Annotated in this window: 103 protein-coding genes, 1 tRNA gene and 2 pseudogenes (2 of these 106 cut by a window edge); 65 read left to right on the top strand and 41 right to left on the bottom strand. The window is 73.1% G+C overall.

The genetic code is table 11. From position 1 onward, the window contains the following. Positions 1 to 1,484, bottom strand: the 5' portion of a protein-coding gene (locus tag ABD419_RS14835) for an AfsR/SARP family transcriptional regulator (RefSeq protein WP_344487679.1). The gene continues 1,096 nt to the left of window position 1, outside the view; only the first 1,484 of its 2,580 coding nucleotides appear in the window; it begins with the start codon at positions 1,482 to 1,484; the stop codon falls past the left edge of the window. 144 nt (positions 1,485 to 1,628) lie between these two features. On the opposite strand from ABD419_RS14835, the gene idi reads away from it, so the two are divergent. The 11 genes from idi (at position 1,629) to ABD419_RS14890 (ending at position 9,859) form a co-directional block, all read left to right on the top strand. Then, positions 1,629 to 2,210, top strand: a complete 582-nt coding sequence (gene idi / locus ABD419_RS14840; protein ID WP_344487681.1) for an isopentenyl-diphosphate Delta-isomerase — start codon at positions 1,629 to 1,631, stop codon at positions 2,208 to 2,210. After that, a complete protein-coding gene (locus ABD419_RS14845) occupies positions 2,210 to 3,259 on the top strand; it encodes a polyprenyl synthetase family protein (protein ID WP_344487682.1) in 1,050 nt (349 codons plus the stop codon). Before idi ends, ABD419_RS14845 begins: the two co-directional genes overlap by 1 nt. Then, complete coding sequence (locus tag ABD419_RS14850) at positions 3,256 to 4,119, top strand: phytoene/squalene synthase family protein (protein WP_344487683.1); 864 nt, start codon at positions 3,256 to 3,258, stop codon at positions 4,117 to 4,119. The genes ABD419_RS14845 and ABD419_RS14850 overlap by 4 nt, the downstream gene beginning before the upstream one ends. Next, entirely contained in the window at positions 4,116 to 5,642 is a 1,527-nt protein-coding gene (gene crtI, locus ABD419_RS14855; protein ID WP_344487684.1) for a phytoene desaturase family protein, read from the top strand. Before ABD419_RS14850 ends, crtI begins: the two co-directional genes overlap by 4 nt. A gap of 1 nt (position 5,643) precedes the next feature. Beyond that, on the top strand, positions 5,644 to 5,964 hold the full coding sequence (locus ABD419_RS14860; protein WP_344487685.1) for a lycopene cyclase domain-containing protein: 321 nt from the start codon (positions 5,644 to 5,646) through the stop codon (positions 5,962 to 5,964). After that, entirely contained in the window at positions 5,961 to 6,266 is a 306-nt protein-coding gene (locus tag ABD419_RS14865) for a lycopene cyclase domain-containing protein (RefSeq protein WP_344487687.1), read from the top strand. Before ABD419_RS14860 ends, ABD419_RS14865 begins: the two co-directional genes overlap by 4 nt. Next, the gene (locus ABD419_RS14870) at positions 6,263 to 7,141 is read left to right on the top strand and encodes a prenyltransferase (protein WP_344487689.1); all 879 of its coding nucleotides are present in this window, start codon (positions 6,263 to 6,265) and stop codon (positions 7,139 to 7,141) included. Before ABD419_RS14865 ends, ABD419_RS14870 begins: the two co-directional genes overlap by 4 nt. A gap of 17 nt (positions 7,142 to 7,158) precedes the next feature. After that, positions 7,159 to 7,527 (top strand): DUF4267 domain-containing protein, encoded by a 369-nt coding sequence (locus ABD419_RS14875; RefSeq protein ID WP_344488036.1) that lies wholly within the window; start codon positions 7,159 to 7,161, stop codon positions 7,525 to 7,527. A gap of 107 nt (positions 7,528 to 7,634) precedes the next feature. Beyond that, positions 7,635 to 8,189 carry an ECF RNA polymerase sigma factor SigK gene (sigK, locus tag ABD419_RS14880; protein WP_344487691.1) on the top strand — a complete coding sequence of 185 codons (555 nt, stop codon included), beginning with the start codon at positions 7,635 to 7,637 and terminating at the stop codon, positions 8,187 to 8,189. Continuing rightward, a complete protein-coding gene (locus ABD419_RS14885; RefSeq protein WP_344487694.1) occupies positions 8,186 to 8,911 on the top strand; it encodes an anti-sigma factor in 726 nt (241 codons plus the stop codon). Before sigK ends, ABD419_RS14885 begins: the two co-directional genes overlap by 4 nt. A gap of 117 nt (positions 8,912 to 9,028) precedes the next feature. Next, on the top strand, positions 9,029 to 9,859 hold the full coding sequence (locus tag ABD419_RS14890; protein ID WP_344487696.1) for an NAD(P)H-binding protein: 831 nt from the start codon (positions 9,029 to 9,031) through the stop codon (positions 9,857 to 9,859). A gap of 86 nt (positions 9,860 to 9,945) precedes the next feature. Here ABD419_RS14890 and ABD419_RS14895 read toward each other — a convergent pair whose 3' ends face one another. The 4 genes from ABD419_RS14895 to ABD419_RS14910 all read right to left on the bottom strand — a co-directional run bounded on the left by ABD419_RS14895 (position 9,946) and on the right by ABD419_RS14910 (position 15,900). Further along, complete coding sequence (locus ABD419_RS14895; RefSeq protein ID WP_344487698.1) at positions 9,946 to 12,363, bottom strand: ATP-binding protein; 2,418 nt, start codon at positions 12,361 to 12,363, stop codon at positions 9,946 to 9,948. Between the two features lie 105 nt (positions 12,364 to 12,468). Continuing rightward, positions 12,469 to 13,002 carry a hypothetical protein gene (locus ABD419_RS14900; RefSeq protein ID WP_344487700.1) on the bottom strand — a complete coding sequence of 178 codons (534 nt, stop codon included), beginning with the start codon at positions 13,000 to 13,002 and terminating at the stop codon, positions 12,469 to 12,471. A gap of 290 nt (positions 13,003 to 13,292) precedes the next feature. Continuing rightward, a complete protein-coding gene (locus ABD419_RS14905) occupies positions 13,293 to 14,252 on the bottom strand; it encodes a TIGR03885 family FMN-dependent LLM class oxidoreductase (protein WP_344487702.1) in 960 nt (319 codons plus the stop codon). 10 nt (positions 14,253 to 14,262) lie between these two features. Continuing rightward, complete coding sequence (locus ABD419_RS14910) at positions 14,263 to 15,900, bottom strand: alpha-amylase family protein (RefSeq protein ID WP_344487704.1); 1,638 nt, start codon at positions 15,898 to 15,900, stop codon at positions 14,263 to 14,265. A gap of 144 nt (positions 15,901 to 16,044) precedes the next feature. Here ABD419_RS14910 and ligA point away from each other — a divergent pair, with 144 nt between their 5' ends. Continuing rightward, entirely contained in the window at positions 16,045 to 18,132 is a 2,088-nt protein-coding gene (gene ligA / locus ABD419_RS14915; protein ID WP_344487706.1) for an NAD-dependent DNA ligase LigA, read from the top strand. A 289-nt stretch (positions 18,133 to 18,421) separates the two neighbouring features. Beyond that, on the top strand, positions 18,422 to 19,849 hold the full coding sequence (pdxR, locus tag ABD419_RS14920; RefSeq protein WP_344487708.1) for a MocR-like pyridoxine biosynthesis transcription factor PdxR: 1,428 nt from the start codon (positions 18,422 to 18,424) through the stop codon (positions 19,847 to 19,849). Between the two features lie 97 nt (positions 19,850 to 19,946). Here pdxR and ABD419_RS14925 read toward each other — a convergent pair whose 3' ends face one another. Further along, complete coding sequence (locus ABD419_RS14925; protein WP_425556064.1) at positions 19,947 to 20,843, bottom strand: cation diffusion facilitator family transporter; 897 nt, start codon at positions 20,841 to 20,843, stop codon at positions 19,947 to 19,949. Between the two features lie 286 nt (positions 20,844 to 21,129). After that, positions 21,130 to 21,627: a cupin domain-containing protein gene (locus tag ABD419_RS14930; protein ID WP_344487712.1), complete on the bottom strand. Its 498-nt coding sequence runs from the start codon at positions 21,625 to 21,627 to the stop codon at positions 21,130 to 21,132. A gap of 323 nt (positions 21,628 to 21,950) precedes the next feature. On the opposite strand from ABD419_RS14930, the gene ABD419_RS14935 reads away from it, so the two are divergent. From ABD419_RS14935 to ABD419_RS14965, 7 genes and pseudogenes are all read left to right on the top strand, one after another. Next, a complete protein-coding gene (locus tag ABD419_RS14935) occupies positions 21,951 to 24,500 on the top strand; it encodes a tetratricopeptide repeat protein (protein ID WP_344487714.1) in 2,550 nt (849 codons plus the stop codon). Positions 24,501 to 24,620: 120 nt separating this feature from the next. Continuing rightward, on the top strand, positions 24,621 to 26,207 hold the full coding sequence (locus ABD419_RS14940) for an FAD-dependent monooxygenase (RefSeq protein WP_344487716.1): 1,587 nt from the start codon (positions 24,621 to 24,623) through the stop codon (positions 26,205 to 26,207). A gap of 314 nt (positions 26,208 to 26,521) precedes the next feature. Then, positions 26,522 to 27,121: a TetR/AcrR family transcriptional regulator gene (locus tag ABD419_RS14945; protein ID WP_344487718.1), complete on the top strand. Its 600-nt coding sequence runs from the start codon at positions 26,522 to 26,524 to the stop codon at positions 27,119 to 27,121. Positions 27,122 to 27,240: 119 nt separating this feature from the next. Continuing rightward, complete coding sequence (locus ABD419_RS14950) at positions 27,241 to 27,972, top strand: YflT domain-containing protein (RefSeq protein ID WP_344487720.1); 732 nt, start codon at positions 27,241 to 27,243, stop codon at positions 27,970 to 27,972. 127 nt (positions 27,973 to 28,099) lie between these two features. Beyond that, positions 28,100 to 28,450: an ArsR/SmtB family transcription factor gene (locus ABD419_RS14955; RefSeq protein ID WP_344487722.1), complete on the top strand. Its 351-nt coding sequence runs from the start codon at positions 28,100 to 28,102 to the stop codon at positions 28,448 to 28,450. Beyond that, positions 28,447 to 28,902: pseudogene (locus ABD419_RS14960) on the top strand (SRPBCC domain-containing protein); the annotation flags it as partial. The gene ABD419_RS14955 and the pseudogene ABD419_RS14960, both read left to right, overlap by 4 nt. 21 nt (positions 28,903 to 28,923) lie before the next feature. Beyond that, a pseudogene (locus ABD419_RS14965) lies at positions 28,924 to 29,475 on the top strand (TIGR03086 family metal-binding protein); the annotation flags it as partial. Positions 29,476 to 29,604: 129 nt separating this feature from the next. Here ABD419_RS14965 and ABD419_RS14970 read toward each other — a convergent pair. The 5 genes from ABD419_RS14970 to ABD419_RS14990 form a co-directional block, all read right to left on the bottom strand. After that, the gene (locus ABD419_RS14970; RefSeq protein ID WP_344487724.1) at positions 29,605 to 30,813 is read right to left on the bottom strand and encodes an RNA polymerase sigma factor; all 1,209 of its coding nucleotides are present in this window, start codon (positions 30,811 to 30,813) and stop codon (positions 29,605 to 29,607) included. Further along, positions 30,810 to 31,139 (bottom strand): YciI family protein, encoded by a 330-nt coding sequence (locus ABD419_RS14975; RefSeq protein WP_344487726.1) that lies wholly within the window; start codon positions 31,137 to 31,139, stop codon positions 30,810 to 30,812. The genes ABD419_RS14970 and ABD419_RS14975 overlap by 4 nt, the downstream gene beginning before the upstream one ends. Before the next feature lie 17 nt (positions 31,140 to 31,156). Next, positions 31,157 to 31,756, bottom strand: coding sequence for a dihydrofolate reductase family protein (locus ABD419_RS14980; RefSeq protein ID WP_344487728.1), 600 nt, complete (start codon positions 31,754 to 31,756; stop codon positions 31,157 to 31,159). A gap of 113 nt (positions 31,757 to 31,869) precedes the next feature. Continuing rightward, positions 31,870 to 32,136: a hypothetical protein gene (locus ABD419_RS14985; protein ID WP_344487730.1), complete on the bottom strand. Its 267-nt coding sequence runs from the start codon at positions 32,134 to 32,136 to the stop codon at positions 31,870 to 31,872. A gap of 149 nt (positions 32,137 to 32,285) precedes the next feature. After that, positions 32,286 to 32,642, bottom strand: a complete 357-nt coding sequence (locus tag ABD419_RS14990) for a hypothetical protein (RefSeq protein ID WP_344487732.1) — start codon at positions 32,640 to 32,642, stop codon at positions 32,286 to 32,288. A gap of 200 nt (positions 32,643 to 32,842) precedes the next feature. Here ABD419_RS14990 and ABD419_RS14995 point away from each other — a divergent pair, with 200 nt between their 5' ends. Continuing rightward, positions 32,843 to 33,814 carry an NAD-dependent epimerase/dehydratase family protein gene (locus tag ABD419_RS14995; protein ID WP_344487734.1) on the top strand — a complete coding sequence of 324 codons (972 nt, stop codon included), beginning with the start codon at positions 32,843 to 32,845 and terminating at the stop codon, positions 33,812 to 33,814. Between the two features lie 68 nt (positions 33,815 to 33,882). Further along, the gene (locus tag ABD419_RS15000) at positions 33,883 to 34,725 is read left to right on the top strand and encodes a phosphotransferase (protein ID WP_344487736.1); all 843 of its coding nucleotides are present in this window, start codon (positions 33,883 to 33,885) and stop codon (positions 34,723 to 34,725) included. Between the two features lie 34 nt (positions 34,726 to 34,759). Here the strand turns inward: ABD419_RS15000 and ABD419_RS15005 are convergent, their stop codons facing one another. Then, positions 34,760 to 34,984, bottom strand: coding sequence for a hypothetical protein (locus ABD419_RS15005; RefSeq protein WP_344487738.1), 225 nt, complete (start codon positions 34,982 to 34,984; stop codon positions 34,760 to 34,762). Positions 34,985 to 35,116: 132 nt separating this feature from the next. Further along, positions 35,117 to 35,794, bottom strand: coding sequence for a MarR family winged helix-turn-helix transcriptional regulator (locus ABD419_RS15010; protein ID WP_344487740.1), 678 nt, complete (start codon positions 35,792 to 35,794; stop codon positions 35,117 to 35,119). Between the two features lie 194 nt (positions 35,795 to 35,988). Between ABD419_RS15010 and ABD419_RS15015 the strand changes: the two genes are divergently transcribed. The 8 genes from ABD419_RS15015 (at position 35,989) to ABD419_RS15050 (ending at position 44,198) form a co-directional block, all read left to right on the top strand. Beyond that, a complete protein-coding gene (locus ABD419_RS15015; protein ID WP_344487742.1) occupies positions 35,989 to 36,978 on the top strand; it encodes a phosphotransferase family protein in 990 nt (329 codons plus the stop codon). A 3-nt stretch (positions 36,979 to 36,981) separates the two neighbouring features. Further along, positions 36,982 to 38,313, top strand: coding sequence for an MATE family efflux transporter (locus ABD419_RS15020; protein ID WP_344487744.1), 1,332 nt, complete (start codon positions 36,982 to 36,984; stop codon positions 38,311 to 38,313). Between the two features lie 120 nt (positions 38,314 to 38,433). Continuing rightward, complete coding sequence (locus tag ABD419_RS15025) at positions 38,434 to 39,501, top strand: LCP family protein (protein WP_344487746.1); 1,068 nt, start codon at positions 38,434 to 38,436, stop codon at positions 39,499 to 39,501. 144 nt (positions 39,502 to 39,645) lie between these two features. After that, positions 39,646 to 40,152 (top strand): hypothetical protein, encoded by a 507-nt coding sequence (locus ABD419_RS15030; RefSeq protein WP_344487748.1) that lies wholly within the window; start codon positions 39,646 to 39,648, stop codon positions 40,150 to 40,152. Between the two features lie 46 nt (positions 40,153 to 40,198). Beyond that, positions 40,199 to 41,098: a helix-turn-helix domain-containing protein gene (locus ABD419_RS15035; RefSeq protein WP_344487750.1), complete on the top strand. Its 900-nt coding sequence runs from the start codon at positions 40,199 to 40,201 to the stop codon at positions 41,096 to 41,098. 46 nt (positions 41,099 to 41,144) lie between these two features. Beyond that, the gene (locus ABD419_RS15040; RefSeq protein ID WP_344487751.1) at positions 41,145 to 42,035 is read left to right on the top strand and encodes an aldo/keto reductase; all 891 of its coding nucleotides are present in this window, start codon (positions 41,145 to 41,147) and stop codon (positions 42,033 to 42,035) included. A gap of 103 nt (positions 42,036 to 42,138) precedes the next feature. Beyond that, positions 42,139 to 43,182 carry an alcohol dehydrogenase catalytic domain-containing protein gene (locus ABD419_RS15045; RefSeq protein ID WP_344487753.1) on the top strand — a complete coding sequence of 348 codons (1,044 nt, stop codon included), beginning with the start codon at positions 42,139 to 42,141 and terminating at the stop codon, positions 43,180 to 43,182. 26 nt (positions 43,183 to 43,208) lie between these two features. Then, the gene (locus ABD419_RS15050) at positions 43,209 to 44,198 is read left to right on the top strand and encodes an aldo/keto reductase (RefSeq protein WP_344487755.1); all 990 of its coding nucleotides are present in this window, start codon (positions 43,209 to 43,211) and stop codon (positions 44,196 to 44,198) included. Between the two features lie 4 nt (positions 44,199 to 44,202). On the opposite strand, the gene ABD419_RS15055 is transcribed toward ABD419_RS15050, so the two are convergent. Further along, positions 44,203 to 44,586, bottom strand: a complete 384-nt coding sequence (locus ABD419_RS15055; protein ID WP_344487757.1) for a YbaB/EbfC family nucleoid-associated protein — start codon at positions 44,584 to 44,586, stop codon at positions 44,203 to 44,205. Positions 44,587 to 44,962: 376 nt separating this feature from the next. Between ABD419_RS15055 and ABD419_RS15060 the strand changes: the two genes are divergently transcribed. Both ABD419_RS15060 and ABD419_RS15065 read left to right on the top strand, forming a co-directional pair. Further along, positions 44,963 to 45,763 (top strand): MHYT domain-containing protein, encoded by an 801-nt coding sequence (locus ABD419_RS15060; protein WP_344487759.1) that lies wholly within the window; start codon positions 44,963 to 44,965, stop codon positions 45,761 to 45,763. A 115-nt stretch (positions 45,764 to 45,878) separates the two neighbouring features. Further along, positions 45,879 to 49,037, top strand: a complete 3,159-nt coding sequence (locus tag ABD419_RS15065; RefSeq protein WP_344487761.1) for an ATP-binding protein — start codon at positions 45,879 to 45,881, stop codon at positions 49,035 to 49,037. A gap of 152 nt (positions 49,038 to 49,189) precedes the next feature. Here ABD419_RS15065 and ABD419_RS15070 read toward each other — a convergent pair whose 3' ends face one another. Next, positions 49,190 to 50,083, bottom strand: a complete 894-nt coding sequence (locus ABD419_RS15070) for an ABC transporter ATP-binding protein (protein ID WP_344487763.1) — start codon at positions 50,081 to 50,083, stop codon at positions 49,190 to 49,192. A gap of 62 nt (positions 50,084 to 50,145) precedes the next feature. Beyond that, on the bottom strand, positions 50,146 to 51,165 hold the full coding sequence (locus tag ABD419_RS15075) for a LacI family DNA-binding transcriptional regulator (protein ID WP_344487764.1): 1,020 nt from the start codon (positions 51,163 to 51,165) through the stop codon (positions 50,146 to 50,148). Between the two features lie 259 nt (positions 51,166 to 51,424). On the opposite strand from ABD419_RS15075, the gene ABD419_RS15080 reads away from it, so the two are divergent. The 3 genes from ABD419_RS15080 (at position 51,425) to ABD419_RS15090 (ending at position 54,833) form a co-directional block, all read left to right on the top strand. Further along, a complete protein-coding gene (locus tag ABD419_RS15080; protein WP_344487766.1) occupies positions 51,425 to 52,507 on the top strand; it encodes a glycoside hydrolase family 62 protein in 1,083 nt (360 codons plus the stop codon). Then, entirely contained in the window at positions 52,501 to 53,172 is a 672-nt protein-coding gene (locus ABD419_RS15085) for an RICIN domain-containing protein (protein ID WP_344487768.1), read from the top strand. Before ABD419_RS15080 ends, ABD419_RS15085 begins: the two co-directional genes overlap by 7 nt. Before the next feature lie 86 nt (positions 53,173 to 53,258). Continuing rightward, entirely contained in the window at positions 53,259 to 54,833 is a 1,575-nt protein-coding gene (locus ABD419_RS15090) for a glycoside hydrolase family 43 protein (protein ID WP_344488038.1), read from the top strand. A 135-nt stretch (positions 54,834 to 54,968) separates the two neighbouring features. On the opposite strand, the gene ABD419_RS15095 is transcribed toward ABD419_RS15090, so the two are convergent. Continuing rightward, positions 54,969 to 55,364 carry a DUF7144 family membrane protein gene (locus ABD419_RS15095; protein ID WP_344487770.1) on the bottom strand — a complete coding sequence of 132 codons (396 nt, stop codon included), beginning with the start codon at positions 55,362 to 55,364 and terminating at the stop codon, positions 54,969 to 54,971. A gap of 159 nt (positions 55,365 to 55,523) precedes the next feature. Between ABD419_RS15095 and ABD419_RS15100 the strand changes: the two genes are divergently transcribed. The 3 genes from ABD419_RS15100 to ABD419_RS15110 all read left to right on the top strand — a co-directional run bounded on the left by ABD419_RS15100 (position 55,524) and on the right by ABD419_RS15110 (position 57,767). Next, positions 55,524 to 56,798, top strand: coding sequence for a hypothetical protein (locus tag ABD419_RS15100; RefSeq protein ID WP_344487772.1), 1,275 nt, complete (start codon positions 55,524 to 55,526; stop codon positions 56,796 to 56,798). A 105-nt stretch (positions 56,799 to 56,903) separates the two neighbouring features. Beyond that, the gene (locus tag ABD419_RS15105) at positions 56,904 to 57,119 is read left to right on the top strand and encodes a hypothetical protein (RefSeq protein WP_344487774.1); all 216 of its coding nucleotides are present in this window, start codon (positions 56,904 to 56,906) and stop codon (positions 57,117 to 57,119) included. Positions 57,120 to 57,383: 264 nt separating this feature from the next. After that, positions 57,384 to 57,767 (top strand): hypothetical protein, encoded by a 384-nt coding sequence (locus ABD419_RS15110; protein ID WP_344487776.1) that lies wholly within the window; start codon positions 57,384 to 57,386, stop codon positions 57,765 to 57,767. Between the two features lie 49 nt (positions 57,768 to 57,816). On the opposite strand, the gene ABD419_RS15115 is transcribed toward ABD419_RS15110, so the two are convergent. Further along, positions 57,817 to 59,262, bottom strand: coding sequence for an FAD/NAD(P)-binding protein (locus tag ABD419_RS15115; RefSeq protein WP_344487778.1), 1,446 nt, complete (start codon positions 59,260 to 59,262; stop codon positions 57,817 to 57,819). A 184-nt stretch (positions 59,263 to 59,446) separates the two neighbouring features. Between ABD419_RS15115 and ABD419_RS15120 the strand changes: the two genes are divergently transcribed. Both ABD419_RS15120 and ABD419_RS24970 read left to right on the top strand, forming a co-directional pair. After that, positions 59,447 to 60,511: a helix-turn-helix transcriptional regulator gene (locus ABD419_RS15120; protein ID WP_344487780.1), complete on the top strand. Its 1,065-nt coding sequence runs from the start codon at positions 59,447 to 59,449 to the stop codon at positions 60,509 to 60,511. Between the two features lie 161 nt (positions 60,512 to 60,672). Continuing rightward, positions 60,673 to 62,076 carry a family 43 glycosylhydrolase gene (locus tag ABD419_RS24970; RefSeq protein ID WP_425556066.1) on the top strand — a complete coding sequence of 468 codons (1,404 nt, stop codon included), beginning with the start codon at positions 60,673 to 60,675 and terminating at the stop codon, positions 62,074 to 62,076. Positions 62,077 to 62,118: 42 nt separating this feature from the next. Here the strand turns inward: ABD419_RS24970 and ABD419_RS15135 are convergent, their stop codons facing one another. The 3 genes from ABD419_RS15135 to ABD419_RS15145 all read right to left on the bottom strand — a co-directional run bounded on the left by ABD419_RS15135 (position 62,119) and on the right by ABD419_RS15145 (position 65,223). Further along, entirely contained in the window at positions 62,119 to 62,673 is a 555-nt protein-coding gene (locus ABD419_RS15135; RefSeq protein WP_344487782.1) for a TetR/AcrR family transcriptional regulator, read from the bottom strand. Further along, positions 62,666 to 63,520: an alpha/beta fold hydrolase gene (locus ABD419_RS15140; protein WP_344487784.1), complete on the bottom strand. Its 855-nt coding sequence runs from the start codon at positions 63,518 to 63,520 to the stop codon at positions 62,666 to 62,668. The genes ABD419_RS15135 and ABD419_RS15140 overlap by 8 nt, the downstream gene beginning before the upstream one ends. A 119-nt stretch (positions 63,521 to 63,639) precedes the next feature. Beyond that, positions 63,640 to 65,223 carry an AraC family transcriptional regulator gene (locus ABD419_RS15145; protein ID WP_344487786.1) on the bottom strand — a complete coding sequence of 528 codons (1,584 nt, stop codon included), beginning with the start codon at positions 65,221 to 65,223 and terminating at the stop codon, positions 63,640 to 63,642. 131 nt (positions 65,224 to 65,354) lie between these two features. Here ABD419_RS15145 and ABD419_RS15150 point away from each other — a divergent pair, with 131 nt between their 5' ends. The 9 genes from ABD419_RS15150 (at position 65,355) to ABD419_RS15190 (ending at position 76,678) form a co-directional block, all read left to right on the top strand. Next, positions 65,355 to 67,238, top strand: a complete 1,884-nt coding sequence (locus ABD419_RS15150) for an SIP domain-containing protein (RefSeq protein WP_344487788.1) — start codon at positions 65,355 to 65,357, stop codon at positions 67,236 to 67,238. A 48-nt stretch (positions 67,239 to 67,286) separates the two neighbouring features. After that, entirely contained in the window at positions 67,287 to 68,270 is a 984-nt protein-coding gene (locus tag ABD419_RS15155) for an ABC transporter substrate-binding protein (protein ID WP_344487790.1), read from the top strand. A gap of 2 nt (positions 68,271 to 68,272) precedes the next feature. Then, a complete protein-coding gene (locus ABD419_RS15160; protein ID WP_344487792.1) occupies positions 68,273 to 69,316 on the top strand; it encodes a FecCD family ABC transporter permease in 1,044 nt (347 codons plus the stop codon). After that, positions 69,313 to 70,404 (top strand): FecCD family ABC transporter permease, encoded by a 1,092-nt coding sequence (locus tag ABD419_RS15165; protein WP_425556067.1) that lies wholly within the window; start codon positions 69,313 to 69,315, stop codon positions 70,402 to 70,404. Before ABD419_RS15160 ends, ABD419_RS15165 begins: the two co-directional genes overlap by 4 nt. Beyond that, entirely contained in the window at positions 70,401 to 71,255 is an 855-nt protein-coding gene (locus ABD419_RS15170; protein WP_344487794.1) for an ABC transporter ATP-binding protein, read from the top strand. The genes ABD419_RS15165 and ABD419_RS15170 overlap by 4 nt, the downstream gene beginning before the upstream one ends. Further along, a complete protein-coding gene (locus ABD419_RS15175; RefSeq protein WP_344487796.1) occupies positions 71,252 to 72,463 on the top strand; it encodes an alpha/beta hydrolase in 1,212 nt (403 codons plus the stop codon). Before ABD419_RS15170 ends, ABD419_RS15175 begins: the two co-directional genes overlap by 4 nt. Then, positions 72,460 to 74,199 (top strand): ABC transporter ATP-binding protein, encoded by a 1,740-nt coding sequence (locus ABD419_RS15180; RefSeq protein ID WP_344487798.1) that lies wholly within the window; start codon positions 72,460 to 72,462, stop codon positions 74,197 to 74,199. Before ABD419_RS15175 ends, ABD419_RS15180 begins: the two co-directional genes overlap by 4 nt. After that, positions 74,196 to 75,941 (top strand): ABC transporter ATP-binding protein, encoded by a 1,746-nt coding sequence (locus tag ABD419_RS15185; protein ID WP_344487800.1) that lies wholly within the window; start codon positions 74,196 to 74,198, stop codon positions 75,939 to 75,941. The genes ABD419_RS15180 and ABD419_RS15185 overlap by 4 nt, the downstream gene beginning before the upstream one ends. Before the next feature lie 200 nt (positions 75,942 to 76,141). Next, positions 76,142 to 76,678: a hypothetical protein gene (locus tag ABD419_RS15190; RefSeq protein ID WP_344487802.1), complete on the top strand. Its 537-nt coding sequence runs from the start codon at positions 76,142 to 76,144 to the stop codon at positions 76,676 to 76,678. A gap of 111 nt (positions 76,679 to 76,789) precedes the next feature. On the opposite strand, the gene ABD419_RS15195 is transcribed toward ABD419_RS15190, so the two are convergent. The 3 genes from ABD419_RS15195 to ABD419_RS15205 form a co-directional block, all read right to left on the bottom strand. Next, positions 76,790 to 79,318, bottom strand: a complete 2,529-nt coding sequence (locus tag ABD419_RS15195; protein ID WP_344487804.1) for an ATP-binding protein — start codon at positions 79,316 to 79,318, stop codon at positions 76,790 to 76,792. Positions 79,319 to 79,337: 19 nt separating this feature from the next. Further along, complete coding sequence (locus ABD419_RS15200) at positions 79,338 to 80,882, bottom strand: long-chain-fatty-acid--CoA ligase (RefSeq protein WP_344487806.1); 1,545 nt, start codon at positions 80,880 to 80,882, stop codon at positions 79,338 to 79,340. A gap of 278 nt (positions 80,883 to 81,160) precedes the next feature. Continuing rightward, positions 81,161 to 81,787 (bottom strand): uracil phosphoribosyltransferase, encoded by a 627-nt coding sequence (locus ABD419_RS15205; RefSeq protein ID WP_344487808.1) that lies wholly within the window; start codon positions 81,785 to 81,787, stop codon positions 81,161 to 81,163. 169 nt (positions 81,788 to 81,956) lie between these two features. Here ABD419_RS15205 and ABD419_RS15210 point away from each other — a divergent pair, with 169 nt between their 5' ends. Continuing rightward, the gene (locus tag ABD419_RS15210) at positions 81,957 to 82,556 is read left to right on the top strand and encodes an NUDIX hydrolase (RefSeq protein ID WP_425556068.1); all 600 of its coding nucleotides are present in this window, start codon (positions 81,957 to 81,959) and stop codon (positions 82,554 to 82,556) included. A gap of 51 nt (positions 82,557 to 82,607) precedes the next feature. Here ABD419_RS15210 and ABD419_RS15215 read toward each other — a convergent pair whose 3' ends face one another. Further along, a complete protein-coding gene (locus ABD419_RS15215) occupies positions 82,608 to 83,573 on the bottom strand; it encodes an ArsR/SmtB family transcription factor (RefSeq protein WP_344487810.1) in 966 nt (321 codons plus the stop codon). Between the two features lie 72 nt (positions 83,574 to 83,645). Here ABD419_RS15215 and ABD419_RS15220 point away from each other — a divergent pair, with 72 nt between their 5' ends. The 3 genes from ABD419_RS15220 (at position 83,646) to ABD419_RS15230 (ending at position 86,447) form a co-directional block, all read left to right on the top strand. Further along, complete coding sequence (locus ABD419_RS15220; protein WP_344488042.1) at positions 83,646 to 84,866, top strand: MFS transporter; 1,221 nt, start codon at positions 83,646 to 83,648, stop codon at positions 84,864 to 84,866. A 161-nt stretch (positions 84,867 to 85,027) separates the two neighbouring features. Next, on the top strand, positions 85,028 to 85,756 hold the full coding sequence (locus ABD419_RS15225; protein ID WP_344487812.1) for a hypothetical protein: 729 nt from the start codon (positions 85,028 to 85,030) through the stop codon (positions 85,754 to 85,756). Positions 85,757 to 85,904: 148 nt separating this feature from the next. Further along, the gene (locus ABD419_RS15230; protein ID WP_344487814.1) at positions 85,905 to 86,447 is read left to right on the top strand and encodes a PH domain-containing protein; all 543 of its coding nucleotides are present in this window, start codon (positions 85,905 to 85,907) and stop codon (positions 86,445 to 86,447) included. 294 nt (positions 86,448 to 86,741) lie between these two features. Here ABD419_RS15230 and ABD419_RS15235 read toward each other — a convergent pair whose 3' ends face one another. After that, complete coding sequence (locus ABD419_RS15235; RefSeq protein WP_344487816.1) at positions 86,742 to 88,340, bottom strand: hypothetical protein; 1,599 nt, start codon at positions 88,338 to 88,340, stop codon at positions 86,742 to 86,744. A gap of 612 nt (positions 88,341 to 88,952) precedes the next feature. Here ABD419_RS15235 and ABD419_RS15240 point away from each other — a divergent pair. The 4 genes from ABD419_RS15240 (at position 88,953) to ABD419_RS15255 (ending at position 93,268) form a co-directional block, all read left to right on the top strand. Further along, positions 88,953 to 89,120 carry a hypothetical protein gene (locus ABD419_RS15240; RefSeq protein WP_344487818.1) on the top strand — a complete coding sequence of 56 codons (168 nt, stop codon included), beginning with the start codon at positions 88,953 to 88,955 and terminating at the stop codon, positions 89,118 to 89,120. Further along, positions 89,117 to 90,319 carry a YcaO-like family protein gene (locus ABD419_RS15245; protein ID WP_344487820.1) on the top strand — a complete coding sequence of 401 codons (1,203 nt, stop codon included), beginning with the start codon at positions 89,117 to 89,119 and terminating at the stop codon, positions 90,317 to 90,319. The genes ABD419_RS15240 and ABD419_RS15245 overlap by 4 nt, the downstream gene beginning before the upstream one ends. Before the next feature lie 7 nt (positions 90,320 to 90,326). Next, positions 90,327 to 91,811, top strand: coding sequence for a TfuA-like protein (locus ABD419_RS15250; protein WP_344487822.1), 1,485 nt, complete (start codon positions 90,327 to 90,329; stop codon positions 91,809 to 91,811). Positions 91,812 to 92,017: 206 nt separating this feature from the next. Next, positions 92,018 to 93,268, top strand: coding sequence for an MFS transporter (locus tag ABD419_RS15255; RefSeq protein WP_344487824.1), 1,251 nt, complete (start codon positions 92,018 to 92,020; stop codon positions 93,266 to 93,268). A gap of 107 nt (positions 93,269 to 93,375) precedes the next feature. On the opposite strand, the gene ABD419_RS15260 is transcribed toward ABD419_RS15255, so the two are convergent. Beyond that, a tRNA-Leu gene (locus tag ABD419_RS15260) sits at positions 93,376 to 93,460 on the bottom strand. Positions 93,461 to 93,616: 156 nt separating this feature from the next. Between ABD419_RS15260 and ABD419_RS15265 the strand changes: the two genes are divergently transcribed. Together ABD419_RS15265 and ABD419_RS15270 are read left to right on the top strand one after the other, a co-directional pair. Beyond that, a complete protein-coding gene (locus tag ABD419_RS15265) occupies positions 93,617 to 94,630 on the top strand; it encodes a phosphotransferase (RefSeq protein WP_344487826.1) in 1,014 nt (337 codons plus the stop codon). Positions 94,631 to 94,676: 46 nt separating this feature from the next. After that, entirely contained in the window at positions 94,677 to 95,774 is a 1,098-nt protein-coding gene (locus ABD419_RS15270; RefSeq protein WP_344487828.1) for a C45 family autoproteolytic acyltransferase/hydrolase, read from the top strand. Here the strand turns inward: ABD419_RS15270 and ABD419_RS15275 are convergent. Continuing rightward, positions 95,723 to 96,142 (bottom strand): DUF6463 family protein, encoded by a 420-nt coding sequence (locus ABD419_RS15275; RefSeq protein WP_344487830.1) that lies wholly within the window; start codon positions 96,140 to 96,142, stop codon positions 95,723 to 95,725. The genes ABD419_RS15270 and ABD419_RS15275 overlap by 52 nt on opposite strands. A 60-nt stretch (positions 96,143 to 96,202) precedes the next feature. Here ABD419_RS15275 and ABD419_RS15280 point away from each other — a divergent pair, with 60 nt between their 5' ends. Continuing rightward, complete coding sequence (locus tag ABD419_RS15280; protein ID WP_344487832.1) at positions 96,203 to 96,793, top strand: TetR/AcrR family transcriptional regulator; 591 nt, start codon at positions 96,203 to 96,205, stop codon at positions 96,791 to 96,793. Here the strand turns inward: ABD419_RS15280 and ABD419_RS15285 are convergent. The 9 genes from ABD419_RS15285 to ABD419_RS15325 form a co-directional block, all read right to left on the bottom strand. Further along, positions 96,790 to 97,620: a TrmH family RNA methyltransferase gene (locus tag ABD419_RS15285; protein WP_425556070.1), complete on the bottom strand. Its 831-nt coding sequence runs from the start codon at positions 97,618 to 97,620 to the stop codon at positions 96,790 to 96,792. The genes ABD419_RS15280 and ABD419_RS15285 overlap by 4 nt on opposite strands. A 57-nt stretch (positions 97,621 to 97,677) precedes the next feature. Next, complete coding sequence (locus tag ABD419_RS15290) at positions 97,678 to 98,712, bottom strand: SPFH domain-containing protein (protein WP_344487836.1); 1,035 nt, start codon at positions 98,710 to 98,712, stop codon at positions 97,678 to 97,680. Next, positions 98,700 to 99,215, bottom strand: a complete 516-nt coding sequence (locus tag ABD419_RS15295) for an NfeD family protein (protein WP_344487838.1) — start codon at positions 99,213 to 99,215, stop codon at positions 98,700 to 98,702. Before ABD419_RS15295 ends, ABD419_RS15290 begins: the two co-directional genes overlap by 13 nt. A 77-nt stretch (positions 99,216 to 99,292) precedes the next feature. Beyond that, positions 99,293 to 100,351, bottom strand: coding sequence for a ferrochelatase (locus ABD419_RS15300; RefSeq protein ID WP_344487840.1), 1,059 nt, complete (start codon positions 100,349 to 100,351; stop codon positions 99,293 to 99,295). 10 nt (positions 100,352 to 100,361) lie between these two features. Then, positions 100,362 to 101,144: an enoyl-ACP reductase FabI gene (fabI, locus tag ABD419_RS15305; RefSeq protein ID WP_344487842.1), complete on the bottom strand. Its 783-nt coding sequence runs from the start codon at positions 101,142 to 101,144 to the stop codon at positions 100,362 to 100,364. Between the two features lie 42 nt (positions 101,145 to 101,186). Beyond that, positions 101,187 to 101,891: a beta-ketoacyl-ACP reductase gene (locus ABD419_RS15310; RefSeq protein ID WP_344487844.1), complete on the bottom strand. Its 705-nt coding sequence runs from the start codon at positions 101,889 to 101,891 to the stop codon at positions 101,187 to 101,189. A gap of 145 nt (positions 101,892 to 102,036) precedes the next feature. Next, positions 102,037 to 102,987: a VWA domain-containing protein gene (locus ABD419_RS15315; RefSeq protein WP_344487846.1), complete on the bottom strand. Its 951-nt coding sequence runs from the start codon at positions 102,985 to 102,987 to the stop codon at positions 102,037 to 102,039. A 15-nt stretch (positions 102,988 to 103,002) separates the two neighbouring features. Beyond that, positions 103,003 to 103,899, bottom strand: a complete 897-nt coding sequence (locus ABD419_RS15320; RefSeq protein WP_344487848.1) for a DUF58 domain-containing protein — start codon at positions 103,897 to 103,899, stop codon at positions 103,003 to 103,005. A gap of 4 nt (positions 103,900 to 103,903) precedes the next feature. Further along, positions 103,904 to 104,983: an AAA family ATPase gene (locus ABD419_RS15325; RefSeq protein ID WP_344487850.1), complete on the bottom strand. Its 1,080-nt coding sequence runs from the start codon at positions 104,981 to 104,983 to the stop codon at positions 103,904 to 103,906. Between the two features lie 384 nt (positions 104,984 to 105,367). On the opposite strand from ABD419_RS15325, the gene ABD419_RS15330 reads away from it, so the two are divergent. Genes ABD419_RS15330 through ABD419_RS15345 form a run of 4 tightly spaced genes read left to right on the top strand, consistent with a single transcriptional unit; the run spans position 105,368 to position 108,093 of the window. Beyond that, positions 105,368 to 105,931, top strand: coding sequence for an alpha/beta fold hydrolase (locus tag ABD419_RS15330; protein WP_344487852.1), 564 nt, complete (start codon positions 105,368 to 105,370; stop codon positions 105,929 to 105,931). 23 nt (positions 105,932 to 105,954) lie between these two features. Continuing rightward, the gene (locus ABD419_RS15335) at positions 105,955 to 106,161 is read left to right on the top strand and encodes a hypothetical protein (RefSeq protein WP_344487854.1); all 207 of its coding nucleotides are present in this window, start codon (positions 105,955 to 105,957) and stop codon (positions 106,159 to 106,161) included. Positions 106,162 to 106,168: 7 nt separating this feature from the next. Next, entirely contained in the window at positions 106,169 to 106,675 is a 507-nt protein-coding gene (locus tag ABD419_RS15340) for a PH domain-containing protein (protein ID WP_344487856.1), read from the top strand. Continuing rightward, positions 106,672 to 108,093, top strand: coding sequence for a PH domain-containing protein (locus ABD419_RS15345; RefSeq protein WP_344487858.1), 1,422 nt, complete (start codon positions 106,672 to 106,674; stop codon positions 108,091 to 108,093). Before ABD419_RS15340 ends, ABD419_RS15345 begins: the two co-directional genes overlap by 4 nt. Before the next feature lie 54 nt (positions 108,094 to 108,147). Here ABD419_RS15345 and hisG read toward each other — a convergent pair whose 3' ends face one another. Further along, a complete protein-coding gene (gene hisG / locus ABD419_RS15350) occupies positions 108,148 to 108,993 on the bottom strand; it encodes an ATP phosphoribosyltransferase (RefSeq protein WP_344487860.1) in 846 nt (281 codons plus the stop codon). A gap of 14 nt (positions 108,994 to 109,007) precedes the next feature. Then, the gene (locus tag ABD419_RS15355) at positions 109,008 to 109,271 is read right to left on the bottom strand and encodes a phosphoribosyl-ATP diphosphatase (protein WP_091050946.1); all 264 of its coding nucleotides are present in this window, start codon (positions 109,269 to 109,271) and stop codon (positions 109,008 to 109,010) included. A gap of 218 nt (positions 109,272 to 109,489) precedes the next feature. Between ABD419_RS15355 and ABD419_RS15360 the strand changes: the two genes are divergently transcribed. Continuing rightward, a complete protein-coding gene (locus tag ABD419_RS15360; protein ID WP_344487863.1) occupies positions 109,490 to 110,194 on the top strand; it encodes a GH12 family glycosyl hydrolase domain-containing protein in 705 nt (234 codons plus the stop codon). 48 nt (positions 110,195 to 110,242) lie between these two features. Here the strand turns inward: ABD419_RS15360 and ABD419_RS15365 are convergent, their stop codons facing one another. Beyond that, on the bottom strand, positions 110,243 to 111,887 hold the 3' portion of the coding sequence (locus ABD419_RS15365; RefSeq protein WP_344487865.1) for a glycoside hydrolase family 2 protein. 29 nt of this gene lie beyond the right edge of the window; 1,645 of the gene's 1,674 nt are visible here — the last part of the coding sequence; the start codon falls outside the window, past its right edge; it ends in the stop codon at positions 110,243 to 110,245.

The following is a 111,887-nucleotide window of genomic DNA, read 5'->3' on the forward strand; positions in this document are numbered from 1 at the left end:
CAGAGGCGGCCGTCGCCGAGGCGCTTCGCGAGGCCGGCGAGGCCGAGGCCGGGGCGGTCGTCGAGGAGTCCGGCGGCGATGCGGAGCGCGAGCGGCAGGCCGCCGCAGTGGGCGGCCACGGCGGCGGCGTCCTCGCGCCGCGCGGCGGTGTCGCCGGTGAGGGCCCGCAGGAGCGCGATGGCGTCGTCCTCGGGGAGTTCGGCGATCGCGACGGCGACCACGTTGCTGAAGTGCTGCAGCGGGTCGAGGCGGGCGCGGCCGGTCACGACGACCGCCGAGCCGCCGGTGCCGGGCAGGAGCGGGCGCACCTGGTCGGCGTCCCCGGCGTTGTCGAGGAACACCAGGACGCGGCGGCCCGCGAGGAGGGCCCGGTAGTTCGCGGCGGCCTGGCCGACGTCGGCGGGGAGGTCGGCGGGGCGGGTGCCGAGGGCGCGCAGGAAGCCGTGGAGGACGGCGAGCGGGTCGGCGGCCCCGGCGGCGTCGCCGCCGCGCAGGTCGGCGTGGAGCTGGCCGTCGGGGAAGTCGCCGGTGCGGCGGCGGGCCCATTCCAGGCCAAGCGAGGACTTCCCGGCGCCGCCGATCCCGGTGATCGCGATCGTCAAGGGCCCGTTGGCGTCGCGTTCGGTCCAGCGGGCGTCGATCCGCTCGAGTTCGGCCGTGCGGCCTGTGAACCCGGGGACGGGCGCGGGCAGCTGGCGGGGGACGCGGGGTCGGGAGCGCACCGAGGGCGCGGCGGTCGGGCCGTGCGGGTCGAGGTTGCCTTGGAGGAGGTCGAGATGGGTGCGGCGCACCTGCGGGCCGGGGTCGGCGCCGAGGGTGTCGGCGAGGGCGCGCCGCAGGGTCTCGTACGCCTCCAGCGCCTCGGCGGTGCGGCCGGTGGCGTGCAGGGCGATCATGAGCTGGCAGACCAGGCGCTCGCGGAACGGGTGCTCGGCGAGGCGGGCACGCGCCTCGACGGAGGCCCGGTCGAAGCGCCGCAGGTGCAGGAGCAGGTCGAGGCGCTCCTCGACCACCTCCATGCGGGACTCCTCCAGGACGGCGGCGCCGGACTCGATGAAGTGCCCGCCGAGCCCGGCGTACGCGGGCCCGCGCCACAGGCCCAGGGCGAGGTCGTAGACGGCGAGCGCCTCGACGGGGTCGCCGTCCTCCACGAGGGACGCGGCGTAGAGGCGGCCGGACTCGAAGCGGTCCACGTCGACGCCGCCGGGGCCCACCTGGAGGCGGTAGGCCGCGCCGATGGTCTCCAGCGTGCACCCGGGGTCGTCGGCGATGAGACTGCGGAGCTCGGCGACGCGGTTCTGGACCTGCCGGTGCGCGGTGCGCGGCGGCTCGTCGGGCCAGACGGCCTCGATGAGGCGGCCGGTGCTCACCGGGAGGTTCCGTTCGAGCAGAAGCACCGCGAGGATGGCGGCGGTCTTGCCGAGCAGGGGTCGCGGCTCCCCGTCGACGACGATCTGGAGCGGACCGAGGACCGTGAACCGCATGGGACTCCGGTGGTTGATGGGGAGGGGACCCGGAGGACCAGCGTACCGGACCCTTCGGACGGGTTCGAAAAAAGTCGCCTGCGGGACCAATCCGAATGCGATCCTGCTCCGAATGCGTGCTCAAGATCCGGGCGAGGAGAGGACGTGAGGCATGGACGGGACCGCACCGGCACCGGGCGCGAGGGGAGGTCGCTCGTGGACGACGTGATCCTGTTGGACGAGGCCGGGAACGAGGTCGGGACCGCCGCGAAGGCCGAGGTGCACACCGCCGAGACGCCGCTGCACCTGGCGTTCTCGTGCCATGTGGCCGGGCCGGACGGGCGGCTCCTGGTCACTCGCCGGTCGCTGGCGAAGCGGGCCTGGCCGGGCGTGTGGACCAACGCGTTCTGCGGGCACCCGCGCCCGGGCGAGTCGTTCGAGGACGCGGTCACGCGGCACGCGGACCGCGAGCTCGGGATGCGGGTCTCGGACGTGGCTCCGGCGGTGCCGGACTTCAGGTACCGGGCCGTGGACGCGGGCGGGATCGTCGAGAACGAGGTCTGCCCGGTGTACACCGCGACCGCCGACGGCGAGGTGCGCATGAACCCCGAGGAGGTCATGGACTTCGCGTGGACGGCGCCGCGGGACCTCGCGGCGGCGCTGGCCGCCGCGCCGTGGGCGTTCAGCCCGTGGCTGGTGCTCCAGGCCCCGCGCCTGGACCTGCTGCGACCGGACGGGGGGCCCTGATGTCCGCTGCGGATGCGGCCGCCGTCGACGCGATGGTGGACCGGGCGCTGGCGCGCCTTGCCGCGAAGGGGCGGGCGCGGGACCCGCGGGCCGCCGTCATCGCCGAGGCCGCGGTGGACGCCGCGACCGGCGGGAAGCGGTTCCGGCCGCGCCTGGTGGCCACCTCGTACCTGGCGTTCGGGGGCGGTGCCGCGGAGGGGGCGGTGGCCGACGTCGCCGCCGGGTTCGAGCTCCTCCACACCGCGTTCGTCATCCACGACGACGTGATCGACGGCGACGTGGAGCGGCGCGGCAAGCCGAACGTCTCCGGGGTGTTCCGCGCGGGCGCCCGCGCGGCCGGCGCGTCCTTCGGGCGGGCCGCGACCTTCGGCGACGCCGCCTCGATCCTCGTCGGCGACGTGCTCCTGTACGAGGCCACGCGGCTCATCGCGGGCGCGGACCTCCCCGCCGGGGCGCGGGGCGGGCTGCTCGACCTGCTCGACGACGTCATCCTCGTCTCGGCCGCGGGCGAGCTCGCCGACGTCGAGTACGCGACCCTCCCGAACCCGCCCAGCCCCGAGGCCGTGCTCGCCACCGCGCGCGACAAGACGGCCGTCTACTCCATCAGCGCGCCGCTCCAGGCCGGTGCGCTCATCGCGGGCGCGCCGGACGAGGCGGTGGCGGCGCTCGGCGCGGCCGGGCGCTCGCTCGGGCTCGCGTTCCAGCTCGCCGACGACCTCATCGGCGCGTTCGGCACGGCCGGGCAGGCGGGCCGCACCCCCGGCGCGGACCTGCGCGAGGGCAAGCACACCGCGCTGGTGGCCCTGGCCCGCCGCAGCGACGAATGGTCCGAAGTGGAGTCGGCGATAGCCATGGCGCGCATCGGACCCGAAGGCGTGCGCGCGGCCCAGGAGGCCCTCGACGCCTGCGGGGCCCGCAAGCGGGTCAGCGCACTGATCGACGAGACCCTGGACGCCGCCCGCGCCCGGTGGTCCCGCGCCCCCATCCCCGAGGCCGCCCGGCGGATGCTCGGAGACCTCACCGACGTCATCGAGGAGCGCGTCCCGTGACCGGAGACCAAGGACTCGACTTGTACCACCGCACCGCCCGGCGAGCGGCCGACGAGGTCATCGCCGGCTACTCGACCTCGTTCGGCCTCGCGTGCCGGCTGCTGGGGCCGCGGGTGCGCACGCACGTGCGCGCCGTCTACGCGCTCGTGCGCGTCGCCGACGAGGTCGTCGACGGCCCCGCCGCCGAGGCCGGGCTCGACGCGGCCGCCACCCGCCACGTCCTCGACGACCTGGAGGCGCACACGCTGCGCGCGATCGAGGAGGGCTTCAGCGCCAACCTCGTCGTGCACGCCTTCGCGCTCACCGCGCGCGAGTGCGGCATCGGTGAGGACCTGGTGCGGCCGTTCTTCGCGTCGATGCGGTCGGACCTGGAGATCGCCGACCACGACGACCGCTCGCGCCGCCAGTACGTGTACGGCTCGGCCGAGGTGGTCGGGCTGATGTGCCTCCAGGCGTTCGTCAACGCCGGCCGGCCCGGCACCGACCCCGCCGACCCGCTCGTCCGCGAGGGCGCGCGGCGGCTCGGCTCGGCGTTCCAGGAGGTCAACTTCCTGCGCGACGCCGAGCACGACCGCACCGGCCTGGGCCGCGACTACCTGGGCGTCGGCGACTCCGCGGCCGCCCGCACGGAGGTCCTCGACCGGATCGACCGCGACCTCCTCGCGGCCCGCGCGTGCATCCCCCTGCTGCCCAAGGACTGCCGCCGCGCCGTCGCCACCGCGCACGGGCTGTTCGCCGCGCTCTCGCGGCGGCTGCGGGAGGAGAACGGGCCCGGGCGAGTCCGGGTCCCCAACTGGCGCAAGGCGGTCATCGCGGCGAAGGTCTCGCTCGTCCCGTCGCAGCGGGGCGGTGGCGCATGAGGGCGATCGTCATCGGCGGCGGCATCTCGGGCCTCGCCACGGCCGGGCTGCTCGCCCGGGACGGCCACGACGTCACGGTCCTGGAGGCCCGCCCCGCGACCGGGGGCCGGGCCGGGTCCTGGGAGCACGGCGGCTTCCGGTTCGACACCGGGCCGAGCTGGTACCTGATGCCGGAGGTGTTCGAGCACTGGTTCCGGCTCATGGGGACCACGGCCGGAGACGAGCTCGACCTCGTGCGGCTCACGCCCGCGTTCCGGGCGCACTTCGAGCCGCCCGGGGCCGCGCCGCTCGACGTCGTCTCCGGGCGCGAGTCGGCGACCGCGATGTTCGAGCGGATCGAGACCGGCGCGGGCCCGCGCCTGTCGTCCTACCTCGACTCCGCCCGGGACGCCTACGACCTGGCCGTGAACCGGTTCCTGTACGACACCTACGAGACGACGAAGGGCCTGCGCGACCCCGCGCTGCTGCGGCGGCTCCCGCGGCTGCTGCCGCTGCTGACGCGCTCGCTCGCCGCGCACGTCGACCGCCGCTTCACCGACCGGCGGCTGCGCCAGATCCTCGGCTACCCGGCGGTCTTCCTCGGCAGCTCCCCCTACCGGGCGCCCAGCCTGTACCACCTGATGAGCCACCTCGACCTCGCCGACGGCGTGCTGTACCCCATGGGCGGCTTCACGACCGTCATCGCGGCGGTCGAGCGGCTCGCCGCGGCCGCCGGGGCGAAGGTCGAGACCGGCGCGCCCGTCGAGCGCATCCTCACCCGGGACGGGAGCGCGCGCGGCGTGCGGCTCCGGGACGGCCGCGAACTCGACGCCGACCTGGTCGTCTCCACCGCCGACCTGCACCACACCGAGACCGCGCTCCTCGGCGACGGCGAACGCACCTACCCCGAGGCGTGGTGGCGGCGGCGCAGTCCGAGCCCCGGCGCACTCCTGCTCATGCTCGGCGTCGAGGGCCCGCTTCCGCAACTCGCGCACCACAACCTGCTGTTCACGCGCGACTGGAAGGCGAACTTCGACGCGATCTTCGGACGCCGGCCCCGCGTCCCGCACCCGGCCTCGATCTACGTGTGCCGCCCCAGCGCCACCGACCCGACCGCCGCCCCGGCGGGGCACGAGAACCTGTTCGTCCTCGTCCCGGTCCCCGCCGACCCCGGCATCGGCAGCGGCGGCGACCTCGCCGTCGAGGCCGCCGCCGACCGCGTCATCGCGCAGATCGCCGCCTGGTGCGGCGCCCCGGACCTCCCCGAGCGCGTCGTGGTGCGCCGCACCGTCGCCCCCGGCGACTTCGCGACCGGCCTCAACGCCTGGCGCGGCAACGCGCTCGGCCTGGAGCACACCCTCCGCCAGAGCGCGTTCTTCCGGCCCGGCAACGCCTCCCGGAAGGTGCGGGGCCTCATGTACGCCGGGGCCTCGACGCTGCCGGGCATCGGCCTGCCGATGTGCCTCATCTCGGCCGAGCTCGTGCTCAAGCGCCTGCGGGGCGACCGCTCGCCGGGCCCGCTCCCCGAACCCGGGGAGGCCTGACATGCCCGGCGTGTACCTCGCGGCGATCCTGGTGAGCGCCGCCGGCGTCGCCGCCCTCGACCGGCGGTTCCGCCTGGCCGCGTTCCGGTCGCCGCGCCGCACGCTCCTCGCCGTCGCCGTCGGCACCGCGTTCCTCCTGGTCTGGGACGCGGTCGGCATCGCCACCGGAGTGTTCGTCAAGGGCGGCTCCGACGCGCTGCTGGGGATCGACCTGGCCCCGCACCTGCCGCTGGAGGAGCCGGTGTTCCTCGCGTTCCTGTGCTACCTCGCCGTGGTCGCGTGGCAGGCGGCCCGGCGACTCCCGTTCGCGGAGGACCGATGACGTACGCGCTCATCTGCCTGCCGTTCCTGGCCGCCACCGCCGCGGTGACCGCGCTCAGCGCCCGCCGCCCGCACTTCGGGCCCCGCATGGCCGCCTCGGCGGCCGCCGCGGTGCTCCTGCTCGCGCTCACCGCGGTGTTCGACAACGCCATGATCGCCGCGGGCCTGTTCACCTACCCCGAGACCCACCTCCTCGGCCTCAAGATCGGCCGCGCGCCGATCGAGGACTTCGCCTACCCGCTGTGCGCCGCGTTCGCGGTGCCGGCCGTCTTCGTCCTCCTACCGGAACGGCGCCGCGCATGACCGTCCTGACCGCCCGCACCACCGCCACGCAGCTGCTCGTCTCCTCGCGGCCGGTGAGCTGGATCAACACCGCGTACCCGTTCGCCGCGGCCTGGCTCATGACGGCCGGGACGATCGACCTCGCGTTCATCGTCGGCACCCTGTTCTTCCTGGTGCCGTACAACCTCGCGATGTACGGGATCAACGACGTCTTCGACTACGAGTCGGACCTGCGCAGCCCCCGCAAGGGCGGCGCGCACGGAGCCGTGCTCGACCGAGGGCTGCACCGGGCCACACTCGTCGCCGCCGCGGCCGTGTGCCTGCCGTTCCTGGGGTACCTCTTCGCGATCGGCTCGCTCGCCGCGAACGCGGTGCTGGCCGCCTCGATGCTCTTCGTCGTGTACTACTCGGCGCCGCCGCTGCGGCTCAAGGAGATCCCGCTCGCGGACTCGCTGACCTCCAGCATCCACTTCTGGTCCCCCGCGGCCTACGCGATCGTGCTCGCCGACGCGCCGTGGACGGCCGCCACGACCGCCGTGTTCGTCGCGTTCGGACTGTGGGGCGTCGCCTCGCACGCGTTCGGCGCCGTCCAGGACGTGCCCTCCGACCGCGAGGCCGGGATCGCCTCGATCGCCACCTGGTGGGGCGCGGCCCCCACCGTCCGGTTCTCGATCGCCTGCTACGCCGCCGCCGGACTCGCCGTGCTGCTCACGCCCTGGCCCGGCCCGCTCGCCGCGCCGCTGGTGCTGCTCTACATCGCCTCGGCCTGGCCGTACCGGAACGTGCCGGACGCCCGCGCCGGGGAGTCGACGGCGGGCTGGCGCCGGTTCCTGTGGCTCAACCAGATCGCCGGGTTCGGGGTCACCCTCGTCCTCATCGTCGCGGCCCGGGGATGATGGACGGTGTGGAGTTCATGACGACGGCGGCCGTCTGGGCCGCGGGGGCGCTCGGCGCCGCGTTCGCGCTGATCGGCGTCGTGGGCGTCGCCGCGCCGGAGTTCGCCGCGCACGCGTACGGCATCCCGGCCGACACGCCCGGGACCCGCTCCTGGGCGGCCGCGGCCGCCTGGCGCGACATCGCCGCGGGCGCGGCGGTGGTCACCGTGGCCTGCACGAGCCCCGCGACCACGATCGGCCTCGTCCTGCTCGCGCTGGCGCTCATCCCGCTCGGCGACGTGGTCATCGTTGCGCGCCACGGCATCCGGGACGGGCGGACCTACCTGCCCCATCTGGCCGGGCTCGCCGCGGCCGTGGCCGTGGCCGCGGTCCTGCTCATCCTGTGAACCGGGCCCCGAGCGGTTCTATAGGCTGATGGTCCCAGTCCGAGAGGGAGCGACCGTGGAACCGTGCACCGACACCGCGCACCGGGCGTGCGCGCCGGGCGGACGCCGTGGTTGACACCGTCTCCGCCGAGTCGCTGCTGCTGCGCGCCGGGCACGGCGAGGACGAGGCGTTCTCCGGGCTCTACGACCTGATGTCGCCGCGCGTCTACGGGATCTGCCTGCGCGTGCTGCGCGACCGGGCCCAGGCCGAGGAGGTCGCCCAGGAGGTCCTGATCGAGGTGTGGCGCACCGCGGCCCGCTTCGACGAGCGCCGCGGCACGGCCCTCGCGTGGATCGCCACCATCGCCCACCGCCGCGCCGTCGACCGCGTGCGCGCCTCCCAGGCCGCCGGGGACCGCGAGCGGCGCGCGGCCGCCGAGTCGGCCGACGTCCCGGCCGACCCCGTCGCCGACGCCGCCGCGCAGCGCATCGAGCACCGCCAGGTGCGGCGGTGCCTCAAGGCCCTCACCGAGCTCCAGCACCGCGCCGTGACCCTCGCCTACTACGGCGGGTACACGTACCAGCAGGTCGCGGCACTCCTGGACGCCGCCGTGCCGACCGTCAAGACCCGCATCCGGGACGGCCTCGTGAAGCTGCGCGACTGCCTGGAGGCCTCCCGGTGAGCGACGACGTCCACGCCCTCATCGGCGCCTGGGTCCTCGACGCGGTCGAGGACGACGAGCGGCGCCTCATCGAAGCCCATGTGGCGCAATGCGAGTCGTGCTCCCGGGAGGCGGACGAGCTGCGCGAGGCCGTCGCCCGCCTCTCCGACACCCTCGTCACCGAGCCCCCGCCGGGCCTGCGCGAGCGCGTCCTGGCCGAGGCCCGCCGCACCCCGCAGGAGCCCGCGCCCGCGCGCCGGCCCCGCCCGGCGCGGCGCCCGAGCCGGTGGCGGCACCCGCGCCTGCGGCTCGCGGTCGGCGCCGCCGCGTTCGCCGTCGTCGCCGCCTTCGCGGGCGTCTTCGCCACCTGGCAGGTCATGCGCGGCCCGGCCGAGGACGAGTCGCAGATGACCGCCGTCCTCGAAGCGGCCGACGCCGACGTCGCCTTCCAGCAGGCCGAGGGCGGCGGGCGCGTCACCATCGTCTACTCCGCCGACCTCGACCGCGCGGTCGTGGTCGTCTCCGACCTCGCCGCCATCGGCGACGACCGCTCCTACCAGGTGTGGCTCGTGGACGCGGCCGGGCAGGTCTCGGCCGGCGTCATGGACGCGGGCGACTCCTCCGCGACCATGGTCGTGGACGGCGTCGGCGACACCGAGGTCATCGGCCTCACCAGCGAGCCCGCGGGCGGGTCCGATCAGCCGACCACGCCGATGATCGCCGACGTGGCCCTGCCCGCCTAGGACCTGTCCGGTGCATCCGGACGGGCGGTGTCCGGCCCGTCCGCCCGCTCGCCGGGATGCACAGGACGGGCCCTGACGCCCGGCCCGTTTCGCGGCGATTCGCGTTAGGATCGCCGCATGTACCTCGTCTCGGGAGCCACCGGCAACGTCGGCGGCGAAGTCGTTCGGGCCCTTGCGGATCAGGGCCTCCCAGTGCGGGCCGTGGTCCGCTCCGCCGCCCGGTGGGAACCGGTCGAGCACGTCGAGGCGGTGGAGGCCGACCTCGACGATCCGGCCACATTGGACCCCTGGCTGGACGGGGTCGAGGGCGCATTCCTGCTCCCCGGCTTCCCCGACATGCCCGGCCTGTACCGCAAGCTGCGGGAGGCGGGCGTCGTGCGCGTCGTCCAGCTCTCCGGCAGCTCCGCCGAGTCCGGCGACACCGCCAACGCCGTCACCGCGATGATGCTCGACACCGAGACCGCGGCCCGCGAGTCGGGTCTCCTCTGGACCATCCTGCGCCCCAGCGGGTTCGACTCCAACGCCCTCCGCTGGCTCCCCCAGCTCCGCGAGGGCGACCTCGTGCGCGCCCCCTGGGGCGAGATCCCCGTGGCCTGCATCGACCCCGCCGACATCGCCGCGGTCGCCGCGACCGCGTTGACGAACCCGGGCCACGAGGGCGCGATCCACCGCATCTCCGGCCCCCGCCCCATGCTCCCCGCTGAGCAGATCGCGGTCCTCGCCCGCGTCCTCGACCGGCCCCTCCGCTTCGAGAACCTCTCGCCGCAGGAGACCCGGTTCCAGCTGGAGTCGACCATGCCCCAGCCGTTCGTCGACGCCTTCCTCGACTTCTACGTCAAGGGCTCCCTCGACGAGTCCCCCGTCTTCCGCACGGTCGAGGAGATCACCGGCCGCCCGCCCCGCACCTTCGAGCAGTGGGCCGAAGCCCACGCCGCCGACTTCCGTTAGCGTGCATGAGGGGCCGCCCGGTCCCCGGGCGGGCCCTCGTGGTGTCCGCGACGGGCGGTTGCGGGCCGCGGGGGCCGAGCGCCGCGTCAGATTCGGGCGAGTTCCTGCTCCGCCGCCGCGGCCTCGGGGACGCCGCAGGCGGTGAACCCGTCGAGGGCGTCGCAAAGGAGCCGGCGGGCGGTGCCGTTGTCGCCCAAGGCGAGATGCGCCCCGGCGAGGCCGCGGTGGGCGCGGGCGAGCTCGTAGGCGTCCTCATGGGACCGGGCGAGGGCGGCGGCGCGCTCGTGCTGGGCGAGGGCCTCGCCGGCGCGGCCGCAGGCGGTGAGGGCGCGGCCGAGGTCGTTGCGGGCGGCGCGCTCCAGTGAGGGGTCGACCAGTTTCACCGCGTACGCGACGGCCCGGTCGAGGCGGGCGGCGGCCTCGGCGGCTCGGCCGAGGCGCAGGAGGTCCTCGCCGAGTTCGATGAGCGTGTCGGTGACGTCGGCGGTGTCCCCTTCTCCCCCATAGGCGTCGAGGGCCGCGGCGTGCACGGCCGCGGCGCGGTCGGGGTCGCCGAGCTCGCGGGTGAGGACGCCGCGGAACGCCTCGATGCGGACGCGGTTGTGGTCGTCGCCGGCGTCGAGGCGGGACTCGGCCGCGTCGAGGCGGCGGCGGACCTCGTCGAACCGCCCGAGCCGCAGCAGCGGGACGACCATGTTGGTCCGGATGAGCGCGGCCGCCGCCGCGTCGTCGGCCGCCTCGGCGAGCTCCAGCGCCGCCTCGTGGACCGCCACGGACTCGGCGAAGCGTCCCGAGCGGCGGTGCAGGACCCCGATGTTGGCGAGGGTCAGCGCCGCGTCGGCGTCCTCGCCCAGGGCGCGTTTGAGGGCGACGGACTGCTCCAGGCAATCGATGGCCTCGCGGTTCCGGCCCGCGGCGAGGAGCCGGCGGCCGGTGTCGCCGAGGGTGTAGGCCTCCTTGCGGCGGTCGCCGGTGCGGCGGGCGATCGCCGCCGCCGTCCGGTTGACCGCGGCGTGCGGGCCGATGTCGGAGTCGTGCACGAAGAACGCGTTGAACGCGGTCGCCAGGTGCCACGCCTCCTCGTCGAAGCCCGCCGCCTCGGCGGCGGCCACCGCGGCGGCGAGGTTGCCGCGCTCGGTCTGGAACCAGGCCAGCGCCTCGGCCTGGTCCTCGAAGCCGGGCAGGTCGAGACCGTGGGCGGCCGCGCCTTCGGTGTAGCGGCGCTTGTTCGGGTGCAGGCGCGCCGCGGCGGCGTAGGCGAAGTGCAGGTGGACCTCGACGAGCCGCCGGAGCGCCGCGCGCCGTTCCGCCTCGGGCTCTTCGTGGTCGGCGAGTCCGGCGGCGAAGCGGCGCACGAGGTCGTGGAGCCGGTAGCGGCCTGCCGAGCGGGTCTCGGCCAGGTGGACGTCGACGAGGGCTTCGAGGATCCCGGAGGACCGGTCGGCGTCGAAGCCGGTCAGCGCGGCGGCGGCGCGGGCGTCGGCGTCGCCGCCGGGGGCGAGCCCGAGGCGCCGGAGCAGGAGCCGGTGGTCGGCGTCGAGTTCGCGGTAGGAGGCGTGCAGGGCGGCGGCGACGCCGCGGTGGCCCGTGTCGAGCTCGTCGAGGACCCGGTCCTCGTCGGCGAGGCGCTCCAGCAGGTCGCTGACCCTCCATTGAGGACGGCTGCGCAGGCGGGCGGCCGCGAGGCCCATCGCGAGCGGGAGCCGTCCGCAGCGCTCGGCGATCGCGACGGCCTCGTCGGCGGTGGCCCGGCCCGCGGCCAGGCCGAGCATGGCGACGGCCTCGCGCATCGGGGGCGGTTCGAGCGGCACGGAGTGCGCGCCCGAGAGCGCGGAGAGGTCGCGGCGGCTGGTGGCGATGACCAGGCTGTCGGGCGTGCCGGGCAGGAGCGGCTCGACCTGCTCGGCGCTCGGGGCGTCGTCGAGCACGAGCAGGACCCGCCTGCCGGCGAGCGTGCTGCGGTAGGTCGCGGTGAGTTCGTCGAGCGCCTCGGGGCGGGCGCGGCCGGACGGGTCGAGGCTGCGGATCACGCGGGTGAGCACCGAAGCCAGGTCCGGGCGCAGGCCTTCGGCGCCGCTGAACCCGTGGAGGTCCACGAACAGCTGGCCGTCGGGGTAGCGGTCGGCGAGCGCGTGCGCGGCGCGCACCGCGAGGGAGGTCTTGCCGACGCCGGCCATGCCGTGCACGGCGACGACCTCGGCGCCTCCCTCGACGGCGGCGAGCAGCGAGTCCATTGGCAGCTCGCGTCCCGCGAACCCGGCGAGCGACCGCGGCAGCTCGCGGGGCGGGGGCGGTCCCGCGTCGGCGTCGCTCCCGGCGTCGACGCCGAGCGCCTGCATGAGGAGCCGCAGGGTGCGCGGCTGCGGCCGGGTCCGGCCCGATTCGATGTCGCGGATCGTGCGGATGCCGACGCCCGCCTTGAGCGCGAGCTCCTCCTGCGTCATCACCGCTCGCGACCGGAGCCGGCGGAGGTCGATGCGGGCCTCGGACATGTGGTCGGGCATCCGGCAATGGTAGGGCAGCGGGACGAGTCGGCGGGCGTCGTGAACTGGCGCTCGGCGGGATCCCGCCGGTGTCCCGCCGGTGCTCCGCCGTTCAGCCGGCCTGGGTCAGCGGTCGCACCACCGCTTCGCGTCGGCTAGCGAGAGGAACACGATGACGAGGACCGACATGAGCATCCCGGGGCAGGTGGCGGAGACCGCGACGACGTTGGGGCCGTAGGAGGTGGTGGTCTCCAGGGCGCCGTCCACCGTGGAGGTCGACGTGACCGGGGCGAGGGCCCCGACGACGATCCACGACGCCACCGACAGCGTCAGCGAAGCCCCTTCGACCGCGATCGCCGCGACCCTGGCCCGGCCCCCGCGCCGCTTGACGCGCACGGCCAGCAGCCCGCGCGCGACGGTCAGCGCGACCAGGACCGCCGAGGACGCCGCGACCACCGCGCCGAGCCCGCGCTCCAGGCCGTCGTCGGCCCACGCCTCGGTGAGATACGCCGACACGGGCAGGAACGCGGAACCGCACGCCCCGACCGCGAGCAGCACCCACAGCAGCACCACGGCGGCGGTGACGACGCCGGGCGGGCGCTCGGCGACAGGCGGGAAGGGCGCAGGGGCGTGCGGTGCGGGCGGCGGGTCCTGGGACACGGCGGGGCCTCTCGGTCGATCGGGTCGGGGCCCACGCCATGCTGCCAGGGCCGGGCCCGAACCGCCAACGGGACACCGGGCGCGACGGCCCGCCCGCCGGAATTCCGCCGGTCTCCCGCCGCCTGCTCGGCCGAGACGACCGCCGTCGAGGCCCGCGGCATCGCGAGCGCCTTCGCCGGGCCCGCGCCGGCCCGACTCCTCGGTGGTGTCGCGGGCTACGCCGACGGGTTCGGACTCGGGTGAGCCGCGCTGGCGGAGGTCCGCGAGCGAGCCGGTCGCCGGGGCCGGGATCACACGGCGAGCTGCGGGAGGACGCGCTCGCCGAAGACGTCGATGAAGCGCTCCTGGTCGGTGCCGACCTGGTGGAGGTAGACGCGGGAGAAGCCCAGCTCGGCGTAGGAGGCGAGCGAGGCGGCGTGCCGGTCGAGGTCGGAGGAGACGAGGATGCCGGGTTCGAGGGCGCCGGGCGGGACGTGCGCGCAGGCGGCGTCGAACTGCTCGGGCAGCTCCAGCTCCTGGTTGAGCCCGGCGGGGAGGGCGACGAACCGCCACTGGTCGAGGGCCTGGTTGCGGGCGCGGTCCTCGTCGGCGTCCCAGGACACGTGGGCTTGGAGGTGGCGGGGCTTGCCCTCGCCGCCGCCCTCGTGGAAGGCGTCGATGATCTTGCGCAGCTGCTCGTCGGGGGCGTTGACGGTGATGAGGCCGTCGGCCCAGGCGGCGACCTCGCGGGCGGTGGCGGGCGAGAGCGCGGCCGCGAACAGCGGCGGCGGGTGCTCGGGCCGCGTGTAGAGGCGGGCGGCGCGCACGGTGACGCGGCCGTCGTGGTCGACGGTCTCGCCGTCGAGGAGGCGGCGGATGACGTCGGCGCTCTCGGCGAGGCGCGCGTTGCGTTCGGGTTTGCGGGGCCAGAGCGCGCCGGTGACGTGCTCGTTGAGAGCCTGCCCGCTGCCGAGCGCGGGCGTGAAGCGGCCGGGGTAGAGCTCCTCAACGGTGGCGATGGCCTGCGCCGTGATCGCGGGGTGGTAGCGGTTCCCGGGCGCGGTCACGATGGCGAAGGGGACGCTGGTCGCGGCCATGGCGGCGCCGAGCCAGGTCCAGGCGTACCCGGACTCGTCCTGGCCGGTGCTCCAGGGCGCGAAGTGGTCCGAGGAGTTCACGGCGGCGAAGCCCGCGGCTTCGGCCGCGGCCGCCGCCGCGACCAGGCGCGAAGGCGGGAACTGCTCGTGCGAGGCGTGGTATCCGATCTCCACAAGGGACTCCTCACTTGAAGACGTGGGTGCGGGGGCGCAGCCAGCGGTAGCCGTACCCGGTGAGCTTGAACAGGGACGGCTCGTCGTCGTCGGACGAGTGGTCGCCGCCGGTGAGGATGTCGACGAGGTCGTCCAGGCCGTCGCCCGCGAGGCGCACCTCGACGTCCTCGTCGGCGAGGTTGACGAGGGTGACGACGGTGCCGTCGCGCTCGTCGTCGTGCCGGAGCGCGACCACGGAGGGGCACCCGGTGTCGAGCACGGCGTGCCGTCCGAAGCCGATCTCGGTGAGGCCCAAGCGGGTCCGGACCAGGTCGCCGACGCTGGCGAGCAGGCCGCCGTCGAGACTGCGGTGCTGGTCGTAGACGTTGACCTCCTCGTAGCCGAAGGGGCCCTCCCGCACGGGCTCGGCGACGAGCCGGTCCTTCGGGGCCGAGGAGAACCCGCCGTGCTCGTCGGCGCTCCACTGCATGGGGATGCGCACGCTCATTCGCTCGCGCCGCGACAGGTCGTCGCCCATGCCGATCTCGTCGCCGTACTGAAGCACGGGCGTGCCGGGGAGCGATAGGAGGAGGGCGTGCGCGGCGGCGATGCGTCTCCGGTCGCCGCCGAGCATCGGGGCGATGCGGCGGCGGATGCCGCGGCCGTACGCGCGCATGTCCTCGTCGGGCGCGAACAGCGCCATGACCTCCTCGCGCTCCTCCTCGGAGAGCCGTTCGAGGTCGAGCTCGTCGTGGTTGCGCAGCCAGTTCGCGTACTGGCTGTGGCGCGGCGGCTGCGGCATCTCCTCCAGGGCCCGGTGGACCGGCTCGGCCTCGCCGCGCGCGAGGGCGAGGAAGACGTGGTTGTTCATCCAGAAGTTGAGGAGCATCGTCAGGCCGTCGCCGTCGAGGAAGTAGTCGTCGTACTCCTCCAGCGGGACGTCGACCTCGCCCATGAGCACGGCCTCGGGATGGCGCAGGGCGACGAACTCGCGCAGCTCGCGGAGGAGGTCGGCGCCCGCCTCGTACTCCTCGATCTCCTCGGCGGCGTGGACCATGTAGGGGACGGCGTCGACGCGGAACCCCGACGCGCCGAGGCGGAGCCAGAACGCCATGATGCGCTTGATCTCCTCGCGCACTTCGGGATTGGCGATGTTGAGGTCGGGCTCGTGGGCGTAGAAGACGTGCCGGTAGTACTGGCCGGCCTCCTCGTCCCAGGTCCAGATCGAGTCCTCGACGGTCGGGAAGCACGGCTCCAGGCCCTCGACCTCGACCGGCTCGTCGGACCAGATGTAGTAGTCGCGGTAGCGCGAGTCGGGGTTCGACCGGGCCTCCCGGAACCACGGATGCTGGTCGGAGGTGTGCTGCACGACCAGGTCGAAGATGACGCGGATGCCCTTCTCCTCGGCCTCCTCCAGCAGTCCGACCAGGTCGGAGACGGTGCCCAGGCGCGGGTCGACGGACAGGTGGTCGGTGAGGTCGTAGCCGCCGTCCTTGAACGGCGAGGGGTAGAACGGCAGCAGCCACAGGCAGGTGGCGCCCAGGCCGCGGAGGTGGTCGAGCCGCCTCGTGATGCCCCTGATGTCGCCCCACCCGTCGCCGTCCGAGTCGCGGAACATCGACGGGTCCATGGCGTAGATGACGGCGTTGCGGTACCAGAGCGGCTGCATGGCCCTCCCTCTGCTCGGTCGTCCGAAGCGTCCCTTCCAAGTGCCCGCGCCGCTGCGGCGCGAAACGCGGGGCAGGCCGGGCGCGGCGCGCGGATCGGCCGGTACGCCCCGGGGGTTGTCGGTGCAGGGTGGCAGCATGGTGGCATGACGACGATCCCCACGGCTCCGGCCGACCTGCTCGCCGACGAGGCCGGCTACCTGGAAGCGGTGGCGCGGGCCCGGCAGGCCGCCGACGCGTACTACGGCTCCGGCGAGTCCGGCATGGACGACGACACCTACGACCGGCTGCTGCGCGGCATCACGGCCTTCGAGGTGGAGCACCCCGACCTGGTCGCCGCCGACTCCCCCACGCGCGAGGTCGCGGCCGGGGTGACCACGGGCGACGTCGAGCACGCCGTGCGGATGCTGAGCCTGGGCAACGTGTTCTCCGAGGAGGACCTCCGCGACTGGGCCGCGGGCCTGGAGCGGCGCCTGGGCGGGCGCGCGGTCGCGGCGTGGGTGGTCGAGCCGAAGCTCGACGGCGTCGCGCTCGCGGCCCGGTACCAGGACGGGAAGCTGGTCCAGCTCGTCACCCGCGGCGACGGGAGCACCGGCGAGGACGTCTCGCACGTCATCGGCGACCTCGCGGGCCTGCCGAGCGAGTTGACCGAGCCGGTCACCGTCGAGGTCCGCGGCGAGGTCCTGATGACCGAGGAGCAGTTCGCGGCCGCGAACGAGGCGCGGGCCGCGCACGGCGGCGCGGTGTTCGCCAACCGCCGCAACGCCTCCTCGGGATCGCTGCGGGCCAAGGACCGCGCCTACCGGGTCGCGCAGACGTTCTTCGCCTACGACGCCCTCACCGACCCCGCGCACACCAGCGACCCCGGCCTGGCCGAGCTGCCGCACACCGAGCTCATCGCGCGCCTCGGCGCGCTCGGCCTGGGCACGACCCTCGGCACCCCAGTCGGCACTCATCCGTGCGCCGACCTCGACGCCGTCCTCGCGCGCATCGAGGCGATCGGCGTGCAGCGCCCCGACCTCCCGTACGAGCTCGACGGCGCGGTCATCAAGGCCGACCTGCCCGCCGACCGGGCCGAGGCCGGCACCGGCTCGCGCACCCCGCACTGGGCGACGGCGTACAAGTACCCTGCGGCGCAGAAGATCACGACGCTCCTGGCCGTCGAGTGGAGCGTGGGACGCACCGGCGTCATCGCCCCGCGCGCCGTCCTCGAACCGGTCGAGGTCGGCGGCACCACGATCACCTATGCGACCCTGCACAACCCGGCCGACATCCGCCGCCGCGACCTCATGATCGGCGACCAGGTCACCGTCTACCGCGCGGGCGAGGTCATCCCCCGCGTCGAGGGTGCGATGACCACCCTGCGCACCGGGGCCGAGCAGGCGATCGAGTTCCCCGAGGCCTGCCCGCGCTGCGGCGCGGCGATCGACCGCAGCCAGGAGCGGTGGCGGTGCGAGCGCGGCCGCGACTGCGGGCGGGTCGAGGCCATCCGGTACGCGGTGGCCCGCGACTGCCTCGACGTCGACGGGCTCGGCGAGAAGATCGTGGTCCAGCTCGTCGAGCGCGGCATGATCGAGGACTTCGCCGACCTGTTCCCCCTCACCCGCGAGCAGCTCCTGTCGCTGGACCGCATGGGCGAGACCAGCGCCGACAACCTCCTGGGCGCGATCGCCAAAGCCAAGGGCCAGCCGCTCAACCGCGTGTTCTGCGCCCTCGGCGTCCTCGGCACCGGCCGCTCGATGTCGCTGCGCATCGCCGGGTACTTCGGCTCGATGGACTCGATCGTCGCCGCCGACGCGGTGGCGCTCGAGAAGGTCGACGGCATCGGCGGCGAGAAGGCCCCGGTCATCGTCGCCGAACTCGCCGAGCTCGCACCCGTCATCGCCAAGCTCAAGGCCGCCGGCGTCAACCTCGACCAGCCCGGCTGGGTCCCCCCGCCCGCCGACGACGCCGAGCCCGAGCCCGACAGCGGACTTCCCCTGCAGGGCATGTCCGTCGTCGTCACCGGCGGCATGAGCGGCCCGCTGGCGGACTACTCCCGCACCCAGATGAACGAGCTCGTCGCGCGCGCCGGCGGCAAGGCGACGTCCAGCGTCTCCAAGAAGACCGGCATCGTCGTCGCGGGCGAGAAGGCGGGCAGCAAGCTCGAGAAGGCCCGCGAACTGGGCATCGAGGTCCTGACCCCGGAGGAGTTCGCCGAACGCCTCGCCGAGTTCCTCACCGAGGAGGCCTAGAGGCATCGGTCCGTTCGCGCTGCGGGACTCGCCGTCCCCGTCTCATCAAGACGGGGACCCCGGCCCCGGTTCGCCCCGGGGTCCGGGGCGGCGGGCGCGCGGGGAGCGGGTGCCGACCGGGCGACGAGTCTGAGCGCCCGGCGCGGCGCTAGATCGCGATCGCCCCGGCCCGGGGCCCGGGCGGAAGACGCACGGGGAGCAGATGCGGACACGGGCGACCAGTCCGAGCCCGGAACGCCGGGCGCGGCGCTAGCCTGGGCGCGGAACGTGTGACGAGAGGGGGCGGCAGGTGCCACGGGAGGAGTCAGGCGCTGACCTGCACCTCGACCTGTCGCCGACCGGTCCCCGCCGGGCGGCCGTGGCGGCGGCGCTGCGGGAGGCCGTGCGGAGTGGGCGGCTCGCGCCGGGGACGCGGCTGCCGCCGTACCGGTCGCTGGCGGCCGATCTCGGCGTCGCCCGCAACACCGTGGCCGACGCGTACGCCGAACTCGTCGCCGAAGGCCGCCTGACCGCCCGGCAGGGCTCAGGCACGCGCGTGGCCGACCGGGTCAGGGCCCGGCCACAGCGCGTCCCCGCGAAACCCAAGGGCGGCAAGGCCCCCGTGCACAACCTCGCTCAGGGGCAACCGGACGCGACGTCGTTCCCGCGCGCGGCCTGGACCGCCGCGGTCCGCCGCGCCGTCACCGCCGCCCCGCACGACGCCTTCGCTCCCCCGCACCCGCAGGGCCGCCCCGAACTGCGCCGGGCGCTCGCCGAATACCTCGCGCGCACGCGCGGCGTCGCGGCCGACCCCGACCAGATCGTCGTCTGCGCGGGCTTCGCGCACGGGCTGCGGCTCCTGTTCGGCGGCGGCGTCCTCAGAGGACCGCTCGCCGTCGAGCCGTACAGCCTGCCGTTCCACCGCGGCATCCTCGCCGACGCGGGCGTGCGGACCATCCCGCTCGGACTCGACGAGCACGGCGTGCGCACCGATCAGCTGGCCTCGCACCCGGACACGACCACCCGGCGCGGCGCCCGCGCCGTCCTGCTCACCCCGGCCCACCAGTTCCCCACCGGCGCCACGCTCGACCCCGCGCGCCGCGCGGCCGCGGTCGACTGGGCGCGGCTCCGCGGCGGCGTCGTCCTGGAAGACGACTACGACGGCGAGTTCCGGTACGACCGCGAACCCGTCGGCGCCGTGCAGGGCCTCGACCCCGGCCACGTGGTCTACCTGGGCTCGGTCAGCAAGAGCCTCTCGCCCGCGATCCGCTTGGGCTGGATGGTGATCCCCTCGCACCTGGTCGACGCCGTCCTGGCGGCGAAAGGCCTGCGGGAGGCGTGGACCGGCGTCACCGACCAGCTCGCGCTCGCGGAGTTCATCGACTCCGGGCGCTACGACCGGCACGTGCGCCGCATGCGCCAGCGCTACCGCGACCGGCGCAACCTCCTCGCGGCCGTCCTCGCCGAACGCGCCCCGCACATCGAACCCGCGGGCATCGCCGCTGGCCTCCACGCGGTGCTGCGCCTCCCGCCCGGAACCGAGGCCCCGACCCTCGCCGCCGCCTCACGCGCCGGCCTGGCCCTCGACGGCCTCACCGGGTTCCGCCACCCCGACAGCGTTGAGCCGCAACAAGACGGCCTCGTCATCGGCTACGCCGCCCCACCCGACCACCGCTACCGCCCCGCCCTTGACGCCCTCTGCGCCGTACTGCCGCCGGCGCCGGACACCGGCGCCTGAAGGCTGTCCCGGTCTCGGGTCGGAGTCAGGCGGCGCAGGCGGTTCCGCTCCTCCGATAGCGACGCCGTCGCCGCGGACGCGGCGGTCCCGCCGGTGGTCAGGTGTGGTGAGCGAGAACCTGGTGGGCGAGGAGGTGGCCTGCCGGGTCGGTGTGGACGGTGACGCGGGCGAGCCGCGGGACGGCATGGATGAGGCGGTGTTCGGCGTCGACGGCGATGGTGTGGGCGTCGGTCACGGTCAAGGCCGCATCGACGGCGATGTCGACCTCGCCGTGCATTCGGTGGCCGACCCACCGGAGCCGCAGCGCACCGACCGCCTCGACTCCCGGGGTCGCGGCCAGGACCGCTTCTGCCCGGTCGACCACGCCGGGATCGACCGCGTCCATCAACCGCCGCCAGATCTGCAGTGCGGCGTCCTTGAGGACCATGACGATCGCGACCGTGATCGCCAAGCCGACGACCGGGTCGGCCCAGCCCCAGCCCAGCGCCACCCCGCCGGCCCCGAGCAGGACCGCCAGCGACGTGAATCCGTCGGTGCGGGCGTGCAGGCCGTCGGCGACCAGCGCGGCCGAGCCGATCCTGCGGCCGACCCCGATCCTGTAGCGGGCGACGAGCTCGTTGCCGACGAACCCGATGCCGCCCGCGGCGGCGACCGCCCACAGGTGGTCGACTGCGGCGGGATTGCGGAGCCGGTCGATCGCCGCGACCGCGGCGGCGACGGCCGAGGCGGCGATGAACACGACGATGACGATCCCGGCCAGGTCTTCGGCGCGGCCGAAGCCGTAGGTGTAGCGGCGGGTCGCCTTGCGGCGCCCGAGGAGGAACGCGATGCCCAGCGGGATCGCGGTGAGCGCGTCCGCGACGTTGTGCAGGGTGTCGCCCAGCAGCGCGACCGAGCCGGTGAAGGCCACCACGACCGCTTGGACCGCAGCGGTCGCGCCGAGGATCACCAAGGAGATCCACAGCGCCCGCAACCCCTCCCGGCTCGACTCCATCGCCCCGTCGACCTTGTCGGCGCTGTCATGCGAGTGCGGCGCAAGCAGATGCGCGAGGCGATGCCGCCGACCACCGTGCCGCCCGTGCCCGCCGTGATCGTGATCGTGGCCGTGGCTCTCACCGCGGGGGTGGTGCGAGTGGTCATGGCTGGACATCGGGTCTCCCTGTCTTCAGAGCCGCTCACCGCGCGAACTCTTCATTATAGACCGCTCTACCAGGCAAAACACTCGCAGATGCCGGGCTCTGGCAACAGCCCGTCCTTCTCCGCGAACCTCGGTGGAGCCTTCAGCGCTCGGCCAGCGCGCTCTTCCAGACCGGGCTCTCGAAGTAGTGGTTGTCGTACTGCTGGGAGCTGTCGCGGATGTCCTGGATCGTGGCCTCGCCGCGGTGCACGCGCTCCAGGAGCCGGTAGTAGTCGAAGCGCTGGAGACCCGGGGTGAACACCACCAGCATCTCGGCCTCGGCGCCGGGAGCGGGCGCGAAGGCGTGGGGGACGGTCGGCGGCACGGTCAGGAAGTCGCCCTTGCCGAGTCGCACGATCTCCTCCCCGACCAGGATGCGCATCTCGCCCTCGATCACGAAGAACGTCTCGGTGGCCTTGGTGTGGAAGTGCGCGGGCGCGCCCGGCGAGCCCTTGCTGAACGTGGCCTTGTTCGCGGTGATCGTCCCGCCGGTCGCCCCGGCGTCGGCGAGTAGCGTGATGAGGCTCGTCGGCCCGTCCTGCAGCGTCTCGGCCTCGGCGGCGCGGACGAAGACGGGGGCGGCCGGCTGGTTCGTGGTCATGAGGGTCTCCTGGTGTCGTGGACCTGCGTTTCAGCAGGTGGTTCCTGTGGTGAACGCAAATCTACCTGCGGAATAGACCCCTCATCTGGTTCATTCTCATGGTGTTCTCATGGGTCAATTTTGTGTCCGACATCGGCCTGAAGCGGTGGCCTCGCGCCGAAGACGGTCCCGAACCGGTTGCCGCCGTTCCTGTTCGCGGTGCCGGCTGTCGTCTCGTGGGTTTTGCGCCGCGCACGATCGGGTGAACCGTCGCGCGGGGACCTTCGCAGGGGCGCAGTCGATCTACGATGGACCCACCCCTCCCCCACCGCTCGGAGCCCGTGATGGAGCCTGTCACCACCGCGCTGACGACCTGGGTCGCGCGCCAGCTCGCGCAGCAGACGGCCGGGCTCGTCAAGGCCCGGCTCCGCCGCGACAGCGATGCGCCCGAGGTGCGCAAGGCGCTGCTGCTGGCGGTCAAAGGCGGCCTCGACGTCGCCGTGGACGAAGCGTTCCCTGGCGACCTGGAGCAGCAGGCGGCGGTCACCGCCGCGCTGCTCGAACGCGACGATGACGCGCTCCCGCTGATCGACGGCACCGGGCTGGCCCAGCTCGTGGGCTCCGTGCGGGTCTGGATCGCCGAGACGGAGTCGCCGGTCGGCGAACACGGCCTGCCCGAGCGGATCGACGCCTCGCACCCGCTGGCCGCGCCCCTGTGCGCGGCGATCCTCGCGCAGGTCCGCTGGGACGCCACACGGGGCACGCGCGCGCTCGCGGCGTTGTGGAGCGATTTCAAGCTCGCGTGTTTGGAGACGCCTCCGGGGCCCGGTCATCTGCGCGACTACTGGCACCCCGACACCACCGGTGCCGGCTTCGTCGGGCGCGGACCCGAGCTCGACGGCCTCGACGCGGCGCTGCGGGGCGGCGACGGCGCCGGGCGGATCCAGGTCGTGGCGGGCTTCGGGGGGATCGGGAAGACCGAACTCGCGGTCGCCTACGCGCGCAGGCATTCGAGCGCGTACCCCGACGGGTGCGTGTTCTACAACTTCCAGTCCTACACCGACGGCCGCGTCCCCGAGACCAGCGACCAGGCGCTGGTGAAGATACTCCCGACGATCCGCGACGACCTCACCAGCGCGGGCGTCGAGCAGCTCTCGGCGGACGGGCGGGTGAGCGCCTGGCAGCAGAGTACCGCCGGGCGCACACTGCTCATGGTGTGGGACAACGTGAAGCACGTCGAGCAGATCGAGCGGTTGCTCCTGCGCCAGGAGGGGTGCGCGACGATCGTAACCACCCGCGACCACCTGGACCTCGGCGAGTCGGCGGCGATCCCGCTCGACGCGCTCGACCGCGGGACCGCACGCGCGCTGTTCACCGGCATCGCCGGGACCGGGCACGACGCGGCGACCGTCGACCGCCTGATCGAGGCCGACCTCTTCGTGCCCGTGCTCATCAAGGCCCACGCGCACCTGGTGCGCTCGGGTCGGCGCGGCCTCGCCGAGATCGCGGGCGGGCCCGGGCGCGCGGGCGGGAGCGGGAAGCGCCGCACGCAGCAGGCGCTGTTCGACCGCCTCGACGGCTCGTACCGGTACCTGGACGACGACCTGCGGTACGCCTTCCGGTTCCTCGGCGCGCATCCGGGAGGCTTCGTCCTGGCCGACACCGCCGCGGCCGTGCTCGGGTGCGACCCCGACGAGGCCGAGGCGTTCATGGAGGACCTGATCGACGCGGGGATGGCCCGTCGCCACCACCTCACGGCACCGGGGATGACCGCGTACTCGGCGCACGACGTCCTGCGCGCGTACGCCGCCCACCGGGCGCATTTGGAGGATGAGATGGCACCGCTCCGTTCTGAACTGCTCGCGCACTACCTCCGTCGGCTCCGGGACCGGGGCGCCGGCGACCAGGAGTGGCTGGAGGCCGAGATCGACAACGTCGCCGACACCGCTCGCGCCGGCCGGAGCCGCGAGCATGCCGATCTCGCGCTGCACGCCGGCCACGTGCTGTTCGGCTTCGGCCGGTACACCGACGCGGCCGCGGTCTACCGGCACGCGGCGGAGCGGTACGCGGAGTCGGGCGAGGAGCGGCAGCGCGGGCACGCCCTGGTCGGTCGCGGCGAAGTGGCACGGCTGCAAGGAGAATGGGACCGCTCGCTGGAGTACTGCAAGGAGGCGGTCGGCGTCTTCGAGCGGACCGGCGACCGCGACGGGCTCATCAAGGCCGCCGTCGGGCTGGGCCACGTCGCCCGGCTCAAGGGCGAGCACGAGGAAGCGGCCCGCCACTTCGCGCGGGCGGCCGAGCAGGCCGGGGAGGCCGGAGACCAGGCCGTCCAGGCGCGGGCCCTGGTGGGTCTTGGCCACGTGCACCGGCTCCAGCGCCGCTGGGACGACGCGGTCGGCGCGTTCGAGCGGGCGGCCGCGCTCGACGACGCCCTTCAGCGCGCCAACGCCCTCCGCGGCATCGGCGACGTCCTGCGAGCGCAGGACGAGCCGGCCCGGGCCGACGAGCACTACGGACAGGCGCTGGGGACGTACACCGCGCTCGGCGACCGGAACGGGGAGGCCAACGCCTACCTCGGCAGGGGCGCCGTCTCGCTGATCCAGCGGGACTGGGACGAGGCCGACCGGCGGTACCGGTCGGCCGGCGAGATCTTCATCGAGCTCGGCAACCGCTTCGGACTCGGCACCGCGCTGCGCGGCAGGGGCACCGCGGCCGCCGGAGCACGCGACCCCGAGGCGGCGCGGCGGCTCCTCCACGAGGCGCTCGCGATCTACGCGGCCCTCCAGAGTCCGGCCGTCAACGGCCTGCGGGTCCAGATCCAGCAGTTGGAGACGGACTTCGCGGTGGACGCCGACCCGGCGGACGCCGATGCGCGGCCGTCCGACGGCGAGTGAACAAGGGCGTTGATCTGGGGCGAGGTCTTCCGGGGGTAGTGCCGCGTTGACAAGTGGGCGCTTGCCCGCTAATAATGGGCAAGCGGTCACTATGGGTCGCCTTGGAGAAGGCAGGTGTGCATGAACGCTTCAGCGGCAACGGAGGTGCTCATCGTCGGCGCGGGTCCGGTGGGGCTGGTGCTGGCGTGCGACCTCGCCCGGCGGGGAGTCGCGGTGCGGATCGTCGAGCGGGCGGAGGCGTTTCAGGTCGGGACGCGGGCGCGCGGCGTGCGGGCGCGCACGCAGGAGGTGTTCGAGGACCTCGGGGTGCTCGACAGGCTCGTCGCGCACGCCGAGGCGGCGACGGGCACGGCGCGGTTCTACGACGCCGCAGGGAATGTCGTGCGCGAGGCGGTGATGTACGACGCGCCGCCGGTGCCGGGCGCGCCGTACCCGGGGAGTCTGATGGTCGGGCAGCAGTTCACCGAGGCGGTCCTTCGCGAGCGGCTCGCGTCGTTCGGGGTGAAGGTGGAGCTCGGGGGCGAGTTCGTCGACTACGAGGAGGAGGACGGGCAGGTCACGGCGTCGGTGCGGTTCGGCGGCCGGGTGGAGGAGATCCGGGCGCGCTATCTCGTCGGGTGCGACGGCGGCGGCAGCACCGTGCGCAAGCGGGCGGGCATCAGCTTCCTGGGCGAGACGTGGGAGCGGCAGCGGATGCTGTTCGGGAACCTCCGCGTCGAGGGCCTGGACGACTCGGTCGCGCACCTGTGGGGCGCCGGCCCGGGCGGGATGCTCAGTCTCGCGCCGATGCCGAAGAGCGGCACCTGGTTCTTCACCGCGCCGCTGCCGCAGGAGGACGGCCTGGACCCCGCCGCGGTGTCGGTCGAGACGTTCGCGGAGGCCTTCGCCGAGCGGGTCGGACTGCCCGGCGTGCGCTTCTCCGACCCCGTGTACCTCTCGGTGTACCAGGTCAACATCCGCATGGTGGACCGCTACCGGGAAGGCCGCGTGCTCCTGGCAGGCGACGCCGCCCATGTGCACGCGCCCGCGGGCGGCCAGGGCATGAACACGGGCGTGCAGGACGCCTACAACCTCGGCTGGAAGCTCGCGCGCGTGCTCCGCGGCGCGCCCGGCGCGCTGCTGGACACGTACGAGGAGGAGCGCCTGCCGGTCGCCGCGCACGTGCTCGCCTCGACCACCGCGCGGGGAAAGTACTGGAGCGGCAAGGACGCCGCCGAGGTCTCGGACCGCCTCGTCGGCACGTTCGCGGGCCGGGACCCGTTCAGCGACGTCAGCCAGCTGAGCCTCGGCTACCGGGGCTCCAGTCTCGCGCGGCAGTTGGACGAAGGGATCGGCGTCCGCGCCGGGGACCGCGCCCCGGACGCCGTCTGCACCGATCAGAGCGGTGCGCGGGTGCGGCTGTTCGAGCGCTTCCGCGGCCCGCACGCCACACTGCTCGTCTTCGGGGACCGGACCGCTCCGGAGGCGGTGGACCGGTTCGGCGAGGTCCGCACGCAGCGCGTACGCGCGCAAGGGGAACCGCCGGCCGAGGGTGACCTGGTCGACGCCGACGGGGAGGCGCGCGAACGATACGGGGTCGCGGGCGACGGCCTCGTGCTCGTGCGCCCCGACGGGTACATCGCGCTCGCCGGCGGCGACTGGGACGGCGACGTGGTGTCCGACCACCTCGCGCACCCGGGGCGCGGTGGGGAATGCGCGAATCCGTGACTCGCCCGGCTCAGGGCCGCGGGCGGGACGATCGGTGGCACCCCGGCTCGTAGCTGACCCGGACCCCGGCGAGCCGCAGTGCTCGCGGCAGCCGCAGCCGCAGCGAGCGTGAAGCGCCCTGCGCACGGCAACGGGCGCGAAGATCGGTGACTCAGCGGCCGACCTGCACCCTGGCAACCCGGCCCGCGGAACCCGCACCCGCACCCGCGGCGAGCGTGAAGCGCCCTGCGCACGGCGGCGGGCGCGAACTCCGATGAGCCTCCCGGCGGCGCTAGAGTGGTCGCACGCCCATTCCGATGCCGCCGGGAGGTCCGATGCCGACAGGGGTCGCCTTGCACGACGCACGCGCCCGGCTGCTCGCCGCGGCCGAGCGGGTCCTGGTGCGCGACGGCGCGGGCGCGCTGACCAGTCGGGCCGTGACCGAGGAGGCCGGGGTCGCGAAAGGCGTGCTGCACCGCCACTTCGCGGACTTCGACGACTTCCTCGCCGAGCTCGTGCGGGCCCGCATCGCCTTGGTGGAGGCGGACATCGACGCGCTCGCCGGGTCGGCCGTCTCGTCCACGCTGGTCGCCACCTTGACCGAGGCGCTGACCCGCGTCTTCACACCGGTGAACCTGGGCCTGGTCGGACTCGTGATCTCCCGCGACGGCGTGCGGACCCGCCTGCGCGAGACCAGCCCTCGGGGGCTGCCGATCCTCACCGAGGCCGGTGCGCGGCTCGCGGCGTACCTCGACGCCGAGCGCCGGTACGGGCGCCTCGTCCCGGGCACCGACACCCGCACGCTCGCCATGACCCTTGTCGGCACCGGCCACCTCCTCTTCGCCGGTGAGCTCGGCGCACTTCCCGACGCCTCGGCCGTGCGGGAGGTCGTGGAGGCGATCACGGTCGGTGCCGAACCGGGCGTCCGTCACTGACGAGCCGTTGCGCCCCTGGTGAACAGCCCTGCGACGGCCGGGCCGCGGCCGGGCCGGGTTTCGCGGGCCGCCGCCGGGGAAGCCCGGAGTCGACCACAAGCGACGAAGGATGGTGCGCAATGAGTCGACTCCACGACGAGCAGGCCCCCGGCGGCTTCTCCGGTGCGGGGCAGGTGCTGGTGGGCACGTACGCCCGGTACCAGGAGGCCGAGCGGGCCGTCGACCACCTCTCCGACAACGGATTCCCCGTGGAGCGCACGGCGATCGTGGGCCGCGGTTTGACCACAGTAGAGCGTGTGACCGGGCGGCTGACGATGTGGCGAGCGGCCGGCCAGGGCGCCGTCTCGGGTGCGGTGCTGGGTGCGCTGTTCGGATGGCTCTTCGGGCTGTTCGGGTGGGTGGACCCGCTCATCGCCGGTCTGCTGCTGGCACTGTACGGCGCGTTCCTCGGCGCGATCGCGGGCGCGATCGCCGGGCTGGTCGGCCACGCGCTGACCGGCGGACGCCGCGACTTCTCCTCCGTGGGCGAGCTGCGGGCCGACAGCTACGACCTGCTGGTCGACGCCGCGTACGCGACCGAGGCCGGCCGCCACCTGGACGCCGAGGGCGGCCCCGGCCGCGGCGGCGAGCCCGTGACCACCCCCGCGACCGCGCCCGTCGACGACGAGCCGCGCGGCGTCGAGACCGACCACCGGTCCGAGGCCGACGACCGGCCCCGCGACCGCAACGCCGACGACCACAGGGATCTGAACACCGACGGCACCGATCCGGACGCGGTCGACACCGACCGCAACGAGGTCGCCGGCACCGACCCCACCCGCGAGAACCGCCGCCGGCTCAAGCGCCCGTAGCGGCGGCGCGAACAGAGCTTGAGCGGGGGCGACGCGAGTCGCCCCCGCTTCTGCAACCATCCGGTTGACAACGACCGGGGGCGCGTCTACGCTCGTATTCAACCGATCAGTTGAGGAAGGTGCGAGCGTGGGCGTGGAGCAACTCGACCGGGCGTTCGCGGCACTCGCCGACCCGACCAGGCGCGGGCTCGTCGCGCGGCTGGCCGTCTCGGACGCGACCGTGGGCGAGCTCGCCGAGCCGTACGACATGAGCTTCCAGGCGATCTCCAAGCACGTCAAGGTGCTCGAGGAGGCCGGGCTCGTGACCCGCAGCCGGGACGCCCAGCGCCGCCCGGTCCACCTGCGCGCCGAGGCGCTCGACTCGATGACGGCGTGGATCGAGCGCTACCGCCGCGAGGCCGAGGAGCGGTACAGCCGCCTCGACGACCTGCTCGACCGCACGGACCCGAAGCACACCCGTGAGAAGGACGGAACATGACCGAGCCCAAGACCGCGATCACCGCCGACGCGAAGGTGCCGACGATCGAGATCGTGCGCGAGTTCGACGCGGCCCCTGAGCGGGTGTTCCGCGCCCACGTCGACCCGGACCTGTTCGCGCAGTGGGTCGGGCCGCGCTCGATGACCACGCGGATCCTCCGGTGGGAGGCCCGCACGGGCGGCGAGTGGGCCTTCGCCAACGACCGCGGCGGCGAGGAGGTCGCCGCGTTCTACGGCAGCTTCCACGACGTGCGGCCCGGCGAGCGGATCGTGCGGACCGCCACCTACACCGGCGACGCCGACAACGTCGCCCTCGAGACGCTGACGTTCGAGGCGCTCGCCGGCGGCCGCACGCGGCTGCGGGCGATGAGCCTGGTCAAGGACTTCGCGACCCGCGACGGCATCCTGGCCGGCGGCATGGAGGGCGGTGTCGGCGACGGCTTCGACAAGCTCGACGAACTCCTTGCGGCGCAGAGCGGCCCGTCGCAGCGGCACGCCGACGACGCGGCCCGGTTCGCCGCACTGGTGGAGTCCGCGTCGCCGGACGACTGGGCGCGGCCCAGCCCGGTCGCGGAGTGGACGGCGCTCGACGTGGTGAAGCACCTGGTGGAATGGTCGCGCGGCTTCCTCAAGGGCGCGGGCGTCGAGCTCGAACCGCTCGACGTCGCGGCCGACCCGGTCGCCGCCTGGCGGCGGCACACCGCCGACATCCAGTCCATCGTGGATGATCCGGCCGGGCGCGTGCTCAGCAACCCGAACACCGGCGACGTGCCCGTGGACGCGGCGATCGACCAGTTCTACACGGCCGACGTCTGGGCGCACTCCTGGGACCTCGCCAAGGCCCTCGGCCGCGAACCCGACCTCGGGGACGAGCGCTGCCTCGCCGCCCTCGAAGGCATGGCCCCCATCGACGAGATGCTGCGCGCGAGCGGCCAGTTCGGGCCGGCCGTGCCGGTCGCCGACGACGCCTCCCCGCAGGACCGCTTCGCGGCCTTCATCGGCCGCGACCCGCAGTGGAAGCCCTGACGGACCGCAAGAAGGCACAGAGACGCCCGCAGGACCGCTTCGCGGCGTTCATCGGCCGCGAGGGAGCCTTGACGGACCGCAAGACGCCGCGGAGGCGCGGGGCCCGGTCCGGGCCCCGCGCACGAACGGTCAGACCGCGTCCCGGCGCCGCGTGAGGAACGCGACCTCGGCGGTGTTGCCGGCCAGCGCGATCGCGGCGTCGTAGGCCTCGCGGGCGTCCGCGGTCCGGTCCAGGCGCCGCAGCAGGTCCGCTCGCGCGGCGTGGAACGCGTGGTACCCGGCCAGGTCCGGTGCGAGCGCGTCGACGAGCGCGAGCCCGACCTGCGGGCCGTCGCACTCCCCCACCGCGATCGCGCGGTTGAGCCGCACGACCGGTGAGCCGTCGATCCGCGCGAGCCGGTCGTAGAGGGCGACCACCTGCGTCCAGTCGGTGGCGTCGCCGTCGGTGTGCACGGCGTTGACCGCCGCGAGCAGCTGGTACCGGCCCGGTGCGGCGCCCGACGCCAGGCGCTCGCGCACCAGCGCGTGCCCTTCGGCGATCAGGTCTGCGTCCCAAAGGGACCGGTCCTGCTCGTCGAGGCGCAGCAGCTCCCCTGTGGACGAGACGCGGGCCGCGCGGCGCGCGTCGGTGAGGAGCATGAGGGCGAGCAGCCCGGCGGCCTCGCCGTCGTCGGGCAGCAGCTCGCGGAGCAGCCGCGCGAGCCGGATCGCCTCGCCGCTCAGCTCCTCGCGCACGGGCGGCGTGCCCGGCCCGGAGGCGAGGTAGCCCTCGTTGAAGATCAGGTACAGCACCGCGAGCACGCCCGAGACGCGGCCGGGCAGGTCCGCGGCGAGCGGCACCCGGTAGGGGATGCGGGCGGCCGCGATCTTCGCCTTGGCGCGGGTGATGCGGGCGCCCATCGCGGTGTCCTGCACCAGGAACGCGCGGGCGATCTCGGACACGGCCAGGCCGCCGACCATCCGCAGCGTCAGGGCCACACGCGCCTCGATCGCGAGCGCGGGGTGGCAGCAGGTGAAGACCAGCCGCAGCCGGTCGTCGTCGATCGCGCCGACCGGTTCGGGTGCGGTCTGCATGATCAGCGCCTCTTCGTGTTTGCCGTCGCGTTTCTGCTCGCGGCGGATCCGGTCGACGGCCTTGCGGGTCGCGGTGGTGGTGAGCCAGGCGCCGGGGTTGGGCGGGACGCCGTCGGAGGGCCAGCGCTCGGCGGCGGCGGCGAAGGCGTCGGCGGCCGCGTCCTCGGCGACGTCTAGGCTCGCGAACCGCTTGGCGAGGCTCGCCACCACCCGCGCCCACTCGTCGCGGTGGGCGCGGGCCAGGGCGTCTCGTGCGTCGCTCATCCGGTGAGGAGGGGCCGGATCTCGAGTCGGCGGTTGCAGGCCTTCGAGCCGTCGGCCATGAGGCTCAGGGCGACGTCGAGGTCCGGGGCCTCGATGATCCAGAAGCCCGCGGCCCACTCCTTGGTCTCGGCGAACGGGCCGTCGCTGAAGACCGGTTCGTCGCCGCGGCCGTCGACCACGGTGGAGGCGCTCGGGTCGGCCAGGCCGCCCGCGAAGACCCAGTGGCCGCCGGCGCGGAGCCGGTCGTTGAACGCGTCGATGGCGACGGCCTCTTCGGCGGTGCCGGAGTCGCTGCGGTCGAAGATGACGTTGACCAGGTACTGCATGTGCTGATTCTCCCTCGTTATTTCGCGGTGCGGCGCCGCGGCCCGGCGCCTTCGGGGACCTCGCCGTGGAGGTGCGGGAGGTAGACGAGCTTCTGGGTGCGGCCGTCGAGAACGGTCGACTCGACGAGTTCGAGGTCGAGTTCCGCGCCCTCGTGGAAGAGCGCGGCGCCTCCGGCGCGGCCGGAGACGGCCGGGAACATGACGACCTCGATCCGGTCGACCAGCCCGGCGGCGAGCAGCGCGCGGTTGAGCGAGATGCTGCCGTGCGAGCGCATCGGGACGTCGGTGGTGCGCTTGAGCCGCTCGATGGCGGTCACGGCGTCCTCGGCGATGACGGTGGAGTTCCGCCAGCCGAGCGGTTCCTGGAGGGTGCTGGAGAAGACGAGCTTCGGCAGCTCGTTCAGGCGCTCGTAGTACGGCTCGTCGTAGTCGACGACGAACTCGCGGAACTGCCGGAACGTGGTCGCGCCGTAGACCAGGACCTGGTCCTCCGCGAAGGCGCGGACGCGGTCCTCGCGGACCTCGGGCCCCTCCTTCCCCCAGTAGCCGGGCCAGCCGCGGGCCATGCCGTAGCCGTCGATGGTGCAGAAGAAGTCGACGGTGAAAGTGGTGCTCATGTCAGTGCTCCCGTTCGCGCCGCCTCCGTCGGGCGGCCTCACGAGTACTACGAACGGGCCCGGGCCGTTTCGACACCCCGCCCGGAGATTTCTTCGGGCGGGGTGCCGGGGCCTCACCAGCGCGTGGCGTAGTAGCAGGCGACGTCCGCGTGGCGCGGGAGCACGCCCAGGTCGAGGAGGCTGCTGTAGCAGAGCGGGTAGCCCGCCCAGGCGTCGCACGCGTGCCGGACCAGCGGCCCGACGATGTAGCCGGCGCCTTCGAGGTAGCTCGTGCACTCCTTGGCGTCCGCCTGCGCGGGCGCGGAGGCGGCGAGCACCGCTCCGGCCGCCAGCGCGAGCGCGGCCAGGCCTTGCGCGATGCGTCGGGTTCTGAGCGCCATGGCGCCCCCTTTCGTTCAGCGGACGTGCTTCGAGCGGGAGCCTATGGCGGCGGGGGCGCTGGTTCGGGGGAACGCGGGAACGGCGCGATCGGATTTCCGACTGCGCCGGCGGGTCTGCGGTCGCGCGGGGTCGGGGCGGTCCCGCCGGGCTAGGACGGCGCCGCTTGGGCGGTGAAGCCGCTGAGGATCCACATCAGCTGGTCGACGAACCGGATGCCGGTCGGGTCGTACCACTCGGAGTGCTCTTCACAGCTCATCATGCCTGCCGAGGGGTCGGGGAGCTCGGTGGTGGAGATGTTCCACGCCACCAGGCCGTAGAGCACGCCGACCAGCGCGACGCCCAGCCACAGCGGCAGTCGGCGCCGCGCGGCGGGCTGCGCCAGGGCGAAAGCGGTGAGGATCAGCAGGGTCCCGGACTGGATCTTGCCGCCGCCGAGGAGCACGACGCCGAGCAGTCCGGTGACGGCGACACCGGTCCACAAGGCCGTCTTCTTGGTGGTGTTCATCAGGGGTCCTTTCAACGCGGCCGGCAGGGGTCCGGCCTGTGGGGACCAGTCCACCGCACCGCCTGTTGCGTCGGCGTCATCGAGCACGGCGACGCCGGGGCCAATGCGGCGGCGCCCGCGCGGGGTCGGGGCGGTCCCGGAGGCGGTTAGCATCGGAGCGCCGGGCCCGGCGCCGGGCCCGCAAGGGGAGGGAGCACGGCATGAGGATCGTCGTCATCGGCGGGAGCGGGCACATCGGCACGTTCCTCGTCCCGCGGCTGGTGCGCGCGGGGCACGAGGTCGTCAACATCAGCCGCGGCAGGCGCGCCGCGTACGCGGAGGCGCCCGAGTGGGAACAGGTCCGGCAGGTGACGGCCGACCGCGAGCGGGAGGACGCCGACGGGGTCTTCGGCGCCACCGTGGCCGGCCTCGCCCCGGACGCCGTCGTGGACCTGGTGTGCTTCACGCCCGAATCGGCTGCGGCCCTGGTGGAGCGGCTGCGCGGCGAGACCGGGCACCTGCTGCACTGCGGCACCGTGTGGCGGTACGGGGTGAGCCGCCGCGCGCCGATCCGCGAGGGCGAGGGCACGCCGCCGTTCGGCGAGTACGGCGTGCAGAAGGACCGCATCGCGCGGATGCTCAAGGAGGAGACCGCGAACGGCGGCCTCGCCACGACCACCCTGCACCCCGGCCACATCGTCGGCCCCGGCTGGCACCCGATCGGGCCGCTCGGGAACCTCGACCCAGAGGTCTGGCGCACCCTGTCGGCCGGGCGCACCCTGCGCGTCCCGGGCATCGGGGCCGAGCACATGCACCACGTCCACGCCGACGACGTCGCGCAGGGTTTCGAACTGGCGCTTGCGAACCGCGAGGCCGCGACCGGCGAGGACTTCCACGTCGTCGCGCCGTCCGCGATGAACGTCCGCGGCCTCGCCCACGCCGCCGCGTCCTGGTTCGGCCAGGAGGCGGACCTCGAGAGCGTGAGCTGGGACGACTTCCGCGCCGGCACCACCGCCGAGCACGCCGACGCGAGCTGGGAGCACCTCTCGCGCAGCCACGTGTGCAGCATCGAGAAGGCGCGCGCCCTCCTCGGCTACGCGCCCGCGTACGAGCCCGACGCCGCGATCCTGGAGTCGGTGCGCTGGCTGATCGAGCACGGCCGCATCGAGGTCGAGCGCCCGCTCGCGGTCTGAACCGGGCGGCGGGTGCGGCACCGACCGGGCCGCGCCCGCCGGAGCCGGCGGCCGTTAGCCTGGTGGCCATGCTCGACGCCCTCAACCCTTTCCAGCGCCGGCTCCTCGACGACTGGTTCCCCGACCTGGCGGTCGAGGCCGACATGAGCTGGGACCTGGTCGAGACCACGGTGCTGCGGGCGACGGCGGGCGGCCGGGTCGTGGTCGTCAAGGCCGGCGGCCCGGGCGACCACCACATCGAACGGGAGATCGCCGCGCACCGCGCGTGGACCGCGCCGTGGGTCGAGCGGGGCCGGGCCGCGCGGATGCTGCACGCCGACGTCGACGCGAAGCTGCTGGCGACCGAGTACCTTCCGGGCGAGCTGGTCCGGGAGACCGCGGCCGCCGCCGAGGCGGACACCTACGTGCAGGCCGGCGAGCTCCTGCGCGACTACCACGACCAGTCGGCGGTCGAGGACGACGGCTACGAGGCCCGCATGAACGCGAAGGCGCTCTCCTGGTTCGAAGGACCGCACCGGGTCGCGCCCGAGACCGTCGCGGCGCTGTCGGCCGTGGTCGCGTCGTGGCCGCTCGCGCCGGCCGTCTGCGTGCCGACGCACGGCGACTGGCAGACCCGGAACTGGCTCATCGACGACGGCGTGCTGCGGGTGATCGACTTCGGCCGGGCCGCGCTGCGCCCGGCCGCCGAGGACTTCGAGCGACTCGCCGCGCAGGAGTTCGCTCGCTACCCGGGGGCGGAGCAGGCGTTCCTCGCCGGCTACGGCGCCGACCCGCGCGAGCCCGACGCCTGGTTCCGCCAGCGCGTGCGGTCCGCGATCGCGACGGCCTGCTGGGCGCACAAGATCGGCGACGAGGAGTTCGAGGCGCAGGGGCACCGGATGATCGCCGACGTGCTCGCCGAAGCCGCCTGACCTTCCAGACCGGCTACGGCGCAGCGCGGGAGCGCTAGTCGCAGCCGCCTCCGCCGCCGGAGTCCCCACCGCCACCGCCGGAGTCGCTCGGGCCGCAGTCGTTGCTGCTCCCGCTGTCGGAGGAGCTCCAGCTGTAGCTCGACCCGTCCGAGTAGTACCCGGCCGAGCCCGAGCCTCGGGAGGTCTTCCCGGTGCGGGCGGCGGCGATGACGATCCAGATGATCAACGCGCAGATGACGAGTGCGACGACGAGAACCATGGGCGGGCTCCTTCGAACGGGCGGACCCTCACCATAGGTCCCCGCGGCCACCCGCGGGGGACGGCCTGATCAGGGCCGGTGCGGCCGACTGCGATGGGCGCGGGGTGGCGCGTCATCGCAGTCGGGGGGCGGTCACCACTCCCACTGGCGTTCGCCGCGGGGGGAGCGGCCGAAGCCGCGGCGGCCTCGGCCGCCTCCGTGGCCGCCATGGCCTCCGTGGCCGCCGCGTCCCATGCCGGGGCCGCCGAAGCCGCCCCAGGGGCCGAAGCCGTCGGCGCCGAAGGCCATCTGCTTGAACTTGCGCATGTGGGGGTCGAGGCCGTCGGGCAGGTGGGACTCGATCTCGTCGATGACGCGGTCGAGGAGGGCGGCGAGTTGCTCCTGCTCCTCCTTGGTGAGCACGGAGAACGGGTCCCCGACGGGCTCGGCCTCGTGCTGGGCGGCCGCGGTGCGGCCGGCGTCGGTGAGGTCGACCATACTGGTGCGGCGGTCCTCGGCGCTGGGCTCGCGGCGGACGAGGCCGGCGTCCTCGAGCTTGGTGAGCAGCTCGCCGAGCGACTGGGAGCGGATGCCCAGCAGGTAGGCGAGCTCCTTCTGCGCGATCGGCGACTGGAGGGAGAGCAGGTGCAGGACGCGGCCCTGCCCCTGGTAGGCGCCCGCGCGGGGGTGGCGGCCGCGGAGCTGCGCGTCGCTTCGGCGCAGCAGCATCAGGAGGTACGGGAGGCGCGCGCTCAGGTTGAGCCCGTCGTCGTCCCAGGCCCCGGCGCGGTCGTCGCGCTCGGGAGTCGTGTCGTCATGTTCGTTCGACATGATCGTTCCTTTCGGTTCGGACCTCCGGCCTTTCCGAAGGTTCCTTCACATACTTTAACCGAAGGAACCTTCGAATGACAACAGGAACCTTCGATTATTTGCAGGACCCTGCGATGTTCGTGGCGACCGTCCCACCGAGCGTGCACGTGAGAGGATCTCGGACGCCCGGCGACCCGCATCCCGGAGGGAACCTGATGGAGAGCATCACCAAGAACCGCCAGTCCGCCGAGACGCTGCGCGCCATGATCGCCGCCGCGTTCGGCCCCGAGCAGGTGCCCGAGGGCGAGGACTTCGCCGAGGAGCTGGGCCACGGCTGGTTCAACGTCGCCTACCGGATCGCGCTCCGGGACGGCAGGAACGTGGTCCTCAAGATCGCGCCCCCGGCCGGCGTCGAGGTCATGACCTACGAGCGCGGCGCCATGGACATCGAGCTCGCGTCCCTCGCGCTCATCCGCGAGCACACCGGCGTGCCCGTCCCCGAGGTGCTCTTCGCGGACGCCGGCCGCCGGATCTGCGACGCGCCCTACTTCTTCATGCCCTACATCGACGCCGACAACATCGGCATCGTCAAGGAGACGCTCTCCGACGCGGAGGTCGCCGACTACTGGGAGCAGCTCGGCGCCCGCAACGCCGAGCTCAACGCCATCGAGGGCCCCGGTTTCGGCCCCCTGCTCGACCCCCGCTTCCCCACCTGGCGGGCCGCCTTCGGGCAGATGTGCGAGGACGTCCTCGCCGACGGCGAACGCCGCCGCGTCGACCTCGGGTTCGACTACGCGACGGTCCGCGAGGTCCTGGCAGACCACGCCGACAGCCTCGACGAGGTCACCGAGCCGCGCTTCGTCGAGTGGGACCTGTGGCCCAGCAACGTCATGGTCGCCGGCGGCCGCATCGTCTGCATCATCGACCACGAGCGGGCCTTCTGGGGCGACCCGCTCATGGAGGCCGGGTTCTGCGGCGCCGAACTGCCCGCGATCTCCGACGCCGAGTCCTTCGCCCGCGGCTGGGGCCGCGGCCCGCTCACCCCCGCCGAGCGCACCCGCCGCCGCCTGTACGGCCTCCACCTGCTCCTCATCATGGTCATCGAGACGGACTACCGCAGCCACACCGACACCGACCAGTACGACTGGGCCCGAGCGCAACTCGCCGAGCTCATGGCCCGGTTCGGACACCTCCCCCGGGCCTGACGCGTGCGCTCCCCGGCCGTCGAGGGCGTCGAAGCGCTCGCCACCGCGCCGGTCGGCCGCCTGCTGTGGCACGGCACCGCGCAGGCGACCATGTCGGTCGGCGTCTACGGCGTGTACGCGCTCACCAACGCCTGGTTCGTCGCCCACGGCGTCGGCCCGACCGCGATGGGCGCGGTGAACCTGGTCGCACCAGTCCTGTTGGTCGTCGGCGCGCTGTCGACCACCGTCGGCTCGGGGGGCGCCTCGCTGGTCTCCAGAAGGCTCGGCGCGGGCGACCCGGAGGGCGCGGCGAGGGCCGCCGCGAGCGCGTTCCTGGTGTTCTGGGCCGGGGCCCTCGCGGTCGCGGTCGCGGGCCTGGCCTGCCTCGAGCCGCTGCTGACCGCGCTCGGCGCGCACGGGGAAATGCGCGGGTACGCCCGCGAGTACGCCGTCGTCATCCTGGCCTCGACCCTGGTCGGCACCGGGTTCTCCAGCCTCGTGCGTGCCGAGGGCCGCCTGCGCTTCGCCACGATGCTGTGGGTCGCGCCGGTCCTGGTCCAGATCACCCTCGACCCGGTCCTCATCTTCGGTTTCGACCTGGGCGTGCGCGGCGCCGCGATCGGCACCGCCGGGGGCCAGGCGGTCTCGGCCGCGATGAGCCTGTGGTTCTTCTTCGTCCAGCGCGACCGCCCGTACGCGATCCGCGCCGCCCACCTGCGCCCGCACTGGACGACGATCCGGTCGCTGCTGGCGGTCGGGTCGCCCTCGATGCTCGCGGGGCTCGGGGCCACCGCGCTCGCGCTCATCGTCAACAACACCCTCGCCGGGCTCGGCGCGGCCGCCGCCGTCACCGCGTACGCGGTCTGCGCGCGCATCCAGACGTTCGCCGCCATGCCGCAGCTGGGCATCGGCCAGGGCATGCAGCCGATCGTGGGCTTCAACGCCGGGCGCGGGGCGGCGGACCGGGTCCACCGCGTCCGTACGCTCGCACTGCGCGCCACCCTGATGTACGGCGCCGCCGCAGCGGGCCTCACGGCCCTGTTCGCCGGCCCGCTCACGACGCTGCTGCTCGGCTCGGCCTCGGCCGAGGCGGCGGCCGCGCTGCGGATCATCGCCGCCGGGCTCGTGCTCTCAGGCGTCCCGCCGCTGGTCTCGGCGTACTTCCAGGCGATCGGGCGGCCGCGGCCCTCCTACGCGGTCTCGGCGGGGACGCTGCTGGCGCTGAAGATCCCCGCGGTCCTCGCGTTCGGCACTCTGGGCGCCACGGGGGTCTGGATCGGGCTCGCCGTCGGCGAGCTCGCCGCCGCGGCGGCCGCCCTCGCGCTGCTGGCCCGCCGCCGCCGCGAACCCGCCTGACCCGGACACGTGAGCGATACCGCGCGATCAACAGGCGTGACGGTCGAACACCTGAGGCAACCCGGACGGTCGGATGCGGCGTTACAGGAGGGACGAACCCCATCCGAGGTCTGGAGACGCATGGCCGGAAAGAGCGGAGCGCCCTGGTGGGCGCACCTGATGGCGTACGCGGGCGGGCTGACGCTCGTAGCCGCCGGCGGGACGGCGGGCGCGATGCAGATCGCGTCCGTCACCGCCGAGAACGCGGTCCCCGAGGAGAGCATCCTCGGCGACGCGCAGGCCGAGGTCGAGACCGCGCAGATCGAGGGGCCGCTCAACATCCTGGTGCTCGGCGTCGACAAGCAGGGCGGCTCCACCCGCTCCGACACGATGATCCTGGTCCACATCAACCAGGACCTGACGCAGACCACGATGGTCTCGCTGCCGCGCGACCTGTGGGTGGAGATCCCCGACTGCGGGCCCGGCTACGGCAACAACCCCTGCGAGAACAAGATCAACCACTCGGCGTCGATCAGCGACGACTGGGAGGAGACCCGACCCAACGTCGTGCAGACGATCTTCGACCTGACGGGCGTGGAGTTCCACATGGGCGCCACCGTCGACTTCGAGGGCTTTCTCGGCCTCGTCGACATGGTCGGCGAGATCGAGCTGTGCCCCTGGCACGAGATCCAGTCGGAGCACGGCGAGCAGCGCGTCTTCCCCAAGGGCTGCGCGATGTACGACAAGGACGAGTCGCTCGACCTGATCCGCCAGCGCTACGGCTGGAACTGGGACTCGGACTGGGAGGAGGGCCGCGGCGGCGACTACGGGCGCCAGGCCATGCAGCAGCAGGCGATCAAGTCGCTCCTGCGGGCGTTCAAGGAGGAGGGCTACCTGACCGACCCGGCGAAGCTCACCGAGATCCTCCAGGGCTTCGGCGACTCGCTGACGATCGACAAGCCCGACGAGTGGACCATCACCGACCTGGCCGTGAACCTGCGCGACATCGACCCCGAGAGCATCACCAGCATCCAGGTGCCCTCGACGCCGGACGAGACGTACCTGGGCGGCGAGCGGGTCGACATCGTGCTGACCCACGACGGCGCCGAGCAGACCGCCGCGGACGCGCTGTGGACGGCGCTCCAGACCGACACGCTCGACCAGTGGATGGTCCAGTATCCGGAGTGGGTGAAGACGCCACCTGCGTAGACGCTCGCGACTCGTTCGGCCGCAAGGCTTTTCGCAAAAACATTGTCGTACGCGTGTGGAAACCTGTCTCCGTTCGGGTATCCCTTCCCGACGAGTCGAGCGCGGCCGCGAAGCGGCGGCGCCGGAGGAGAGGAGCACGACCCCTTGGCGCACACGCGAACCGCGGCGGCCTCCACCGCCACCTGGATCAGGTTCTCCAGCCGCACCGGCCGAGTCGAGATGAACACCGCGCTCGCCTGCGCGCAGCTCGCCGAGGCGGCACGGGCGGGGTTCGACGTCGTCGTGGAAGGGGACCGGCGCCTCGTGGTCGAGCGCGCCGGGTACGGCGACCGCGTCACGTTCACGCCCGCGCACGTGGGCGACGCGCCCGCCGCGTGGCAGTGGGGCGTGCTCGAACGGCTGGCCGGCTTCGGGGGGCTCGCCGCCGAGTACGACCGGGGCGGGCGCATCCGCCTCCTCGCGGGCGGGCGGCTCCTCGATCGCGCGGCCTCGGCCGTCGCGGTGGACCGCGGCTGGGTCGAGGCCGTGGACGGCCGCGCCGCCCTCACCTGGATCGGCCGCCGCATGCTCGACCACCACCGCGGGTCGCGGGACGGCCGGACCAGGTCCCTCGCGACGCCGGTCGGGGCCGGGGCAGGCGTATCCCGGTAACGGCAGTACCTCCCTGGCGGGCCGTTCCGGCCGTACGGTTGAGGGCATGGATCGCAGCCAGGACGCCGCCGAGTTCCTCAAGTCGCGGCGGGACCGCGTCACCCCCGACAAGGCCGGGGTCTTCGGATCGGGCCGCCGCCGCGTGCCCGGTCTGCGCCGCGAGGAGGTCGCGTACCTGGCCGGGGTGAGCGTGGACTACTACGTGCGCATGGAGCGCGGCGACCTGCGCGGGGTCTCCCCCGAGGTCCTCGACGCGCTCGCCCGGGCCCTGCAGCTTGACGAGGCCGAGACCGCGTACCTCCACGACCTCGCCGCCGCGGCCGGGCCCGGCGCGCGCCGGCGCCGCGAGAAGACCGCCGAGGCGGTGGTCCGGCCCGGGCTCCAGCGGTTCGTCGACGCCGTCACCGGCGCGGCCGTCACGGTCCAGAACCGCGCGGGCGACATCGTCGCGGCCAACGTCCTCGGCCGGGCTCTGTACGCGCCCGTGCTCGACAGCCCCGCCGGGCGCGGCAACACGAGCCGGTTCCTGTTCCTCGACCCCGCCGCCAGGATCTTCTGGCCCGACTGGACGCTCATCGCCGACCAGAACGTGGCGAGCCTGCGCTCGATCGCCGGGCAGCACCCGCACGACCGCACGGTCACCGACCACATCGGCGAGCTCGTCACCAGAAGCGACGACTTCCGGGTCCGCTGGGCCGCCCACGACGTGCGCTTCCACCGCACCGGCACCAAGCGCCTCCGCCACCCCGAGGTGGGCGACCTGGAACTGGACTACGAGGCGATGGAGTTCCCGGCCAGTCCCGAACTGCGCATGACCGCGTACACCGCCGCGTCCGGCACCCCCAGCTCCGAGCGCCTCGCCCTGCTCGGCAGCCTCGCCGCGAGCCGGGAGGACACCGATGTGAGCACCGGACGCGCCCGTGAGACGCGGGCCCGAGGGGAGTAACGACAGTCCCTCCCGCACGCCCGGGAAACCGCCTAGCGTCGGTGTCATGAGCGAGAACGACATGCACACGACGCTGAACAACGGCGTGCGGATGCCCCTGCTGGGCTTCGGGGTCTTCCAGACCCCTCCCGACGAGACGCGGGAGGCCGTCGCCGAGGCGCTGAAGACCGGGTACCGGCTCATCGACACCGCCGCCGCCTACGGCAACGAGCGCGGGGTCGGCCAGGCCATCGCCGACTCCGGGCTGGCCCGTGACGAGGTGTTCGTCGAGACGAAGGTGTGGATCTCCGACTTCGGGTACGACGAGACGCTGCACGCGTTCGACAAGTCCGCCGGGAAGCTCGGCGTCGACACCCTCGACCTGTTCATCCTGCACCAAGCCCTGCCGTCCGCGTTCGAGCGGACGACCGAGGCGTACCGGGCCCTGGAGGCACTCCTCGCCGACGGCAAGGTCCGCGCGATCGGCGTCTCCAACTTCATGCCCGACCACCTCGCCGCCCTCATGGAGCACGCGAGCGTCGTCCCCGCGGTCAACCAGGTCGAGGTCCACCCGTACTTCACCCAGCCCGACGTCCAGCGAGCGGACGCCGACCGCGGCATCCTCACCCAGGCGTGGTCCCCGATCGGCGGCATCACCGCCTACCGCGACACCGGCACCGGCTCAGTCTTCGAGGACCCCGCGATCACAAAGATCGCCGAAGCCCACGGCAAGAGCCCCGCGCAGGTGATGCTGCGCTGGCACCTCCAGGCCGGGCGCTCGGCGATCCCGAAGTCGGTCGAGGCGCACCGCATCGCCGAGAACTTCGACGTCTTCGACTTCGCGCTCAGCGCCGACGAGACCGCGGCGATCGACGGCCTCGACACGGGCGTGCGCGGCGGCCCCGAACCCGAGGCCGTGACGCTCGAGGCGTTCGGCCGCGACATCCCCGAAGCCTGAACCTGACCACTGCGGCGTCTGGGATAGCGTGCTCGATCCCGACACGCCTCCGCTCGCCGCCGAGATCGACGGCCTCACCGAGCACTCCTGAAAGGACTTGAGAATGAAGGCCACCTTCATGTACGCCGCCGGAGACGTCCGCGTCGAAGACGCCCCGGACCCGGTGCTCGTCGAGCCGACCGACGCCCTCGTGCGCGTCGTCCGCTCCTGCATCTGCGGTTCCGACCTGCACCCGTACCACTCGATGAAGGCCTCTGACACGGGGCAGACGATGGGCCACGAGTTCATCGGCGTCGTCGAGGACATCGGCTCGGAGGTGACGTCGGTCCGCAAGGGCGACTTCGTGATCGCCCCGTTCGCCGTCTCCGACGGCACCTGCGGGTTCTGTCTTGAGGGCCTCCAGACCTCCTGCTTGCACGGCGGGTTCTGGAACGACGCGCACCTGGGCACCGGGGGCGGCCAGGCCGAAGCGGTCCGCGTCCCGCTCGCCGACGGCACGCTGGTCGCCGTCCCGGGCGTCGACGAGCACTCCCCGCTCCTGCCCTCGCTGCTGACGCTCTCGGACGTGTACGGCACCGGCTGGCACGCCGCGCGCGCCGCCGGCGTCGCCGAGGGCGACTCGGTCGCGGTCATCGGCGACGGCGCGGTCGGGCTCATGGCCGTGCTCGCCGCGAAGCAGATGGGCGCCGAGCAGATCATCCTCATGGGCCGCCACAAGGCCCGCACCGACCTCGGCCGTGAGTACGGCGCCACCGACGTCGTCGCCGAGCGCGGCGAGGAGGGCATCGCGAAGGTCCGCGACCTCGCGGGCGGGCTCGGGGTGCGCAGGGTCCTGGAGGCCGTGGGGCACATGCCGGCCTACGAGCAGGCGCTCGGCGTCGTGCGCGACGGCGGCGCCATCGCGCGCGTCGGCGTGCCGCAGTACTCCGATGGCCAGATCGGCTGGCCGTTCTTCGGCCGCAACCTGACCCTCACCGGCGGGCCCGCGCCCGCGCGTGCGTACATCGAGCCGCTGCTGCCGGGCGTCCTCGACGGCACGGTGAACCCGGGCAAGGTCTTCGACCGCACCATCGGGATCGACCAGACTCCCGAGGGCTACCGGGCGATGGACGACCGCGAGGCCCTCAAAGTCATGATCCGGTTCTGAGACCCCACCGCTGAAGGAGACCACACATGGAACGACGACAGCTCGGCGACGGCCTCTCGGTCGGCGCGATCGGCTTCGGCTGCATGGGCATGAGCCAGTCCTACGGGCCCTCCACCGGCACCAGGGACGACCACGTCGCGCTCATCCGCTCAGCGGTCGACCAGGGCGTCACCCTCTTCGACACCGCCGAGGTCTACGGCCCCTACGTGAACGAGGAGCTCGTCGGCGAGGCGCTCGCGCCCGTGCGCGACCGGGTCGTCATCGCCACCAAGTTCGGGTTCGACATCAAGCCCGAAGGCGGCTGGCGGGGCACCGACTCCTCGCCGGAGCAGATCCGCCGCGCCGTCGAAGGGTCGCTCAGGCGGCTCGGCACCGACCGGATCGACCTGCTGTACCAGCACCGGGTCGACCCCGACGTCCCCATCGAGGACGTGGCGGGAACGGTCAAGGACCTCATCGCCGAGGGCAAGGTCGCGCACTTCGGACTGTCGGAGGCCGGGCCGGACACGATCCGCCGCGCCCACGCCGTGCAGCCCGTGGCCGCCCTGCAGAACGAGTACTCGCTGTGGTGGCGCCGGCCCGAGGACGAGATCCTGCCGCTGCTCGAGGAGCTCGGCATCGGCCTGGTCCCCTACAGCCCCCTCGGAAAAGGCTTCCTGACCGGGGCGATCACCGCCGACACCGAGTTCACCGAGGGCGACGTCCGCGGCACCATCCCCCGCTTCGAAGCCGAGGCGCGCGAGGCGAACCGGGCGCTCGTCGACCTCCTCGCCGACATCGCCGCCGACAAGGGCGCCTCGACCGCGCAGATCGCCCTCGCCTGGCTCCTGGCCAGGCGGCCCTGGATCGTGCCGATCCCCGGCACCCGCAGGCCCGAACGCCTCGCCGAGAACCTCGGCGCCGCCGACGTCGACCTCACCGCGGCCGACCTGGACCGCATCCGGTCCGCCGCGGACGGCATCCAGATCCTGGGCGGCCGCTACCCCGAGCACCTCGAACGCATGACCGGTCTCTGACCGGTCAGGCGAGCCGCCGGAGGAGCTCCTCGGTGGGAATGCGCGGGTCGAGGATCTGCACGAGGTTCCCGGCGGCTCGTTCGAAGGCGGTGCGGACCGCCCGCTCGTGGGTGTCGAAGACGACCGCGGCCAGCGCCTCGGCTCCCATGCCGTCGGCCGCGGGGAGGAACTCGACGCCCACGAGCCTGCCGCCGAAGGTGACCGTGACGGCCACTTCGCCGCGCTCCGACTCGACGCGGAAGCTCGTGGACCTGACGAGGCCCTCGACCTTCTCGGCCATGGCCCCCAGCGCCTCCATGCGCGCCCGGAAGTCGCGCATGGAGGCGTCGAAGTTCAAGGGCGGCACAGGGTCTGAGGACGGCGGCCGGATCGCGGGGGTCTGGTCCATGGGTCTCCTCGTCCGTCCCGGCGCCCAGTCGGGGCGCCGGACTCACCCCCGCAGTGTCCTACGTCGGCGGCGCGGCCGGGGCCCCGGCCGCGGGCGGGGTGAGGCGCCGCGGCCGTGCGGACGAACCCGGCTCCGCACAACGGCCGGTCGAACCGGTGCGAACGGTCAGACCTGCGTCGCCCGCTCGGAGGTTTTCCCGCCCGGCCGACGGGCGGTTCCGTGGACTTCTGAGCGGTATCGTGCGGTGCGTTGCGGAATCGCAGGGGCCGCGAATGCCCCATGAGCGTGCAATCCGTGAATTCCGCAAAGATCGCCGCGGCCGTGTCCTGCGGATACGATCCGAGCACCTTGCCCTCCCGCCATACGGAATGCTGCGATGATCGATCACTTCGCCCACGGGTACACCACGCTGCTGGTGGCCTTCGTGGTCTCCATGACCGGTTCGGCCCTCGGTCTCCTGCTCGCCAAACACGCCCGCCGCCACGACCGGCCGGGACCCCGCATCCGCTGGCTCGTGATGGCCGCCTTCGCCATCGGCGGGACCGGCATCTGGGTCATGCACTTCGTGGCGATGCTCGGCTTCACCGTCCGCGACGCCGAGCTGCGCTACGACCCCGGCACGACGGCGCTCAGCGCGCTCATCGCCGTCGCCGTGGTCGCCTGCGGCCTCTTCGTCATCGGCCTCGGCCGCTACTCGCGCCTCAAGCTCGCCGCCGCCGGGCTCCTCACCGGCCTCGGCGTCGCCGCCATGCACTACACGGGCATGGCCGCCGTCAGCTCCGACGTCGAGCTGGAGTTCGGCCTCGGGTACGTCGTCGCCTCGGTGGTGATCGCGATCGGCGCGGCGACGACGGCGCTGTGGCTCTCGTGGCGGCTCGAACGCGCCTCCTCGATGTGGCTGGCCGCCGCGGTGATGGCCGTGGCCGTGAACCTCATGCACTACACCGGGATGCTCGGCGTCTCCGCGGGCGCCGCGGCGACCGACGACCCGCACGGCGCCGCGGCGGCCGACCTCGTCTTCCCGATGGCGACCGTGACCGCGATCGTGCTGCTGGTGCTGGTGTTCACCGTCGTCATGGTCCCCACCGACGAGGAGATCAAGGCCGACGAGCACCTCGCCTCGCTCCAGGCCCGCACCGCCGACCGCGCGGCCGGCGCGCGGCCCGCGCAGTCCTGACGCAGACCGTCCACAAGTGACATAAAGCGGCCCGAACCCGCCTCGGTCCGGACGGCGACATCAGGTGCCCCATGCGCACCATCCCGCATCGGACACGTGTGGCAAGATCGCGTGCGTGCAGATCAGGATGCTCGGGCCGTTCGAGGTCCGTCTCGGCGACGGCACCGTCGCCGACGTGCAGGGCTCCCGGCTGCGCGCGCTCGTGATCGCGCTCGCGCTCCAGCCCGGCGCGGTCGTCCGCAAGGACGCCCTCGTCGACTGGATCTGGGGCGAGCGTCCGCCCGCCGAGGCCGCGAACGCCCTGCACCGCTTGGTCTCCCGCCTCCGCAAGGCGCTCCCGGAGGGGTCCGTCGAAGGCCGCGCCGACGGGTACCGGCTCGCCATCGCGCCCGACGACGTCGACGCGGTGCGGTTCGAGCGCCTCGCGGCCCCCGGCGACGAGACCGGCGCCCCGCGGCTCCACGCGCTCCGCGAGGCCCTCGCGCTGTGGCGGGGCGCGGCCATGCACGGCGTCGACCTGCCGGACTCGACCGGTTTCGACGCCGCCGCCACCCGTCTGGAGCGGTTGCGCCGCACCGTGGCCGAGGACCGGTACGACGCCGAGGCCGCCGCCGGGAACGGCGCCGGCCTCATCACCGAGCTCACCGACCTCCTCGCCGAGGACCCGCTCCGCGAGCGCATCGCCGCCGCGCTCATGCGCGCCCTCGCCGCCGCGGGCCGCGACTCCGAGGCGCTCCTGGTCTACCGGCGCACTGGCGAGGCCCTCGCCGACGCGCTCGGCGCCGACCCCTCGCCCGAGCTGGCCGGGCTCCACGTGGCGCTGCTGCGCGGCGAGGTCGGGCGGCGCGAGGAGCGGCGCCGCACCAACCTGCGCGCGGAGCTGACCAGCTTCATCGGACGCGACGAGGAGGTCGCCTCGGTCGGCGGCCTCGTCGCCGGGAACCGGCTCACCACCCTCATCGGCCCGGGCGGGTCGGGCAAGACCCGCCTCGCCGCGGAGACCGCGCACACCCTGCTCGGCGACCTCCCGGACGGCGCGTGGATGGTCGAGCTGGCCGCGATCGGCGCCGACGGCGACGTGGCCCAGGCGGTCCTGGCCGGGCTGGGCCTGCGCGACGCCCTGCGCGGCGACGCGCCCGGCGACAGCGCGACCGAGCGGGCCGTCGCGGCCCTGCGCGACCAGGAGGTCCTGCTCGTCCTCGACAACTGCGAGCACGTGATCGACGCCGCCGCCGCGTTCGCGCACCGCGTCCTCGGCGAGTGCCGCGGCCTGCGCGTCCTCGCCACCAGCCGGGAGCCGCTCGGGATCACCGGCGAGGTGCTGTGGCCGGTCGCGCCGCTGGCCCTGCCGAGGTCGGGTGACGACCCCGACGCGATCGCGGCCTCGCCCGCGGTACGGCTCCTGCGCGACCGGGCGAGCGCGGTCAGGCAGGACCTCGACGGCGACGCGGCCACGATGGCGCGCGTCGCGCGGGCCCTCGACGGGATGCCGCTCGCGATCGAGCTCGCCGCCGCGCGGCTGCGCGTCATGTCCCTGCAGCAGCTCGCCGACCGCCTCGACGACCGGTTCCAGCTGCTCACCGGTGGTTCGCGCACGGCGCTGCCGCGGCACAAGACGCTCCGGGCCGTCATCGACTGGAGCTGGGACCTCCTCGACGACGACGAGAAACTGGTCCTGCGCCGTCTCTCGGTGTTCGCCTCGGGCGCCGGACTCGAAGCGGCCGAACAGGTCTGCGCGAGCGACACAGTTGCGCCCGGCCGCGTCCTGGACCTGCTCACCGCCCTCACCGAGAAGTCCCTCCTCATCGCCGGAGGCGACCGCGCGCCCCGCTACCGGATGCTTGGCACCATCAAGGAGTACGCCGGGCAGCGCCTCGCCGACGCCGGGGAGGCGGGCCTCGCGCGCCGGGCGCACCTCGCGCACGTCACCGGGCTGGTCGAGACCGCCGAGCCGCACCTGTACCGCGGCGAGCAGCTCGAATGGCTCGCGCTCCTCGAAGCCGAGCACGACGACATCGCGGCCGCGATGCGCGGCGCCATCGCCGCGGGCGAGGCCCAGGAGGCGATGCGGCTCGCCGCCGCGGCCGGCTGGTACTGGTGGCTCGGCGGGCACAAGGCGGAGGGCGACGAGCTGATCCGGGCCGCGACCGCGCTCCCCGGCGAGGTCGACGACGCGGTCCGCGCGGTGGTGTACGCCCGCGCCGTCCACGCGGGCATCCACAACGGACGGACGGTCCGCGACCTCGCCGCCTGGGGCCCCGGCGACCGCGACCAGGCCGAAGAGTGGCTCGGCAAGGCCTACGAGATCAGCCTCCGCGTCCCCCCGGGCCACCGCGCGATCCGGTTCACGGCCGCGCTGGAGCGGCTCGTCCACGCGCCCGGGGAGGCCGCGCCCGCGTTCGAGAGCCTGCTCGACGACGAGGACCCGTGGCTGGCGGCCCTGGCCCGGCTCCACCTCGGGCGGCTGCGGATCGTCCTCGGCCTCCACGGGACGGAGGCCGACGCGCACCTGGAGGCCGCGCTCGCCGCGTTCCGCTCGCTCGGCGACCGGTGGGGCACCTCGTTCGCGCTGACCGAGCTGGCGAACCGGATCGCGATGCGCGGTGAGTTCGCGGCGGCGTGCGAGCTGTACGAGCAGGCCGTGGCGGTGATGACCGAGTTCGGCGCCAACGAGGACGCCGTCTCGGTGCGCTCCCGGCAGGCCCAGCTGCGCTTCCTCGCGGGCGACCCCGCGGCCGCGGCCTGCGCGATGGCCGAGGCGCGGCGCACCGCCGAGCGGATCGCCTGGCCGAACGCGCTCGCCGAACTCGCGCTCGCGCAGGCGGAACTGGCCCGCTGGAGCGGCGACGCCCCGCAGGCGCGCGAGCGACTCGACGCGTTCTCCGACCTGCTCGGCGACGACAGCAAGCGGGCGCACGTGCGCGCCGTCCGCCACGACCTGCTCGGCTACCTGGCGGAGGACGCCGGGACCGCCCGCGGCCACCGGCTCGCCGCCGTCGAGGCGGCGGTCGAGACCGCGCACGCGCCGCTGACCGCGCAGGTGCTCGTCGGCGTCGCCGACCAGGCCCTGCGCTCGGGCGACCACGCCCTGGCGGTCCGGCTCCTGCTGGCGGGAGCGGCCGTGCGCGGGCTCCAGGACCGCTCGCACCCGGACGTCCTGCGGATCGAGGAGGCGTCACGAGCCTCCCTCGGGGACGCGGGGTTCGCGGCGGCGGCCGCCGAGGGCGCGGGCGCCGACTGGCGTGCGCTGGTCGCGACGGCCCTGGCGCCCTAGGGCCTGTCCTGCGAGTCAGGGAGTGGCGGTGTCCGAATCCGTTCGTTCGCTCGCAAGGCGCAGGGCCTGCGAATACGACGCCGGTATTCGCGGGCCCCTACAGCGCGGCGAGCGGACCTGATGACGACCGGTCTGATCCGCAGGACAGGCCCTCATGCGGCGGCGCGCGACAGCGCGGCCAGCACGTCGTCCAGATCAGACTCGGGCACCGACCACTCCGCGGCGCTCAGCGCGTACTCGTCGAGCCGGTCGAGCAGCGATCGGAGCGACCGCGTCCCGCCGTCCCCGGGCACGCGCAGCACCAGCGGCTCCTCCCCCGCGACGGCGTCGCTGAGCACCCGCGCGGCCGCCGCGAACTCGTACTCGGTCGCGAACCGCAGGCGCACATGGCGTTCGGGGATGCGGCGCTTGAGCTCCTCGACGGTGCAGCGGGCGACGACGCGGCCGCGGTCGAGGACGGCGACCTCGTCGGCGAGCCGGTCGGCCTCGGCCAGGCACCCGGTCGTGACGAGGACGGCGGCGCCGCCCGCGGCCAGGTCGCGCACGATCGCGCGCACGGTCCGGCGGTCGGCGGCGTCGAGCCCGAGCGTGGGCTCGTCGAGCAGGACCACGGGAGGCCCGCCGGCCAGCGCGAGCGCGAGCGCGAAGCGGCGGCGCTCGCCGCCCGAGTAGGTCGCGACCGGCCGGTTCAGGGCTCCGGTCAGGCCGAGCCGGTCGAGGAGGCCGGGCGGCGGGGGGCCGGCGCGGCGCAGGAGGGCGCTCCCGGTCAGGGCCGCGTCGGCGTCGCCGATCGGGGCGGCCGCGCCGACGAGGGCCCGCACGGCGGCCGGCTCCAGGGCGGCGTCGTGTCCGCAGACGCGCACGGTCCCGTCGTCGGGCGCGGTTCTGGCGGTGAGGACGTCGACCAGGGTCGACTTGCCGGACTCGCCGGGTCCGAGGAGCGCGACGACCGCGCCCGCGGGCACGGCGAGGTCGACGCCGTCGAGGACGGCGTTGCGGCCGAACGCTTTCCGCAGCCCGGAGACCGCGACAACTGTGTCTGTCATGCTCCGACGATCGCGGACGGTCCTGACACCGGTCTGACAGGCCTCTGACACGCGAGTGCGGGTCAGGCCGCGGGCGGGGCGGTGCTGGCGCGGAGGACGAGTTCGGTGGCGAGTTCGACGCGGTGCCGGCGGGGCGCCCGGCCCGCGGCGAGGTCGACGAGCATCGCGGCGGCGGTGGCGGCCATGTCGTGGAGCGGCTGGCGGATCGTGGTGAGGGGCGGGATCATCCACCGGGCCTTGGGGAGGTCGTCGAAGCCGACGACGCTGAGGTCGGCGGGGATGCGCACGCCCAGTTCGGCCGCCGCGTGGTAGACGCCGAGGGCGGTGCCGTCGTTGCAGGCGAAGATCGCGGTGGGCGGGTCGTCGAGGGCGAGGAGTTCGCGGGCGAAGCGGACGCCGTCCTCGATCTGGAAGTCGCCGATGCGGATGAGCGCGGGGTCGACGGGGAGGCCGGCGAGGTCCATGGCGGCGCGGTGGCCGTCGAGGCGGGCGCGGCCGGCGAGGACGCGTTCGGGGCCGGTGATGACGGCGATGCGGCGGTGGCCGAGGCCGAGGAGGTGCCGGGTGGCCTCCAGGCCGCCGTTCCAGTTGCTCGCGCCGACGGAGGGGTCCTCGTGGACGGGTTCGCCGGTCGGGTCGACGGCGACGACGGGGATGTCCCTGGAGCGCAGACGGTCCCGCTGGTCCTCAGTGAAGCCGCAGAAGACCGGGACGACGCCGGTGGGGCGGCGGGCGAGGACGTCCTCGACCCAGCCACGTCCGGGGACGTGGCGGCCGCCGAGTTCGGAGACGCTGACGCCGAGGCTGTGCTCGCGGGCGACGGCGGTGACGCCGTTGATGATCTCGACGGGGTACAGGCCGCGGATTTCGTGGAAGACGAGTTCGATGAGCGGGGCGGGGCGGGTGGCGCGCTTCTGGCGGCGGTAGCCGTGGCGCTTGATGAGGGCCTCGATCTCGCGGCGGGTCTCGGGTGCGACGTCGAGGCGGCCGTTGACGACCTTGGAGACGGTGGCGACCGAGACGCCGGCCCGGACGGCGAGCTGCGCGATGGTCAGGGGTTCGGGGGCGTCGGGGGCGGTCACCGCGTCAGTCTAGCGCCGCTCGGGCGGCTCCCAGGGATCGATGGGCGTCGCTTCCGTCGCTTGCGCACCACCTCGGTGTTATCGCGCGCATCCGACGCGGCGAACCCCTTGACTCGATATCGACGTCTATCTATAGTTCCATATATCTAATTTTCGGAGCTGAGATCGAAAGTTTCGAAATCCCCGACACCGCACCGAATCGTCCGCCTCCGCAGGGTTGTGAACGATAACCAGCCCTGCCCCGAACGAGAGACCGCACATGACACGCATCCGAGCGAAGACGCTCCTCGCGGCCGTCGCCATCGCGACCGCCGCGGCCTTCACCACCGCCGGCTTCAGCGCCAGCGCCCAGACGAACGAGGAGGTCGAGGCCGCCGCGCTCCCCGCGACCTACCAGTGGGAGTCGACCGGGGCGCTCATCGGCCCCAAGCCCAACAGCGGTCACAACGTCGTCTCCGTCAAGGACCCCACGGTGGTCCAGGACGCGAGCGGCAAGTGGCACGTCTTCATGACCACCGCCAACACCGCCGGGGCGTGGAGCCTGGCGTACACGAGCTTCACCGACTGGTCGCAGGCCGGCTCGGCCCCGCACACCTTCCTGGACACGAACCCGAACATCGGCTCCCGGTACGCCGCCGCACCGCACGTGTTCTACTACGCGCCGCAGGGCCTGTGGTACCTGGTCTACCAGACCGGGCTCCCCTCGTACTCGACCACGTCGAACATCAACGACCCCATGAGCTGGTCGGCGCCGAGGAACTTCCAGAACGAGATGCCGCAGATCGTCCGGGACAACATCGGCAACGGCCACTGGCTCGACTACTGGGTCATCTGCGACGCGACGAACTGCTACCTGTTCTCGGCCGACGACAACGGCCACGTCTACCGCGCCGAGACCACCGTCGCGAACTTCCCGAACGGGTTCACGAACACGCAGATCGTGCTGCAGGACACCAAGAACAACCTCTTCGAGGGCGGTGCGGTCTACAACGTCGACGGCACCGGCGACTACCTGCTCATGTGGGAGTCGATCGGCTCCAACGGGGCCCGGTACTACCGCTCCTACACCGCCGACACGCTCCGGAGCACCTGGCAGCCGCAGGCGACGAGCCAGAGCGCCCCGTTCGCGGGGGCCGTCAACACGACGTTCCCCAGTGGACGGTGGACGACCGACATCAGCCACGGCGAACTGCTCCGGTCCGGCCGCGACCAGACCATGACCATCGACACCGGCGACCTCCGCATGCTCTACCAGGGCCGCGACCCGAACTCCGGCGGCGACTACTCGCAGCTGCCGTACCGCCTCGCCCTGCTGACCCTCACCGGAGGCGGCTCGTGCTGAACCCGAATGACCCCCGGTCCACCGCACCCGACCAGGAGCACGCCATGACCACGGCCGCGCCCGACCTGACGATCCTCACCCGCTGGGCCCGCGGACTCGCGGCCCTCGCCGTCGCGGCCCTGGTCGCGACCGCCGCGCTGGTCTCCTTCCACGCCGACCGCGCCGACGCGCAGCCGCCGAGCACCAGCGACTGGTACACGATCGTCTCCCGCCACTCCGGACTCGCTATGGACATCCAGGGCGCCTCGACCGCGACCGGCGCGATCCTCACCCAGTACACCGACTACGAGGGCCCCAACCAGCAGTTCCGGTTCATCGACTCCGGGAGCGGCTACTACCGCATCCAGGTCCGCCACACGGGCCAGGTGCTCGACGTCTGGAACTTCAGCACCGCCGACGGAGCCACGATCGCCCAGTACACGAACCTGAACGGCACCAACCAGCAGTGGCAGGTCAACCGGAACTCGGCCGGCTACTACTCGTTCGTCAACCGCAACTCCGGCAAGGCGATCGACGTCTACAACTGGTCGACCGCCCTGAGCGCCCCGCTGCGCCAGTGGACCTCCACCGGGGCGAACAACCAGCAGTTCTCGCTCGTCCCGGTGGGCGCCACCTGCGGCGCGGACACCGTCCTCGCCGACATCCAGGCCGCCTCGAACGACTGACCGACCCGGGACCGGACGGGGCGGAGCACCGCCGGTCCGCCGACCGCCCCGTCCGGTCCCGCCTCCTGAAAGGACTGTCCATGCCGATGTCCCGACGCTCCGCCCTCGGCCTCGCCGCCGCCTCGGCCGCGGCCGCGCTCGTCCCGCCCACCGGCGCCGAGGCGCAGCAGACCTCGTACGCGAACCCCGTGGTCTGGCAGGACTTCGCCGACGTCGAGGTCATCCGCGTCGGCGCCGAGTTCTACATGACCGCCTCCACGATGCACTACTCCCCCGGCGCGCCCGTGCTCCGCTCCCGGGACCTCGTCAACTGGGAGTTCATCGGCCACTCGGTGCCCTCGCTGGACTTCGGGGCGAAGTACGACCTCAACGGCGCCCGCGGGTACGTGCGCGGGATCTGGGCCTCGACGATCGCGCACCGGCCCGCCGAGCAACGGTTCTACTGGCTGGGCCAGATCGACTTCGCCCGGTCCTACATGTACACGGCGACGAACCCGGCCGGGCCCTGGACGCGCCACGCCGAACTCGCTCGCGCCTACTACGACGCCGGGATGCTCGTCGACACCGACGGCACCATGTACGTCGCGTACGGCAACACGCAGATCTCGGTCGCGCAGCTCTCCGCCGACGGGAGGAGCGAGGTGCGCAATCAGCAGGTGTTCTCGACCCCGTCGAGCATCGGCACCCTCGAAGGCGCCCGCTTCTACAAGATCAACGGGAACTACTACATCTTCCTCACCCGGCCCGCCAACGGCCAGTACATCCTCAAGTCCTCGTCGCCTTGGGGCCCTTACGAACTGCGGCAGGTCCTGCTCGACATGCCCGGCCCGATCAGCGGCGGCGGCGTCCCGCACCAGGGCGCGCTCGTCTCCACGCCCACCGGGGCCTGGCACTACATGGCGTTCGTCGACGCCTACCCCGGCGGCCGCATGCCCGCCCTCGCCCCGATCACCTGGACCGCCGACGGCTGGCCCCAGGTCACCACCGCGGGCGGCGCCTGGGGCGCGACCTACCCCTTCCCGAACCTGACGCCCGCCCCGGTGCCCTCCCTCATCGGGACGGACACCTTCACCGCGTCCACACTGGCCGCCAAGTGGGAGTGGAACCACAACCCCGACCACACGAAGTGGACCACCGGCGCCGGACTCCGGCTCCAGACCGCCACCGTCACGAACGACCTCTACAGCGCCCGGAACACGCTCACCCACCGCATCCAGGGCCCCTCCTCCACCGCCACCGTCGAACTCGACCTCGCCGAGATGCGCGACGGCGACCGCACCGGCCTCGCGATGCTGCGCGACGCCTCCGCGTGGATCGGCGTCAAGCGCGACGCGGGCACGCTGCGGGCCGTCATGGTCGACGGCCTCACCATGGACGCCGGCTGGAACACCACCGGCACCGGCACCGAGCGGGCCTCGGCCGACCTGTGCACCACCAGGATCTGGCTGCGCGCCGCCGCGGACATCCGGCCCGGCGCCGGGCGCCAGGCCGTGTTCTCCTACAGCACCGACGGCGTGAACTTCCTCGGCCTCGGCCCCGCGTTCACGCTCAACAGCAACTGGACCTTCTTCATGGGCTACCGGTTCGCCGTCTTCAACCACGCCGCGAGTGCGCTGGGCGGCGCCGTCACCGTCGACCGGTTCACCGTCGCCACGCCGTGAGCGCCGGCCGGGCGCCGGCCCCTCCCGGCCGCGCGTTCCCAGACGTCGACTGGTCGTCCGACGGCGCCGAGGACCCGCGGGCCGGCGGAGTGCCGGCCGCGGGTGTGAAGACCGCTCCTGGACACGGCGGCGCCGTCAGATGTCCCGGACGTCGGCGGTCGCGAGCGACCACGTCAGGAAGATCGCCAGCGCGATCACGACGACCGACCACAGCGGGTAGTACGGCAGGAAGAAGAAGTTCTCGATCGCCACCAGGCAGGCGAAGACCATGCCCATCACACGGGCGAACCCGGAGCCGGAGAAGAGCAGGAAGCCGACCAGGACGACGACGACGCCGAGGATGAGGTGGATCCAGCCCCAGGCGGTGGTGTCCAGGTCGAACGTGTAGTGCTCGGACACCGCGAGGAAGCCGTCGTTCAGGATCGCGGCGATGCCCATCGACACCTGCCAGACGCCCATGACGATCGCCGCGCAGGCCGCGAACACCATGCCGCCGGCCGCCCATGCCCTCGATTCGGGACTGCGTGCCATCGCCGCGCTCCTTTCAGGATGGTGCCAATCTACGAGTCCGCAGGTGGGCCCGGCAGCCGAACACGAGAAACCGCCGCTTTGCGGGCCGCAGCGGCCGTACGCTCTGAGTGCCGTGCCGCGGCGGCCACCGCCGGGCGAGCGCCGACGAGGGAGCCGACCATGACCGACGCCGCGTTGAACCGGGCCGAGCGCAAGGAGCTCGAACGGCTCCGGGCCCGGGCCGCCGGCCGCAAGGGCCGCGGGGCGCGGTGGACCGGGGCCGTCGTGCTGCTGGTCCTGGCCGCGATCACCGGCGTGCTCGCCACCGCCACGGTGTTCGCGCGCAACGAGGTCCTCAACACCGACCGGTTCGTCGCGAACATGGAACCGCTGTACCGGGACGAGGAGATCCGCGGGGCCGTGGCCGCCCGCGTCAGCGGCGCGATCACCGGGGCGCTCGACGTGGAGGCGCTCGTGGCCGAGGCGGTCGACGCCGTCCAGACCAAGGGCGGACCGGAGGTCCTCGACCGGCTCGCGGCACCGCTCGCCTCGGGCGTCAACTCCTTCATCGACGACCAGGTCCAGGCCGTCGTCCACTCCGACCAGTTCACCGAGCTGTGGCGCCAGGCCAACCGGACCGCGCATACCTCGCTGGTCAGGCTGCTCACCGGCGACGGCGACGGCGCCCTGTCGCTGGACGGGAACGACCTCGTGCTCGATCTCGGACCGGTCCTGGACGCGGCGAAGGCGCGCCTGGTCGCCGCCGGGTTCGACCTGGCCGCGCGCCTGCCCGAGCTGTCGGTCACCTTCACCGTCGCCACCTCCGAGTCGTTCCCAAAACTCCAGGTCGCGGCCGCCCTGCTCAACGCCGCGGCGTGGGTGCTGCCGATCGCCGCGCTGGCGCTGCTGGCCGCGGGGGTCGCGATCGCGCCGTCCCGCCGCCGCGGGCTCGGCCTGGGCGCGCTGTTCCTGGCGGTCGGGATGCTCCTCCTGTGGGGCGCGGTCTCCATCGGGCGCAGCGCGTACCTCGCTGGCCTCGGGGACGCCGTCCAGTCGCCGACGGCGGCGGCGAACCTGTACACGGCGCTGACCCGCTTCCTCATCGGCGGCGCGCAGACCATCGCCGTCCTCGCGCTCATCGTCGCCCTCGCCTGCTGGCTCCTCGGGCCGGGTGCGGCGGCGACGGCGGTCAGGCGCCTCGCCCTCGGTGCCCGGGACGGCCTCGCGCGGCTGCTCGCGGGAGCGGGGCTCGGGTTCGGCGCGTTCGGGGCGTTCGTGTTCCGCTCGCGCCGCCCGATCGAGTTCGCGGCGGTCGCGGCCGGGCTGCTGTGGCTGGTGCTGTGGCGCCACCCCGGGGTCTCGGGGGTCCTGACGGTCGCCCTGGTCGTGGCGCTGTTCATCGCGGTCGTCGAGGTCGTGGGCCGGGCCTCGCAGGACGCCCGGGCCGCGGCCTGACGGGTCCGCTTGTCTCGCTTCGGCCGCTGGGTGGCCTCGCGCGGCCGGGATCTTCGCATATCCGGCGAATCGCGGGGTAATCCGAGGTGGAACGAAGGAGGAGCCATGTCAGACGTTTCCGGCCCGTACACCGAGGACGGCATCGAGCCGCAGAAGCCCGGACCGGGCGACCCGGTCCCCGGCCCGCCCGACCCGCTCCAGCCGGTGCCCGGCGACCCGCACGAGCCCGACCCCACGCAGCCGAGCCCGCCTGACCCGCCGGAGCCGAACGACCCGGTCCGGCCCCTGCCGGACGAGCCGGCCCCGCCGCGGCCCTGGTGAGGGCCTGAAGGCCGCGGCACGAGCGCACCGTCAGGCGACGGGAGCACCGGTCCGAGTCGCCGCACTGGCCACAGCGGGGCGGGCACGGCGGTGCCGGTGAGGCGTTCGACCCCGGCCCACAGGGCTGACACCACTGGACTGGTTGCGGCGCAACATTTCCCATAGTTCGCAGGCAACCGGACCGAGCTTCTTGCAGGTATCCAATGTCGTTGGCTCACGTCGGCCGGACCGACGTGATCGGATGCGACACGAGGAGAAGCAACGATGCTCAAGAAGTTGGCAGCACGGCTCGCGATCACCTGCGCCGTTGCCGTCGGTCTCATCGCAGGGACGGGGAGCGCGGCCTTCGCGGCCGACACCTGGCTGATCCTGTCCGACATCGACGGCCGTCAGGTCGGCGCGATGCAGCACGTGGACGACGGGGACTCGTTCCGGGTCTACGACTCGCTCAAGGACGGCTACAGCGTCGAGGGCTGCCTTCAGGCCTACGCGCCGAGGGTCGGTTGGACCACCGTCAAGTGCAAGAACAACGACTCCGGAGCGGGGACGTACGAGAGCTTCGGATTCGACGTGATCACCGGCGTCCCCTACCGGATGCGGCTGTGCCACGCGCTCGTCCCGTGCGCCTACCAGGGTTTCAACGAATAAGGCCACGGCCCGCGGCGGCCTGTGCCGCCGCGGGCCGGCGGTTCGGGGCTCATCCTGACAGGGCGCGGCCGCTGTCGGAGGCGGCCGTGACCGCTGCTGCGGCGCGGGCGGACTGGAAGGCCACGGCCGGGATGCTCGACGTGATGAAGGAGCCGCCGGCGGCGAGGTCGCCGATCACGTGGAGGCGCGGATCCGTGGAGGCCAGGCCGCCGTCGGGGTGCAGCGCGGCCGTGCCGTCCGCGGCCAGGGCGTCGACCAGTTGGGCCGCTCCGCGGGGGATCGACTGCGGGGCGGGGTTCACGGCGTTGACGAGGACGGCGGTCGTGCGCCGCCCCTGGTCCCCGGATATATGAAACCGCCCGTTTACCGCCTCGATCGCGCGGACTCCCGCGACGGCGTCGAGTTGACCGGAGTCGAAGAGCCGCATGAGGATCGATGCGTTCACCGGGACCATCGGGGAGGCGACGCCGGTCGCCGTGCGGAGGCGCCGCCGCAGCCGCGCCCGGTCGGCCGCGGGGAGCAGCCGCCAGGCGTAGGGGCCGACGGTGTGCGCCGTCAGCTGGAGGAACCGGCGGCCGATGCGGTGGTCGTCGACGGCGTCGAGTTGCGCGCGCAGCCGCCGGACCGGATCGTCGGTCTCGGCCGCCAGCAGCTCGGCGGTGAACGCCGCGAAGTCCTCTCCTGCCGAATCGATCTCGTCGCGCAGCAGGCCGACGAGGTCGTCGAGCGCGACCGTGCCGCGTTCGCGGTGCAGCGCGGCGACGCGGTCGGTCGTCACGAACCGCGGCTGCCGTTCTACCGGGCGCTGCCAGACGTGAGGCAGCATGCCGCTGCGCGACAGGAGCGAGATCCGGCCGGTGTGTCCGCGGGCGGCGAGCGAGACGACGACGTCGACCGCGGTCAGGCCGCTGCCGATGACGCCGACGTCGCTGCCGGAGGGAATCCGGTCGAGGGTGCGGCGCAGCGGGTACGGGTCGCCCGCGAAGCCGGGGGCGCCGTCGAGGCCGTACAGGTCCGGCGGGGTTCCGCCGCCCACGCAGAGGACCACGTGATCGGCCTCGTGCCGCTGTCCGTCCTCGGTGCCGAGGACCATGCGGGTCCCGGCCCCGGTCGCGCCGGTGACGCGGGAGCGGACGACGCGGACCTCCCAGCCGGCTTCGCGCAGCGCCGCCAGCGCCGTCTCGGCGGTGTGCTCCAGGTACTCGCCGTAGAGCGCGCGGGGCACGAGCGGCTCGCCCAGCAGCGGGTCGAGGTGCTCGGCGGCGCGCCCGCCGAGCCACGCCGCGTAGTGCCCGAGGTCGCCGTGCCGGATCGACATGATGGCGGGCGGGGCGTTGACCAGCACCGATTCGAGGTCCGGTCCGTAGGGGCGGCCCCGCCACAGGTGGGGAGACGGCTCGAACACCGTGATCCTCCCGGGCCCGGCGGCGCGGGCCGCCAACGCGTCGAGCATGCCGACCGCAGCGGCTCCCGCTCCGATGATCGCAATGTCCATGATGGCCTCTCTGATTTCGTTGCGCTCCTGAACGACTCGGAGTCGGTTCGAGTCTCGTCGTCCCGCTCTCCCGGCCCCATCCCCTGAACTCGGGCGATCGCGGGGCGGCCATCCCCTCATTCGGGGGGTGGGCGCGGAGGACCGGGCGGGGCAGACTTGCCGGGACGCCGACAGGAGGACCACGATGACCGCCGCACGCCTCCGCACCGACCTGATCGCGGCCGCGGACCGGGCCGGGGACGCTCGCGAGCTGTTCGCCCGGGCGTCGGTCGGGCTGCGGCGGTTCGTGCCGTTCGACGCGGCGGTCTGGGCGGCGACCGATCCGGAGACCGGCCTCATCACGGCCCCGATGGTGGTGGAGAACCTCGGCGCCTCCGAACGCTGCGCCGAGTACTGGGAGAGCGAGCTCCTGGAGGAGAACGTCGTCCCGTTCCGCGAGCTCGCCCGCGCCGCCGTCCCCGCGGCCGGCCTGCGCGCGGTGACCGGCGACCTGCCCGCGCGCAGCGCGCGCTACCGGCGGATGCTGAGCGCCCAGGGCGTGGACGACGAGCTGCGGGCCGTGCTCCGGGTCGGCGACCGGCCCTGGGCCGTGGTGAGCCTGTTCCGCATGGGCGCGGGCGAACCGTTCGGCCCGGAGGAGACCGCGGCGGTCGCGAGCCTCTCCGGCCCGCTCGCCGAGCGGCTGCGCCGCTTCGCCCGCCCGTCCGCGTCCGGAGTCGGGACCGACTCGCCCGCACCGGGGCTGGTGCTGTTCGACGCCTTCGGCGAGGCGACGTCGATCAACGAGGAGGCGCGGCACCACCTCGCGACGCTCCCCGAGGGCCCGTCGACGGCGTCGGCGCTGGGCCTGCGGCTGCCGATCTGGGTGGTCGCCACCGCGATGCAGGCGCGCGCGATCGCGGGCGGGCGCGACCGGGGCGGCGCGCGGATCCGCATCAGAACCGTTGCGGGGCAATGGCTGGTATGCCACGCCTCGTGCCTCAGCGGCCCCGAGGGGCGCCCCGGCCCGGTGGCGTTCGTGATCGAGCGGGCCGCGGCCGCCGACACGGGCGCGATGGCCGCCGAGGCCTACGGCCTGACCCCTCGCGAACTGGAGATCACCCGCCTCATCGCCCGCGGCCGCCCCACCGCCGAGATCGCCGCGGCGCTCTTCATCTCCCCGCACACCGTCCGCGACCACCTCAAGGCCGTCTTCGACAAGACCGAGGTCTCCAGCCGGGGCGAACTCGTCGCGCGCCTGTTCACCTGATCCGGTGCCGGCGGCGGAGTCCCGGGAGCCGTCGAAATTACATCGAAGTTCTTGACTATTTGGGGCGCGGCGTCGATCATGGACCTGTTACCGATAACCATTCATCGGCCGCGCACGAGCCGGTGCGCCCCATCAGCTTCCGCACTCGAGGAGAGCGCCCCATGAGAAGAGTCCTGCCGACCGTGCTCGCCGCCGTCCTGGGGCTGGTGCTGGCGCTCGCCGGCGCGGCGCCCGCCGCCGCCGTCCCCGATCCGGTCGGCGGGGCGGCGGTCGAACTGGTCGCCCGCCACTCGGGGCGGTGTGCCGACGTCATTAGCGGGTCCACTGCGGACGGTGCTCCGATCGGGCAGTACGACTGCAACAACGGCGCCAACCAGCTCTGGCGCCTGCGCGACCTCGGCAACGGCTACGTCCAGGTCGCCGCCGGGCACTCGGGCAAGTGCCTCGACGTCAACGGCGGCTCGACCGCCAACGGCGCCATGGTGTTCCAGTGGGCGTGCCACAGCGGGCTGAACCAGCAGTGGCAGATCCAGGACGCCGGGAGCGGGCATACGCGGCTCGTCGCCCGCCACTCGGGCAAGTGCCTGGAGGTGACCGACGGCGCGACGGCCAACGGGGCCCGGCTCCGGCAGTGGGACTGCGGCGCCTCGCAGCACCAGCAGTGGCGGCTCGACACGATCGCCAACCCGGCGCTGCCGGGCCTGTTCGCCGACCCGAACATCGTCCGCTTCGGCGACACGTACTACCTCTACCCGACCACCGACGGCTTCGCCGGCTGGTCCGGGACCCAGTTCCGGGCGTTCTCCTCCAAGGACCTCGTCCACTGGACCGACCACGGCGTGATCCTCGACGTGGCGGCCGACGTCTCCTGGGCCGACAACTCCGCCTGGGCGCCGGGGATCGCCGAGAAGAACGGGAAGTACTACTTCTACTTCTCGGCCGGCCTCGCCAGCGGCGACACCCGCAAGCACCTCGGCGTGGCCGTGGCCGACTCCCCGGTCGGGCCGTTCCGCGACGCCCTCGGGCGGCCCCTGGTCGCGGCCGGATCGTATTCGGGCCAGATGATCGACCCGGCGGTCTTCACCGACACGAACGGCCAGTCCTACCTGTACTGGGGCCAGGGCGCCTCGCACCAGGTCCAGCTCAACGCCGACATGACCTCGTTCAACGCCGCCCAGGTCCGCACGTACCAGCCGACCGGCTACAACGAGGGCAGCTTCGTCGTGAAGCGCGGCTCCACCTACTACTTCATGTGGTCGGAGAACGACACCCGCTCCGAGGACTACCGAGTGGCGTACGCGACCGGCTCCTCCCCCACCGGGCCGTGGAACGCCCGCGCCGGCGTCATCCTGCAGAAGGACCTCGCACTGGGCGTCAAGGGCACCGGCCACCACTCCGTCGTGCAGGTCCCCGGCACCGACACCTGGTACATCGCCTACCACCGCTTCGCCGTACCCGGCGGCGACGGCACCCACCGCGAGACCATGATCGACCGGCTCTACTTCAACGCCGACGGCTCCATCCGCCCGGTCGTCCCCACCATCGACGGCGTCCCTCCGATCTGAGCTGGAGGCGCCGCGGCCGGAGCGGCTCCCGCACTCGGCGGTTCAGGTGCGGGAGCGGACGCTGGCGACGACCATGTCGACCATGAGGGCGAAGCTGTCGTCGATGCTCTCGGGCAGACCGAAGCCGCCGTCGGCCTCGAGGATCGCGAAGCCGTGCACGGCCGCGCGCAGGCAGCGGGTCGCGTGCACGAGGTCGTCCTCGGCCAGGTCGAGGCCGCGCAGGACGGCGAACACGGATTCGAGCAAGGGCTGGGCCGCCTTCCCGGTGTGCGGTTCGGGCCGCTGGATCAGGGCCGCGTACCGGTGCGGGCGCGCGCGGGCGTAGTCGCGCCAGGCGTGCATGCAGGCCCCGATCGCGTCCTCGCCGGCGCGGCCGACCCCGGCGGTCTTGACCGCGTCGGCGAGTTCGCCGGCGACCCGGGCCGACACGAGCGTCCGCAGCTCGGCGAGGTTCGCCACGTGCTTGTACAGCGACGGGCTGGAGACCCCCGCCGCCGCGGCGACCTTCGCGAGCGTCAGGCCGGCGGAGCCGTCTTCGTCGACGAGCCCGACGGCCAGGTCCACGACGGCCTCGGTCGAGAGGTTCGCCCTAGCCACGGGCGGTCTCGCGGGCGAGCGCGGCGATGAGGGCGGCGACGCGCTCGGGGAACTGGACGTGCGGGTAGTGCCCCGCGCCCTCGACGACCTCGACGCGGCCGTAGCCCTCGGGCATCCGCGCGACGATGGCCGCGCCCTCGGCCGCCGGGTCGGGCCAGTCGGGGTCGAGGTCGCCCTCGACGATGACGGTGGGGACGCGCAGCTCGGCGAGTTTCGCGTCCGCGTCGGCGGTCGGCGACATGCCGATGCGGCTGACGATCGCCATGCGTCCGGGGCGGCGGAGGTCGGCGTCGACGGCGGCGCGGTACTCGTCCCAGTCGGCGGGCCGGGTGCCGGGGATCGCGTGGTCGAGGTACTTGTTCCACAGGCGGAGGCTGCGGAAGGCCGCGGTGCCCAGCAGGAGCGACATGCCCTTGCGGTAGCGGCCGTTCGCGGCCATGCCCTTCAGGTCGAACGCCTGGTCCCGCGTGAAGGGGCTGAGTTCGACGATCCCGGCGAACAGGTCGGGTTCGAGGACGGCCGCGATGGTCGCGGCCCCGCCGGAGACGGAGTGTCCGGCCACGACCGCCGGGCCGCCGAGGGCGCGGAGGAGGGCGATGAGGTCGTTCGCGACGTCGGTGCGGGTGTAGGTGGCCCACCCGTCGGAGGACTCGCCGTGGCCGCGCAGGTCGGCGCGGGCGACCCGGAAGCCGTCGGCGACGAGCCGCTCGGCGACCGCGCGGAAGGAGTGGCGGTTCTGGCCCATGCCCGGGAAGAGCACGACGAGGGGGCCCTCGCCGGTGACGTCGTAGGCGAGGCGTTCGCCGTCGATCTCGAGGAACTGGGTGGCACCGAAGTTAATATTCATAGCTAAAAAGCTAACACCATTAGCCAAGATTCGCAACCCCCGTCCTTGGATGTTCCGCGGGCGGCCGCTCGGGACCACCGCGGCAATGGAACCCGTTGCGGCGCTTGGCGTCCCGGAGGCTAGGGCTGCTCGGCCTCGCGTTCGCGGTATTCGCGCGCCGAGAGGCCGTGGAACCGGGTGAAGGCGGCGCTGAAGGTGGGCAGGTGCGTGTAGCCGACGCGGCGGGCGACGGCGCTGGGCCTGGCGCCGCCGGCGAGCAGGTCGCGGGCGATGCGCATGCGGGCGGCGTAGCGCCAGCGGGCGAAGGTCATGCCGGTCTGCTCGCGGAACGCCCGGTGGACGTCGGCGGGGACGCCGGCCTCGGCCGGGCCGCCGGGCGTGCCGATGCGGCGCAGGTATTCCATCGCGGCCGCACGCGCGCGCCCGTCGGTGGGCATGGGGACCGACATCGCCCGCTGGGCCGCCACCTGCTCGGCGAACAGGCCGAGGATGTGCCGGGGGTCGTAGTCGTCGGGCTGGAGCCCGGACCGGGCGCTGACGGAGCAGAACATGAGGTAGTCGCTCCAGGCGGGCGAGAACTGCACCTGAAGGGGCTCGGTCAGGTGCAGGTCGGCGGTGCCGGCCTCTCCCAGCGGCAGCGAGATGGAGTCCTCGCGGAGGCCGGTGATGTGCTCGGCCTCCGCGGGGATCCAGGTGGCGACCCCGCGCGGCCGTTCGAAACGGCTCCCGCCGAGGTCGACGTAGCCGCTGCCGCGGTACATCCAGGTGAGCACGTGCGAGTCGTTGGCGTGCGGGGGCGTGCGGGCGGCGGGCAGCGGATCGGGGGCGGTGGTGAACGCGTCCGCTCCCAGCACGGTGCGCACGAGGTCGCCGGTCTGCCGCGCCAGCGCGGCGCGCTGCGTCAGGTCGACGGCGGCGGGGCTGGCGGCGAGCCGCCGCTTGAAGTCGTGCGGCGTCGTGCCGAACCGCTCGCCGAACGCGCGAGTGAAGCCGTTGCGGCTGGCGAAGCCCACCCGTGCGGCGACCTGGCCGACGTCGTAGCCCGCGGCGAGGAACTCGACGGCCGCGATGAGCCGGTTGCGCAGCCGCCACTGCTCGAAGGTGAGTCCGGTGCCCGCGAGGAAGTCGCGGCGAAGCGTGCGGGGGCTGGCGAGCGCCCTGGTCGCCCACTGCTCGACGGTGAGGTCGAGGGCGGGGTTGCGGATCAGCTGCTCGGCCACGGACCTGGCACCGGTGGCCCTGGGCATCTCCGGCGGCGCGAGCGGTGAGGGCTCGCCGCCGGCGGGCCGCGCGGCCGAGGGGCGGCGGAGGAGGTCGGCGACCGCGCTCTGGAGGTACCCGCCGCCGCTCAGCGGCGTGACCTGGAGGTTGTAGTGCTGGATGAGCCGGTCCTGCCAGTCGGCGGGGACGTCGAACCGGGTCGGTTCCGCGAACGGCGCGTCGCCGGGGTGGAGCCACAGGGGGAAGGCGACGGTGCCCGGTTCGGTGAGGACCGCGCGGTGGTGCCAGCCGTCCGCGGGGATCAGGACGCCCTGCCCGGCTTCGAGGTGGAACGCGGCGTCGCCGTCGATGCGCACGTGCGCGGTGCCGGTGCGGACCCAGATGAGCAGCGGGCGGCGGGGGTGCCCGGTCGAGTCCGCCCGGGCTGCCGGGATCGGCGGCGGGTCGCTCGGGTCGGCGGGGAGCAGCGGTGACGGGGCCACGGTCCTAAACAATACGGCAGCCTGCGCACGCCATCTGAGATTAGGATTGCCTAACCTTAGCCGTGGCCCTCCTGCTGACAGCGGTACGCGGCCTCGTCAGCCTCGAAGCGACCGGAAAGGCCGTCCCCGTCATGCCGAAGACCTCACGCCGACTCACCGTGCACGCGTTGACACTGCGCGAGGTCGAGGTCGTCCGGGTGGCGGACCTGACGCCGGGGATGCGGCGGATCACGCTGGCCGGCGCGCAGCTCCGCGAGTTCACCTCGGCTGACGGCCACCCGCAGCCCGCCTTCGACTCGCTCGGATTCGACGACGACGTCCGGCTGGTGTTCCCCTACCCCGGCCGGACCGAGCCGGTGCTGCCCGTGCAGCGGGAGCAGGGCCTGGACCATCCGCGGGACCCGCGCCCCCTGTCGCGGGCCTACACCGTCCGGAGCTGGGACGCCGAGGCCGGCGAGCTGCACGTGGACGTCGTCAAACACGGCATCGGGGTCGGCGCGACCTGGGCCTACCGGGCGCAGCCAGGCGACCGGATCCACTGCTACGGCCCGTCGTCGTCGCGCTCGCTGCCGGAGGGCGCCGACTGGCTCGTCGTCGCCGGCGACGACACCGCACTCCCCGCGATCGCCCGCCTGCTCGACGAGCTGCCGGGCGACGTGCGGGCGCAGGTGTTCATCGAGGTCGCCGAGGACGCCCACCGGCTGGAGCTGCGCACGCCGCCCGGCGTGGAGGTGACCTGGCTGGTGCGCGGCGGCGAGGCGGACGCGACCACGCTCCTGGTGGACGCGGTCAGGCACGCCGACTGGTGGGAGGGGCGGGCGTTCGCGTGGGTCGCCGGGGAGCACACCGCCGTGCGGGACCTCCGCCGGCACCTGGTCGAGGACCGCGGGATGCCGAAGGGGGACATCGAGTTCGCCGGGTATTGGCGGCGCGGCGACGTCGTCGCCCTCGACACCGACGCGGCCGTGCCCGACCCGGCGAAGTCGGCCACCCCGTTCGAGCGGCTCCACGACCTGACCGAGCTCGTGCGGCCGATCGCGATCCGCACCGCCGTCGAACTCGGACTCCCCGACCTGATCTCCCGCGGCGTCGCCGACGTGGACGACCTGGCCGCCCGGACCGGCGCCGACGCCCGGGCGCTTGGCAAGCTGCTGCGCTACCTGCGCGCCCTCGACGTCGTGGCCGAGACCGGACCCGGCCGCTACCGGCTGGCGCCGGTGGGCGAGGTGCTGACCAACGACTTCATGGTCGACGCGCTGCACCCGGCAGGCGTGGTCGGCCGCGAGATGCTCGGCATCCTGGGGCTCACCGAGTCCGTCCGGACCGGGCGGGCGGCCTACCGGTCGGTGACGGGCCGGACGTTCGCCGAGGTGCGCGCCGAGCAGGACTACGAGGACCGCTACCTGGAGCGCCTGGCGCGGTTCCAACCCGCCCTGACCGAACCGATCGCGAAGTCCGACCTGCTCGCGGGCGTCGGGCACCTCGTGATCCACTCCGGCGGCGCGGCGGCGCAGGCCCGCGAGTTCACCGCCGCCCGCCCGGACCTGCGGGTGACGATCTGCGCCCTGCCCGCGCAGGCCGACTGGGTGCGCCGCGACCTGCCCGACACCATCCCCGAGCAGGCGCAGCGCGAGCGGGTCGCCGTGGTCGAGCAGTCGGTCTTCGAGCCGAGCCCGGCGGCGGACGCGGTGTTCATCAGCCGCGCGTTCAAAGCGCTCCCCGACGCCGACGCCGCGCACGCCCTGCGCCGGGCGGCCGAGCGCCTCGCCCCCGACGGCCGGGTGCTGCTCATCGAGGAGACCTACGACGTCGACGACCTCGACGAGCACGACGGCGAAGCGGACCTGCTCGCCCTCGCCGTCCACGGCTCCGGCATGCGCACCGGGGCCGAACTCGACGCCGTGATCGCCGCCGCCGGCCTGACCTGCGTCCAGACGCACACCGTGGGCTGGGGAACGGTCGTCCGCGAACTCGTCCCGACCCGCCCCCCGACCGCTCGACCGGCCGTCGAGTAGCCACGCCCCCCGAGAACCCGAACCGAACCCGAGAAGAGAGCACCACCCATGTCCAAGATCCCCCAGCGACGCCGGGCCGCGGCCCTGGCCACCGGCCTGCTCGCCGCCAGCCTCGCCCTGACCGCCTGCGGCGGCGGCGAATCCGACGACGCGTCGGCGGACGTCGCGACCCGCACCGTCCAGGCCGACAACGGCACCGTCGAGGTGCCCGCCGACCCGCAGCGGGTCGTCACCATCGGCAACACGACCCTGCCGTTCATCGACATGGGCGGCGAGCCGGTGGCGGTCACCGAGGTGAGCGGCTCCGAACTGGAGCTCATCCCCGAGGGGCAGCAGGCGACCTACGCGGAGGCCACGGTCCTCGCGTCCAGCGCCGACCAGGTCGACATGGAGGCGCTCGTCGCCCTCGAACCCGACCTCATCCTGGCCCAGTTCCCCGCCAGCGAGTTCGAGCCGCTCCAAGAGCGGCTGGAGTCGATCGCCCCGACCGTCTTCTGGGGCCTCGACGTCGAGTGGAAGGCCCTCGCCGACGGCCTCGCCGAGGCCGGGAACGTGTCCGACGCGCTCAGCGAGCAGAAGGCGGCCTTCGAGGAGCAGATCGCCGGCATCCAGACGACCTACAGCGCGATCATCGCAGACACCTCGTTCGTCAACGTCGACCGCTGGTCCAGCTCCGACCCCGGCACCTTCTCCATCTCGGACTTCGGCTGCGTGGAGATCGCCCAGGGCGACCTCGGCATGACCTTCCCCCAGGCCGCCGAAGGCGAAGACCCCCTCGGCTGGACGTCCCTGCCGTTCGAGCAGATCGCGGGGCTGTCCGAGTACGACGTGATCACCTACCCGGTCGACGCCGAGGGCAACCCGACCGAGTCGTTCGCGCCCGTGGTCGAGACCAACACCTGGCAGGCGCTCCCGGCCGTGGGCTCCGGCCGCGCGCTCGGGCTCTTCTGCCCCGGCAACAACTCCTACGGCTCCGTCCTCCAGTACCTCGACTCGCTCGAGACCGCTCTGGCGACCCTGCCGACCGAGTAGTAGTGGCAGCTCTCACCCTGCGCCACACCGGTCCGGGCACCGTGGCGGTGCCCGGACCGCGCCGCCGCGCGCTCGGCCTGACCGCCGCGCTCGCGGCGCTGCTGATCCTGCTCGTGCTCAGCGTCATGATCGGGTCGACCTCGATCGCGCCGACGGTCGTGTGGGACGCCGTGGTCCACCCGTCGGCCGACATCGACCAGTTCGCGATCCGCGACTACCGGCTGCCGAGGACGGCGGTCGGGCTCGTCGTCGGCACGGCGCTCGGGGTCGCGGGGGCCCTGATCCAGGCCGTGACGCGCAACCCCCTGGCCGATCCCGGCCTCTTCGGCGTGCACGCGGGCGCCTCGTTCGCGGTCACGGTCGCCGTGGGCCTGTTCGGGATCACCGGCGTGCAGGGCTACATGTGGTTCGCGTTCGCGGGGGCGCTGGCGGTCACGCTGCTCGTGCTCGCCCTGGGCTCGACCCGGCACGGCCGGTCGCCGGTGGTCATGGTGCTGGCCGGGGTGTGCGTCGGAGCGGTGCTCGGCGGCGCCAGGGACGCGCTGCAGCTCACGGACTCGGACGCGTTCGACGCGATGCGGTCCTGGGTCGCCGGCTCGATCGTCGGCCGCCCCCTCGACGTCGTGTGGCCGGTCCTGCCGCTCTTCGCGATCGGGCTCGCCCTCGCGTTCGCGGTGGCCGGTCCCCTCAACGCCATGGCCCTCGGCGACGACCTGGCGAAGGCCCAGGGCGTGCGCCTGATGCGCACCCGCGTGCTCGCCGTCGCCGCGCTCACGCTGCTGGCCGGCGGCGCGACCGCGATCGCCGGTCCCATCGGGTTCGTCGGGCTCATGATCCCGCACGTGGCCCGCTGGATCGCCGGCCCGCACCAGCGGTGGATCCTCGCCTACAGCGCCGTCCTCGCCCCGAGCCTGCTGCTCGCCGCCGACATCCTGGGCCGCATCGTGATGCGGCCCAGCGAGATCCCCGTCGGCGTCATCACGGCGTTCGTCGGCGCGCCCGTCCTCCTCGTCCTCGTGCGGCGGAAGCGGGCGAGCGGACTGTGAGCACTGACGTGTCGGGCACCCGCTCGACCGGAGCGGCGCCCGCGGAACGCGTGGACTTCGGACGGCGCGTGCTGGTGCTGCGCCGCCGCGGCGTCGCGATGCGGCTCGAGTGGCGAACGGTCGTCGTCTGCGCCGCGCTCGCGATCGCGGTCGCCTGCATCGCGGTGCTCGCGCTGATGACCGGCTCCCTCCGGTTGAGCCCCGGCGACGTGCTCGCCGCGCTCGCGGGCGGCCGGACCGGGCTCGTCCGCGACATCGTGGTCGAGTGGCGGCTGCCCCGCGTGGCGGCCGCGCTCGTGTTCGGCGCCGCGCTCGGCGTCAGCGGTGCACTGCTCCAGTCGCTGCTGCGCAACCCGCTCGCCGACCCCGGCATCATCGGGTTCACGCAGGGCTCCTACACCGGCGCGCTGATCGTGATCCTGATCGTCAACGGCACCTACTGGCAGCTGGTCGGCGGCGCCCTGATCGGCGGGCTGGCCAGCGCCGTCGTGGTGTACCTGCTCGCCCACCGGCGCGGGGTGCAGGGGTTCCGGCTGATCATCGTCGGCATCGGCGTCTCCGCCATGCTCGACTCGCTGAACACCTGGCTGATCCTCAAGGCCGAGCTGGACCGGGCGATCGCCGCGGCCGCGTGGGGCGCGGGGTCGCTCAACGGCGTCACCTGGGCCCAGGTCGCGTTCGGCGGCGCCGGGATCGCCGTGCTCCTGGTGCTCGCGGGCGTGCTGAGCCGGCCGATGCAGCAGATGGAGCTGGGCGACGACGCCGCCGCGTCCCAAGGGGTCCGGGTCGCCTCGGCCCGCCTGGGGCTGATCGTGGTGGCGGTGGCGCTGACGGCGACGGTCACGGCGGCGTCGGGGCCGATCGTGTTCATCTCCCTGGTCGCGCCTCAGATCGCCCGGCGTCTGGCCCGCACCGCGCGGGCCGGCCTCGCCCCCGCCGCGCTCGTCGGCGCGCTGCTGTGCCTGGCGGCGGACTTCATCGCCCAGCACCTCGCCCCGACCCCGCTGCCGGTCGGGATCATCACCGTCATGCTCGGCGGCGGCTACCTCGGCTGGCTGCTGCTCATCGAAGCCAGGAGACGACTATGAACACCGAGAGCACCGCCACCGGGCTTGCGGTCGGCGAGCCGCGCCTGCGCGTGGAGTCGGCGACGATCGGCTACGACAAGCGCGTCATCAGCGAGGGCCTGTCGGCGGCGATCCCCGACAAGTCGTTCACGGTCATCATCGGCCCCAACGCGTGCGGCAAGTCCACGCTGCTGCGCGGGCTGTCCCGCCTGCTGAAGCCGTCGGCCGGCCGGGTCGTCCTCGACGGCGCCGACATCAACTCCTTCAAGACGAAGGAGGTCGCGAAGCGCGTCGGACTGCTGCCGCAGGCCTCGATCACCCCCGACGGCATCACCGTCGCCGACCTGGTGGCCCGCGGCCGCTACCCGCACCAGGGGTTCATTCGGCAGTGGACCGAGGCCGACGAGGCGGCCGTGGTGCGCGCGATGCGCCAGACCTCGGTGACCGACCTGTCCGGGCGCCCGGTGGACGAGCTGTCGGGCGGGCAGCGGCAGCGGGTGTGGGTGGCGATGGCGCTCGCGCAGCACACCGGGATCATGCTGCTCGACGAGCCGACCACGTTCCTGGACATCACGCACCAGATCGAGCTGATGGAGCTGTTCACCGACCTGCACCACGTCGGCCACACGCTCGTCGCCGTCCTGCACGACCTGAACCACGCCGCCCGCTACGCCACCCACCTGATCGCCATGAAGGACGGCCGGATCGTCGCCGAGGGCACCCCCGAGCAGGTCGTCACGGCCGACCTGGTCGAGGAGGTCTTCGGCCTGCGCTGCCTGGTCGTGCCCGACCCGGTCGCCGGCACCCCGCAGGTGGTGCCGCTGGGCCGGGACCGGACCCGGCATCCCGTGGCCACGATGGAGGAGCGATGACCAACCCGGCCGTCGAGAAGCTGTCGACCGGCGAGTGGAGCCCCGAGCGGTTCAGGCGGCACCTCGCGGAAGCGAGCACTCCGCTCGTCGGGCCGGTCCGCGACGGCGAGGTGGACGTGACCTTCGTCGACGAACCAGGCGACGCCGCGGCGGTCGCCCTCGCGGTCGTCATCGGCCCCCGCATCGGCCGCAACACGGTCGACGAGGAGTTCACGGCGGTGCCCGGGACGCCGTTCCGCGTCCTCACGCTGCGGATGCGCGCCGATCTGCGCCTCTCCTACGTGTTCACGCGGCGCGACGCGGCCGGGCGGGAGGAGCAGGTTCCGGACCCGTTCAATCCGCCGCCGAGGTTCGCGGAGTACCCGGAGGAGCGGTTCTCCGGGTCGTCGGTGGCGGTGCTGCCCGACGCGGCGCCGCTGCCCTGGCTCGCGCAGGCCGAGGCGGGGCCGGCGCCGCACTCGGAGTCGGCCGTGCTGGCGAGCGCGGTCCTGGGGAACGAGCGCCGCGTCTGGGTCTCGATGCCTCCCGGGGAACTCGCCGCCGGGGACGCGCTGCCGTTCGTGGTCCATCTGGACGGGACGCCCGACCACAGCGCACCGAGCGTTCGCGACGCCCTCGTCCGCGCCGGGCTCGTCCGGCCCTGCGCGGTCGTGCTCGTCGACGCGCTCGGCTCGCAGCGCTACCGGGAGCTGCTCTGCGATCGGGGATTCTCCCGGATGCTGGTGGAGGAACTGCTGCCGTGGCTTCGCGAGCGGTACTCGCTCTCGCACGACCCCGCCGACGCGGCGCTCGCCGGCGAGAGCTTCGGCGGCCTGTGCGCCGCATGGACGGCGCTGCACCACCCGGCGTCGTTCGGGAACGTCGTCATGCAGTCCCCGTCGTGCGGGTACCACCCTGACATCAAGTGGGGCAACGGCATAGATCTGCTTGGCCGCGCCCCGGTGCCGATGCTGATCGCCGACTTCCAGGCCGCCGCACGGGCGCCGATCCGGCTCTTCCACGACGTCGGCGAGCTGGAGGGCTCGATCACCCACAGCCGCTGGCTGGACGAGGTGCTCACCGGGAAGGGCTACGACACGCGCTACCTGGAGTTCGCGGGCGGGCACGACTACGCGTGGTGGCGGGGGCTCTTCGCCGACGCCCTGCGCTGGTGCTTCCCGCCCGCGGCCGAACCGCGCGGCACGAGTCCGGCCCGGAGTCCTCGGTGACCGCTCGCCCCGACGCCGACCCGGCAGGGTTGGGACGGGGGAGGCTGACCCGCCGGCTGCCGGTGCTCGTGCACGCCCCGCCGGAGCCCCGCGAGACGCGGCCCTTCGAGGCGGGCGCGGCGACCTCGCCGGGCCGGTTCCTGTGGCGCGTCGTCCTGTCGGCCAAGCGGATCGCCGTCCCCGCGATGCTGCTGGCGATCGTGTGGCAGGTCGGCGAGGCGGCGGTCCCGGTGGTGATGGGGCTCGCGATCGACCGGGCGCTGGCGACCGGGGACGCGGGCGGCCTGCTGTCCTGGCTCGGCGTGCTGGCGGCCCTGTACCTGGTGCTGACGGGGGCGGCGAAGGTCACGAACCGGTTGACCGCGTACATGGTGCAGGTGCTCCAGCACCGGCTCCGCGGCACCCTCTCAGCTGCTGTGCTCCACCCGGCCGGCGGGGCGGCCCGCGCCCCGGACGGCGCGGTCGTGTCGGTGATGACCGGCGACGTCGCCCGGGTCGCCAACGGCGGCATCCTGCTGATCATGCCGGCGGCGAGGATCGCCGCCATCGGGTTCATCGCGGCGTCGCTGCTGGCGACGCACTGGGCGCTCGGGCTGATGCTGCTGGTGGGGGCGCCGGTCGCGGTGTGGGCGATGGGCCTGCTCAGCGAGCGGTACTCGCGGGACACCCGGGAGTACCAGGGGCTGCTGGCGTCCACGGTCGGACGGGCCGCGGACCTGGTGGCCGGCTACCGGGTCGTCAAGGGCGTGCGGGCCGAGGCGGAGGCCGCCAGGCGCTACCGGCAGGCGAGCCGGGAGGCGCTCGCGGGGGCCGAGCGCAACGCGGGCCTGCTGGGGCGGTTCCTCGTCGGCTCGGGGGCGGTCAGCGGCATGTTCGTCGCCTCGGTGGTGGGGCTGGCGGGCTGGTTCGCCGCGGAGGGGCGGATCAGCACGGGCGCGCTCATCGCCGCCGTCGGCCTCGCCCAGGCGCTGCTGCCGCAGATCCAGTCGATCGCGAACGTCTCGATCCCCAACCTCGCCGGGGCCCGCGCCTCGTCCGCGCGCATCCTCGATGTGCTGAGGGACGCACGCACCGCACCGCGGAACGGGGACGCGAACGGCGCTCCGCCGACTACGGACACGCTGGAGATCGATGTGGACGGCACGTGCATCAGGGTGAAGCCCGGTGAACTGGTGGGGGTGCGCGCGGACGACCGCCTCGCCGCCCGGATCGCAGGCGCGCTGCTGGACCCGCACGCCGACGTCGACATCGAAGTGCGCCTGGGCGATCGCCCGGCGCGGGGCCTCTCCCCCGCGCAGTACCGGTCGCGGGTGACCGTCTCCCCCCATCGGGCGACGCTGTTCACCGGCACGATCCGCGACAACCTCACCGCCGGCGGCAGGCCCGAGCTGCTGGACCGCGCGTTCGAGGCGGCGGCGTGCGGCGACTTCGCCGCCGATCTCGACAGCCCGGTCGGCGAGGACGGCAACCGCCTCTCCGGCGGCCAGCGGCAGCGGGTCGCGCTCGCCCGCGCCCTGGCGACCGACGCACCGGTGCTGGTGCTCCACGACCCGACCACCGCGGTCGACTCGGTCACCGAGCAGGCCGTCGCCGAACGGCTGGCCGGCGCTCGCGCAGGCCGCTCGACCCTGCTGATCGCCTCGTCGCCGGCGCTGCTCGGTGCCTGCGACCGCGTCGTCGACCACCTGGAGCCGGCACTCGGCGCCACCGTCCACGGCGGGGCGGCGACCGCATGACCGAGGACGCCGTGACGACCGCGGTCGGGCTGCCCGTCGCGACCGGCCGCCGGACCGCCCGGGAGCTGTGGCGCCGCAGCCGCGGGCACCGGCTCCGGCTCGCCGCCGTCGGCGTGCTCGGGGTCGTCAGCACCGCCGTCGACCTGATCGGGCCCCTCGCCATCGGACTCCTCATCGACCGGGTCCAGGCCGGCGGCGCCGGTCTCGGCACCGTCCTCGCGATCACCGCCGTCATGGCGGTCTCGGCGGTCCTCGGCGCGATCGGCACCGCGGTGACGACCGTGCTCGCCACCCGCGTCTACCACGCCGTCCTCGCCGGACTCCGCGAAGCGCTCGTGGGCCGCGCCCTGACCCTCCCGCAGCACCGGGTGGAGCGGACCGGGACCGGCGACCTGGTGTCGCGGTCCAGCGACGACGTCACCGCAGTGGCCGACGCCGCGCCCGCGGTGATCCCCGTGCTCACGGTCACCGTGTTCACGATCGTGGTGTCGCTCGGCGGACTCGCGGCCCTGGAGTGGCCCTTCGCCGCCGCGTTCGCCGTCGTCCTCCCCGTCTACGCGCTCGCGATGCGGTGGTACCTGCGCACCGGTCCGCGGGTGTACGGCGCCGAACGGGCGGCGATGAGCGCCCGCGCCCAGCAGATCCTCGAATCCCAGCGCGGCTACGCCACCGTCCTCGGCTACGGGCTCGGCGAGCGGCGGCACCGCGCCGTCATGGCCGCCTCCTGGGCCGTCGCGGTCCACGCGCTCCGCGCACGCACCGTCCAGAGCATGCTCAACGCCCGCTTGAACCTCGGCGAATGCCTCAGCCTGGCCGCCGTGCTCGTCGTCGGCTTCGTCCTCATCGACCGCGGCGCCTCCACGGTCGGCGCCGCCACCGCCGCCGTCCTCCTGGTGCTGCGCCTGCTCGGGCCGGTGAACCAGCTGCTGTTCGTGGTCGACACCCTCCAGTCCGCCCTCGCCTCCCTGAACCGCATGGTCGGCGTCGTGACCATCCCGGCGGCGCCTTCACCGCCCACGGCTTTGCATGCGGACGCCGCCGTCTCGCTCAGCGGCGTCGTCTTCGACTACGGCGACGGCCCTCGTGTGCTCGACGACCTCACCCTCCACCTCCCGGCCGGGCGGCGCGTCGCGGTCGTCGGCGCATCCGGAGCGGGCAAGACGACCCTCGCCGCGGTGATCGCCGGCATCCACCTCCCCCGCACCGGCACCGTCGCCCGCCCCGAGCGCACCGCGGTGATCTCCCAGGAGGTCCACGTGTTCGCCGGAACCGTCCGCGACAACCTCACCCTCGCCGCCCCCGCCGCGACCGACCACGACATCCACGCGGCCCTCGCCGCCACGGGCGCGACCGGACTCCTCGCTCTCCTCCCCGACGGCCTCGACACCCTGGTCGGCACCGGCGGCCACCCCCTCACCGACGCCCAGGCGCAGCAGCTCGCGCTCTCCCGCCTCCTCCTGGCCGACCCCGACCTGGCCATCCTCGACGAAGCCACCGCCGAAGCCGGCTCCACCCACGCCGACCAGCTCGACCACGCCTCCCACGCCGTCGTCACCGGCCGCACCGGCCTAGTCATCGCCCACCGCCTCGCCCAAGCCGCCGCCTGCGACCTGATCCTCGTCATGGACGCCGGCCGCATCGTCGAGACCGGCACGCACACCGAACTCCTCGCGGCCGACGGCCGCTACGCCCGGCTCTGGACGGCATGGCAGGCAGGACAGCGACGCGGCGCCGACGAATGACCTCGGAGCCGCCGGCGCTCGTCCGTCTCCCATGACGGGTGCGAATTCCAGCGGATTGCAACGATCACTTCTCACACGCGGCGAGCGTCGGTTCACTGGGAGATGCCGGGCATCGCCCCGGCATCCGACCATCCGCAGAAAGGCCCTGCATGCTCATCCATCGATCAATCCGCCCTCGAAGGGGCGCAACACTCGCAGCGGTGTTCGCCGCTGTGCTCATGACCCTCACCGCCGCGTTCGGCGTCCAGCCCGCCGCCGCCTCCGATCCCGAGGTCGACACCGTCCAGGCACTGATCGACACCGTGCTGGCGAACTCGCCGGACGGCGTCCAGATCAGCGAGAACGAGATCGCCTGGGACGACGGCACCATGGTCCTCACCATCCCGATGGAAGGCGAGGACGTCGCGCTCGGCCCCGACGAGGTCGAATACGGCAACGGCTACCGCAACTGCCCCCGAGGATGGACGTGCCTCTACGAGCACGAGCACTTCGAAGGCGTCCGAGTCCGGTTCACCGAGTGCGGCTTCATCCACCAGCTCAGCAAGACCGAGCCGTACTTCCGGGACATGGCGACCTCCTACCACGACAACCAGACCGGCGGCGTCCGGACGACCGTCTACAACTGGATCGACCTGCTCGGATGGGTCCCGCTCTGGACCTCCGCGCCCGCCCCCACTTCGAGCACGGACGTCGGCGACGACAAGACCGACCGCGCCGACGGGGTCCGAGCCTGCTAGCGGCGCCACCGGCGACCACCGCTTGCCGGGGCGGTGCCGAGTCCGGCACCGCCCCGGCCGCACTGCGGCCTGACGCGGGTGAGTCCTGAAGGGACTCTCAGCGGATCGCGTTCAGCATGCGTCTCGGCGGTCAGCGGGGTCCGGCCGGTCGAGTCCGTGGAGTTTGGCCCGGACCTCCTCGGCGTTCCCGTGGCCGAGGTCGGTGTAGAGGTCCAGGGCCTCCTGCCAGACGGCCGCGGCGGCGTCGGGGCCGGTGGCGTCGAGGTGGACGTCGCCGATGCGGTCGAGGGTGCCGGCCAGTTCGAAGGGGCGGTCGAGCGCCCGGAACTCGTCGGCCGCGCGCCCGAAGTCGGCGAGCGCGCCCGCGTGGTCGCCGAGGCGGTGGCGGAGGTAGCCGAGGCTGTCGGCGACGTGCGCGGCCTTGCCGCGGTCGCCGAGCTCCTCGAAGATCGCGTGGGCCTCCAGGCACGGAGCCAGGGCCTCGTCGACGCGGTCCAGGTGGGCGAGGAGCCAGCCGACCTCGTTGAGGGCGCGGGCCTGGCCGCCGCGGAAGCCGCGTTCGCGGTCGACGGCGAGGGCCTCTTCGGAGTGGGCGAGCGCGGCCGCGTAGTTCCCAAGGCGCTCTTCGATGTAGGACAGGCTGTGGAGGACGGCGGCACGGCCCCGCGCGTCCCCGTCGGCGCGATGCAGCTCGAGTGCGGTCTGCAGGTGGGTCCGGGCCTCGGGGAGCCGTTCGGTCAGGATCGCGGGGTGGGCGAGGTAGCGGTGGGCGCGGGCCACGGCCTCGGAGTCCCCGGTGCGCAGTCCGGCCTGGAGGGCGAGCTCGCCGAGTTCGACGAGGCGGTTCCACTGGCCTCGCTGCCCGAGCGGGTTGCCGCAGATCCACACGAGCTGCCAGACGTAGGGGTCGAATCCGGTCTCGGTGGCCTGTGCGCTGGCGGCGACGACGCCTTCGATCTCGTCTTCGATCCACTGCCATGCGGTGTCGAAGTCGTCGAACCGCTCCGGGGCCGCGCCGGGGCCCGCGGGGTCGAGGGTGATCGGGTCGCGGCTCGGTTCGACGACCATGGTGGCGGCGAATCCGCTGTGGCGCCAGTGGTCGAGGCCGCGGCCGACGGCGGCGCGGCGCTCCTGCTCGCCGTCGGTGCGTGCCGCCAGGGCCGCGGCGTGGTCGCGGAGCAGGTCGTGGAAGGCGTAGCGGCCGCGCTGGTCGAGGGTGAGCAGGTTGGCCTGGACGAGTTCGCTGAGGGCGGCGCGGGTCCGGTCGCGCGGTTCGGCGGTGACGCTGGCGGCCCAGGCCTCGGCGAAGTCGGGGGCGCGGTGGAGGCCGAGGAGGCGGTAGGCGCGCTGGGCGGGGGCGCTGAGGTGGCGCAGCGAGTGGTCGAGGGTGGGGGTCACGGCGGTCGCGGGGTCGGCGGGGTCGATCGTCAACTCCCCCAGTCGGTCCGCGGCGAGTTCGGCGGTGTACGCGGCGAGCGGTTCGCGCTGCGGGTGGTGGTGGGTGAGGTAGTTGGCCGCGGCGATCTGGAGGGCGAGGGGGAGGCGTCCGCAGCGGTCGGCGAGGGCGCGGACCTCCTCGTCGGTGGCGGGTCCGGCGGCGAGGCGGCCGAGGAGTTCGCGCAGGAGCGCGGCGGCCTCGGCCTCGGTGAGCGCGTCCAGGTCGAGGCGGGTGAGGCCGGGGCTGGTGACGTCGAGTCCGGAGAGGCGGGCCCTGCTGGTGACGAGGGTGAGGCAGCCGGGGTCGGCGGGGAGGAGCGGCCGCACCTGCGCCTCGTCGCGGGCGTTGTCGAGGACGAGGAGGAGCCGCCGTCCCGCGAGCATGCGCTGGTAGAGCGCGGCCTGCGCTTCGGGGTCCGCCGGCGGGCGGTGGGGGTCGGCGCCGAGCTGGTAGAGCAGGCGGAGCCTGGCGGTCGCGGGGTCCACTGGGGAGGTGGCGCTGTAGCCCTGGAGGTCGAGGTGGAGGCAGCCGTCGGGGAAGGTGGGTCGGACCTGCGCCGAGCGCGCCCACTGCACGGCGAGCGCGGTCTTGCCGACGCCGCCGATGCCGGTGACGATCGCGAGCACGGCGGCGCCGCGGCCGTAGTCGGCGAGGAGGCGGTCGAGGCGGCGCAGGGCGGGGCGCCTGCCGGTGAAGGCGCGGTTCGCGGCCGGGAGGGACCGCGCGTCCCATTCGGGGGCGGCGTCGAGGTGCAGGGAGGTGCCGGTGAGGCGGCGGCGGATCTCGTCGAGCTGGACCCGCTGCTGGAGGCCGAGGCCGAGGACAGGGTTGGAGAGCAGCAGGTCGAGGCGGTCGGGCTCGTCCGCGGCGGGCGGCGGCGGCAGGTGCTCGCCGTTGAGCCAGTTGTAGACGGTGCTCATGGAGACGTCTGGAGTGGACTCGGCGAGTTCGCGGACGGAGACGCCGGCGTCGGCGATGCGGGCGCGCAGCCACGCGCCGAGCTTCACGGGCGTGTCGAGGTGGTCGAACTCGCCGGGCCCGGTGGGGGCGCGCAGGCCCGCGGCCGCGAGCCAGCCGCGGACCTGGCCGGGGCTGACGCGGAGGTCGCGGGCGACGTCGGCGACGGTGAGGCGGTGGCGTTCGAGGTGGGCGGCGAGCCAGGTCGCGAGGCGCGCCGCGGTGTCGGGACTGCCGGGGTGCACGGTCGGTCCTCCTGGGGTGTCAGGTCAGTTCGCGTTTGAGGATCTTGCCGGTGGCGGTCATGGGGAGGGCGTCGACGAACTCGACGATCCGGGGATACTTGTAGACGGCCATGTGCTCGCGGGACCAGTCGACGAGCTCGTCGGCGGTGGTCGCGGCGCCGGCCCTGCGGATGACGAAGGCCTTGACCTCCTCGCCGATGCCCTCGGCGGGGACGCCGATGACGGCGGCGAGGCTGACGTCGGGGTGGGTGAGCAGGACCTCCTCGAGTTCGCGCGGGTAGACGTTGTAGCCGCCGCGGATGATCATGTCCTTCTTGCGGTCCACGATGTACAGGTAGCCGTCGGTGTCGGCGACGCCGATGTCGCCGGTGCGGAACCACCCGCGGTCGTCGACGGCCTCGGCGGTGGCGTCGGGGCGGCCGAGGTAGCCCTTCATGATGTTGCTGCCGCGGACGCAGACCTCGCCGGGCTCGTCCGGGTCGGCCGCGGCGCCGTCCTCGCGCCGGATCTCGACCTCGATGCCCCAGACGGGCTGGCCGATCGAGCCGGGCTTGCGGGGGCGGTCCATGTGGTTGAAGGTGGCGACCGGGCTGGTCTCGGAGAGGCCGTAGCCTTCCAGGATCGGCACGTCGAAGCGCGCTTCGAACCCGTGCAGGACCTCGACGGGCAGGGAGGACCCGCCCGAGACGGCGCCCCTGAGGGTCGCGGCGATGGCCGCGAGGTCGTGGTCGTCGGCGCCGGGATGGTTGAGCAGGGCCCAGTACATGGTCGGCACGCCCGCGAAGAACGTCACGCGCTCGTGCTCCATGAGGGACAAAGCCGCGTCGGGGTCGAAGCGGGGCAGCAGGACCAGGGTGGCGCCGGTGGCGAGGCCGGCGTTCATCTGGACGGTCTGGCCGAAGGAGTGGAACAGCGGGAGCGTCACGAGGTGGACGTCGCCGGGGCGCATGTCGAAGAGCCGGTTGCAGATCAGGGCGTTGAGCACCAGGTTGCTGTGGGTGAGCTCGGCGCCTTTGGGCTCGCCGGTGGTGCCGCTGGTGTAGAGCACGACGGCGGTGTCGGACTCGGAGGCCGGGTGCGAGCGCGCGCCGGGCTCGGGGTCGCGGCCGAAGCCGGCGAGCGTCGTCTCGCCTTCCGGCGCCGGAGCGGTCGGGTCGGCGGTGATGAGCACGAACAGCTCGCAGTCGGGTGCCTGCGCGAACGCCGCCCGGCCGCGCTCGCCCATCGGCAGCTCCGGAGTGCCTTCGAAGCAGAAGTACGCCTTGGCGTCCGCGTCCCGCAGGTGGTAGGCCGCCTCGCGCTCGTTGAGCAGCACGTTCAGGGGCACGACCACCGCGCCGGCCTTGAGGATGCCGTAGTAGACGACCGGGAAGAACGGGAGGTTCGGGCACGAGAGCGCGACCCGGTCGCCCGGCCCGATACCGTGCGCGGCGAGCCCGGCGGCCACGCGGTCGGCGGCGGCGTCGAGTTCGGCGTAGGTCGAGCGGAACCCGCCGAGGACGGTCGCGACCCGGTCGGGGTGCGTGCGGGCGGTGTCTTCGAGCAGGACGGCCAGGTTCAGCATGCGTGCCTCCGCGGGTCACTTCATCGGGACGTGGGAGGCGGACCGGGCCGGTGCGTGCCGGACGGTGGCCTGCAGTCCGCTTTAGTGAGCGTATTACCGAATCGCCCCGCCGTGGTGCCGGGTGCCGATCGGCGTCCGGCCGGGGCCGCCTCCCCGGGCCCGTTTCCGCACCGGCCTGCTTCGGTTCCAGCCCGTGGTCGACCCCGCGACCTGGCGGGCGCGGCCCGAGGACCGACCGGCGCCGACATGGACCCGGCCGGGCGCGACCGGCTACCGCATCAGGGCCACTGCAGGCGGGACCCGCCGCCGACGGCGCAGTCGCCCGCGTCGAAGCCGATGCCCGAGACCCAGCCGTCCGCGCCGACTTCGAGTCCACTCCAGACGGTGGCGATCGGGAGGAGCGGGAAGCGCGCCCGGATGCGGGCCTCGCCGCGTTCGGTGAGGAAGACGCACGCCAGCGCGGCGGAGCCGGGCGCCGCGCCGCGCCGTTCGAGTTCCTGGAGGACGGCCACGATCGTGTCACCGGTGTTCACGACGGTGTCCAGGAGCAGCGTCGTCGTCCCCGGGTGCGGCTTCGGGAGGTCGGCTCGTTCGATCACGACCTCGCCGGCGCGGCGCCGGGCCAGCACGAACCCCCAAGGGGCCCCGACGCAGGCGCGACGCGCGGCGGGGAGCATGAGCATGCCCCCGCGCATCACCACGACCGGCGCGGCAGGTCGGCCGGCGTCGGTGCAACGTGCGGACACGGCGTGCAGGAGGCGCGCGGCGAGCCGGTCGGTGTGCGACGCCGCGACCGCGAGATCGCAGGGGGCCGCGAAGTCCTGGTAGAGGCGGTCGGCCCAGGGCGGGCGGACCTCCAGCAGCGGACCCGGTCGCATGGTGGCGGGGTGTGCGGGTTCGGACATGTCGGGAACTCCTGGAGGGGGACGCGCGTGGACGGCGCCCCGAGCGGTTCGGGCCCAAGCTAATGCGGAGTCGGGCGTGCGGGGACCGCCGGTTGGAATCGGTTGGAGCGCGTCGCCCCCGCCGCTCCGGCTCGGTCGTGGGCGGGGCCACCGCCGGGCGGGTGGCATCATGGCGCGCGTGACAACCGCCGACACGTCTGCCGCCGACCGGACCCGACTCACTGATCTTCTCGACGGCGTCGTCCCCTGGGACGATCTGGAGCGGGACCACCTCGACGCCGCCCGGGCCTGGATCTCGGGCGGCGCTCCGCTGTACCGCACCGCGAAGCCGGCGACGCCGCCGATGCACCTGGTGAGCTACTTCGCGGCGTTCGACGAGGCCCGGGAGCGGGTGCTGCTGGTCGAGCACCGCAAGGCGGGGCTCCGGCTGCCCACCGGCGGGCACGTCGAGCCCGGCGAGTCCCCTTGGGACGCCGTGCGGCGGGAGTGCCGGGAGGAGCTCGGCATCGCGGCCGACCCGTCCGGCGTCGCGGGCGAGCGGCCGTTCTTCGTCACCGTCACCGACACTCTCGGCCAGGGGCGGCACACCGACGTCTCGCTGTGGCATCTCATCCGGGCGACGCCCGAGGACGTCACGTGGTTCAGCGAGGAGGAGTTCTCGGGCGTCGCGTGGCTGTCGCTGGCGCAGGTGCTCGCCGAGCCGATCGCGACCCTCGACCCGCACATGCACCGGTTCACCGCCAAACTCGCCCGCGCGCTGACGGGCTGACGCGGCCGAGCCGTCCAGGGCCTCCCCTGCTGGACCGGCCCGGCCGGAAGGTCAGGCCGCGGCCGCCAGCAGCGCCTCGGCGGCGAGGGTGCGGCTGTAGAGGACCCGCCGTCCGGCACGGTGCCGGGTGACCAGGCCGGCGCGGAACAGGAGCTGGAGCTGCTGCGAGACGCCGCCGGCGCTGAGACCGCAGCGGTCGGCGAGCTCGCCGGTGTCGGCGGGTTCGGCCAGCGCCGCCAGGAGGGCGGAGCGGGTCGGGCCGAGGACTCCGGCGAGGCCGGGCGCGGCCTGCGGGTCGTCGCGGCGCCACAGGAGTCCGAGGCCGCGCGGGCTGTACCGGACGGTCGGCTGCCAGGGCTCGGCGACGACGGAGTGCACGCGGTCGCCTCCGAACACGGTGGGCACCAGCAGGAGTCCGCGGCCGCCGAGTGTCGCGTCGATGCTCCAGCCGCTGTCGATGCGGAGGACGCCGGCCGCGTCCCAGGCGATGCGGGGCGAGAGGTCGGCGAAGAGCCGCTGCGCGCCGCCTTCGGCCAGGAGCCGGGAGCGGTGCCTGAGGTCGTGTTCGCAGAGGGTCCTGATGCGGGGCCACCAGGGCGCGAGCGCGGTCTCCCAGTACGCCTCGACGGCGGCGGCGAGGCGGTCGAGGCCGGTGTCGGGGTCGTCGCTGAAGCGTTCGATCGCGGGTGTGGGGGCGAGCATGTCCAGGCCCGATCGGATCCGGTCGTGGTCGAGGGTGCGCATGGCGGCCAGCTCGGTGGCGATGTCGGGCGTCGAGGTGGCCGGCGGCGGGGCGAGGAACGCGGGGAGGCCCGGCGAGTTCGCCGGGATCAGCTCGAGCAGGGGCCGGAGGTCGATGCCGCGCAGGCGGTCGCGCACGGCCCGGACCCAGCGCCGGTGCAGGGCGTGCTCGCCGGGGGCGCGCAGGACGCGGACGCTCGCGGTCACCTCCCACAGCGGGGAGATCGCGAAACGCGTGCTCGCCAGATCGGCGACGGACAGGCGGAGTTCGATCACCCGCTGAATTTAGCCACGACCGAATCCATTGCCGCACCGGACGCCCCGCGCGACGCTCGGCCGGTGACCACCATGACCGCACCGCCCGGCCCCGCCTCGGACCGCCTGCGCGACAACCCGGACTTCCGCAGCCTGTTCACCGCGGCCGTCGCCGCCAAGCTCGGCACGTACCTGTCCTACATCGCCGTCCCGCTCCTCGCGATCGAGGTCCTCGGGGCGACCGCGGGCGAGGTCGGGGCGCTGGCCGCGCTCGCGACCGCGGCGGCCCTGCTGCTCGGGCTCCCCGCGGGCGCCTGGATCGACCGGGCCGACAAGCGGCGCCTCATGGTCGCCGCCGACCTCGCCCGGGCGGCGCTGCTGCTCAGCGTCCCGGTCGCCTGGTGGTTCGACATGCTCACCGTCTGGCAGTTGTACGCGGTGGTGTTCCTGGCGGGCGTGGGCACGACCGCGTTCGACATCGCCCAGCAGTCGGTGCTGCCGGCGATCGTCGACCGGTCGCATCTCACCGGCGCGAACGCGCGCCTGGTCGCGCTCGACTCGGCCCTGGGCATCGGCGGCAACGGCGCGGCGGGGTTCCTCGTCTCGCTCGTCGGCGCCCCGGTGGCGATCCTCGCCGATGCCGCGGGGTACCTGTGGTCGGCAATGTTCGTCGCCCGCATCAGGACCGCACCCGCCCCGGCCGCGCCCCGGCGGCCGCTCCTGGGGGAGATCGGCGAGGGCCTCGGGCACGTCCTGCGCCATCCGGCCCTGCGGCCGCTCGTCCTCGCGGGTGCGCTCAACAACTGCTCGATCCAGATGTTCCTGACGATGCTGCCGCTGGTCTGGATCGGCGCCGGCCTGCCCGCGTACGGGCTCGGGCTCCACCTCGCCGCGGGCGCGGTCGGCATCCTCGCAGGCGCGACCGCCGCCCGGCGGCTCCGCTCACGGCTCGGCGCCGGACGCGCGCTCTGGACCCTCGGCGCGGCCGCGGCCCCCGCGGCGCTCTGCCTGCCGCTGGTTGGCCCGGGTTGGGGCGCATGGGCATCGGGCGCGGCATGGGCGTTCACCGGTTCGGTCATCGGCATGGCAAACGTGATCGGAGTGAGCCTGCGCCAGCAGCTGACCCCCGACCCCCTCCTGGGCCGCATGAACGCCGTGTTCCGGTTCCTCCTCATGGGCGCGGTCGCCCTCGGCGCCACCGCAGCCGCCGTCATCGGCGAACTCGCCTCCCCGCAGGCCGCGATGTGGTGCGGTGCCGTCGGCATGGCACTGCAATGGACGATCCTCTTCGCGTCCCGGAGCCGAATCGTCTGAGCTGAGAACGGTGCCGCCGAAGGCCGAACCGACGCTCACCCGAACCGGTGAACGCCGCCATCCCTTCGAACGGGCATCAGGGCGATTGCCGAGGGCTTTGCAGCGATTGATGCGCTATTGCGGTGATGGAGCAGCTTGAAGCGGCTGCCTACTCTCGAACGATGATCGCCAACATCCTCCTCGGCCTGGTCGCCACCGCGATCGCCGGTGGCATCATCGTGTCGGCGCGACTGGTCCGCGACCGGGTCGACCCCCAGGGCCGGGTGCCCAACGACCAGTGGAAGCTCCTCATGCTCGCCGCGGGAGTGAGCGTCGGACTGACCATGCTGTTCGCCTGGTTCCTCGCATGGGTCCTCGGGTGGATCGTCCGATACGCCGCCAAGGTGCTGACCTCGGTGAGCGAGGCCGGCCGGCTGACCGAGCCGGAGCGAATGGCGGTCGACGTGGCACTCAAGTTCCTGGAACGCGAATCCTGGTTCTGGAGTTGGCCCTATGTCCTGTTCGCGCTCGTGATCGGTCTGCTCGCCTGGGGCTTCGAGGAGACGCTCAAGGCCATGGAGGTCGGAATGCTCGACCGGCTGGTGGACCACGTGCTCGCCGGTGCGACGGCGGTCGGGGCGATGGCGATCGGGTTCGCGGTGGGGTTCATGCTCCACTGGGGCTTCGACGCGGGCTCGACCTGGCTGTTCGAGCGGTCGCAGCAGGCCACGAGCGAAGGAGCGGTCGACTTCTATCCGCGGGACAGCGCGATCACCATCGGCTGGAGCCGGTTCCGCTCGGCGACCACGCTGGGCTACGCGGCCTTCCTCCTCATCGGCGGCGCCGTCGCCGTCTGGCGCATCGCCCGCCGCGGCCTGGCCTCCCTGCGAACGACGGCCGCATCAGGGTAGGACGACGAGCACCGCTCGCCGAACGGGACCCGCACCCCGCGCAGCCAGCAACGATTGCCAGTGTGCCGACGGGAACCGCACATATGGTTCACGTTGGGTAACATGGAAGTTCGTGACCTCGGTCTCCCAGTCCCCCTCTGGAGCCGCCATGCCGTTCCCTGAGAACATTCTCGCTCCGCGCGAGGAAGTCCGCTTCTACTTCCGCCCGCACTGGCTCGCGCTGCTCGGCGCCTGTACCAGGATCGCGATCTACCTTGCAATCTTCGCCGTCCTGGGCTCCGTGTACATCAACGGAGAGAGTCAGATGAGTGATGTCGTCAGGTTGCTGCTCATCTCCGGCATCGTGGTCGACGGCGTCCTCCTGATCCGGAGCGCCTTCCAACTGTTCGTGATCCCCGTTCGCATCCTGGCGACCCGCTACATCGTGACCACCGACCGTGTCATCTTCCAGTGGGTGGTGCTGAGCCGCAGCGGAAGCGAGGTGCCGGTCATGCAGATCACCGCCGTGGAGTACCACCAGTCGCCGATCGCGCGGCTGTTCCGGTACGGCGACCTCAGGTTCAAGTCCTCGGCTTCGGGCTCCGAGGTGCGGTTCCACTTCATCCGGAACCCTCGGCAGGTGCGCAGCGAGATCTACCGCCTCATCGAGGCGCGGTCGCCGAAACTGGACACCACCGAGCAGCAGACCTGACCGTCCGTCGTTCTGGGTCGGGACCAGGTCGAACGCTATCGAGCGGCAGCGGCGCCCGGCCGGCCTGACGGTCGTCTATGGACTTGAAACCAGTCCCAGTACACGAAGAAAGACCCTGCCACCAGAGCCTTCGGACTCGACGCAGACGGAAAGGCCCCGGTCACCCGGGGCCTGCTGCATCCCGTTCGCAGTGGGTTTCCGTCTATGACGCTCACCGGCACGAAACCGGGCGGGACCACCTGATCGGGCGGCCCCGCCCCCGTTCTGCGAGTGCGGTCAGCGACTCGCAACGGTTCACGAGTTGGGCGGGTAAGACGGCACACCACCCATCACGTACGCCACCTGCTGCGCGAGCGGGATCGTGCCGCTCGGCTCGGGTGCGCCGAAGGTGACGGTGACCGAGCCGTCGCTGGAGCTCGTGTCCACCTTGTTCACCGAGTAGTTCGCCGATGCCGAGCCGACTCGGAACAGCCCGAACAGGTCCACCGACGCCGTCGCGCCGACCTTCATGTCGCTGGTGACCTTGCTGGCGTTGCCGCCCTTGAACGTCATCGACATCTCCGGTTGCCGGGAGACGACGAAGGTCTTCAGGCGCGAGAGCTTCTTGCCCTCCCCGAACAGATCGCCCACGTTGAACTCGCTGCCGTGGAGCTGGTACCCGGTCGCGTCCTGACCGGTCTTCGTCGCGATCTCGTCGAGGATCTGCCCGTCGTACCAGCCCACCGTGCCGTCAGGCGTCAGGGCCGTCGGCGCCGAACCGATGATCGTGACGCCCTTGTAGTCGAGGTCGATCGTGACGGTGGACGAGCTCGACGTGTAGGTCGACAGGTCGTAGGACGCGGACGCGCCGAAGTTGATGCCCACGGCGTCCATGATCGGGACCGAGAACCCTGCCTTGCCCCCCACGCTCAGGTCGGTCGACTTCGAGGAGAAGTTCGACAGCTCCAGGTGGAGCGACACGGCGTTGCCGTCGGTCTGGAGCTGCCCGATGAGCTGGTTCGCGCTGGGCAGCTTGTCGGGCGTGTAGCCGACGTAGAACTGGCCGGCGCCGATCTCCTCGCCGCCGTTGGCCGCGCTCGCCTGAACGATGTTGGCTCGGGCGGCCTTGAGCAGGGCGGTGGCCTCGAAGTACCTGCGGTGCAGCTGGATGCTGTTCGCGGCCATCACCTTGTAGTTCGCGATGGCGTTGTAGAGAGCGGCAAGCGAGTCCGGCATGTTCTCGAAGGTGCCGTACCTCGTCAGCAGCTGGTCGAAGACGTCCTGGAGCTTCCCGCCCACCGGCAGCGGGTTGGTCCAGGTGAACTGGGCGTTGGTGAACTCGGTCAGGATCGACGCGATCTGCGACGCGGCGGCCGTGTCCTCCTTGTCCATCATCTGCTGGTCGGCCTTGGAGAAGCCGAAGACCGTCGCCCCCAGGACGTTGCCGTAGAGCGTCGAGAAGCGGTCGGTGCTGAGCTGGAGCTGGCCGCTGTCGGACGTCTGCAGCCGCGAGTCGAGGTCCTGGAGCGTCGCCGCGTTGTAGTACGCGTTGGGACCGTACGTGATCCCGTAGTTGAATCCGGCCGGATACGACACGGTGTGGAACTTGCCGTCCAGCTTGGTGCCGAGGAACTCGCCGATCTTGCCCTGGAGCTCGTCGGAGAACGCCTGCTGCGCAGCGGTGGTGCCGGTGCCACCGGCGACACCGCCGGCGCCGCGGAGCGCCATGCCCTCGGTCAGGTTCCGCTTCTCGAGCAGGTAGGAGCAGTTCTCCCACCGAGTCGCTCGGGTCCTCGGGAAATGGCTCTGGAAGACCATGAAGGCCGCCTGTTTCGCCCTCTCAGCGTCGACCCCCCAGACGATCGTCTCCCACACATCGGGGCCGTAGCTCACCCTGACGAAGTACCTGTCCATGATGTCTCTCTTTCTCGGATGGGCGACCAAACCGTGATGATCGATCGCGTTGCATCCAGAATCACCAGCCACACCGGCTTGCGAGGCCGCTCAAGGTTTCCGGCCCGAAGCCGATACGACAACCGCATTTCGTGACAATTACTAACGAACTGCACCAGCGGCTTGCCGGCGCCTCTCGCACGTGATCAGGCTGCCACCCCTCAGTCGTCACTCCGATGCGCTGGCGCGCAGGGACATCATCCGCACCGCGAACACCGGTGATCCGCCCTGGACGCGAAGGTAACGAAGTACGGCTTTCGCACCGCCGAAAACAAGCCTTTTCAACCTCGCCGAACGCCTCTGTCGCTGTTCACGCACCCCCTCCGGAAGTGTCCGGCGAAGCGGCAGGTGCCCGTTTCAAGTGCCGCTACGAACCGCTACGCCGACCGGACGGGAGTGCGTACAAGCACCGGATGCTCTGGGCCGGCGCTTGCATGACCGCGCGGGGCGGGACTCCGGCGGGACGCAGGCGGGATCCGCGGCGAGTTCTTGTGCCACTCAAGGCGCTTCGATAGTTTCTGGAGCAACACGGCCACGCTCCGGCGGGGCCGGTCGACGATAGGAGCCTTGCACATGGACTTCATCCTCCCCACCGACGAGAAGCTTCGCGCCGAACTCGAAGAGCGCGCGACCGACACCCGCGACACCCGGGAACCGCTCGCGAAAGCGGACGGCAGCGGCATCTACTTCCGTTTCACGCAGACCACGGGGGTCGACCCCGCCGACGTGCACGGCGCGTGACGAAGGCAGTGCGACGCCGGGCCGTAGCCGACGGGTTCGGCGGCGGCCCGGCGGCAGCGTCCCCCGGGCCCGACGACGACCGCAAGGCGTGCTGGTACGGCACCCACCGGGCGCTGACCCCGGAGGAGACCCTGCGCCGGATCGAGCCGCTGTTCCCCGCACTAGGGATCACCCGGGTGGCAGAGGTGACCTGGCTCGACGAGATCGGCATCCCGGTGTACCAGGCGGTGCGGCCGGAGTCCTGGACGCTGTCGGTGAGCCAGGGCAAGGGGCTGACGGACGACCTGGCGAAGATCTCCGCGGCGATGGAATCGATCGAGACCTGGCACGCCGAGCGTGCGGCACCAGGCGAGACGGTCGCCGCCGTGGCCGACGTCGAGCGCACGTGCGGCTACCGGGTGCGCGACCTGCCGCTGGAGCCGCGCCACTATCTGCGGCCGGGACTGCGACTGCGGTGGACCCGGGCGCGGCGGCTCGACGGCGGCGGGGACTCGTTCCTGCCCGGCGACCTCCTGCGACTCGACGGGCGCGTCCGTCCGACTTGGACACCGCCGCTGTTCGCGGTGCACAGCAACGGCCTCGCCAGCGGGAACACGTTCGACGAAGCGGCGCTCCACGGCATGTACGAGGTCATCGAACGGGACGCCCTGACCCGCGCCGAGACCTCCGGGACGCGCTTCATCGACCTCGACACCGTGGACGGGTCAGCAGCGGAGGTCCTCGAACGGTTGTCGGCCGCCGACGTCGACGTGCGCGTCGAGGTCCTGCCCTCGCCGACCGGCGTCGCGTGCTTCCGCGCCACGATCTGGAGCGAGATGTTCCCGGTGCTGTTCGCCGGGGCCGGAGCGCACCTGGACCGGGACGTCGCGCTGTGCCGGGCGCTGACCGAGGCGGCCCAGTCCCGGGTCACCGAGATCGCCGCCTCCCGCGACGACCTCACCGCGGGGTCCTACCGGCGGGCCCTCGCGGGACGCTCCCTGAAGCCGGCACCGCCGGACAAGTCCGCGACGGTCGGGTACGACGCGGTCCCCTCCGTCCGGAACGCGAGTCTCGCCGAGGACGTCCGCACCGTCGTGGCCGGTGTGGTCGCCGTGACCGGCCGGTCCCCGCTCGCCGCCGACCACACCGTGGACGAGGTGGGCATCCCGGTCGTGCGGGTGGTCTGCCCCGGACTGCTGTTCGATCCGACGATCCTGTGAGGACCCGATGACCCGCTACCTGTTCGCAGGTCCGAGCCTGCCCGACGCCGCCGCGCTCGCCGGAGGCGACGTGATCGTGCGCCCGCCCGTCGCGGCGGGCGACCTGCTGCGGCTCGGCGCGCGCGCCGGCGACGCGGTCGGCATCGTCGACGGGTACTTCCACCAGACACGCGCGGTGCGGCACAAGGAGATCCTCGACCTGCTCGACGCAGGCGTCACGGTCTTGGGCGCCGCCAGCATGGGCGCGCTGCGCGCCGCCGAACTCGACGTCCTCGGCATGCGCGGCGTGGGCCGGATCTACCGGGCCTACCGGCGGGGTGAGCTGACCGCCGACGACGAGGTGGCGCTGCTGCACGGACCCGCCGACGTGGGCTATCAGGCGGGTTCGGAGCCCCTGGTCAACATCCGGGCGACGCTGGAGCTGTGCGTGCGCGAAGGCGTCCTCGACGCGGACACCGCGAGCGGCCTCGCCACCACTCTCGCCCGCCGCCCGTACCGGCTGCGCACCTACCCCGACCTGCTCCGACTGTGCCGCGAGGCGCACTTGCCCGACGCGGAGTGCGAACGGCTGCGGGAGCTGTTCGCGACCCGGGCCGTCAACCGCAAACGCGAGGACGCGCTGCGGCTCCTCGGCGTGCTGCGCCGGCTGGATGACACCAGGCCCGCCGTCCGGGTGAGCCGGGAGCCCACGGGCTTCCTGCACCGCTGGCGGCTCGGCGCGCGCTCGATCGAGACCGCGGACGGGCCGGTCGCCGAGATGAGCGTCCTGCGCGCATGCCAGCTCTTCGCGGACGACTACCCGTCCTTCCACCGGGAGCTGACCTTCGACGCGCTGACCCGCGAATGCGCCGAGACCTGCGACCGGCCCGAGGCGGCGGGTGCACTCGACGCGGCCCTGGCGCACGCGCGGCACCGCGGCATCGTCCCCGACCTCGGTGCGATGGAACCGGGAGAGCTCGACTTTCTCGACCCGTGGCTCACTCCGGCCGAGCGGGACGGCGCTCCGGTCCGCGACCGGCTCGCCGCGTTCGTGGCCCGCGGCTTCCAGGTCGCGCCCGGTATACCCGCGGACGGCCTGGCGCTCGACCGGCTCCGCTCCCGGCCGGTCGCAGCCGAGGCGGCGCGGATCGTCACCACCGCTGCGCGAGCGAACGAGGAGGCACGGCAACGCCAGGACGACTTCGACATCCACTCGCTGTCGGCGGACCGCATCCTGTCGTACTTGGCCGGGCGCTGGCGCGTCGAACCGCGGAACCTGGCGCTGCACGCCCTGGACCGGGGCCTCGCGTCCCTGGACGTCCTGATCGCGGCCGCGAGGCCGTACTACCTGCTGGCCAAGTACAACCCGGGCCTGGTCGAGCTGACCATGGGCGCGCCCGAGTACGGCGGCGGCGCTGGCCGCTCCAGCGCCGGGCTGAGATCCGCCGATGACGGCCGGCGCGGGAGCGACGCGCTTCCCGATGCCAGTGCTCCCCGTCGTGGTCGACGATGACCGGCAGCAGCGCTTGGGAGGCGGCGAGGGCGAGTGAGCCGCCGATGAGCAGAATTCGGCCGATGCCGGCCGCGAACTGGAGGCCGATCAGCGCTGCCTCGCCTCGGCGGGCATCCGCGGCGTCGGCCGCGACGCGGCCCGCATCACCCGACACGTTGCCGCATCGGTGTTGAACTCGCGCAACGAAATCGGATAGACCTGACCTCATGTCGACCCGCGTCCCCGATACCCACGCCGCCGCCGAGTCCGATCCGCAGCAGCGCGTCCCGCGCCGGGTGCTCGTCGCACTGTGCACCACCCAGATCACCAGCTGGGGCGTCTTGTTCTACGCCCTCCCGGTGCTTCTCGCGGACCTCACGGCCGACACCGGCTGGTCGACCGCGGCGGTCATGGGCGCCTTCTCGGTCGGGCTCGCCGCCTCCGCACTCGCCGGAATCGGGATCGGCCCGATCCTGGACCGGCGCGGGCCGCGCCTGGTCATGACCGCAGGGTCGGTCACCGCCGTCGTCGCCGTGGTCGGCATCGCGTTCGCGCCGAACCTGTGGTGGTTCACCGCCGCCTGGATCCTCTCGGGCATCGCCCAGGCCGCCGTCCTCTACAAGCCCGCGTTCGCCGCCATCACCGCCTGGTATGGCCCGCAGCGGGTCCGCGCGCTGACGATCCTCACCCTCGCCGGGGGCCTCGCCTCCACCGTCTTCGCACCCCTGACCGCCCTCCTCGCCGGGCACTTCGACTGGCGCGGCACCTACCTCGTCCTCGCCGCGATCCTCGCCCTCATCACCATCCCCGCACACGCCCTCGCCCTCGACCCGCCCTGGACCGCGCACCACCCTGTGAAAGCGTCCAAAGGATCCGCGCCCGCCCTGAACCGGCGGCAGATCGTCACCTCGCCGACGTTCATCGCCCTCGCCGCCGCCATCGCCCTGGCCGCCTTCGCGATGGGCACCTCGAACCTCTACCTCGTCCCCCTGGCGACCGGCCGCGGCATGGACACCACCACGGCCGCCTGGGTCCTCGGCCTCTGCGGCGCCGGCCAGCTCCTCGGCCGCATCACCTACGCGCCCCTCGCCGCCCGGACCGGCACCACCGCCCGCACCATCGCCATCCTCGCCACCGGCGCCGCCACGCTGCTCGCCACCGCACTCATCGCCGGACCGGTCTGGCTCGTCTTCGCCACCGTCATCGTCCTCGGCGCCGCCCGCGGCGCCTTCACCCTCCTGGACGCCACCATCGTCACCGACCACTGGGGCCCGGCCGGCTACGGCACCCTCCACGGCATCCTCACCGCACCCGCCACCGCAGCCCTCGCCCTCAGCCCCTGGGCCGGCGCCCACCTCGCCACCTGGACCGGCGGCAACCCCCAGCTCTTCGCCCTCCTCGCCGCCCTCACCGCCACCGCGGCCATCATCGTCCTGACAGAACGGATCACGAAGCGACCCTTGGAGACTCGATACTGAGATCGAACTCGGCTCCAAGAACGGCTCCCGGTCAGCGACCGCCAAAGAGAACGGCGCGACCTGAGCGCAAAAAAGAAGGTTCCGGATGTCCGGAACCTTCTTATCTGTGCGCGAGGGGGGACTTGAACCCCCACGTCCATAATAGGACACTAGCACCTCAAGCTAGCGCGTCTGCCATTCCGCCACCCGCGCGTGCACAGTGAGATTGTATATGGAGTTTGTTTTGCCTGCCAGGTGGGTGTTTCGGCTTGCCCCGGCACGAGATGAAACTTTACACGACGGTGCCGGGGGGTGCGCAAGGGGGTTCGCGGTCGGGGCGGGGGGCGGGCGGCGGCTACGCTTGGGGGTATGACCGTGACCGCCCCTCGACTCCCCGACGCGGCGCTGGCGCATTGGGATCTGGGGCAGATCTACCAGATGCAGCGGGTGCAGACCGGGTTGATGAACCGGTCTTGGCGGGTGGACACGTCGAGCGGGTCGTACCTGCTGAAGCTGTTCCGTGACGTGACCGGTCCTGAGCTCCAGTTCCAGTTCCACGTGCTGCAGACGCTGGGCGCGTCGGGCGTGCCGGTGGTGCTGCCGGTGCTCAGCCGGGACGGGCGCACCACCATCTTTCTGGAGGGCGAGGAGTTCGGCGTCTTCCCGTGGGTGGGCGGCCGGCACCAGTCCGGTTTGTCGATGTCTCGTGAGGCGTGTCGGGATCTGGGGTCGGTGATCGGGCGGCTCCACCGGACGCTGCACGCGTCGATCCCGGCGGATCGGGCGCCGAAGGCGGAGAACCCGCCGACGACCGAGGCGGCGCTGCAGAAGGTCGACCGACTGCTGGAGCTGGTCGCGGCCGGGCGCGGGGACAAGACGGGGTTCGAGGCGACGGCGGAGCAGACGCTGCGGTTGAAGCGCGGGCTGCTGGTGCGGCTCGGGGACCGGCGGCCGCCGGACCTGGCGTCGCAGTACACGGGGTACACGCACGGCGACCTGCACCCGCACAACGTGCTGCACGGACCTGACGACCGGATCTCCGCGATCCTGGACTGGGACCGGTTGACGGTGTCGTCGTACGCGCGGGAGATGGCGCGCGCCGCGGTGTTCTACTTCACCTACGGCGACGAGCGGGGACTCGACTGCGATCGGATCCGGGCCTTCGCGGGTGGATACCGGTCGGTGTTCGACGTGGGCGAGCCCGAGATCGGGCTGGCGACGCACCAGCTGTGGTGGGACCGGCTCACCGACAACTGGGTGATCGAGTGGCATTACGTGCGCCACAACTCCGCGTGCGACCACCTGCTCCCGGGGCAGACCGGGCTCGTGAAGTGGTGGACGATCCACTACTCGCAGGTCGAGCAGTCGTTGATGGGGCGCTGAGAATTCACGGTGGCGGGGCGATATCGCTTCTGTCACAATGGCTCGCATGACTGAACTGCCCCTCATCCACCTCCAGGGAAGTCCCTACCGGCAAGGCGTGCAGCACGGTGAGCAGCTGCGGGAGCAGATCGCCGCGAACGTGGCCGTGTACCGGTCGCGGATGCTCACGTCGGGTCTCAAGGAAGCGGAGCTCGCGGAGCGGTCGCAGCGGTACCTCGGGGTGTTCACCCGGGAGGACTCGCTGTACCGGGCGATCATGGACGGCATCGCGGACGGGTCGGGGCAGAACCTGCTGGACATCGCGCTGCTGAACGCGCGGTACGAGCTGCTGTACTCGGCGTGGAGCGAGTTCGGGCGGCCCACGGTCGACAGCATCAGGTCGGAGTGCACGTCGTTCGGCGGCGCCGACGGGGTGTTCACGGCGGGCGGGACCCACATCGGGCAGAACTGGGACTGGTTCACCGGGGTCGAGGGCGCGCTGCTCCAGTGGAAGCACGGCGAGACGACCGTGGTCGGTTTCACCGAGGCGGGTGTCGCGGGGACCAAGATCGGGATCAACTCGGCCGGGATCGGACTGTGCGTCAACGGGCTGGGGGCGAGCGCCGACGACTGGAAGATCGACTCGGTGCCGTTCCACCTGCGCACGTGGCGAATCCTGCAGTCGACGACGCTGGCGGAGGCCGTGGGGCACGCCACGGCCCCTCGGCCGGCGTGCTCGGCGAACTTCTTTGTGGGGAGCGCGGCCTCGGGGGTGGCGACGGTCGAGACGTCGCCGCTGGGGTCTCGGGTGATCTATCAGAACGGCGATGTGCCTCTGGTGCACGCCAACCACTTCCGTGATCCCGAGGCGCTCGGGGTGTACCAGAGCTGGCTCGAGACCGGGCGCGTGTCCACGTATCACCGGTGCGACCGGATGGAGACGCTGCTGGCCGCGGAGTCGCCGGTGTCGACCGAGCGGCTGCACGCGGCCATGCGGGACCACGAGGGCGGTCCGCTTGGGCTGTGCCGTCACCCGGTCGAGACCGACCCGGAGGAGCTGCGCACGCACACGGCGCTCGCCGCGCACTTGGAGCTCGACGCGCGCAAGTTCTCCTACACCTGGGGCCCGCCCTGCGAGTCGGAGTTCACCACGGTCGCGCTGTAGGCCCGGCGGACGCCGGCCCACAGGAGGACGGCGCCGGCGGTGACGACGATCCACGGCGCGGGCTCGAAGACCAGGCCCGCGGCGATCGACCACGCCCCGACGGTCCAGGCGATGAAGGCCGGCGGGGTGATGTCGCGGCGCTCGAGCCACAGGACGGTGAAGCCGAGGGCCAGGAGCGGGGCGCCGAAGCTGCCGAGGGTCATCCAGTAGCCGCCGAAGGCCGGGGACATCTCGGCGAGGGTGCTCTCGGGCAGCCACAGCTCGCCGGAGACCCAGGCGGACGCGTGGGCGGGCGCGAGGAGAGCGAGCCCGAGGACGAGGTGGCCCGCGCCGATGACGGTGAAGATCCAACCGGCCCATCTGATCATGACGACTCCCTAATTACGGAACTGATAGTTCCAATACTGGCGGTTCCCTATCCTAGGACCATGACCGGACCGAAGCAGAACGTGGGTCGCCCTCGCGACGCCCAGATCGACGACGCCATCGTGCGCGCCACCCGCGAGCTGCTCGTCGAGCGCGGGTACGCGAAGCTGACGATGGACGCGGTCGCCAAGCGCGCCGGGATCGGGAAGGCCGCGATCTACCGGCGGTTCGCCACCAGGCAGGAGATGATCTTCGCGGCCACCGTCCACGGCATGGAGGAGCAGCCGCCGCCGGACTCGGGCACGCTGCGCGGCGACCTGGCCGCGGTGTGCCGCACCATCGCCGCGCAGCTGGGCGCGGCCCCGCCGGACGTGCTGCACGGCCTGCTCGCCGACATCCACGCCGACCAGGCGCTCGGCGCCCGGTTCACCGGGTCGTTCATCGGCCGCGAGCAGTACGTCCTCGGGGAGGTCCTCGACCGGGCGCTCGCGCGCGGGGAGCTGGCGGCGATGCCCGACGTCCGCGTGGTGCACGCCCTGCTCATCGGGCCGGTCTTCTTCTGGCTGCTCATCCTCATCGGCGACCGCGAGCAGGTCGCGGCGCTGTCGGCGACGGTGGCCGAGTCGGTCGCCGACAGCCTGGTGAAGGGCTAGCGCGGGGTCGGCTGCGAGAGCTCCCAGCAGGCGACGGCCGTCGCGGCCGCGACGTTGAGGGAGTCGACGCCCGCGTGCATCGGGATGACGACCGTGCGGTCGCAGGCGTCGAGCGCGGCCTCGGTCAGGCCGGGGCCCTCCGCGCCGAAGAGCAGCGCCGGGCGCTCGCGCTCGGCCGCCGAGAGGGTGCCGATGTCGACCGCGCCGCGCGAGGGGCTGAGGCCGTGCAGGGTGAAGCCCGCCTCGCGGACCTGCGCGAGCCCCGAGGGCCACGGGTCGAGGTACGCGTACGGCACCGCGAACACCTCCCCCATCGAGACGCGCACGCTCCGCCGGTACAGCGGGTCGGCGCAGTCGGGGGCCAGGAGGACGCCGTCGAAGCCGAGGCCGGCGGCGACGCGGAAGATCGCGCCGATGTTGGTGTGGTTGTTGATGCCCTCCAGGACGACGAGGCGCCGCACCGCCGTCAGGAGCTCGGCCGGGGCCGGGAGCTCCTTGCGGTGGAAGGAGGCCAGCGCGCCGCGGTGGACGTGGAAGCCGGTGACCGACTCGAGGACCTCGGGCCCGGCGGTGTAGCAGGGGGCGTCTCCGGCGAGGTGGGCGAGCTGGTCGGCGCGCTTGGCGTCGATGAGCATGGAGCGCATGCGGTACCCGGCGCGCAGGGCGCGGCCGATGACCTGGTGGCCCTCGGCGATGAACAGGCCGTGGGGCTGCTCGAAGCGGGTGCGCAGGGCCAGGTCGGTGAGCGCCCGGTAGTCGCCCAGGCGGTCGTCGGCGGGGTCGTCGATCTCGATTACGTGGTCGGGCACCCGGTGATTGTCCACCACGGGACGCGAAGCGCCCCCGGGCGGCCGTCGGGCCGCCCGGGGGCGTCACTGGCGGGTCTAGGCCGGGGCGGGCGGGAGCTCGCCGCGGTCCTTGCCCTCGCCGATGTCCTGGACCTCGCGGGCGGCCTGCTGGGCCGCCTCGAGGGCCTGGAGGGCGGAGTCGTCGAGTTCGAGGGCGCTGGTGTCGACCTCGACCTCCTCCTCCTCGCTGGGGCCGGTCTTGTCGGCGCCGCCGAACGCGTTGCCGATGCCGCCGAGGGCCTTGGTGAGCTCGGCGGGGACGACCCAGACCTTGTTGGCGGTGCCCTGGGCGATCGTGGGCAGCGTCTGGAGGTACTGGTAGGTCAGGAGGCGGTCGGTGGGCTTGGCCTTGTGGATGGCCGCGAAGACCGTCTGGATGGCCTTGGCCTCGCCGTCGGCGCGGAGCACCGCGGCGTCGCGCTCGCCCTTGGCGCGGAGGACGGCGGACTGCTGCTCGCCCTCGGCCATGAGGATCGAGGAGCGCTTGGTGCCCTCGGCGTTGAGGATGGCGGCGCGGCGGTCGCGCTCGGCGCGCATCTGCTTCTCCATGGCGTCGCGGATGCTCAGCGGCGGCTCGATGGAGCGCAGTTCGACGCGGGTGACCTTGAGGCCCCACTTGTCGGTGGCCTTGTCGAGCTCGGCGGCGAGGCGGGCGTTGATCTCCTCGCGGCTGGTGAGGGTCTTCTCCAGGTCGAGGGAGCCGACGACGTTGCGGAGCGTGGTGGTGGTGAGCTGCTCGACGCCGGCGAGGTAGTCGTCGATGTTGTACACGGCCGCGGTGGGCTGCGTGATGATGTAGTACAGCACGGTGTCGATCTGGACGCCGAGGTTGTCGGCGGTGATCACCGGCTGGGGCGGGAAGTTGACGACGCGCTCGCGAAGGTCCACTTTGGCGCGGACGGAGTCCACGAAGGGCACCAGGAGGCGCGGCCCGGGTTCGAGCGTGCGGCGGTAGCGGCCGAGGCGCTCGATGATGTAGTTCCACTGCTGCGGCACGATCTTGATCGAGCGGAAGAGCACGATGATCAGGAAGAACGCGACGATCAGGAGCAGTATGCCTACGGGTTCCATGGTTTCTCAGCCTCCAGTGGTCTGGCGGATCGGCGGGCTATGGGCAGAAGACTACTTAACGACTGCTTCCACACGATCACCGTCGCTCCCTTGATCTCGACGACGGTGACCGTGTCGCCGGGTTCGAGGAGCTGGTCGGGTTCGAGGGGGTAGGCGGTCCAGTTGTCGCCCGCGATCTCGACGAGGCCGCCGGAGTGGTCGACCTTCTCGATGACGCGGGCCTCGGCGCCCTGGATGGCGCGGGTGCCGAAGGGGCGGTGGGTGGTGTCGCCCTTGGCGTCGGATTCGAGGGCCTGCTTGAGGAAGGGGCGCAGGCCGAAGATCGAGGCGACGGAGCCGACCCCGAAGAGCACGGCCTGGAGCCACAGGGGCGCGCCGACGGCGGCGCCCAGGCCGGCGAGCACGGCTCCGACGGCGACCATGGCGAGGACCAGGGTGCCGGTGAAGAGTTCGACCGCGCCGAGGATCACGGCGACGATGATCCAGATGAATACGTCGTCCACCCGTCAAGCATGTCATGCGGGCGGGACCAGCGGGGACTACGGTCCGGGCCCGCGCTCTCGCGCGGGCCCGGTGGGCGTCAGCGGTTCCGGTGCTTCTCCGGCGCGGGGGGCCGGCGCGCGGGGCAGCAGCCCTCGACGGTCGGGTCCCAGACGGGGAGTTTCCCGAGGCGGCGGAGGGGGGCGCCCTGGACGCGCTCGGCGACGAGGTCGCGGAACATGCCGACGAGGTCGGCGTCGACCGTGGGCGTCCCGGCCCGCAGGTAGCGCAGGCCGAGGTCGGCCGCGGTGTCCTTGGCCTCGTTGTCGAGGTCCCACAGGACCTCGATGTGGTCCGAGAGGAACCCGACGGGGCTGACCACGACGGTGTCGACGCCTTCGGAGGCGAGGACCTTGAGGTGGTCGTTGACGTCGGGTTCGAGCCACGGCATCGACGGCGGGCCCGAGCGGGACTGCCAGACGACGTCGAAGGGCCCGGTCCAGCCGGCGTGCTCGGCGACGAGCGCGGCGGCCTCGGCGACCTGGTCGGAGTAGCGGGCGCCCTCGGGGCCGGAGCACTCCTCCATGACGTCGGGGATGGAGTGCGCGGTGAAGACGACGCGGGTGTTCGACCGGTCCTCGATCTGGTCGAGCGAGGCCCGGAGCTGTCGGGCGAAGCCGCCGACGAACCCGGGGTGGTCGAAGAAGTGGCGGATCTTGTCGATCTGCGGCGCGGTCTCGCCGACGGCGGCGCGGGCGGCGTTGACGTCCTCGACGTACTGGCGGCACGAGGAGTAGGAGCCGTACGCGCTGGTGCACAGGGCGAGGGCCTTCTTGACGCCGTCGCCGGTCATCTGGGTGACCGCGTCGACGAGCATCGGCGGCCAGTTGCGGTTGCCCCAGTAGATGGGCAGGTCGATGCCGGCCTTGCGGAACTCCTGGCGGAGGGCCTCGATGACCTCGCGGCACCACTGGTTGATCGGCGAGATGCCGCCGAAGTGGTAGTAGTGCTCGGCGACTTCGGCGAGGCGCTCGTCGGGGATGCCGCGGCCGCGGGTGACGTTGCGCAGGAACGGCAGGACGTCGCCGGGCCCCTCCGGTCCCCCGAAGGAGACGAGGAGGACGGCGTCGTACGCGGGTGCGGTCTCGTTGGCTGTCATGGCGGCTCCGCTACTGCTCGGTGCGCTCGACTCCGACGGCGTGGAAACCGCCGTCGACGTGGATGATCTCGCCGCTGGTCGCCGGGAAGAGGTCGGACAGGAGGGCGGCGCACGCCTTGGCGACGGGCTCGGAGTCGGTGAGGGACCAGCCGAGCGGGGCGCGCTTGGTCCACGCCTCCTCGAAGGCCTGGAACCCGGGGATGGACTTGGCGGCCATGGTCCGCTGCGGGCCGGCGGAGACCAGGTTGACGCGGATGCCCTTGGGGCCGAGGTCGCGGGCGAGGTAGCGGTTGACCGCCTCCAGGCCGGCCTTGGCGACGCCCATCCAGTCGTAGACGGGCCAGGCCTGCTGCGCGTCGAAGTCGAGGCCGACGATCGAGCCGCCGTTTTCCATGAGCGGCAGGGCGGCGACGGCGAGGGACTTGTAGGTGAAGGTCGAGACCTCGACGGCCTTGGCGACGTCGGCCCACTCGGTGTTCAGGAAGTTCCCGCCGAGGGCGCCGGGCGGGGCGAAGGCGATGGCGTGGAGGACGCCGTCGATCCCGGAGACGTGCTCGCGGACCTTGTCGGCGAGGCCGGCCAGCTGCTCGGGGTCGGTCGCGTCGAGCTCGACCACGGGGGCGGGCTTGGGGAGCTTCTTCGCGATGCGCTCGACCAGGGAGAGGCGCCCGAAACCGGTGAGGACCACGTCGGCGCCCTGCTCCTGCGCGTACTTGGCCACGCCGAAGCCGAGGGACTGCTCGGTGATGACACCGGTGACGAGCAGCCGTTTGCCGTCCAAGATTCCAGACATGTGAGTTCCTCCGTTGATCCTGCTTGAAAACTTGTCCGGGCCCTAGTGGCCCATGCCCAGGCCGCCGTCGACCGGGATGACCGCGCCGTTGACGTAGGCGGCGCTGTCGCCGGCGAGCCAGGTGACGGCCCCGGCGATCTCCTCGCCCGTCGCGAAGCGCTTCGCGGGGATCGAGTCGAGGTACGCCTGGCGCTGGGCCTCGGGGAGCGCGTCGGTCATGTCGGTCTGGACGAAGCCGGGGGCGACGACGTTCGCGGTGATGTTGCGCGAGCCGAGCTCCCGGGTGATGGAGCGGGAGAGGCCGACGAGGCCGGCCTTGGACGCGGCGTAGTTCGTCTGCCCGGCGTTGCCGTAGAGGCCGACGACCGAGGAAATGAAGATCATGCGGCCGAACTTGGCGCGGAGCATCTTCGAGGAGGCGCGCTTGGCGACGCGCCAGGCGCCCTTGAGGTTCGTGTCGACGACGCGCTCGAACTGGTCCTCGCTCATGCGCAGCAGCAGCGTGTCGTCGGTGATGCCGGCGTTCGCGACGAGGACTTCGACGGGCCCGAACTTGCCTTCGACCTCGGTGAACGCGGCGTCGACGGACTCGGTGTCGGTGATGTCGCACTGGACGCCGAAGAGCCCGTCGGGGGCGCCGGAGCCGCGGTGGGTGACGGCGACGTTGTCGCCCTGGGCCGCGAAGGCCTTGGCGATCGCCAGGCCGATCCCGCGGTTGCCTCCGGTGACGAGGACGGTGCGCGCCATTGTCCGAACTCCCTCAAGCTCATTGACGTGAGGCGACCGCAGTTTGTACGAACGCCCTCATGTTCTTTGTACGAAGCCACCGACGATCGTAGCGACGGCCCACCTCATGGGCGAAGGGGCCTTCACGGAGGGTGTGGTGTCGGACTCAGGTCAGGCGGGAGGTCCAGGCCAGGCTGAGGCCCGCGGCGGCGAACAGGAGGATCATCGCGGTGCCGATGAACCACTGCGAGACGTCCTCGGCGATGGTGCGGTAGCCGAGGGACGAGCCCATGTCCTCGTAGACGGCGCGGAGCTGCTCGGCGGTGACGGCCTCGTAGTAGTCGCCGCCGGTGGCATCGGCGAGGCCGGCGAGGGCCTCGCGGTCGACGGGCACGGAGACGAGCTCCTCGTCGAGTTCGATGACGCCCTCGTCGGTGCCGAAGGCGACGGTGGAGACGGGGATGTCGGCCGCGGCGGCGGCCTCCCCGGCCTCGTCGACGGTGCGCCCGGCGGTGCGGTAGCCGTCGGACAGGAGCAGGATGCGCGCGGGCGCGAGCTGCCCGGTCTCGTCGGGCATGACCTGCTGGACGGCCTGGAGGGACGCGAACACGGCGTCGCCGGTGGCGGTGGCCTCGGCGAGGGTGAGGCCGTTGATGGCGGTGGCGACCTCGGCGCGGTTCTTGGTGGGGGGCACGACGACCGAGGCGTACCCGGCGAAGGACACCAGGCCCACGTTGTACTGCTCGGGGAGCTCGGCGACGAAGTCGGAGGCGGCGGCCTTGGCGGCGTCGATGCGGGTGGGGTCCACGTCGGAGGCCATCATCGAGAGCGACACGTCGATGGCGAGGATGATCGTGGCCCGCTCCTGGGGCTCGTCGACGTCGACCGCGGGCCGGGTCATGCCGCCGACGAGGACGGCCAGCGCGATGACGAGGAGGCCGGCGGGCAGGTGGCGGCGCCAGCCGGGGATGCGCGGGACGAGCTTGGCGAGGAGCGAGGCGTTCGCGAACCTGACGGCGACCCGCTGGCGGGCGAACTGGGCCCAGACGTACACCCCGGCGAGGATCGCCACGGGGACGAGCGCCAGCAGCCACGCGGGTTCGAGCAGGCGGATCAACGGTTCTCCTTGCGGTCAGCGGTAAGCGGCGAGGTGGCGGCGCTCGGCGACGAACGCGGCGATGTCGCGCAGCCAGTCCGAGCCGGTCGAGAGGCGCAGGTGGGCGGCCCCGCCCGAGCGGATGCCCGCGGCGATGCGGGCGCGCTGCTCGGCGGCGGCCTCGGCGTAGCGGGCGCGGAAGCGGGCGTTGCCGGTCTGGACCTCGACCGTGGCGCCGGTCTCGGGGTCGATGAGGTCGAGGACGCCGACGTCGGGGAGGGCGAGTTCGGCGGGGTCGAGGACCTCGACGCACAGGACCTGCTGGCGCACGGCGAGGCGGCGCAGCTCGCGGGACCAGTCGCTCGGTCGGTCCTCATCTTCCAAGAAGTCGGAGATGACGATGGCGAGGCCGCGGCGGCGGGCGTGGCGGCGGGTCTTGTCGATGAGTTCGGCGAGGTCGCCCGCGCCTTCGCCGCGCGGGAGGGCGGTGACGGTGCGCAGGAGGGAGCGGGCGCCGCCGCGGCCGGGGCGGGGCGGGATGGCCTTGGCGGGGCCGCCTTCGGTGACGACGGCGCCGATGCGGTTGCCGCCGCGGCCGGCGAGGTAGGAAAACGCGGCGACGGCGCCTTCGGCGAGTTCGCGCTTGAGCATGCCGACGGTGCCGAAGTCGAGGCTCGGGGAGAGGTCGACGGCGAGCCAGGTCTCGAGTTCGCGGTCGCTGATGGTGGTGCGCACGTGCGGGACGGTGGTGCGGGCGGTGACGGGCCAGTCCATGCGGCGCACGTCGTCGCCGGCCCGGTACTCGCGGGCCTCGCCGGGCTCGGAGCCGGCGCCGGGGAGCAGGCCCAGGTAGTCGCCGTGGAGGAGCCCGTCGAGGCGGCGGGCGACCGTGAGCTGGAGGCGGTCGAGGGCGCGCAGGTCGGCGGCGTTCACGCGGCTACCAGGCCCCCGGTTGCTGGGGCTGCTGGTAGGAGGGCGAGGGCTCGGCGGGGCGCGGGGCGGCGTCCTGGCGCGGGGTCACGGTGGGGGCCGGGACGGCGGCGAGGAGCTGCACGACGAGGCGGTCGGCGGTGATGCCGTCGGCCATGGCGTCGTAGGAGAGCACGAGCCGGTGGCGGAGGACGTCGGGCGCGATGTCGTCGAGGTCCTGCGGGAGGGCGTAGTCGCGGCCGCGCAGGAGCGCGATGGCGCGGGTGGCGCGGATGAGGCCGAGGGAGGCGCGGGGGCTGGCCCCGTACTGGATGTGGCGGCTGATGGCGCCGAGGCCCGCGGCGGCGGGGTTGCGGGTCGCCATGACGATGCGCACGGCGTAGTCGACGAGGGCGTTGTGGATGAACACGCCGTCGGCGGCCTGCTGGAGGCGCAGGAGGTCGTCGGTGCCGAGGACCTTGTCGGGGACGGGCGTGTCGACGCCCATGCGGAAGACGATCTCGCGCTCTTCGGCGTCGGTGGGGTAGCCGACGTTGATCTTGAACAGGAACCGGTCGCGCTGGGCCTCGGGGAGGGGGTAGACGCCCTCCTGCTCGATGGGGTTCTGGGTCGCCATGACCAGGAAGGGCTTGGGGAGGACGTGGGTCTGGCCGCCGATGGAGATGCGGCCCTCGGCCATGACCTCGAGCATCGCGGACTGGACCTTGGCGGGGGCGCGGTTGATCTCGTCGGCGAGCACGAAGTTGGTGTAGACCGGGCCGAGCTCGACGTCGAAGGCCTCCGAGGACTGGCGGTAGATGCGGGTGCCGACGATGTCGGCGGGGACCAGGTCGGGGGTGAACTGGATGCGGTTGAACTCGGCGCCGACGACCTTGGCCATGGTCTCGACCGCGAGGGTCTTCGCGACGCCGGGCACGCCTTCGATGAGGCAGTGGCCGCGTGCGAGGAGGGCCGCGAACATCCGCTCGACCAGGGCGTCCTGGCCGACGATGACCTTCTTGATCTCGAACAGGGCCTTCTCCAGCAGGGCGGCGTTCTCCGCCGGGGTGGGAAGTCCGTTCGTTCCCGATCCCTCGGGTGATCCCATATCGGCTCCAGCTCTCATGGCTCTCGGTGGCGCGGTTCGTGCTGTCGATGGTAGTGCGCCCGTTCGAGGGCCGCAGGGGCCCGGAGGGACCCGTTTCGGGCTTCTGCACCGCCTTTTGTCGGGAACCCGACAGTTTACTCCGAACCCCTTGCGGCGCAGCAGGTCTAGACTGCGCTCGCCGAAACGCGGCAAACCCCTGGGGGGTTTTTGCCCTGGAGCGTGACACGCCGCGCGGATTCAATCCGTTGCTGCGAAATGTCGGAGCGCTATGCTTTCTCCGTACCCGCACGACTTCCCCCGTGGTCGTGCGGGTCTTCTCGTCTTCCGGGCGGCGCGCCGCTCGCGGAACCGCCGACGGGCCCCGACACAACTAGAATCACTCTCATGTCCCGCCGTCGCCAGGCTCTCCTCCTCCCCGGACGCAACTACAGCGTCCAAGGGCCGCTGCTGATGTACACCCACGTGGCGCTGCAATCCCGTGGGGCGCATACCTATCCGATCGAGTGGCAGAACGTGGACCGGCTCGCGTCCGACGGGCAGACCATGGTCGAGGGCGTGTGCGAGCAGACCGAGGCGGTCCTCGACCGGGTCCACAACGACGACCCGCCGCTCCTGGTCGGCAAGTCCCTCGGGACGGCGGCGGCGGTGCTCGCGGCCCACCACGGGCTCCCGGCGATCTGGTTCACGCCGCTGCTCAAGGACTACCCGATCGTCAAGGCCCTGCGCCGCGCCACCGCGCCGTTCCTGCTCATCGGCGGCACCGCCGACCCGGCGTGGAACGGGGCCCTCGCCCGCGACCTGCCCGGCGAGGTGTGCGAGGTCCGCGGCGCCGACCACGGCATGTTCCTGCGCGGGCGGCCCCTCGTGGAGTCCGCGAACGCACTCGCCGACGTGATCGAGGCGGTCGAGGCGTTCATCGACACAGCGGTCTGGCCTCGCCACGGCTGAGGGCGATGACGCACAATCGCACTGTGTCCGACAACGCAACCGAGCCCGCGCCCGTGTGCTCCTCGCGCGGCTGCCGCGCCGAGGCGGCCTGGATGCTGCTGTGGCGCAACCCGCGCATCCACGGCAGCGAGCGCGTCAAGCGCTGGGCGGCCTGCGACGAGCACCTGCCGGTGCTGCGCGACTTCCTCACGGCGCGCGGATTCCCGTGCGAGATAGCGAAAGTGCGATGATCGAGTCATGAGCCCGAAAGCGACCCCCGTGTGGGACCTGTGGCCCGGCGACCTCCGGTGGCAGCCGATGTCCCCGCAGCTGCGCACGGTGTGGGTGCTGCGAAGCCTGCTGAACGTCCTCATCCTCGCCGTCGTCGCGGCCGTGCCCCTGGTGATCTGGCTCGGCTGGGACGGCCTCCTGTGGGCGCTCGGCGGGTACGTCGTCCTCGCGGGCCTGCGGTCCTGGGCCGTCGCCCGCACGGTCGCCACCTGGGGCTACGCCGAACGCGAGGAGGACCTGCTGGTGCGCCACGGCCTCCTGACGCGCCGCCTGAGCATCGTCCCCTACGGCCGCATCCAGCTCATCGACCTCTCCGCCGGACCGATCGAGCGGATGTTCGGCCTGACCACCGTGCAGGTGCGCACCGCGGCCCTCGGCTCGACCACCGAGGTGCCCGGGCTCGACCCGCCCGTCGCGTCCGCGCTGCGCGACCGGCTCGCCGTCCGGGCCGCCGAGGTCCGGGAGGGCCTGTGAGCGACGAGCCCGCTCCCCCGCTCGCGGAGGCCCCGCTCGGACCCGAGGCGTACGCGCCGCCGAGCGCCCCGCCCGAGGGCGTCCAGCGCCAGCGCCTGCACCCGCTCACCCCGCTGCTGGAGAGCTTCCGGTTCCTGACCGCGGCCGCCGCCGCGGCGGGCATCCAGGCGTTCACCTCGCGGAACTTTCTGTTCGCGATCTACATCGCGCTCGCGGCGGCCGTCGTCGGCGGCATCGCGAGCCTCATCGCGCTCCAGTACCGCGGCTTCGTGATCTGGGGCCGCGAGCTCCACATCTACGGCGGCGTGTTCACGCGCAGCCACCGCACGGTCCCGTTGGACCGGCTCCAGTCGGTGGACCTGGTGCGCCCGATCCGGGCGCGGCTGTTCGGGTTGGCGCAGTTGAACATCGAGGTCGCCGGCGGCGACGGCACGGACGCGAAGCTCGCGTACCTCAAAGCCGACCGGGCCCTGGAGCTGCGCGCGGAGCTGCTGGCGATCGCCGGCCGGCCCGCCGCGGACCCGCCGCCGGAGGCGCCCGAGGGCGAGGCGCCCGACCGGGACGCGGGGCTGCTGGTGCCGCAGGTGACGGTGAAGCGCCTGGCGCTCGCGTCACTGCTGGAGGCGCTGCCGGTGCAGATCACGGCCGTCGCGGTGTTCGGCACCGCGTTCGCGGTGACCGGCTCGATCTTCGGGTTCAGCACGGTGGCGACGACGCTGTGGGTGGGGTTCTTCGCGCCCGCGCTGCTGGGGTACCTCCAGAGCACTGTGGCGATGGTGAACCGGTTCCTGCGCAACGGGCGGTTCCGCATCGGCCGGGACGGCGGGAACCTGCTGGTGCAGCGGGGCCTGACCGACACCAGCCACGAGACGGTCCCGGTGGACCGGGTGACGGGCGTGAGCTTCGACGAGCCGGTGATGTGGCGCTCGCGGCGGTGGCGGCGCGTCGAGGTGTGGACGGCCGCGGTGGCGCAGCAGAGCGCGACGGCCGTCAAGTCGACGACAGCGCTGCCGGTGGGCGAGCCGCACGAGGTGGCGATCGTGGCCGCGGCGGCGGTCCCGGACCTGCCGAGCGTGTTCGAGACCTCCCGGCCGCCGCGGCGGGCGCGGTGGCGGCTGCCGCTGGCGTGGAAGCAGACCGGTGCGGCCCTGACGGAGCGGGCGTTCGTGGTGCGGCACGGGTTGTGGGTGAACACCCATGTGGCGCTGCCGTACGCGCGGATCCAGTCGGTGAAGGTGACGCAGGGCCGGATCCAGCGGATGCAGGGCCTGGCGACGGTGCGGGCGCTGGCCGCGGGCGGGCTCGGGCACGACGCCGTGGCGCTGCACCGCGACGTGCGCGAGGCGGTGGCGATGGCGTCGGAGCTGCGGGACCGCGCGGACGCCGCGGCCGCGCTGGAGCGGCCGCGGCTGTCCTGACGCGGGTCTAGAGCGCGGGCCGGGGCGGGACCCGGTCGGCGGTGCGCGGCGCCCTCAGAGGCGGCAGGCGTCGATGTTGGAGGCGAGGATGCCGCGGGCGCCCAGCTCGTAGAGGGCGTCCATGACGCGGTGCAGGTCGGCGCGCTCGGTCATCGACTGGACGGCGACCCACCCTTCCCGATGCAGGGGGGAGACCGTCGGGGACTCGATGCCGGGGGTCAGCTCGACGGCGGACTCCAGGAGCTCGGCGCGCACGTCGTAGGCGAGCATCACGTACGAGCGGGCGACCAGGACGCCGCGCAGGCGCCGCAGGAGCTGCTCGGTGGCGCCGTTGCCGGGGTTGCCGCCCTTGCGGACCAAGACGGCCTCGGAGTGCATGATCGGGTCGCCGAAGACGGCGAGCCCGGCCTGCTTGAGGGTGGTGCCGGTCTCGACGACGTCGGCGATGGCGTCGGCGACGCCGAGGGCGATCGCGTTCTCCACGGCGCCGGCGAGCTTGACGATCTCGGTCTTGACGCCGTGCTGCTCGAGGTCGCGCCGGACCACGCCCGGGTAGGAGGTGGCGATGCGTTTCCCGTCGAGCCCGGCGACGTCGTCGACCTCGCCGGGGCGGGCCGCGTAGCGGAACGTGGAGCGGCCGAAACCGAGCGCGAGGACCTCCTCGACCTCGGCGCCGGAGTTGACGGCGAGGTCGCGGCCGGTGATGCCCAGGTCGAGGTCGCCGGAGGCGACGTAGGTGGCGATGTCGCCGGGGCGCAGGTAGAAGAACTCGACGCCGTTGGCGGCGTCGACGGACTGGAGGTCGCGGCTGGACCGGCGCTGCCGGTAGCCGGCCTCGGTCAGCATGTCGGTGGCGCCCTCGGAGAGCGCGCCCTTGTTGGGCACGGCGATGCGGAGCATGCGGATGGGCCTTTCTAGAGGTACCGGTAGACGTCGTCGACGCTGATGCCGCGGGCGACCATCATCACCTGGAGGTGGTAGAGGAGCTGGGAGATCTCCTCGGCCGCGGCCTCGTCCGACTCGTACTCGGCGGCCATCCAGACCTCGGCCGCCTCTTCGACGATCTTCTTGCCGATGGCATGGACGCCGGCGTCGAGGGCGGCGACGGTGCCGGAGCCCTCGGGGCGGGTGACTGCTTTCTCGGAAAGTTCGGCGTAGAGCTGCTCGAAGGTCTTCACGTCTGTGAATGCTACGCGCCGGACCGGCCCGGACCGCCGCCGACGCGGCGCGGCGACCGGAGTGCGGGACGGCCGAGACCGACATCACGCGCGCGAGACGACGGCGCGCGGCGGCTCTGGACATTCGTTTGGTCGTCTGTTTTAATTAACGTATCGACATTTGTCGAACTCGAATGCCGATGACCGACACCGCGACTCTTGAGAAAGGCGCACCGCCTATGCGACGCAGATCGCTCCTCACCGCCGCGCTGGCCGCCCCGCTGGCCACCGCGGGCGCCGTCGGCGCCCTGCAATCCCCGGCGCAGGCCGCCGTCTGGTCCTCCTCCGCCCAGTGGGGGAACTGGACCACCGGGGCCTACACGCTGTACAACAACATCTGGGGCTCGGGCGCGGGCGCCCAGTCGATCTGGGCGAACTCGGCCTCGAACTGGGGCGTGTGGGCGAACCACCCGAACACCGGCGGCATCAAGTCCTACCCGAACGTCTCGTACACGCTGGGGCGCAACGTCTCCAGCATGGGCAACGTCTCCAGCTCCCACAACGTGACCGTGCCCAGCGGCTCGGGGCTGGCGTACAACACCGCGTACGACGTATGGGGCAACGGCCACGCGCACGAGATCATGATCTGGACCCAGTGGTACGGCGCGGTCGGCCCGCTCGGCAGCTTCCAGACCAACGTCAACCTCGGCGGCCGCAACTGGGGCTACTACCAGGGCCACAACGGGGCGAACCCAGTGTACAACTTCCTGGCGCACACCCACACCACGAACTCGACGGTCAACATCACCGCCCACTGCCAGTGGCTGGTGAACACCGGCCGCATGCCCAACGTGCGGATCGACCAGATCCAGTTCGGCTGGGAGATCACCTCCTCGGCGGGCGGCAGGGACTTCCGGGTCAACAGCTACTCCCTCAGCGTCTGAGGACGCGGCAGGGCCTCCCGCTTCGCGGGAGGCCCTGCGCCGTGCGGCTCACCGGTCATGCCTCCGGAAGCGCTCGCGCACGGCCTTGAAGGACTGCTTGGGGCGGCGGTACTCGTCGACCAGGCCCTTGTCGTTGACCCCGCGCGGGCGCTTGAGGAGCATCTCCCGGTGCTCGGTGGTGCGGAAGTCGCCGAGGACCCAGATGCCGAGGCCCGAGATGCGGTCGTGCCCGATCACGTGGTCGACCACGGTGGTCAGCAGCGCGGTCTGGTAGTCCTCGGTCCACAGGGACCCGTTGGCGTCGTTCCAGCCCGGCACCGCGCCGGCGCCGATCTCGGAGACGATGAGCGGCTTGTCGCCGTGGCCGAGGGCGTCGACGTGGGCGGCGATGCGGTCGAGCTCGGCCGGGATGCCCGCGACATCGCCGAAGTACCAGCCGGGGTAGGTGTTCGCACTGACGACGTCGACCAGGTCGAAGCACTTGTCGTCGAAGGCGTTCAGGCTCGCGTACGTCACCGGGCGGGTCGGGTCGAGCTCGCGCAGGCGGCCCAGGAGCGCCTCGTACACCGGGTACCCGGCCTCGGACCAGCTCGGGCACTCGTTGAGGACGCCCCACAGGACGACCGAGGGGTGGTTCCGCGCGGCCTCGACCATCTCGCCGACGTGCGCGAGCTGCGCCTCCACGAACGCCGGGTCGGTGAGGTGCTCGACCGGGTACTGCCAGCCGATCGACTCGCTCCACACCAGCAGGCCCGCCTCGTCGCACAGGTCGAGGAACAGCGGGTCGAGCGGGTAGTGGCTGCCGCGCACGAAGTTCGCGCCGAGGTCCTTGAGCTGCTGCACGTCGGCGACCAGGAGCGCGGCGGGCTGGGCGTGGCCGAACTGCGGGTGGAGCTCGTGGCGGTTGACCCCGAGCAGGGTCACCGGCTCGCCGTTGAGGGCGATGCGGCCGTTCGCGGTCGCGACCTCGCGCAGGCCGAAGCGCTCGCGCAGGTCGTCGCCGCCGAGGGTCGCGGCCAGGAGCGAGAGGTGCGGATCGGCGGTGGACCACGGTGCGGCCCAGGGGACCTCGACGGTGCGCGTGATCGACCCGGCGGTGTCGAGGGCCACGTCCTCGGCGAGCACGGGGCGGCCGTCGACCTCGATCGCGAGCGGCACCGTCGCGGGCGCGTCGGCGGTGTAGTCGAGGCGCACCTGAAGGCGCTTGTCCCCCACCGAGACCGTGTCGATCTTCAGGCCGTCGATCCGGACCGGGCCGAGGCGGTGGAGCGCGACGCTGCGGCTGATGCCGCCGAAGTGGTACCAGTCGAAGTGCTCCAGGTGCAGCGGCGAGCGCTCGCCGAAGCGGTTGTCGACGAGGACCACGATCTCGGCCTCGCCCGCCGCGGACGCGGTCTCGGCGGTGAAGCGCGTGAAGCCGCCCGCGTGGTCGCGGATCGGCTCGCCGTTCCACAGCACGCGGCACCAGTGCTGGACGCCCTCGAAGACCAGGCGCTGGCGGCCGGGCGCGACGGCGACGCGGGTGCGGTAGGCGGCCAGGCCGCGGCGGCCCGCGTAGGCGGGGGTGGCGTCGAAGCAGCCGGGGACGGCCATGACGTCGTCGAAGACGATGCCGGCGGGGTCGACCGCGTCGGGGTCGGCGTCGCCGAGGTAGGCGAAGTCCCAGACGCCGTCGAGGTCGGCGACCGGTCGG

The sequence above is a fragment of the Glycomyces endophyticus genome (assembly GCF_039531525.1).
Classification (GTDB): domain Bacteria; phylum Actinomycetota; class Actinomycetes; order Mycobacteriales; family Micromonosporaceae; genus Glycomyces; species Glycomyces endophyticus.

What these genes read in the sequence shown, in the direction of transcription:
- ABD419_RS14845 (WP_344487682.1), top strand. Translation starts at nt 2,210, where the DNA reads ATGTCCGCTGCGGATGCGGCCGCCGTCGACGCGATGGTGGACCGGGCG.
- crtI (WP_344487684.1), top strand. Translation starts at nt 4,116, where the DNA reads ATGAGGGCGATCGTCATCGGCGGCGGCATCTCGGGCCTCGCCACGGCC.
- ABD419_RS14860 (WP_344487685.1), top strand. Translation starts at nt 5,644, where the DNA reads ATGCCCGGCGTGTACCTCGCGGCGATCCTGGTGAGCGCCGCCGGCGTC.
- ABD419_RS14865 (WP_344487687.1), top strand. Translation starts at nt 5,961, where the DNA reads ATGACGTACGCGCTCATCTGCCTGCCGTTCCTGGCCGCCACCGCCGCG.
- ABD419_RS14870 (WP_344487689.1), top strand. Translation starts at nt 6,263, where the DNA reads ATGACCGTCCTGACCGCCCGCACCACCGCCACGCAGCTGCTCGTCTCC.
- ABD419_RS14875 (WP_344488036.1), top strand. Translation starts at nt 7,159, where the DNA reads ATGACGACGGCGGCCGTCTGGGCCGCGGGGGCGCTCGGCGCCGCGTTC.
- ABD419_RS14890 (WP_344487696.1), top strand. Translation starts at nt 9,029, where the DNA reads ATGTACCTCGTCTCGGGAGCCACCGGCAACGTCGGCGGCGAAGTCGTT.
- ABD419_RS14895 (WP_344487698.1), bottom strand. Translation starts at nt 12,363, where the DNA reads ATGCCCGACCACATGTCCGAGGCCCGCATCGACCTCCGCCGGCTCCGG.
- ABD419_RS14910 (WP_344487704.1), bottom strand. Translation starts at nt 15,900, where the DNA reads ATGCAGCCGCTCTGGTACCGCAACGCCGTCATCTACGCCATGGACCCG.
- ligA (WP_344487706.1), top strand. Translation starts at nt 16,045, where the DNA reads ATGACGACGATCCCCACGGCTCCGGCCGACCTGCTCGCCGACGAGGCC.
- ABD419_RS14925 (WP_425556064.1), bottom strand. Translation starts at nt 20,843, where the DNA reads ATGGAGTCGAGCCGGGAGGGGTTGCGGGCGCTGTGGATCTCCTTGGTG.
- ABD419_RS14930 (WP_344487712.1), bottom strand. Translation starts at nt 21,627, where the DNA reads ATGACCACGAACCAGCCGGCCGCCCCCGTCTTCGTCCGCGCCGCCGAG.
- ABD419_RS14935 (WP_344487714.1), top strand. Translation starts at nt 21,951, where the DNA reads ATGGAGCCTGTCACCACCGCGCTGACGACCTGGGTCGCGCGCCAGCTC.
- ABD419_RS14940 (WP_344487716.1), top strand. Translation starts at nt 24,621, where the DNA reads ATGAACGCTTCAGCGGCAACGGAGGTGCTCATCGTCGGCGCGGGTCCG.
- ABD419_RS14945 (WP_344487718.1), top strand. Translation starts at nt 26,522, where the DNA reads ATGCCGACAGGGGTCGCCTTGCACGACGCACGCGCCCGGCTGCTCGCC.
- ABD419_RS14950 (WP_344487720.1), top strand. Translation starts at nt 27,241, where the DNA reads ATGAGTCGACTCCACGACGAGCAGGCCCCCGGCGGCTTCTCCGGTGCG.
- ABD419_RS14970 (WP_344487724.1), bottom strand. Translation starts at nt 30,813, where the DNA reads ATGAGCGACGCACGAGACGCCCTGGCCCGCGCCCACCGCGACGAGTGG.
- ABD419_RS14975 (WP_344487726.1), bottom strand. Translation starts at nt 31,139, where the DNA reads ATGCAGTACCTGGTCAACGTCATCTTCGACCGCAGCGACTCCGGCACC.
- ABD419_RS14980 (WP_344487728.1), bottom strand. Translation starts at nt 31,756, where the DNA reads ATGAGCACCACTTTCACCGTCGACTTCTTCTGCACCATCGACGGCTAC.
- ABD419_RS14985 (WP_344487730.1), bottom strand. Translation starts at nt 32,136, where the DNA reads ATGGCGCTCAGAACCCGACGCATCGCGCAAGGCCTGGCCGCGCTCGCG.
- ABD419_RS14990 (WP_344487732.1), bottom strand. Translation starts at nt 32,642, where the DNA reads ATGAACACCACCAAGAAGACGGCCTTGTGGACCGGTGTCGCCGTCACC.
- ABD419_RS14995 (WP_344487734.1), top strand. Translation starts at nt 32,843, where the DNA reads ATGAGGATCGTCGTCATCGGCGGGAGCGGGCACATCGGCACGTTCCTC.
- ABD419_RS15000 (WP_344487736.1), top strand. Translation starts at nt 33,883, where the DNA reads ATGCTCGACGCCCTCAACCCTTTCCAGCGCCGGCTCCTCGACGACTGG.
- ABD419_RS15005 (WP_344487738.1), bottom strand. Translation starts at nt 34,984, where the DNA reads ATGGTTCTCGTCGTCGCACTCGTCATCTGCGCGTTGATCATCTGGATC.
- ABD419_RS15010 (WP_344487740.1), bottom strand. Translation starts at nt 35,794, where the DNA reads ATGTCGAACGAACATGACGACACGACTCCCGAGCGCGACGACCGCGCC.
- ABD419_RS15015 (WP_344487742.1), top strand. Translation starts at nt 35,989, where the DNA reads ATGGAGAGCATCACCAAGAACCGCCAGTCCGCCGAGACGCTGCGCGCC.
- ABD419_RS15025 (WP_344487746.1), top strand. Translation starts at nt 38,434, where the DNA reads ATGGCCGGAAAGAGCGGAGCGCCCTGGTGGGCGCACCTGATGGCGTAC.
- ABD419_RS15035 (WP_344487750.1), top strand. Translation starts at nt 40,199, where the DNA reads ATGGATCGCAGCCAGGACGCCGCCGAGTTCCTCAAGTCGCGGCGGGAC.
- ABD419_RS15040 (WP_344487751.1), top strand. Translation starts at nt 41,145, where the DNA reads ATGAGCGAGAACGACATGCACACGACGCTGAACAACGGCGTGCGGATG.
- ABD419_RS15045 (WP_344487753.1), top strand. Translation starts at nt 42,139, where the DNA reads ATGAAGGCCACCTTCATGTACGCCGCCGGAGACGTCCGCGTCGAAGAC.
- ABD419_RS15050 (WP_344487755.1), top strand. Translation starts at nt 43,209, where the DNA reads ATGGAACGACGACAGCTCGGCGACGGCCTCTCGGTCGGCGCGATCGGC.
- ABD419_RS15055 (WP_344487757.1), bottom strand. Translation starts at nt 44,586, where the DNA reads ATGGACCAGACCCCCGCGATCCGGCCGCCGTCCTCAGACCCTGTGCCG.
- ABD419_RS15060 (WP_344487759.1), top strand. Translation starts at nt 44,963, where the DNA reads ATGATCGATCACTTCGCCCACGGGTACACCACGCTGCTGGTGGCCTTC.
- ABD419_RS15070 (WP_344487763.1), bottom strand. Translation starts at nt 50,083, where the DNA reads ATGACAGACACAGTTGTCGCGGTCTCCGGGCTGCGGAAAGCGTTCGGC.
- ABD419_RS15080 (WP_344487766.1), top strand. Translation starts at nt 51,425, where the DNA reads ATGACACGCATCCGAGCGAAGACGCTCCTCGCGGCCGTCGCCATCGCG.
- ABD419_RS15090 (WP_344488038.1), top strand. Translation starts at nt 53,259, where the DNA reads ATGTCCCGACGCTCCGCCCTCGGCCTCGCCGCCGCCTCGGCCGCGGCC.
- ABD419_RS15095 (WP_344487770.1), bottom strand. Translation starts at nt 55,364, where the DNA reads ATGGCACGCAGTCCCGAATCGAGGGCATGGGCGGCCGGCGGCATGGTG.
- ABD419_RS15100 (WP_344487772.1), top strand. Translation starts at nt 55,524, where the DNA reads ATGACCGACGCCGCGTTGAACCGGGCCGAGCGCAAGGAGCTCGAACGG.
- ABD419_RS15105 (WP_344487774.1), top strand. Translation starts at nt 56,904, where the DNA reads ATGTCAGACGTTTCCGGCCCGTACACCGAGGACGGCATCGAGCCGCAG.
- ABD419_RS15110 (WP_344487776.1), top strand. Translation starts at nt 57,384, where the DNA reads ATGCTCAAGAAGTTGGCAGCACGGCTCGCGATCACCTGCGCCGTTGCC.
- ABD419_RS15115 (WP_344487778.1), bottom strand. Translation starts at nt 59,262, where the DNA reads ATGGACATTGCGATCATCGGAGCGGGAGCCGCTGCGGTCGGCATGCTC.
- ABD419_RS15120 (WP_344487780.1), top strand. Translation starts at nt 59,447, where the DNA reads ATGACCGCCGCACGCCTCCGCACCGACCTGATCGCGGCCGCGGACCGG.
- ABD419_RS24970 (WP_425556066.1), top strand. Translation starts at nt 60,673, where the DNA reads ATGAGAAGAGTCCTGCCGACCGTGCTCGCCGCCGTCCTGGGGCTGGTG.
- ABD419_RS15140 (WP_344487784.1), bottom strand. Translation starts at nt 63,520, where the DNA reads ATGAATATTAACTTCGGTGCCACCCAGTTCCTCGAGATCGACGGCGAA.
- ABD419_RS15150 (WP_344487788.1), top strand. Translation starts at nt 65,355, where the DNA reads ATGCCGAAGACCTCACGCCGACTCACCGTGCACGCGTTGACACTGCGC.
- ABD419_RS15155 (WP_344487790.1), top strand. Translation starts at nt 67,287, where the DNA reads ATGTCCAAGATCCCCCAGCGACGCCGGGCCGCGGCCCTGGCCACCGGC.
- ABD419_RS15170 (WP_344487794.1), top strand. Translation starts at nt 70,401, where the DNA reads ATGAACACCGAGAGCACCGCCACCGGGCTTGCGGTCGGCGAGCCGCGC.
- ABD419_RS15175 (WP_344487796.1), top strand. Translation starts at nt 71,252, where the DNA reads ATGACCAACCCGGCCGTCGAGAAGCTGTCGACCGGCGAGTGGAGCCCC.
- ABD419_RS15185 (WP_344487800.1), top strand. Translation starts at nt 74,196, where the DNA reads ATGACCGAGGACGCCGTGACGACCGCGGTCGGGCTGCCCGTCGCGACC.
- ABD419_RS15200 (WP_344487806.1), bottom strand. Translation starts at nt 80,882, where the DNA reads ATGCTGAACCTGGCCGTCCTGCTCGAAGACACCGCCCGCACGCACCCC.
- ABD419_RS15205 (WP_344487808.1), bottom strand. Translation starts at nt 81,787, where the DNA reads ATGTCCGAACCCGCACACCCCGCCACCATGCGACCGGGTCCGCTGCTG.
- ABD419_RS15210 (WP_425556068.1), top strand. Translation starts at nt 81,957, where the DNA reads ATGGCGCGCGTGACAACCGCCGACACGTCTGCCGCCGACCGGACCCGA.
- ABD419_RS15220 (WP_344488042.1), top strand. Translation starts at nt 83,646, where the DNA reads ATGACCGCACCGCCCGGCCCCGCCTCGGACCGCCTGCGCGACAACCCG.
- ABD419_RS15225 (WP_344487812.1), top strand. Translation starts at nt 85,028, where the DNA reads ATGATCGCCAACATCCTCCTCGGCCTGGTCGCCACCGCGATCGCCGGT.
- ABD419_RS15230 (WP_344487814.1), top strand. Translation starts at nt 85,905, where the DNA reads ATGCCGTTCCCTGAGAACATTCTCGCTCCGCGCGAGGAAGTCCGCTTC.
- ABD419_RS15235 (WP_344487816.1), bottom strand. Translation starts at nt 88,340, where the DNA reads ATGGACAGGTACTTCGTCAGGGTGAGCTACGGCCCCGATGTGTGGGAG.
- ABD419_RS15240 (WP_344487818.1), top strand. Translation starts at nt 88,953, where the DNA reads ATGGACTTCATCCTCCCCACCGACGAGAAGCTTCGCGCCGAACTCGAA.
- ABD419_RS15250 (WP_344487822.1), top strand. Translation starts at nt 90,327, where the DNA reads ATGACCCGCTACCTGTTCGCAGGTCCGAGCCTGCCCGACGCCGCCGCG.
- ABD419_RS15255 (WP_344487824.1), top strand. Translation starts at nt 92,018, where the DNA reads ATGTCGACCCGCGTCCCCGATACCCACGCCGCCGCCGAGTCCGATCCG.
- ABD419_RS15265 (WP_344487826.1), top strand. Translation starts at nt 93,617, where the DNA reads ATGACCGTGACCGCCCCTCGACTCCCCGACGCGGCGCTGGCGCATTGG.
- ABD419_RS15270 (WP_344487828.1), top strand. Translation starts at nt 94,677, where the DNA reads ATGACTGAACTGCCCCTCATCCACCTCCAGGGAAGTCCCTACCGGCAA.
- ABD419_RS15275 (WP_344487830.1), bottom strand. Translation starts at nt 96,142, where the DNA reads ATGATCAGATGGGCCGGTTGGATCTTCACCGTCATCGGCGCGGGCCAC.
- ABD419_RS15280 (WP_344487832.1), top strand. Translation starts at nt 96,203, where the DNA reads ATGACCGGACCGAAGCAGAACGTGGGTCGCCCTCGCGACGCCCAGATC.
- ABD419_RS15290 (WP_344487836.1), bottom strand. Translation starts at nt 98,712, where the DNA reads ATGGAACCCGTAGGCATACTGCTCCTGATCGTCGCGTTCTTCCTGATC.
- ABD419_RS15300 (WP_344487840.1), bottom strand. Translation starts at nt 100,351, where the DNA reads ATGACAGCCAACGAGACCGCACCCGCGTACGACGCCGTCCTCCTCGTC.
- fabI (WP_344487842.1), bottom strand. Translation starts at nt 101,144, where the DNA reads ATGTCTGGAATCTTGGACGGCAAACGGCTGCTCGTCACCGGTGTCATC.
- ABD419_RS15310 (WP_344487844.1), bottom strand. Translation starts at nt 101,891, where the DNA reads ATGGCGCGCACCGTCCTCGTCACCGGAGGCAACCGCGGGATCGGCCTG.
- ABD419_RS15325 (WP_344487850.1), bottom strand. Translation starts at nt 104,983, where the DNA reads ATGGGATCACCCGAGGGATCGGGAACGAACGGACTTCCCACCCCGGCG.
- ABD419_RS15330 (WP_344487852.1), top strand. Translation starts at nt 105,368, where the DNA reads ATGTCCCGCCGTCGCCAGGCTCTCCTCCTCCCCGGACGCAACTACAGC.
- ABD419_RS15340 (WP_344487856.1), top strand. Translation starts at nt 106,169, where the DNA reads ATGAGCCCGAAAGCGACCCCCGTGTGGGACCTGTGGCCCGGCGACCTC.
- hisG (WP_344487860.1), bottom strand. Translation starts at nt 108,993, where the DNA reads ATGCTCCGCATCGCCGTGCCCAACAAGGGCGCGCTCTCCGAGGGCGCC.
- ABD419_RS15360 (WP_344487863.1), top strand. Translation starts at nt 109,490, where the DNA reads ATGCGACGCAGATCGCTCCTCACCGCCGCGCTGGCCGCCCCGCTGGCC.